The sequence below is a fragment of the Bacillus cereus group sp. MYBKT14-1 genome (genome assembly GCF_051915185.1).
Classification (GTDB): Bacteria; Bacillota; Bacilli; order Bacillales; family Bacillaceae_G; genus Bacillus_A; species Bacillus_A cereus.
Genome location: NZ_JBQAEF010000017.1, coordinates 1 through 95,618 on the forward strand (window position 1 = coordinate 1; position 95,618 = coordinate 95,618).

Genomic DNA, 95,618 nt, shown 5'->3' on the forward strand with positions numbered 1-95,618 from the left:
GTAAGATCCCTGAAAGATGATCAGGTTGATAGGTTCGAGGTGGAAGCATGGTGACATGTGGAGCTGACGAATACTAATAGATCGAGGACTTAACCATATAATATGTAGCAATGTTATCTAGTTTTGAAGGAATATGCCTTCATAGTTTGGTGATGATGGCAGAGAGGTCACACCCGTTCCCATACCGAACACGGAAGTTAAGCTCTCTAGCGCCGATGGTAGTTGGGACCTTGTCCCTGTGAGAGTAGGACGTCGCCAAGCAAGAACCTAAGTTATTTTGACTTAGGTTTTTTTGTGTTTATTTTTATTTACCGAATGCTATAATCCGTAAATTTAATAAAGCTACAGACGAAAAAAGAATGAAGTAGAGACTCTTTAAAATAATAGTAATGATTTTTTGTGTTCCTGATTTTCCTAATGTCGCTAAAGTAATACTTAAAATAGGACACATTATTTCTATCATAAGTATATATTTTAAATAATGAGATGCTATAAATAAATATTTAATAATTACAGAAATTACTGCAATAGAGAAAAATAAATAGGATAATAGCAAAGTTCTTTCTTTAACAGTTATCCTCCTTAGAAATTAAATCTTTATAATAATACAAGAGTGTATATATTTTGATTAAAAACATACTGAAGTGCTATTTAAACGATAAATACATAAAATAGATCTCTAGAAATATATATTCTAATTCCCTTTTCTTCTTGTATATAGTTGCAATTCTTCTTTTGAAGATAACTAAAACACGAACGTTATTGACTGCTAATAAAAAAACATTCGATTATTTATTGACATTGTTTATGAAATATTGTTAATATAGCCATAGAAACAATAATATAAGACCTCATATAATCGCGGGGATATGGCCTGCAAGTCTCTACCTAACGACCGTTATTCGTTAGACTATGAGGGAAAGTCACTCGGTATTTTTCTATTCACAAGGGATACGTATGCCTGAGTAGAGCGCTTTCTCTCATAGTAAAAGAGAAACTGTTCTATTTCAGGCTTTTTTTATTTGAATCGGGGGGATTCTAATATGAAATCACTAGTTGGAGTCATAATGGGAAGTACGTCAGACTGGGAAACAATGAAATATGCTTGTGACATTTTAGATGAATTAAATATACCGTATGAGAAAAAAGTTGTATCCGCTCATCGGACTCCGGATTATATGTTTGAATATGCAGAGACGGCTCGTGAACGTGGATTGAAAGTTATTATTGCTGGAGCTGGTGGAGCAGCACATTTACCAGGAATGGTTGCAGCGAAGACAAATCTTCCTGTAATTGGAGTGCCAGTTCAATCAAAAGCATTAAACGGCTTAGATTCATTATTATCCATCGCCCAAATGCCAGGAGGTGTTCCAGTTGCAACTGTTGCAATTGGTAAAGCCGGTTCAACGAATGCTGGATTACTTGCCGCACAAATACTTGGATCATTTCATGATGATATACATGATGCATTAGAATTGAGACGAGAAGCGATTGAAAAAGATGTGCGTGAAGGTAGTGAGCTAGTATGACGAGAATCATTTTACCTGGAAAAACAATCGGTATTATTGGAGGCGGCCAGCTAGGAAGAATGATGGCATTGGCAGCTAAGGAGATGGGATATAAAATTGCTGTTTTAGATCCTACAAAGCATTCGCCATGTGCACAAGTTGCTGATATTGAAATTGTTGCACCATATGATGATTTAAAAGCAATTCAGCATTTAGCAGAGATAAGTGATGTTGTCACATATGAATTTGAGAATATTGATTATAGATGTTTACAATGGCTTGAAAAACATGCGTACTTACCACAAGGTAGTCAGTTGTTAAATACAACGCAAAATCGTTTTACAGAAAAGAATGCGATTGAGAAGGCTGGGTTACCAGTAGCAACGTATAGATTAGTTCAAAATCAAAATCAGCTTACAGAAGCAATTGCTGGGTTATCATTCCCTTCCGTCTTAAAAACGACGACAGGTGGATATGATGGGAAAGGGCAAGTTGTTTTAAGAAGTGAAGCTGATGTTGAGGCAGCAAGAAATCTTGTGGATAAAGCAGAATGTATTTTAGAGAAATGGGTGCCTTTTGAAAAAGAAGTATCAGTTATTGTGATTCGTAGTGTAAGTGGTGAAACAAAAGTGTTTCCAGTAGCAGAAAATATTCATGTAAATAACATTTTACATGAATCTATCGTTCCAGCTCGCATTACAGAAGAGCTTTCTCAAAAAGCAATTGCGTATGCAAAGGTACTTGCGGATGAATTAGAACTTGTGGGAACACTAGCTGTAGAGATGTTTGCTACAGATAATGGTGAGATTTATATTAATGAATTAGCGCCAAGACCTCACAATTCAGGACACTATACACAGGATGCATGTGAAACGAGTCAATTTGGTCAACATATTCGAGCAATCTGTAATTTACCTCTAGGAGAAACAAATTTGTTAAAACCAGTTGTCATGGTAAACATTTTAGGCGAACATATAGAAGGGGTCCTAAGACAAGTGAATAGATTAACCGGGTGCTATTTACACTTGTATGGAAAAGAAGAAGCAAAAGCACAGCGAAAAATGGGGCATGTTAATATTTTAAATGATAATATTGAAGTCGCTCTAGAAAAAGCGAAGAGTTTGCATATTTGGGACCATCAAGAACAACTGTTGGAGGGAAAAAGATGATTAGTCGTTATACACGCCCTGAAATGGGTGCGATTTGGACGGAAGAGAACAAATTTAAAGCGTGGTTAGAAGTTGAGATTTTAGCTTGTGAAGCATGGGCTGAGCTTGGCGATATTCCAAAAGAAGATGTTAAAAAAATTCGTGAACATGCATCATTTGATATTGATCGTATTTATGAAATTGAAAAAGAAACACGTCATGACGTAGTTGCATTCACTCGTGCTGTATCAGAAACGCCAGCATTAGGCGAAGAACGTAAATGGGTTCATTACGGTTTAACATCTACAGATGTAGTAGATACAGCATTATCTTACATCTTAAAACAAGCGAATGAAATTATATTAAAAGACTTAGAGAACTTTGTAAGCATTTTAGCTAACAAAGCGAAAGAGCATAAATACACAATCATGATGGGAAGAACACACGGTGTTCATGCAGAACCAACGACATTTGGTTTAAAACTTGGTCTTTGGTATGAAGAGATGAAGCGTAACGTAGAGCGTTTCAAACAAGCTGCTGATACAGTTCGTGTTGGTAAACTATCTGGTGCGGTTGGTACATATGCAAATATCGATCCATTCGTAGAAAAATATGTTTGTGAAAATTTAGGATTAGAAGCAGCACCAATTTCAACACAAACATTGCAACGTGATCGTCACGCACACTACATGTCAACACTTGCACTAATTGCAACATCTATCGAAAAGATGGCAGTTGAGATTCGTGGTTTACAAAAGAGTGAAACACGTGAAGTTGAAGAAGCTTTCGCAAAAGGGCAAAAGGGTTCTTCTGCAATGCCACATAAACGTAATCCAATTGGTTCTGAAAATATGACTGGTTTAGCTCGTGTTATCCGCGGTTATATGATGACAGCTTACGAAAATGTTCCATTATGGCATGAGCGTGACATTTCTCACTCTTCGGCAGAACGCGTAATTTTACCAGATGCTACAATCGCATTAAATTACATGTTAAATCGCTTTGGTAATATTGTTAAAAACTTAACTGTATACCCAGAGAATATGAAACGTAATATGACAAGAACATACGGCTTAATTTATTCTCAGCGCGTAATGCTTACACTAATCGACAAAGGTATGGTACGTGAAGAAGCTTATGATATCGTACAGCCTAAAGCGATGGAAGCTTGGGAAACACAAGTACAATTTAAAGAGCTTGTAGAAGCTGATGAGCGTATTACAAGCAAGTTAACACAAGAAGAAATTAATGAATGCTTCAACTATGAGCATCATATGCAACACGTTGATACAATCTTTGAACGCCTTGGATTAAACGAAGCGTAAAATTTCATATGGCACAGAATAGAGTCATTCTGTGCCATTCTTTATAAAAATATTATTCACATTTTTCAAACTACAGGGGGCTTGCGAAATGCAAAAGCTAGAATTGCTGTATGAAGGTAAGGCAAAAAGAATTTATCGTACAGAATCAGCAGATATGGTTTGGGTAGAGTACAAAGATAGTGCGACTGCTTTCAATGGGGAGAAAAAAGAGACGATTACAGGAAAAGGTCGTTTGAACAATGAAATTACAACTTTATTGTTCAGAAAGTTACAAGAAGTGGGAATTAAAACACATTTTGTTGAGAAGTTATCTGAGACAGAACAACTTGTTAAAAAAGTGAGTATTATTCCTTTAGAAGTTGTCACAAGAAATGTAATTGCAGGAAGTCTTTCAAAACGATTAGGAATGGAAGAGGGAACTGTACTTGCAGAACCAATCGTAGAATTTTACTTCAAAGATGATGATTTAGGAGATCCGCTTGTAACGGAAGATCATATTCGTGTATTAAACGTTGCATCGCCAGAGCAAGTAAGTGTATTACGAGATATGGCTCTACAAATCAATCAAGTGTTGATTGATCATTTCGCAAGCTGTCGTGTAAGATTAGTAGATTTCAAATTAGAGTTTGGTGTAACGGAAGAAGGAGAAATCATTTTAGCGGATGAAATTTCACCAGATACTTGCCGTTTATGGGATGGAACGAGCAATGAAAAGTTTGATAAAGACGTATTCCGTCGTGATCTTGGAAATTTAACAGATGCTTATGAAGAGATTTTAAAACGTTTAGGGGGAATTTCACATGTATAAAGTTAAGGTATATGTAACATTAAGAGAAAGCGTATTAGATCCACAAGGAACAGCAGTAAAAGGAGCACTTCATAGTCTTTCATTTACAGAAGTACAAGACGTTCGAATCGGAAAGTACATGGAACTAACAATTGATAAATCTGTATCTGATTTAGATAGCAAGGTAAAAGAAATGTGTGAAAAACTATTAGCGAACGTTGTAATGGAAGACTTCCGTTATGAAGTTGAGGAGGTTGTCGCACAGTGAAATTTGCCGTAATAGTATTTCCGGGTTCGAACTGTGATGTCGATATGTTCCATGCAATTAAAGATGAGCTTGGCGAAGAAGTAGATTACGTTTGGCACGATACAGAGAATTTAGATGAATATGATGCAATTCTACTACCAGGTGGATTTTCTTATGGTGACTACTTACGCTGCGGTGCTATCTCTCGCTTTGCTAATGCAATGAAAGCAGTGCAAAAAGCTGCTGAGCAAGGAAAGCCGATTTTAGGTGTATGTAATGGATTCCAGATTCTTGTTGAATCAGGATTACTACCAGGAGCGTTAATGAGAAACGAAAACTTAAAATTTATGTGTCGCACTGTTCAGTTACGTGTTGAAAATAATGAAACGATGTTTACATCACAATATGAAAAAGATGAAATAATTAATATTCCAATTGCGCATGGTGAGGGGAATTACTATTGTGATGAAGCGACTCTTAAACAATTAGAAGAGAACAATCAAATCGCATTCCGTTACGTAGAAAACCCTAACGGTAGCGTTTCAGATATTGCTGGTATTGTAAATGAAAAAGGAAATGTACTTGGTATGATGCCGCACCCAGAGCGTGCTGTAGATGAATTACTTGGCGGTGCTGAAGGGTTAAAAGTCTTTCAATCTATCTTAAAACAGTGGAGGGAAACATATGTCGTTAATGCTTGAACCAAATCCAACACAAATTAAAGAAGAGCGTATATATGCGGAAATGGGGTTAACAGACGAAGAGTTTGCCATGGTTGAAAAGATTTTAGGTCGTCTGCCAAATTATACAGAAACAGGGTTATTCTCTGTAATGTGGTCTGAACATTGTAGTTATAAAAATTCAAAACCAGTGCTTCGAAAATTCCCAACAACAGGTGAGCGTGTTCTACAAGGGCCTGGGGAAGGTGCTGGAATTGTAGATATCGGTGATAATCAAGCAGTTGTATTTAAAATGGAAAGTCATAACCATCCTTCAGCTATTGAACCATATCAAGGAGCTGCAACAGGTGTTGGTGGTATTATTCGTGACGTATTCTCTATGGGAGCACGTCCGGTAGCTCTATTAAACTCACTTCGTTTCGGTGAATTACAGTCACCACGTGTGAAATATTTATTCGAAGAAGTAGTAGCAGGAATTGCAGGATACGGTAACTGCATCGGTATTCCGACTGTTGGCGGCGAAGTACAATTTGATCCATGTTATGAAGGAAATCCACTTGTAAATGCAATGTGCGTAGGTTTGATTAACCACGAAGACATTAAAAAAGGGCAAGCACATGGTGCTGGTAACACAGTAATGTACGTAGGAGCATCAACTGGTCGTGACGGTATTCACGGTGCAACATTCGCGTCGGAAGAACTATCTGAAAGCTCAGAAGCGAAACGTCCAGCGGTTCAAGTAGGGGATCCATTTATGGAAAAACTTCTTATTGAAGCGTGTTTAGAATTAATTCAATCTGATGCACTTGTTGGAATTCAAGATATGGGTGCGGCTGGTTTAACATCATCATCTGCAGAAATGGCAAGTAAAGCAGGAATGGGTATTGAAATGTACTTAGATGATGTACCACAGCGTGAAACAGGAATGACACCATATGAAATGATGCTATCTGAATCACAAGAGCGTATGTTAATTGTCGTGAAAAAAGGTAGAGAACAAGAAATAGTAGATTTATTTGAGAAGTATGGTCTTGCAGCGGTTACGATGGGGAAAGTAACAGAAGATAAAATGCTTCGTTTATTCCATAAAGGTGAAAAGGTAGCTGAAGTTCCAGCAGATGCTTTAGCAGAAGAAGCACCAATTTATCATAAGCCATCAAAAGAAGCAGCATACTTTGCTGAATTCCAAGCAATGAAAATGGAAACGCCAAAAGTAGAAAATTATAAAGAAACGTTATTCGCTTTATTACAGCAACCAACAATTGCAAGTAAAGAGTGGGTATACGATCAATACGATTACCAAGTTCGCACAAGCACAGTTGTTACGCCAGGTTCAGATGCTGCAGTTGTACGTGTACGCGGTACAGAAAAAGGATTAGCAATGACGACAGATTGTAACTCTCGCTACATTTATCTAGACCCAGAGATGGGCGGTAAAATTGCAGTAGCAGAGGCAGCGCGTAATATCGTATGTTCTGGCGGAGAGCCACTTGCAATTACAGATTGCTTAAACTTCGGTAACCCAGAAAAACCAGAAATCTTCTGGCAAATTGAGAAATCAGTAGACGGTATGAGTGAAGCTTGTCGCACATTACAAACACCAGTTATCGGCGGAAACGTATCGATGTATAACGAGCGTAGTGGTGAAGCTGTATATCCAACACCAACTGTTGGGATGGTCGGACTTGTGCATGACTTAAAACATGTAACAACACAAGAGTTTAAGCAAGCTGGTGATTTAGTGTATGTAATTGGTGAGACGAAAGCTGAGTTTGGCGGAAGTGAATTACAGAAAATGATTCACGGCAAAATTTTCGGTCAATCACCAAGTATCGATTTAGATGTAGAATTAAAACGCCAAAAACAAGTATTAGGAGCAATTCAAGCTGGTCTTGTTCAATCTGCACATGATGTTGCTGAAGGTGGTTTAGCAGTTGCGATTTCAGAAAGTGCAATTGGTGCTAAAGGCTTAGGTGCTACTGTGAAATTAGATGGAGAAGCAACAGCAGCATTATTCGCTGAATCACAGTCTCGCTTCGTGATAACTGTAAAACGTGAAAATAAAGAGGCGTTTGAGAAAGTGGTAGAAGCAATCCAAGTTGGAGAAGTAACAAGTACAAATGAAGTAACAATTCATAATGAAGAAAATGAAGTATTACTTACAGCAAATGTAGATGAAATGAGAAAGGCTTGGAAAGGGGCAATCCCATGCTTGCTGAAATAAAGGGGTTAAACGAAGAATGTGGCGTTTTCGGAATTTGGGGGCATGAAAATGCAGCACAAGTTTCATACTACGGATTGCACAGTTTACAGCACCGTGGGCAAGAAGGCGCAGGCATTGTCGTAAATAATGGGGAAAAAATCGTCGGTCACAAGGGGTTAGGTTTAATATCAGAAGTGTTTTCAAGAGGTGAGCTAGAAGGGTTAAATGGAAAATCAGCGATCGGACATGTACGATATGCAACAGCTGGTGGAAGTGAAGTTGCTAACGTTCAACCATTGTTGTTCCGTTTTTCCGATCATAGTATGGCGTTAGCTCATAACGGAAATTTAATTAACGCAAAAATGCTTCGTCGTGAATTAGAAGCAGAGGGCAGTATTTTTCAAACTAGTTCAGATACAGAAGTACTTTTACATCTTATTAAACGTAGTACGAAAGATTCTTTAATTGAAAGTGTAAAAGAAGCTTTAAACAAAGTGAAAGGTGCGTTTGCGTATCTTTTACTAACTGGAAATGAAATGATCGTTGCATTAGATCCGAATGGGTTCCGTCCGCTTTCAATTGGAAAGATGGGGGATGCTTACGTTGTAGCATCTGAAACATGTGCTTTTGATGTAGTAGGTGCAACATACATTCGTGATGTAGAACCGGGTGAATTACTTATCATTAATGATGAAGGAATTCACGTAGATCGTTTCACAAACGATGTAGAACATGCAATTTGTAGTATGGAATACATTTACTTTGCACGACCAGATTCTAATATTGCAGGCGTTAACGTTCATGCAGCACGTAAGAATATGGGGAAACGTTTAGCGGCAGAAGCTCCTATTGAAGCAGATGTTGTTACTGGTGTACCAGACTCTAGTATTTCAGCTGCGATTGGCTATGCGGAGGCAACAGGTATTCCATATGAGTTAGGATTAATTAAAAATCGTTACGTTGGACGTACGTTTATTCAACCTTCTCAGGAACTGCGAGAGCAAGGGGTTAAGATGAAGCTTTCCGCAGTAAGAGGTGTAGTTGAAGGGAAACGAGTTGTTATGATTGATGACTCTATCGTAAGAGGAACGACAAGTAAACGAATTGTTCGTATGCTTCGTGAAGCTGGAGCGACAGAAGTTCACGTAAGAATTGCTTCACCACCTCTGAAATATCCATGTTTCTATGGCATTGATATTCAAACGAGAAAAGAATTAATTGCAGCAAATCATACAGTAGAAGAAATCCGTGAAATGATCGGAGCAGATTCTTTAACATTTTTAAGCGAAGATGGATTAGTAGATGCAATTGGACGTCCATATGAAGGGAAATATGGTGGCCTATGCATGGCTTACTTTAATGGGGACTATCCAACAGCTCTTTATGATTATGAGCAAGAGCTTTTAGAAAGTATGAAATAAGAAAAGTGAAACAAGCTTCTACTTCTTTTGATGTAGAAGCTAGCTCCTTTCTTAAAATAGCCCGCCCTGGATGGGGAGAAATTAAAAGACGAGGTGTAAATAACGATGGCGAATGCATATAAGCAAGCAGGAGTAGATATTGAAGCTGGATATGAAGCGGTATCTCGCATGAAAAAACACGTACAAACAACTATGAGAAAAGAAGTACTAGGCGGTTTAGGCGGTTTTGGAGGTATGTTTGATCTATCAAAATTTGCATTAGAAGAACCTGTATTAGTATCTGGAACAGATGGCGTGGGAACGAAATTGATGCTCGCTTTTATGGCAGATAAACATGACACAATTGGTATTGATGCAGTAGCAATGTGTGTAAATGATATTGTTGTCCAAGGAGCAGAGCCGCTTTTCTTCCTTGATTATATTGCTTGTGGTAAAGCTGAACCTAGTAAAATTGAAAACATCGTCAAAGGTATATCAGAGGGCTGTCGCCAAGCTGGTTGTGCATTAATCGGTGGAGAAACAGCTGAAATGCCAGGAATGTATTCTACGGAAGAATATGATTTAGCTGGTTTTACAGTTGGGATTGTTGATAAAAAGAAAATTGTAACAGGTGAAAAGATTGAAGCTGGTCACGTGCTAATTGGCTTAGCATCTAGCGGTATTCATAGCAATGGTTACTCTTTAGTACGAAAAGTGTTACTAGAAGATGGGGAACTATCTTTAGAGCGTATTTATGGCCGCTTAGAACTACCTCTTGGTGAAGAATTATTAAAACCAACGAAAATTTATGTCAAACCTATTTTAGAACTATTGAAGAAACATGAAGTATACGGTATGGCGCATATTACAGGTGGTGGATTTATTGAAAATATTCCACGCATGTTGCCAGAAGGAATCGGTGCCGAGATTGAACTAGGATCTTGGGAAATTCAGCCGATCTTTAGTTTGCTTCAAGAAGTTGGAAAACTGGAAGAAAAAGAAATGTTCAATATTTTTAACATGGGTATTGGTATGGTAGTAGCAGTGAAGGAAGAAGATGCAAAAGATGTTGTTCGTCTTCTTGAAGAGCAAGGAGAAATGGCTCGTATTATTGGACGTACTATACAAGGAGCTGGCGTTACTTTTAATGGGGGCACAGCACTATGAGTAGATTAGCAGTTTTTGCTTCTGGAAGCGGATCTAACTTTCAATCTCTCGTTAATGCGGTAGAAGAAAAAAGATTGGATGCAGAAATTAGTTTATTAGTATGTGATAAACCAGAAGCACGCGCTGTTGGACGGGCAAATTATCATCATATTCCGTGTTTTGCTTTTTCAGCGAAAGCATATGAGTCAAAAGAAGCATTTGAAAAAGAGATATTAAAGAAGCTAGAAGAATATGAAATTGATTATGTTATTTTAGCTGGATATATGCGGTTAATCGGGCCGACGTTACTAGAAGCATACGGCGGGAAGATTATTAATATTCATCCATCATTACTACCGAGCTTTCCGGGTAAAGATGCTGTCGGTCAAGCGTTAGAAGCAGGTGTGAAAGTAACTGGAGTAACAATTCATTATGTAGATGCAGGTATGGATACAGGGCCAATTATTGCGCAAGAAGCAGTGGTTGTTTCTGAAGGGGATACGAGAGAAAGTTTACAAAAGAAAATTCAACAAGTTGAACATAAATTATACGTAAATACAGTGAATCAAATTGTTCAGTCTGTGAAAGAATCAACTGTTAACTAACATACAACCAGGGGTGAAGGATAAATGAAAAAGCGTGCATTAGTAAGTGTTTCAGATAAAACAGGAGTAGTAGAATTTGTTAAAGGGTTACTAGAACAAGGGATTGAAGTTATTTCAACAGGTGGTACGAAAAAGTTATTAGAAGAAAACGGTTTACAAGTAATTGGTATTTCTGAAGTAACTGGTTTCCCTGAAATTATGGATGGCCGTGTGAAAACGTTACATCCAAATATTCATGGTGGTCTATTAGCAGTTCGTGATAATGAAACACATGTAACACAAATGAATGAATTAGGTATGGAGCCAATTGACTTTGTTGTTGTTAACTTATATCCATTTAAAGAAACAATCGCTAAGCCTGATGTAACATTTGCTGATGCAATTGAAAATATTGATATCGGTGGCCCGACAATGATTCGCTCTGCTGCGAAAAATCATAAATTCGTATCTGTAATTGTAGATCCAGTAGATTATGATATTGTGTTAGCAGAACTGAAAGAGAACGGTGAAGTAGCAGAGGAAACAAAACGTAAACTAGCAGCGAAAGTATTCCGTCATACAGCAGCGTATGATGCGTTAATTTCTAACTACTTAACAGAGCAAATGGGTGAAGAAAGTCCAGAAACATTAACTGTGACATTTGAGAAAAAGCAAGACTTACGTTATGGCGAGAACCCACATCAAAAGGCAACTTTCTATAAAGCGCCATTCGCAGCAACTTCTTCTGTTGCATACGCAGAACAATTACACGGTAAAGAATTATCGTATAACAATATTAATGATGCAGACGCAGCACTTAGCATAGTAAAAGAATTTACAGAACCAGCAGTAGTAGCAGTAAAACATATGAATCCATGTGGTGTTGGAGTAGGAACTGATATTCACGAAGCATATACTCGCGCTTATGAAGCAGATCCAGTATCAATTTTCGGCGGTATTATTGCAGCAAATCGTGAAATTGATAAAGCTACAGCAGAAAAGTTACATGAAATTTTCTTAGAAATTGTTATCGCACCTTCGTTCTCGCAAGAAGCTTTAGAAGTGTTGCAAAGTAAGAAGAACTTACGTTTATTAACTATAAATATTGAAAAAGCGACAAGTGCAAGCAAAAAACTAACTTCTGTACAAGGTGGACTTCTCGTTCAAGAAGAAGATACGTTATCATTAGATGAAAGTACAATTTCAATTCCAACGAAACGTGAACCTTCAGAGCAAGAATGGAAAGATTTAAAACTAGCTTGGAAAGTTGTAAAACATGTGAAATCAAACGCAATTGTTTTAGCGAAAGATGACATGACAATTGGCGTCGGTGCGGGACAGATGAACCGTGTAGGTTCTGCAAAAATCGCAATTACACAAGCTGGTGAAAAAGCACAAGGTAGCGCACTTGCATCTGATGCTTTCTTCCCAATGCCAGATACATTAGAAGAAGCAGCAAAAGCAGGAATTACAGCAATCATTCAACCAGGCGGATCAATCCGTGATGAAGATTCTATTAAAGTGGCAGATACGTATGGGATTGCTATGGTGTTCACTGGCGTACGTCATTTCAAACACTAATAGAGGATGTTTAAAAAGTCCGGTCGAGATAACCTTTTATTGATATGAAAAAGCAAACTAGGAGCATAGCTTCTAGTTTGTACTTATTTAATTATTGGGGGATGAAATATGAATGTTTTAGTAATTGGCCGCGGTGGGCGTGAGCATGCTTTAGCTTGGAAGTTTGCACAATCTGAAAAAGTAGAAAAGGTATATGTAGCACCAGGTAATGAAGGTATGAGAGATGTTGCAACACCAGTTGATATTGATGAAAATGATTTTGATGCATTAGTTTTATTTGCAAAAGAGAATAATGTTGAGTTAACTTTCGTTGGACCAGAAATTCCGCTTATGAATGGAATTGTTGATTGTTTTAAAGAAGAGGGACTTCGCGTATTTGGTCCGAATAAAGCGGCTGCTGTTATTGAAGGTAGTAAAGCTTTTACAAAAGAGCTTATGAAAAAGTATGATATTCCAACTGCGGCGTACGAAACTTTTACAGATTATGAAGAAGCAGTACAGTACATTCAAAAAGTTGGTGCACCAATCGTTATTAAAGCTGACGGCCTAGCTGCGGGTAAAGGGGTAACGGTAGCAATGACGCTTGAAGAGGCATTACAAGCTGTGAAAGAAATGCTACAAGATGTGAAATTCGGCGCGGCAAGTAAGAAGGTCGTTATTGAAGAGTTTTTAGATGGACAAGAATTCTCATTAATGGCATTCGTGAATGGAACAACTGTACATCCAATGGTAATCGCCCAAGATCATAAAAGAGCTTTTGATGGTGATAAAGGTCCAAATACGGGCGGAATGGGTGCATATTCTCCAGTACCACAAATTCCAGAATCAGCAGTTCAAGAAGCGATTCAAACCGTATTACATCCAACTGCTAAGGCGATGATTGCAGAAAACCGTTCGTTTACAGGTATTTTATACGCAGGTCTTATTTTAACAAATGATGGTCCGAAGGTAATTGAATTTAATGCACGCTTCGGTGATCCTGAAACAGAAGTTGTATTACCTCGCTTAGAAAATGATTTAGTTGATATATGTAACGCTGTATTAGATGAAAGTGAACTAACGTTACAATGGTCAGAAGAAGCGGTAATCGGTGTTGTACTTGCTTCTAAAGGATATCCAGAAGTATATAAAAAAGGTGATATTATTAGCGGACTAGATGCACTGCAAGATGTGATTGTTTTCCATGCAGGTACAGCAATGAAACATGGGGACTTTGTAACGAACGGTGGCCGTGTATTATTTGTTGCTTGTAAGGCAAATAGTTTACAAGAAGCAAAAGATAAAGTATATAAAGAAATCGGTAAAATTGAGAGTGATGGTCTATTTTATCGAAGTGATATAGGATATCGTGCAATTGGGCATGAGATGACGAAAAGTTAATATGTAAAAATCCCGCTGAGGAATCAGCGGGATTTTTTATGCATCTTTATCTTTTTTTAATTTCCCTTTTTGCTTTGCCATTTCTCGAAGTAAATACTCGATGTGTGCATTGACGCTACGAAATTCATCATTTGCCCATTTTTCGATGACTGCGTGTAATTCAGGATCAATACGTAATGGAAAGCTTTTCTTTTTAGCCATAATTACTTATAGCCCTTAGTATAGGCTTCCTGTATTAATAACTGGTTGCGCACCTTTATCTGAAACGATGGCAACTAATAAGTTGTTTACCATATTTGCTTTACGCTCGTCATCGAGTTCTAGTACGCCTTCTTCATCTAACATATGGATGGAATCTTTCGCCATCTTCACAGCACCTTCAACAATTTCTTTTCTAGCAGCTAATACTGCTTTTGCTTGCTGGCGTTGTAACATTGCATGGGCAATTTCTGTTGCGTAAGCTAAGTGCGTTAAACGAGTTTCTAATACTTCTACACCAGCAATTTCAAGACGCGCCTCTAACTCACGTTTTAATTCTTCAGAGATTTCTTCAGTATTTCCGCGTAACGTAACGCAGGTTTCATCTTGGAAATTGTCATAAGGATATTTTGTTGCAACATGGCGGATTGCCGTTTCGCTTTGAATTTCTACAAATCGATCATAATGTTCAACACCAAACATTGCTTTTGCAGAATCAACAACTTTATATACGATAACAGCTGCAATTTCAATTGGATTTCCATCAACGTCATTTACTTTTAATTTTTTACTGTTAAAGTTTTCAACACGTAAAGATACAGTTTGACGGAATGCGAACGGAATCGTTAAAAATAAACCGTTTTGACGAATTGTTCCTAAATAATTACCGAAGAACGTAATAACCTTCGCTTGATTCGGTTGAACAATACCGATACCTGTAGCGAGAACTGCGGCTAATATAATAGTTAATGCCGCTCCTATGAAAATTTCTTGTGCAAGGAAAAATACACCGATAGCAGCTAAAATCAAAATTCCAATAATACCGAGAAAACCATTTACATAAAATACTTGTTTTTCTTTCATATGATCGCCTCCTGATATAAAAATGATATCACTTTTATATCATTTTAAGCAAGAGGTATGCACCTAATTTTCTGAATTTTATTGATTGATATCTTTTATATACATTTTAAGGTCGAAAAAGAGAATGTACGTTCTGTTTTATGGTAAAATAAAGAAGACTTAACCGCCCACTGCAGCAGCTAAGTCCCTTTGAGAGCATCTTGCATCGTGACAAATGATTCAAAGCGGTTTTGTCAGGATTATATTTTCAATCGCTGACTCAATCTCTTTGTCAGAAGCGTCATAACTTCCTTTTGACTTTGGCTTGTCATGAGTGGAAGTTTGATTCACTTCTTCTTTAGCATGTCCTTTTTCAGCAAAATTCATGCTAGGCATTTTAAATGCCCCCATATTCATGTATTTTCCGAATTTCCACATTTCAACAACAGGGCAGAAACGAACAATTCCTTCTGCAACTTTCATTGCACCAATCCATAGAAAAATGTTAGACCAAGTGCACCACGGCTTGCGTACAAGTTTAGTTGCACTACATCCGAAGAGGACAAGCCCAAGTGTAATTCGAATTAGAGCGTTTATTGTCCCGATATTTTGCTTCATTAGAAAAACACTCCTTTTTATGAAAGTTGAAATAGATAATACTATTTCTTTTATTAGTATCCCGTTTGATTTTTGGGATATGTAATCCAACATTTGACGTGGAAAAAGATGTTGGAATGTGCGTGTGTGTAAGTAACTTTTTTTGTTATAATGAAAGAATGCATAAAAGGAACTTCAAAATTAAATCCTCTAGTTTAAAAAATATGGAAGAGGTAATTCCAAACTTAATTCTCCGTTTTAAACAAATATTTAAGATGAAGTTAAAACAATAATGATGAAAATAAACTGTTATTTTGAACAGAAATATATATAACTAGAGAAAAGGAAGGGTGTTTTCATGTACGATATTTCCGGATGGAAACATGTATTTAAGCTTGATCCAAATAAGGAGTTAAGCGATGAACATTTAGAAATGATTTGTGAGTCTGGAACTGATGCGGTTATTGTAGGCGGAAGTGATGGAGTTACAATTGATAACGTATTACACATGCTAGTTAGCATTCGTAGATATGCAGTTCCTTGTGTATTAGAGGTTTCTGATGTAGAAGCAATTACACCAGGATTTGATTTTTATTACATCCCAAGTGTTTTAAATAGCCGAAAAGTAGAATGGGTAACAGGTGTTCATCATGAGGCATTGAAAGAATTTGGGGATATTATGGACTGGGACGAAATTTTTATGGAAGGGTATTGTGTTTTAAATCCAGAAGCGAAAGTAGCCCAGCTTACAGAAGCGAAATGTGATTTAACAGAAGATGACGTTATTGCATATGCTCGTTTAGCAGACAAGTTATTACATTTACCGATATTTTATTTAGAATATAGCGGTACGTATGGAGATGTTGAACTTGTTAAAAATGTAAAAGCAGAATTGAAACAAGCTAAGTTATACTATGGCGGTGGTATTTCTAATGCAGAACAGGCGAAAGACATGGCACAATATGCTGATACAGTAGTTGTTGGAAATATTATTTATGATGATATAAAATCGGCGTTAAAAACAGTTAAAGCAGTAAAAGGAGAGTAGGTGCAGGCGTATATGAGTATGACAGATAGATTATTAAACGGTTTAAATCCACAGCAACAAAAAGCAGTCCAAACAACGAATGGACCACTTCTATTAATGGCAGGTGCAGGTAGTGGTAAGACACGTGTGTTAACACATCGTATTGCGTATTTACTTGGTGAAAAAGGTGTAGCACCATGGAATGTACTAGCTATTACCTTCACAAATAAAGCAGCTCGTGAAATGCGTGAGCGTATTGATACACTTGTGGGACCAGAAGCAGAAGATATTTGGATTTCGACGTTCCACTCTATGTGTGTACGTATTTTACGACGGGATATCGATCGTATTGGTATTAATCGTAACTTTACAATCTTAGATTCAGGCGATCAGCTAACTGTAGTCAAAAAAATTATGAAAGAGCGCAATATTGATCCGAAGAAATTTGAGCCGCGCTCTATTTTAGCGGGTATTAGTAATGCGAAAAATGAACTGTTATCTGCAGATAAATATGCAAAAAAAATTACAATGGCTGATCCATATGAAAAATTAACGAGCGATGTATACACAGAGTATCAAAAACGTCTTTTGAAAAATAATTCATTAGACTTTGATGATTTAATTATGACCACGATTCAGTTATTTGAACGTGTTCCAGAAGTATTAGAGTTTTATCAGCGTAAGTTCCAATATATTCACGTTGATGAGTATCAAGATACGAACAAAGCGCAATATCTTCTTGTTAAACATTTGGCAGCGCGTTTTAAAAATCTTTGCGTTGTAGGTGACTCTGACCAGTCTATTTATCGCTGGCGTGGTGCAGATATTTCTAACATTTTGTCGTTCGAAAAAGACTATGAGAATGCGCAAGTTATCCTGTTAGAACAAAATTATCGTTCGTCACAAAATATTTTAAATGCAGCGAATGCTGTTATTGAAAAAAATACGAATCGTAAGCCGAAGAAATTATGGACAGACAATCAAGTTGGAAGTAAAATCTCGTATTATCGTGCTGCAACTGAAAAGGACGAAGCGTATTTTGTTGCGAAAAAAATTCGTGACGATATTCAAATGGGGAAACGAAAATATACTGATTTTGCAGTGTTATATCGTACGAATGCTCAGTCTCGTATGGTCGAGGAGATTTTCCTTAAATCTAACATTCCGTATAAAATTGTCGGAGGTACGAAGTTCTACGATCGTAAAGAGATTAAAGATATTTTGGCGTACTTACGTTTAATCGGTAATCCAGATGATGAAATTAGTTTTGCACGTATTATTAACATGCCAAAGCGTGGTATTGGTGCGACTTCTATCGATAAAATTATTAATTACGGTGTGCAAAACGGAATTTCATTAACTGCTGTATTTGATGAAATTGAGCATGTTGGAGTAAGTGCAAAAATTACAAAGGCAGTAAAAGAATTTGCGAATTTATTAAATAACTGGGTAAATATGCAAGAGTATTTATCTGTTACAGAATTAGTAGAAGAAGTTATTGAAAAAACAGGCTATCGCGATATGTTGAAAAATGAACGTTCTTTAGAAGCGGAAGGTCGTTTAGAAAACTTAGACGAGTTCTTATCTGTTACGCAAACATTTGAATCTCAAAGCGAAGATAAGAGCCTTGTTGCATTCTTAACAGATTTAGCACTTGTTGCTGATATTGATCGTGTAGATGAAGACCCAACTGCTGGTGAAGAAGTTATTTTAATGACGATGCACTCAGCGAAAGGATTAGAGTTCCCGGTTGTCTTTATTGTTGGCTTAGAGGAAGGGATATTCCCTCATACTCGTTCTCTTATGGAAGAGGATGAAATGCAAGAAGAACGTCGTCTTGCTTATGTAGGTATTACCCGTGCAGAAGAAGAGCTATATTTATCTAACGCGCAAATGCGTACTTTATTTGGTAGAACAAGTATGAACGCTGCGTCTCGATTCATTACAGAAATCCCGACAGAACTAGTGGAATCATTAAATGAAACAGCGCCAAAGCGTGAAACATCGTTTGGTGCAAAAGGCAGAACGGCAAGTAGCGGCAAAACGACAATCACAACGACAACACGCTCTCGTTCAGCTTTCGCGCGCCCTGCAGCTAAGACGACAGGCGGCGAACAAATTGGCTGGGCAGTAGGAGATAAAGCTTCCCACCAAAAATGGGGAGTCGGTACAGTTGTAAGTGTAAAAGGTGAAGGTGATGCAAAAGAATTAGATATTGCATTCCCAAGCCCAATTGGTGTTAAACGTTTGTTAGCAAAATTTGCACCTGTGACGAAACAATAGAAAGGAATGAGGATATGTCAAAAGAGATAGCAAAAAAACGTATAGAAGAACTGCGTGATTTATTAAATACATTTAACTATCAATATCACGTATTAGACAATCCTTCTGTTTCTGATGCGGAATATGACCGTAATATGCAGGAGCTTATAAAATTAGAAGCAGAGAACCCAGAGTTTATGAGTGAAGATTCTCCCTCCGTTCGCGTTGGGGGGACTGTTCTTGATATATTTGAAAAAGTAACACATAAGTCACCAATGTTAAGTTTAGGAAATGCATTTAACGAAGGAGATTTACGTGATTTCGACAGAAGAGTACGTCAAGGAATTGATGGTGCGAATGTAAGATATATATGTGAATTAAAAATTGACGGGCTTGCCGTTTCGCTTCATTATGAAAAAGGACGCTTCATTCAAGGGGCGACACGTGGTGATGGTGTAACGGGTGAAGATATTACTCAAAATTTAAAAACGATTAAAGCTATCCCACTTCGTTTAAATGAAGAAGTAACGTTAGAAGCACGAGGCGAAGCTTATATGCCGAAGCGTTCATTCGTTAAACTAAATGAAGAAAAAGAGCAAAATGGAGAAGATGTATTTGCGAATCCGCGTAATGCAGCAGCAGGTTCAATACGTCAACTTGATCCGAAAATTGCAGCGAAGCGTAACTTATCTATGTTTGTGTATGGTCTTGCGAATGTAGAAGAAAAAACAATTCCATCACATAGTGAATCGCTTGATTTCTTAGGTGAACTTGGATTTAAGACAAATCCAAATCGCCGTACATGTGAAACAATTGAAGAAGTTATAGCTTATGTAGAAGAATGGCAAGAAAAACGTCCGCATCTTGATTATGAGATTGATGGAATCGTTATAAAAGTAGATGATGTTGCCCTTCAAGAAAGTCTAGGAACTACAGCGAAGAGTCCAAGATGGGCGATTGCTTATAAATTCCCGGCTGAAGAAGTTGTAACGAGATTAACAGGCATTGAATTAAGTGTTGGCCGAACAGGAGTTGTAACACCGACTGCAGAACTAGAGCCAGTGAGAGTTGCTGGTACAATTGTTCGTCGTGCTTCTTTACATAACGAAGATTTAATTCGTGAAAAAGACATTCGAATTGGTGACTACGTTGTTGTGAAGAAGGCTGGAGATATTATTCCTGAAGTTGTGAACGTTATTTTTGATAAGCGTACTGGTGAGGAAGAAGAATACCGCATGCCAACTCATTGTCCAGCATGTGAGAGTGAACTTGTTCGTTTAGAAGAAGAAGTAGCACTTCGTTGTATAAATCCAACTTGTCCTGCTCAAATTCGAGAAGGGTTAATCCATTTCGTTTCAAGAAATGCAATGAATATTGATGGACTTGGGGAACGTGTCATTACACAACTCTTTGATGCTGATTACATTCGTACATTTGCTGATTTATATGCATTGACGAAAGAGCAATTATTACAGTTAGAACGTTTTGGTGAAAAATCAGCAACAAACTTAATACAAGCAATTGAAAATTCTAAAGAAAACTCGTTAGAGCGATTATTATTTGGTCTTGGAATTCGCCACGTTGGAGCGAAAGCAGCACGTACATTTGCAGAGCACTTTGAAACGATGGATGAGCTTGTAAAAGCAACGGAAGAAGAACTAAAAGCAATTAATGAAATTGGCGAAAAAATGGCTCAATCTGTTGTGACATATTTTGATAATGAAGATGTATTAGAGTTATTACAGCAGTTTAAAGAGTATGGCGTGAATATGACATACAAAGGTATAAAAATTGCAGATTTACAAAATGTTGAATCTTACTTCGCAGGAAAAACGGTTGTTTTAACAGGTAAGCTAGAAGTTATGGGGCGAAGTGAAGCGAAGAAGAAGATTGAGGCATTAGGTGGAAAAGTAACGGGAAGTGTTAGTAAGAGTACGGATTTAGTTGTCGCAGGTGAAGCGGCTGGTTCGAAATTAGCACAAGCGGAGAAACATAATGTTGAGGTTTGGAATGAAGAGAGGTTCTTACAAGAGCTAAATAAGTAAGAGGTGCAAACTTACCATGAAAAAAATAGCATTAGCGGTATTAAGCCTTGGCCTACTTGTAAGTGGGTGTAGTGCAGGTGCCGACAAAGATGAAAAAGTGGCTGAGAAATCGGGGAAAGCAAAAGAACAATCAGTTGTTCCAAAATACGCTATTTCGGATGAATATTATAAGACGACTATTCCATTTGATGGTGGAAAGGCACGTGGTTTAGTCGTGCAAGGGTTAAATAGTCGTCTTGATATAGATGAATTTGAAACAGGGTTAATGCGAATTGCAAAAGAATCATTTAGTACGAAAGATAATTTTTTAAAAGGCGGAAAAGCTCTAGATACTCAAACTATACAGATGCTTGTTAAAAGAAAACGTACAGATGCTGAACAAAAGGAACTAGAGGACAAATTAAAAAAAGATGCAGTTAAATTTCCTAATATAGGATTAAACCCTGCATTAGGAACAGGATCCGAATCACTAGAAGTGAAAAATAAAAAAAATCCAATATATATTTCGAATATTTTAGAGCATGATTATTATGTGAAAAAAGGCGATAACGACGAGGAACGCGTTGGTATGGTAGTTGGATTAGCGATGAATTCTGTTCAATATTTTAACGAAGAGCATGGTTATCCACGTGAAGCTGCAATCCCGGATGAAAAGATGTTAGCTGAAGGGAAAAAAATGGCGCAAGAAATTTTGAAAGTCATACATCAAAAAGAACCTGAAACCAAAAATATTCCAATAACATTTGCGATTTATCGCCAAGCTCCAAAGTCTTCGCTCGTGCCAGGTAATTTTGTTTCTTATGCGAATGTTGAAAAAGGTAGTGAAACGGTTGAAGATTGGAAACAAATTAATGAAAAATATTATTTGTTCCCATCAGAGCAAGCGAAAACAGATAATAAACGTGAAGACCTTGCAAGAGTATCCAACTTTAAGGCAAAACTAAGCGATTATTTCCAAGGCGACTATACAGCTGTTATTGGTACTGGTATGTATAGAGATGATGAATTAAGAGAAATGAAGCTTGATATTCCTGTCCAGTTTAATGGAAAAGCTGAAATAGTTGGTTTTACACAATATGTGGCAGGGCTTGTTATGGAATACTTCCCGAATTATATGAAAGTACAAGTAACGATTAAATCTGTAGAACGCCCAGAAGCTATTATTATACGTGAAGCAAAACAAGATGAACCACTTGTGAAGATTTTAGATTAAATATGAAGGCTGTTCCTCTATGGAACAGCTTTTTTTCTTATGTAATTTTGTTATAATTTAAAATGTTGTAAAAAATAGGGGTAAGGGGTAAATCTCATGGAAGAATTAAGTTTTCAAGTCATTATTTTATTAATTGCATTCGGTTTTTTAGCAGCTTTTATTGATTCCGTTGTTGGAGGAGGAGGGTTAATTTCGCTTCCTGCACTTATGTTTGTTGGCTTATCGCCAGCTTCGGCAATTGCAACGAATAAATTAGCGGCAACAATGGGGACGTTTACGAGTGCGATATATTTTATTCGATCAGGAAAAGTTGATTTTAAAATTGTAGGAAAGTTAATCCCGTTAACTATTGTTGGAGCTGTTGCAGGTGCTTTAGTAGTAAAATTTATTCCACCGGATATTTTACGCCCATTAGTACTTGTAATGTTGGTATTTATTGCTATTTATATTATTGCAAAAAAGAATTGGGGAAGTGTGTCTACCTATAAGAAGATGACGCAAAGAAAAACATTAATATTTTTCTTTGCTATTTTAATGATAGGATTTTATGATGGATTTTTTGGACCGGGGACAGGGTCGTTTTTAATTTTTGCATTTTTATTAATTGGCTTGGATTTTATTCAAGCGGCAGCATCTGGAAAACTTTTGAACTTTGTTAGTAATATTGTATCTTTAATTACTTTTTTATTTTTAGATATAATTCATTTTGAATATGGTATTATCATGGGATTATCAATGATCTTAGGTGCTTATTTTGGATCGAAGTTTGCGGTTCAAAAAGGTGTTGGATATGTAAGGACTTTATTTTTATTAGTTACTATATTATTGATCGGGAAAAATGTTTTGGAATATACTCATATTTTGTAGATTCATACGCATGTATGAATCTCTTTTTTTTATTATATTTTAAAAATTTATTAATTTTTAAAATATAAGTCTAGGAATATTTGAATAAATCTAAATTATCGTGTAGAATAATGTTGTAAAATGTAAACGTTTTTCTAAGGGGAGGCTAAAAAAATGGTAGTAGCATACAAACATGAGCCATTTACAGATTTTTCAGTGGAGGCTAACAAATTAGCGTTTGAAGAAGGTTTAAAGAAAGTAGAATCTTATCTTGGACAAGACTATCCATTAATTATTGGGGGAGAAAAAATCACTACAGAAGACAAAATTGTTTCTGTAAACCCTGCAAATAAAGAGGAACTTGTTGGTCGTGTTTCAAAAGCAAGCCGTGAGTTAGCTGAAAAAGCAATGCAAGTAGCGGATGAAACATTCCAAACTTGGAGAAAATCAAAGCCAGAAATGCGTGCAGACATTTTATTCCGTGCTGCAGCAATCGTTCGTCGCAGAAAACATGAATTCTCTGCTATTCTTGTAAAAGAAGCAGGTAAGCCATGGAATGAGGCAGATGCTGATACAGCAGAAGCAATCGACTTTATGGAATATTATGGTCGTCAAATGTTAAAATTAAAAGACGGTATTCCAGTAGAAAGCCGTCCAATTGAATATAATCGTTTCTCGTACATTCCATTAGGAGTAGGCGTTATCATTTCTCCTTGGAACTTCCCATTTGCAATTATGGCAGGTATGACAACAGCTGCTTTAGTTTCTGGTAACACAGTATTACTAAAACCAGCTAGTACAACTCCTGTAGTAGCAGCGAAATTTATGGAAGTATTAGAAGAAGCTGGCTTACCAGCTGGCGTAGTAAACTTCGTTCCAGGTAACGGTTCTGAAGTTGGTGACTACTTAGTAGATCATCCTCGTACACGTTTCGTAAGCTTCACGGGATCTCGTGATGTAGGTATCCGCATCTATGAGCGTGCAGCGAAAGTAAACCCAGGACAAATTTGGTTAAAACGCGTTATCGCTGAAATGGGCGGTAAAGATACAATCGTTGTTGATAAAGAAGCAGATCTTGAATTAGCAGCTAAGTCTATCGTTGCATCAGCATTCGGATTCTCAGGACAAAAATGTTCTGCATGTTCTCGTGCAGTAATCCATGAAGATGTATATGATCATGTATTAAATCGTGCTGTTGAATTAACAAAAGAATTAACAGTTGCTAACCCAGCAGTATTAGGTACAAACATGGGTCCTGTTAATGACCAAGCTGCATTCGATAAAGTAATGAGCTATGTTGCAATTGGTAAAGAAGAAGGTAGAATCTTAGCAGGTGGCGAAGGAGACGATTCTAAAGGCTGGTTCATCCAACCAACAATCGTTGCTGACGTTGCAGAAGATGCTCGCTTAATGAAAGAAGAAATCTTCGGACCAGTAGTAGCATTCTGTAAAGCGAAAGACTTCGATCATGCACTTGCAATTGCAAATAATACGGAATACGGTTTAACAGGTGCTGTTATTACTAACAACCGTGACCATATTGAAAAAGCACGCGAAGACTTCCACGTTGGTAACTTATACTTCAACCGTGGATGTACTGGTGCAATCGTAGGTTACCAACCATTCGGTGGCTTTAACATGTCTGGTACAGACTCTAAAGCTGGTGGACCTGATTACTTAGCACTTCACATGCAAGCAAAAACTACTTCTGAAACTTTATAAGAAATAGTAGAGGAGCTCTTCACAGAATGTGAAGAGCTCCTTTTAAAATTGAAATCCTATATATTACCATCGTTCGAAGGGAATGAGCTAAAACCTATTAGTAGCGGGATAAACATGTGAACAGAAATAAAATGATGAGAAAAGTTGACTTATTAGTCATATTTTTTAGTATTCATTTTGAGAATTTCCTGTATAATACAATTTGAAAGAAAATCTATGGTTCGACAAGGAACACTCCTTTCGGTTTTGCTCACTGAAAGGAGTGTTTTTTTATGTAGCTAAAAATTCTTGCGTGCTTATTACATTTGCATATACGCCATTTAAACTAGCTAAAATTGTATTGTGAATGTAAACAGCTGGTATAGTAGCGTTCTTAAAAGAAAGGTCTTTTGTAGCACAAGCATCATGTATAACGGTACATTGAAAGCCAAAATCGAATGCAGCCCTTACTGTAGCATCGATACACATATGAGTCATCATCCCACATACAACGACATGTTCAATATTTAAACGTTTTAATTGCTCTAGAAGATTAGTTTCTCGGAAGCTATTTGGATAATGTTTGACTATAACTGTTTCTTCTCTAAGTGGACGTACGCTTTCGTGAATATGTACACCTTCTGTATTAGGTAGGAAAAAAGTAGCGTCATCTTTTATAGCTACGTGTTGGATATGAAAAATAGGTTCGCTGTTTGTTCTAAAGTGTTGTAATAACTGATTAGCATATTCGCTTGCTTCTACTGGATTACGCAATTCCATCTTTCCATTTGGAAAATAATCGTTTTGAATATCGATGAGTAAAAGAGCTGTTTTCATATATTTATCTTCCTCCGAGTTTCATATTCAAATAAATTTATTCAATTCGTAGAGAAGATTCTCCTGTTTAAAAATATGAGGAAGAAGAATTTTAAATAACCTTGAAAGTTACTATTTTCTCATGAATTTTCATCTGAAAATTTTAATAAGGGGATAATTAATATTTTTCTAAAAAATGTATTGACTCTTATTATTCTGAGTTCTATAATGAGAATTAATTAAACGACAATTAAATCGATACATTCTTATCCAGAGAGGTGGAGGGACTGGCCCTACGATACCTCAGCAACGGGTTTTTTTAATACCGTGCTAACTCCAGCAAGCCATATAAAGGCTTGGAAGATGAGAAGATGTGAATGAGTACATATAAGTGCTCTCCTTCTTATCTTTATGGTTGATAAGAGGGAGAGCACTTTTTATTTTACCTCGAAAGCTCTACTTCAAGTTTTTACAGCATATAGGAGGGGAAAAAATGATTTCTTTTAACAATGTAAGTAAAGTGTATGAATCAGCTGGGCAATCTGTTCATGCGGTGGAGGATGTAACATTATCAGTTGAGAAAGGCGAAATTTTTGGCATTATTGGTTTTAGTGGCGCTGGAAAGAGTACGTTATTACGCTTAGTAAATATGTTAGAGAGACCGACGGCAGGAACGATTTCAATAGATGATAAAGATATTACATCATTATCGACGAAAGAATTACGTAAACTAAGACAAAGAATCGGAATGATCTTTCAAAGTTTTAATTTATTTAATTCAAGAACAGTATTTGGAAATATTGCTTATCCATTAAAGTTAGCGAAAGTACCAAAGAATGAGATAAAAGAAAGAGTAAATGAACTGCTGAAGTTTGTAGGGTTAGAAGATAAAGCAAACTATTACCCAGAGCAGCTATCAGGTGGACAAAAGCAGCGTGTGGGCATTGCTAGAGCACTTGCGACATCGCCAGATATTCTTATATGTGATGAGGCAACATCAGCCTTAGATCCAGAAACGACGACAGAAATTCTAAACTTATTAAAGAAAGTAAATCGAGAATACAATTTAACAATTCTTCTTATTACACATGAAATGCATGTTGTGAAAGAAATTTGTCACCGTGTAGCTGTAATGGAGAAGGGAAAAGTTATTGAAGAAGGAAAACTGTTCGATGTTTTCACACAACCAAAAACAAAGACGACTCAAAACTTTGTACGTTCTGTTATTAATGATCATTTACCAGAAAGTGTTCTAGCGAAAATTCAAAATGGTGGTCAAATTTATCGTCTAACATTTACTGGTGAGGAGACAGGACAGCCGGTACTATCATATATCGCAAAAAACTATAACGTCGATGTAAATGTACTGTACGGAAATATTATTGAACTTCAAAATGTGCTATTTGGAAATCTTCTTGTAGAGTTGCAAGGTGAGCAGAGGGAAATTCAAAAAGCATTACAACATCTAAGACTGCAAGTGCAGCTAAAGGAGGTAGAAGCTCATGCGAGTTGATTGGAGTATATTTTGGCCGCGCATACTAGATGCGACGGGGGATACCCTCTTAATGGTAATTGTAACCCTTATATTCGCTACAATTCTTGGTATACCTCTAGGTTTACTTTTATATGTAACGAGAAAAGGAAACTTTTTAGAAAATAAATGGGTCTTTTCTATTCTTAACATCATAATTAATACAATTCGTCCGGTACCATTCATTATCTTTTTAGTAGCGTTAAGTCCACTAACAAGAAGTGTTATCGGAACGACGATTGGAACAGCAGCGGCAATTTTCCCGATGACGTTAGTCGCATCAATTGGTATTGCTAGAATGGTTGAAACAAACCTTGTTTCCGTTCCGAAAGGAGTAATTGAGGCAGCACAAGCAATGGGCGCCTCGCCAATTAGAATTGTTTTTGAAATCCTTGTACCAGAAGCGTTAGCGCCATTAATCTTAGGTGTCACATTTATGACAGTTGGTTTAATTGAATTTTCTGCAGTTGCTGGGCTTGTCGGTGGTGGCGGTCTTGGTGATTTAGCAATGACATATGGTTATCAACGTTTTGATACATCAGTTATGTTCGTAACGGTCGTGTTACTTATTATTCTCGTACAGATAGCTCAAAATTTAGGAAATTACTTTGCGAAAGTCTTGTTACGCAGATCATAAAAAGGAAGAGAGGAAAAGAAAATGAAGAAAATTTTAGCATTTGCATTATCAGCGATTGTAGGAGTCTCAGCATTAAGCGGCTGCTCAAGTGGAGACACGGGTGCAGGGGCGAAAGAAAAAGTAGTTCGCGTCGGTGTAACTGGAACGGATGGAGACGCTTGGGAAATTTTGAAGAAAAAAGCTGAAAAAGAAGGGATTAAGATTAAACTGGTGGAGTTCTCCGATTACACAACGCCAAATAAAGCGTTAGCTGATGGAGATATTGAACTAAACTCATTCCAGCATATTGCGTTCTTAGAGCAATTTAAAAAGGAACATAAGTTAGATATTACAGCTGTTGGTACAACACAAATTGCACCAATGGGTTTATACTCTGAAAAATATAAGAAATCAAATGAAATCCCAGATGGTTCAGAAATTGCAATTCCAAACGATCCAACGAACCAAGCACGTGCATTAAAACTTCTTGATGCAGCTGGATTATTAAAGCTGAAAAAGGATTTTGGTCTATTTGGAGATCCAAGTGGTATTGCTGAAAATCCGAAGAAATTAAAAATTACACCGGTTATCGCACAGCAAACACCTCGTGTGTTAAAAGATGTAGCGGCATCAGTTATTAATAACGGTGTTGCTGGTCAAGCTGGATTAGATCCAGCGAAGGATCCTATTTTCTTAGAAGATCCAAAGAATGAAAATGCGAAGCCTTATATTAATATTTTCGCAGCTCGTACGAAAGATAAAGATGATCCAACACTGAAAAAAGTAATTAAATTATACCATTCAAAAGAAGTAACAGATGCAATTAAGAAAGAAACAAATGATGGTTCAATTTCAGTAGATCTTTCACTTGAGGAGCTTGAAAAAATCGTAAAATAATGATTGGGTTTAATGGACTAACAGAAGGAACCCCTCCGCTGTTAGTTCGTTCAACATATAAACTTAACAAACGAACCCTAATTCTGTACCTTCCAATTTTGTATAACGTAGAATCCAATGTTTGTTAAGTAGAGTAATGGACCAGGAGTTTTCCTGGTCTTTTTTTTATGAATGAAAATAGCTAGCGAACAGTAAGGTAATCTGAAAAACCAATTGTTTTAATTATTTTTTCAGATTAGACAGAAAACTTTCTTTAAAATAGTATTCTTTTATGATAGATTTATAAATATAAAACTAGAATTTACATAAAAATCCATCATGGTAAATATACTTATCTATAATGGGTATACAGCTAACGAGGGGGAGAACGATGAGAAGACGTAATACGCAAGCGTTCACATTTTTAGCATGGACTTCATTTGTTTGTGCGCTTTCAGGTATGCTAATTGGGATTTATACGTTAGATGAAACGCTTAGTGTAAAAGGATACTATTTAATTGGAACATTATTTTTAACGATGTCTTGTTTTGTATTACAAAAAACAATTCGTGATAATGAAGAAGATAACGAGAGATTTCCAAAAAATAAACCGTTAGATAAAGAGTAAATTGTAAAGAAAGGCATTTGCCTTTCTTTTTTTATGTAAAAATGGCGTAAGTACTCTGTGTTGACTTGCTTGAAGTACTGAAAATTTGGTATCATCAATAGTATTGTAGATTGAACGATATATTATGGAGGTGGCCTAGCCGTGTCAAGAATTTCCGTTGAGAATGTAAAGCACGTAGCACATTTAGCACGTCTTGCAATTACTGATCAAGAAGCAGAAAAATTTCAAAAACAACTAGATGCAATTGTTACATTTGCAGAACAGTTAAATGAATTAGATACAACAGATGTAAAACCAACAACTCATGTATTAACTATGAAAAATGTTATGCGTGAAGATGTACCAGAAAAAGGTTTACCAGTTGAAGAAGTATTAAAAAATGCACCGGATCACAAAGATAATCAAATCCGTGTTCCAGCAGTATTAGAATAGAGGAGGGGAATTTCGATGTCATTATTTGATCATTCAGTATCAGAGTTACATAAGAAGTTAAACAACAAAGAAATTTCCGTTACGGATTTAGTAGAAGAATCTTACAAACGTATTGCGGATGTTGAAGATAACGTAAAAGCCTTTCTTACATTAGATGAAGAAAATGCACGCGCAAAAGCGAAAGAATTAGATGCAAAAATCGGCGCTGAAGATAATGGTTTATTATTCGGTATGCCAATTGGTGTAAAAGATAACATTGTAACTAACGGTCTTCGTACAACTTGTGCAAGCAAAATATTAGCAAACTTCGATCCAATTTATGATGCGACAGTTGTGCAAAAGCTAAAAGCTGCTGACACAATTACAATCGGTAAATTAAACATGGACGAGTTCGCAATGGGTTCTTCAAATGAAAACTCAGGATTCTACGCTACGAAAAACCCATGGAACTTAGATTACGTTCCAGGCGGATCTAGTGGTGGTTCTGCAGCAGCTGTAGCAGCAGGAGAAGTACTATTCTCTCTAGGTTCTGATACGGGTGGTTCTATCCGTCAGCCAGCTGCATATTGCGGTGTTGTAGGTTTAAAACCAACTTACGGACGCGTATCTCGTTACGGATTAGTAGCATTCGCATCTTCACTTGACCAAATCGGACCGATTACACGTACAGTAGAAGACAATGCATACTTATTACAAGCTATTTCAGGTATTGACCGCATGGATGCAACTTCTGCAAACGTTGAAGTTGGAAACTATTTAGCTGGTTTAACAGGCGATGTTAAAGGTTTACGCATTGCTGTACCGAAAGAATACTTAGGCGAAGGTGTTGGCGAAGAAGCTCGTGAGTCAGTACTAGCTGCTTTAAAAGTATTAGAAGGTATGGGCGCAACTTGGGAGGAAGTATCTCTTCCACACTCTAAATACGCTCTAGCAACGTATTACTTACTATCTTCTTCTGAAGCATCTGCTAACCTTTCACGCTTTGATGGCGTGCGTTACGGTGTTCGTTCTGATAATGTAAATAACTTATTAGATCTTTACAAAAACACACGTAGTGAAGGTTTCGGTGATGAAGTTAAACGTCGTATTATGCTTGGTACATTTGCTCTTAGCTCTGGTTACTATGATGCATATTACAAAAAAGCACAACAAGTACGTACATTAATTAAGAACGACTTTGAAAATGTATTTGCTAACTATGATGTTATTATTGGACCAACAACACCAACTCCGGCATTTAAAGTGGGAGAAAAAGTTGACGATCCAATGACAATGTATGCAAATGACATTTTAACAATCCCAGTAAACTTAGCGGGTGTTCCAGCGATTTCAGTTCCATGTGGATTCGGTGCTAACAACATGCCACTTGGTCTACAAATCATTGGTAAACACTTCGATGAAGCGACAATTTACCGCGTTGCACATGCGTTTGAGCAAGCAACAGACTATCATACAAAAAAAGCAAGTCTGTAAGGAGGCGAGCATAGATGAATTTAGAAACAATTATTGGTTTAGAGGTTCACGTTGAGTTAAAAACAAATTCGAAAATTTTCTCTGCGAGTCCAACAGAATTCGGAGCGGAGCCAAATACACAAACAAGTGTAATTGACTTAGGATACCCAGGGGTACTTCCTACTTTAAATAAAGAAGCAGTTAACTTTGCGATGAAAGCTGCAATGGCATTAAACTGTGAAATCGCAACGGAAACGAAGTTTGACCGTAAAAACTATTTCTATCCAGATAACCCGAAAGCTTACCAAATCTCTCAATTTGATAAGCCAATTGGTGAAAATGGTTGGATTGAAATCGAAGTAGACGGTAAAAAGAAACGTATCGGTATTACACGTCTTCATTTAGAAGAAGATGCTGGTAAATCAACGCATACAGCTGATGGTTCATTAGTAGACTACAACCGTCAAGGTATGCCTTTAATCGAGATCGTATCTGAGCCAGATATGCGTACGCCAGAAGAAGCATATGCATACTTAGAGAAGTTAAAATCAATCATTCAATACACTGGTGTATCTGATTGTAAGATGGAAGAAGGTTCCTTACGTTGTGATGCGAACATTTCTCTTCGTCCAGTTGGACAAGAGAAGTTCGGTACAAAAGCGGAACTGAAAAACTTAAACTCATTCACTTACGTACAAAAAGGTCTTGAGCACGAGCAAGTGCGCCAAGAAAAAGAACTGTTATCTGGTGGTATCATCCAACAAGAAACACGTCGTTATGATGAAGCAACGAAGAAAACAATCTTAATGCGTGTGAAAGAAGGATCTGACGATTACCGTTACTTCCCGGAGCCAGACTTAGTTGAACTTTACATTGATGATGAGTGGAAAGAAGCAGTTCGAGCTTCTATTCCAGAACTTCCAGATGCACGTAAAGCTCGCTACGTTGCAGAACTAGGCTTACCAGCTTATGATGCACACGTGTTAACATTAACGAAAGAGATGTCTGATTTCTTTGAAGCAACTGTTGCAGACGGTGCTGATGCGAAATTAACATCGAACTGGTTAATGGGTGAAGTACTTGCATACTTAAACAAACAACAAAAAGAATTAAAAGACGTTGCATTAACGCCTGCTGGTTTATCTAAAATGGTTCAATTAATTGAAAAAGGTACAATTTCTTCTAAAATCGCGAAGAAAGTATTTAATGAATTAATTGAAAAAGGTGGAGACCCAGAAGAAATCGTTAAAGCGAAAGGTCTTGTTCAAATTTCTGACGAGGGTACACTTCGTAAAGTTGTAACAGAAATTCTTGATAATAATGAGCAATCTATCGAAGACTTTAAAAACGGTAAAGACCGTGCAATTGGCTTCTTAGTTGGTCAAATTATGAAAGCTACAAAAGGACAAGCAAATCCACCGCTTGTTAACAAAATCTTACTTGAAGAGATTAATAAGCGATAATAGTAGTGACTTTTAAAGATTAAGCAGAAAAACACCCGTACATGGGTGTTTTTCTAGGTTAATCAAACGTTTGTTTAAATGAGACAAAATCGTTTAAACAAACGTTTGATTAACTGTCAAAAGTGGAAAAATGTTTGTATAGCAACTATGGTATGATAGTTGCAAAAAGGTGGGAATAATGATAAATCTAAACATAGAGGTTTTTTTCATCTCATGAAATAATAGATAGTTATTATTCGTTATATGTAAATTTTTATGGAAGAATGGATAGAAATAAAGTGAAACTTTAATCAGTGGGAGGTTCATCCAACACTGATTATTAGCCCTCACCAATCGGGCATTTACTGCCCGCAAATAGCGGGATAAATTTTGGGGTCAAATAAAAAACCATTGAAATGAATATTTACTTTTGATGGACTACACGAATCGGGTTCTTACTGCCTGTTTGAGCGGGATAAAAGAAGGATAGCAAGATGAGAGGAGGTAGGCATGGGAATACTGAATAGAAGTTCAGTATGTTCTTTTTCGATACATAAAGAAATTTCCTGTGCTAATAAATGATGAAGCGAGCAAGAATTATTTATAATCCTACTTCTGGGCGTGAGCTATTTAAGAAGAGCTTACCAGAAGTATTACAAAAATTAGAACAAGCTGGCTATGAGACATCTTGTCATGCGACAACGGGTCCTGGAGACGCTACTGTGGCGGCGAGGCAAGCTGCGGATCGTAAGTTTGATGTTGTTATTGCGGCTGGTGGCGACGGTACGTTAAATGAAGTAGTAAACGGTTTAGTTGGGCATGAATTCCGTCCGAAATTTGGAATTATTCCAGTTGGAACGACAAATGACTTTGCACGTGCAATTGGTGTACCTCGTTCTATTGAAGAGGCAGCAGATATTATTTGCGAAGGAAAAACAGTGCCATTAGACCTTGGTAGAGCGAACGATACATATTTTATTAACATCGCTGGTGGCGGTCGTATTACAGAATTAACATACGAAGTACCGAGTAAGTTAAAGACAGTATTAGGGCAGCTTGCTTATTACCTAAAAGGTATCGAGATGTTACCATCATTGCATCCGACATATGTTGAAATTGAGTATGATGGAAAGTTACTACAAGAAGAAATTACGATGTTTTTAATTACGAATACTCGTTCAGTAGGTGGATTTGAAAAGGTAGCACCGTATGCATCTATTAACGATGGGTTATTTGACCTATTAGTACTGAAAAAAGGTTCTATCGCTGATTTAATTAAAGCAGCAACACAAGCACAACGTGGTGAACATATTAATAATCCAAAAGTGTTATATACACAAGCGAACCGAATTAAAGTACATTCACCAGATAAACTAATGATTAATTTAGATGGTGAGTATGGTGGAGATGCACCGATGGAATTCGAAAACATATATCATTGTTTAGAACTATTTGTTCCTGAACATCAAGAGGATGCCCTGTAAAGGCATCCTTTTTTACTTTGTTAAAATGAATTGTAAATTGGGAGTTAGTTTGATTTTTATGGTATTTTTACAATTCTTTTATTTTACATCCATACTTTATTGATACACTGGAAGAGATAAGAAATGAGAGGTAGGATGCTATGGAGAAGGTAAAAGCAATATTATTTGATAAAGATGGGACATTAATGGATTTTCATTCAATATGGATAAAAGTAGCTGAAGAACTTGTAGCTGAATGTATAAGTTTATATCATTTACCAAGTACAATGCGGCAGACCTTATTAGAAGAGATTGGTGTAGAGGGAGCATTTGTTAATCCAAGGAGTGCAATAGCTGCTGGAACAAGCCTTGATGTAGCGAAGGGGCTTTGTAATTATATTGAGTCTGCTAGAGAAGAAGAGATGCATCAGTGGGTAAGTGAGAAGTTATTTTCCCTTATGTATGAGCATCGTTCGCATATGAAAATGACAGCAGACTTACCGAAAGTGTTACAGGCATTAAAAGATAAAGGATTTATATTAGGGGTTGTCACGGCGGATGATTTCGCACCAACAGAATTATTTTTAAAACAATATAAGTTGGAGAACTTTTTTGATTATATTATAGCCTCGGATACATTCCCTGCGCAAAAACCAGATAAAAAGATTATAGAAGTGTTTTGTGAGAAATTTAATTTAGAATCATGTGAGGTTGCGGTTGTTGGAGATACGCCAACTGATTTACATTTAGCTAAAAATGGCGATTGCTATGCAATTGGGGTGCTATCTGGTACAGGAGACCGTCCAACATTAGAACCACTTGCTGATTTAGTGTTAGATTCTGTTGGAGAGTTTATTTCTCAATCGGGTGAGTTTTTCTGGGAGAAAGAAAAGTCTAATGTGTAAGGAAAATAAGTCTATAAAGACTCTTGATGAGTCTTTATAGACTTATTTTTTATGCCTGGATACAAAGAATATAGGATAAATGCTAGAAAAGAAAGTTGGCATATATTTTGCAATAAAAAGAGAAAACAATGTAAAGAAAAGGATGGGGTACGCAATGAACACAAAAAAATTTGCTAAAGTAAATGAACAAATTCCAGGACCGAAAGCGGCATCTTTATTAGAACGCCGTCAAAATATAGTACCAAAAGGAGTAAGTAACGGCATCCCAACGTTTGTACAATCTGCCAATGGTGCTCTTGTAACAGATGTTGATGGCAATCAGTACATTGATTTTGCAGGAGCAATCGGGACAATTAACGTAGGGCATTGTCATCCAACGGTTAAAGAAGCGCTCCATAAACAAGTCGATCAATACATTCATACTGGATTTAACGTCATGATGTATGAGCCATATATTGAATTAGCAGAAAAGCTTGCGGCATTGGCACCAGGAAGTTTCGATAAGCAAGTCCTATTTTTAAATAGTGGTGCAGAAGCAGTTGAGAACGCGGTGAAAATCGCTCGTAAATATACGAAGAGACCTGGTATTATCGCATTTTCTAAAGGTTTCCACGGGCGTACATTAATGACAATGACGATGACAAGTAAAGTGAAGCCATATAAATTTGGGTTTGGTCCCTTTGCTCCAGAAGTATATAAAGCGCCATTTCCATACGAATACCGTCGCCCAGAGGGATTAACGGAAGAGCAGTATGATGATTTTATTATTGAAGAGTTTAAGAACTTCTTCATATCGGAAGTAGCACCAGAAACAATTGCAGCTGTTGTAATGGAACCTGTTCAAGGGGAAGGTGGATTTATCGTCCCAAGTAAGAAATTTGTTCAAGAAGTACGCCGCATTTGTTCAGAGAACGGCATCTTATTTGTAGCGGATGAAATACAAACAGGCTTTAGTCGTACAGGAAAATATTTTGCAATTGATCACTATGATGTCGTTCCAGATTTAATTACAGTGTCTAAATCATTAGGTGCTGGTGTACCGATAAGTGGTGTCATTGGACGTAAAGAAATTATGAATGAGTCTGCACCAGGTGAACTTGGTGGAACGTATGCAGGGAGTCCACTAGGATGTGCGGCTGCATTAGCTGTTCTCGATGTAATAGAAAATGAGAAATTAAATGATAGAGCGATAGAATTAGGAAAAGTCGTAATGAACCGATTCGAAGAGATGAAAAATAAATATCATTGCATCGGTGATGTGCGTGGGTTAGGCGCAATGTGTGCATTTGAGGTCGTTCAAGATCGTAAGACGAAAGCACCTGACAAAACGTTAACGGCTAATCTATGTGCAGAAGCAAATAAGCGTGGGTTACTGTTATTATCAGCAGGGACATATGGAAATGTTATCCGTGTGTTAATGCCTTTAATTATTACAGATGAGCAACTTGAAGAAGGATTAACAATAATTGAAGAATCGTTGCAAGCTTGCTATGAGCAAACAAACATCGCTCGCGTGTAAAAACTGAAGTATAAATAGCAAACATTCTAGCTGACTCTATATTAAATGCAGAAAATTCACTTTATAATAAAGGTAGTGAAGTGGATCGATGGATTTGAAGTTAGGGGTGGCTAGGATGGTTGCAGAAAAGGAACGAGTGTTAATGGATTTAAAAGATGTATTTGAATATGCGTTTGACGAAATTTTTGTTACAGATGAGCAAGGAATCGTTGTGCGTGTAAATAGTACATGTGAAAGGCACTACCAACTAGCTGCAGAAGAGTTAGTTGGTAAGCATGTAAAAGAACTACAAAAGGATGGAATCTTTTATCCATCAGCGACATTAGAAGTGATTGAAAAAAAGAGGCCAATTGAACTCGTTCAAACGACAAAATCAGGAGAGTATTTACACGTTCGTACAAGGCCTGTTTTTGATGATGAGGGAAATTTAAGAAGAGTGATTAGTTATTCTCGCGACCTTACTGAACTCTATCAATTACGTCAAAAGGTAGAGGAAATGGATAATCAGCTAAAAACATATAAAAAAGAATTAAGAGAAACATATGAGCATGAAGGACTTATTTTTAAAAGTCTAGCTATGCAAAAAATAGTCGATACAGTCAAAAAAGTATCTGTAGTGGATAGTACTGTTCTCGTTTTAGGCGAGACTGGAGTAGGAAAAAGTCGATTAGTACGCCATTTACATGAAGTGAGTCACCGTAAGCATGAAAATTTCTATGAAATTAATTGTGCGGCATTGCCAACTAATTTAATTGAATCGGAGCTTTTTGGATATTCAGGTGGATCTTTTACAGGTGCGAATCGTGAAGGGAAAAAGGGACTATTAGAATCCGCGCATAAAGGAACTCTTTTTTTAGATGAAATCGGTGAAATGCCGCTTGAAATTCAAGCGAAGCTTTTGCAAGTATTGCAAGAAAAAACATTTCGTCCTATAGGCGGAAGAGAATTAAAAAAAGTGGATGTTCGAATTGTGGCGGCAACAAATAGAGATTTAAGCGAGATGGTGAAACAAGGAACATTTCGGAAAGATTTATACTATCGTTTGAATGTCATTCCAATTGCAATTCCCCCGCTTAGGGAAAGAACAGAAGATATTTTGCCGCTTATTTATCATTACTTGCAGCACTTTAATAAAAAGTACGGACGTGATGTGAAACTAGCGCCGAGTACGTTACAAATGTTTGTTGGATATCCGTGGGAAGGGAACAATAGAGAAATAGAGAATGTAATTGAGAGAATTGTTATTACTGTTGATGATGTTGTAACGGTAGAGGATTTGCCACTCTCTATGCAAGAGGCTGCAGTTGAACAATCGGGGCAAAGCCTTTATAAAATGCTGGAAGAGGTAGAGAGAAATATAATTCTTAAAGCGTATAAAACGTATGGATCAAGTTATAAAGTGGCTGAGTTTTTGCAAATTAGTCAATCTGCGGCTACTAGAAAAATTAAGAAGTTCATAGAGGAGGAAGAAAACATTGGATAAAAAGGCGACTTTCGTAAGTATAGATAAAAAGGCGATGTATATAAATGGTGAGTGGATTACACTACAAGAACAAATTGAAGTAAATAATCCTGCGACGAAGGAAATATTTGCAACTGTACCAAAAGGCGGAGTAACAGAGGCAAAGCAAGCTGTTGATGCTGCACATGAAGCTTTTAAAACGTGGTCTAAGTTAACGGCAGCAGATCGTGCAACGAAGTTAAAAAAGTGGTTCATGCTTATTGATAAAAATAAAGAAGAGATCGCAGCGATTATGACGAAGGAACAAGGGAAGCCGTTTGCAGAAGCGCTTGGTGAAGTAAATTATGCAAACAGTTTTGTTGAATGGTATGCAGAAGAGGGGAAACGCGTATATGGTGAAATGATTCCTGCTTCTCATCCGAATAAGCGCATTTTAGTTATGAAGCAACCAGTTGGCGTTATGGCAGCTATTACACCTTGGAACTTCCCAGCTGCTATGATTACGAGAAAGGTAGCCCCAGCGCTTGCAGCAGGCTGTACAGCCGTTGTGAAACCGGCGAGTCAAACGCCATTAACTGCATTGAAATTAGCTGAATTAGCCCATGAAGCAGATATTCCAAAGGGCGTAATCAATATCGTAACAGGTAGTGCAAAAGCAATTGCTGATACATGGATGGAAGATAGTCGCGTTCGAAAAGTGTCCTTTACAGGGTCAACGGAAATCGGGAAAGAGTTAATGGCTAGTGCGGCGCAAACGATGAAAAAAGTTTCGCTTGAGTTAGGGGGTCACGCTCCGTTTATCGTAATGAATGATGCAGATTTAGATAAAGCAGTAGAAGCGGTGATTGGTTCGAAATTCCGTAACGCAGGACAAACGTGTATATGTACAAACCGAGTATTCGTTCAAGAAGAAGTATACGAAGTATTTGTAGAGAAGTTCGAAAAGGCAGTAGGGCAGTTGAAAGTAGGAGACGGTTTCGGTGACGGAACGACTGTCGGGCCACTTATTGATGAGAATGCAGTTTCAAAAGTACAAGAACATATTGAAGATGCTATTCAAAAAGGTGGAACAGTTTTATATGGTGGTCAAAAGGTCGCGGAGTTAGAGGGACATTTCATTCAACCGACTGTAATTGGGTTGGCAAATGATACGATGCTTTGTATGAATGAAGAAACATTTGGGCCAGTGGCACCAGTTGCGAAATTTAAAACAGTTGATGAAGTAATCGAACGTGCAAACAATACACCATACGGTTTAGCTGCGTATATTTTCACGAAAGACATTAGCCAAGCATTCCAAATTAGTGAAGCGTTAGAGTACGGTATTATCGGTCTAAACGATGGTCTTCCATCAGTTGCACAAGCACCATTTGGTGGATTTAAAGAAAGTGGTATCGGTCGTGAAGGAGGCCATTTCGGCATCGAGGAATATTTAGAAATTAAATATATTTCATTGGGACTATAAGTAGTATACTAGAATCTCTATAAGGTAACAGAGAAGGAGATTCTAGTATGGTATATTGGCTATTATTACTTGTTACAATTATTTTTGAAGTAGCTGGAACAATTGCGATGAAACTATCAAATGGTTTAACAAAGCTCGTTCCAAGTGTACTGATTTTCGTGTTTTATGGGATTTGTTTCAGCGTGTTTGCCATCGTTGTGAAAAAGATTCATTTAAGTATTGCTTATGCTATTTGGTCTGGCGTTGGAACATTACTTATTACAATCATTAGTGTGTACTTTTTTAAAGAGCATATTAGTTTATTTCAAGCATTTTGTATTCTTTTTATTGTTTTGGGTGTCATTGGGCTTAAGGTTTCATCGGCATCATGAAAGCTATCTTTTGTAGAAGATAGCTTTTTTCTATTTGTGCAGTTAGCAATTAATACGACAAAATATGACAAGAAAGAGTAAAGCGTTTTGTTATGATACATATAAAATATTGTCTTATGTGGAGGAAAGAGTATGTTAAAAAAGGTAAGTCAAATTGTTTTAATTTTTGGCATAACTTTTAGTTTAAGTGCTTGCACTGAGACTAAAGATAGTAATGAAAGTAAACAAGAAGATGTTCAAGATAAAGTGTATAAAATAGGGGAGACAGTAGACGTAGATGGTTTGCAAGTAACTATCGATTCAGTTAAATTAGGATATCCGGATTATGATGAGAATAAAAAGAAAGAGGAGATTTTGGGGATTATTTTCAAAGTGGAAAATAATAGTAAAAAGGAAATACCTTTTGCATTTTATGAATTTGAGATTACCGATAAGAAAGGTACAAGATTTAAAGAATATAATAACCCTGATAGCTTTATTAGTAAAAAGTTAGCACCAGATGAAAAAATTCAAGATATCATGCTATTTGACGTAGCGAAAGAAAATACGTATATCGCTACGTATAGACCGGAGTTTACGCATGAAAATAGAACGATAAAATTTGAATTGAAACCAAATAAATAAAGAAACACATTGGATTATCCAATGTGTTTCTTTATGGTAATAAATTTAAAACGCCCAGTTACCTTTACGGAAGATAGGCTCATGTCTGCCATCAGCAGTAATACCGTCAATATCAAGCTCAGCTGATCCAATCATGAAGTCGTTGTGTGTAATACTAGCGTTTGCGCCGTTTTCAGCAAGTTCTTCTTTAGACATTGTTTTTCCGCCAACTAAGTTAAATGCATAAGCATTTCCGATTGCAAGGTGGCAAGATGCATTTTCGTCAAATAGTGTATTGTAGAATAAAACATTTGTGTTTGAAATTGGTGAGTCATGAGGTACTAAAGCTACTTCTCCTAAGAAGTGAGAACCTTCATCTGTTTCTACTAAATGTTTTAAAGCTTCTTCACCAGCTTCAGCTTTATAGTCTACGATACGCCCGTTTTCAAATGTTAACGTGAAATTCTCGATAATATTACCTGCAAATACTAACGGTTTTGTACTAGAAACTTGGCCGTTTACACCTGTTTTAAGTGGCATTGTAAATACTTCTTCAGTTGGAATATTAGCCATAAATGGTACGTTCTTTTCATTTAAGCTACCAGCACCAGCCCATACATGTTTTTCTGGAAGTTCGATTGTTAAATCTGTTCCAGGACCTGTATAGTGAAGAGCTTTATAATGCTTTTCGTTTAAGTAATCCACTTTTGTATGTAATGTTTCATCATGTTCTTTCCATGCTTCTACAGGATTTTCTAAATCAGCACGAGTAGCTTTGAAAATAGCATCCCATAACTTTGCTTCTTGTTCTTCTGGCGCTACGTCAGGGAATACTTTCGCAGCCCATTCTTTCGTAGGAACAGAAATGACACACCAACTTACTTTATCTGCTTGTACGTAATCACGGTATACTTTCATTGCTTCTCCAGCTACTTTATGAGCTGTTGCAATACGCGATGCTTCTACACCTTTTAATAAATCAGGGTTTTCTGCATAGATAGACATAAATGCAGCGCCTTCTTTTGCTAATTCTTCACGAGCATGTGCTTTCCAAGATGGAAATTCAGCGAAAGCTTCTTCAGGAGCTAGATCGAACTTTAAGCGTGTTAACGTCTCATCATTCCAATCTACATATACGTGTTTTGCACCAGATTTATATGCTTTTTCTGTAACGAGGCGTACAAATTGTACAGCTTCAAGAGGTGCACTAATTGATAAAGTTTGTCCAGGTTGAATATTAACACCAACATTAACTGCAAGAGCAGCATATTTCTCTAACGTTTGTTCAAATGACATATGTATAATCTCCTTTAATTTGAAAGATTTCTTACTATATATAATACAAGAAAATTCTAAAAATATATATAAATATAAAGTAAAAAGAGAGCTCAAAATGTATTGAGCCCTTATATTTACTTAATTGAAGAAGCAAACTGCTCTACAGTCGTTGTATGGTGTATACGAACGCGCTTCATCTTTAACAATTCATCAGGTTCACCCTTCGTAATGAATTGCCCAGGCTTTGTCGTCGTCGCAAATTGATAATACTTCTTCGTTTCTGTAACAACCTTATCATCTACATGACCGAATGGATAAGCAATCGCGATAACAGGCTTACCTGTTATTTTTTCTAGTTTTTCTTTTGAACCTTTTAACTCTTCCTCATAGTTTGTAATTTTCGGTAAGTCTGCATGTGTTGCAGTATGAGATTGCACCGAGAAAATGCCGGAATCAACCATTTCTTTTATTTCAGAAGTAGACAATGCTCCTTCTACATCAACGTTATCAACAATCATATATTCTGTTGCTGCCGGTTTAAAAGTATCATCTTTTAGCTTTTGTAAAACGCGAAATGCATTCATATTATTTTTCATACCGTCATCAAATGTAACGAAAATCGGCTTATTTACTTTATTTATATCGCCCCAGCGTTCAAACGTTAAAAGCGTATAACCATTGTCCTTTAAATGTTTCATTTGTGCTTCAAAGTTAGCTGGTGATACGAATAAGTCTTTAATACCTTGACCATGATAATCATCGATTGCGTGATACATAAGAACAGGAATCTTTTGTTCGAAAGTAATAGTAGATTTCGTAAGCGGGATTGTTTTCCCATCTTCTTTCATTCCTGTTGCTTCAATTTGGAACTCACCGCGTTTTCCTTCAAATTCTTTTATGTCAAAAGGAATTGTAAATTGTTTCTCCTTTTCTTTAGAAGAAAAAGATTTAGCACGTTCCTTTCCATCAGCTGTGCGCCAAATTTTATATTGTACTTCATTTAAAGAATCTTTTAAGTCTGTAATATGAATACTTGTGTTTGTAGATTCGTGTGTGATGGGAGTATAAGAAATTTTACCTTGTTCTTGTAGAGCCTCTTTTTGTATAGCTACTTCTTGAACCTTTTTCTCTTTTTTAGGTTCTTGGCTTACATTGCTAGTATTGCAGCCTGCTAGAATGGCAGACGTACATAAAGCAATTGCTGCGTATTTTCTCATAAAAATCACCTTCTATTGTGTAGTATGTTGCATATTGACATTAAAATCCCCACCGCTATAAGAGTGGTGGGGATATACCCTTGTTCATCATATCATTTGAAGAAAATGAGGGGAATATGATTTTTAGGAGGCTATTAAGGTAATAGATTAGTGACTTTGAATAGATGTGTTTTTTTGTTTCTTATTAGAATTAATAATAATATAACCGACTACAAAGATAAGAGGAATAATGAAGACATAGATAGGCATTCCCCATACATAATAGCTTTTCAGCGTTAAGACTAGTAAATGTAAGAAATCGAAAATTGCGTGGGCTTTCATAATATCCTCCAATGGTTTTTTGAAAATTATAACATTTTTAACTTGTTATTTGTATAATTTGGAAAGTGATTTAAGCTAATTTTAAAGTAAGAAGAATACATATTAATATGCAATTTTGCATAAGGGTATGCATTTTATTAAAATATAAAGATTTTATACTATAATGAAAACCGCTATAAAACTAAGTAAGAATAATGTATGGAGTGGAGAATAGAAATGAAATATAAAAAAATAATATATATCTTTTTCATATCGCTATTTATAGTTGGTTGTCAAAGTGAAGTGAGTAAAGCGAATAGCGTGGAAGAGTATATTCCATCGCATCTTATGAATGCGGAAGTGACGGCGGATATTATGACACTAGAATTTCCTTATGAGATAAAAGAGAAATTAGAGAAAATCGGAAATAAAATGAGCAATAGTATTACAAATAATTTAGATTGGTATTTGAAGTATGCCGAAGAAGAAATTATACCGAAAAAAACGTTTCCTTATCATCAAAACTTAGGTATTACAAAAGAAGAATATGATTTTATGATAGATAAAATGGATAATGCAGAATATATAAATACCAAAGACGGAAAACTCTTTTTTAAAAAGAAAGATCATGAAATTCAAATTCTCTCTGATGAAAATTTGAAGCTAATTAAAAATATTCGAATTGATACAGAGAAGAATACAATTAAAACTCCTTTGGGAGAATGCGAATATGAAGGTGAAATAAAGGCGTCGGATGAACAAAAAGCTACTGGTCCATGGAGTGGGAAGATGTGGACTTTAAAAAGCGATGGATTACTTTATCATTTTTCATTAGGAAAGTTAAAAAATATAAACAAATCTATCATTTACATTTCAATAAAAGGTATATATAAAGATAGGATTATCAATACAGAAGAAGCAGTTGAATTTCACTCGGTTTCATAAAGAATCAAAAAAAACACCTTACTTGTTAAAGTAAGGTGTTTTTTTATTAAATAAACAATCCAGCGATTGTCGCAGATAAAATAGAAGCAAGTGTTGATGCAAATAGCATTTTCCAACCAAATTTAGAAACAACGCTTCCTTGCTTTTCAGAAAGGGCACGGATTGTACCAACGATTGCACCAATTTGGCTAATACTTGCGAAGCTAATTAAGAATACTGTAACGATTCCAACTGTACGTGGAGCTAATGTTGTAGCTGTGTCTTTTAAATCAAGGATTGCTACAAACTCATTTAAAACAATCTTCGTACCCATAATACCACCAGCTGGGATAATATCTTGAGTTGGAATACCCATTAAGAATGCGAATGGAGAAAGTACGTAACCGAAGATTTGTTGTAAAGTAACAGCATGTCCCATTGCGCCTGAAGCTGCACTAATTACGTAGTTTACAACTTCCATCACACCGATAAAGGCGATCATTAATGCGGCAACGATACCAGCTACTTTTAAACCATCAAGCGCACCGTTAATCATTGCGCCGATAAAGCTGTCTCCGAATAGAGTTCTATCAAATTTCTGAATCACTTCATCTTCTTTCTTCGTATCAACTGGTGTTAATAACGAACAAACGATTAAGCTTGAGAATAAGTTTAGCGGAAGAGCTGCCAGTACGTATTTTGCATCTAACATCATTACGTATGATGCTGTAACAGAAGCAGAAACGGAGCTCATCGCAGAACAACAAATGATAAACATACGGTTTTTATTGAAATGCTGTAAATCGTTTTTAATAACGATTAACGCTTCACTTGAACCGAAGAATACAGAGTTTACTGCGTGGAATGACTCAACACGTGGTAAACCAGTAATTTTTGAAATAGCACCGCCGACAACGCGAACGATGAATGGTAAAACACCTAAATAACTAAAGATTGAAAGTAGTGCTGAGAAAAATACGATAATTAATAATACGTTTAAGAAAAAGACAAAATCTCTGTGAATTCCATTAAAGAGAAAATCGACACCTGTCGTACCAAGTTTAATTAGTTTGTTGAAAACTTTACTAATGAAAATAATGATTTGTTGACCAATCTTTGTAGCAAACATAAACCAACCGATTAAAATTTGGAAACCAATCATAATTGCAATTGCACGGAAGTTGATTTTACTTTTGTTGTTTGACAAAGCAAAACATAAACCTAACACGGCAATAATACCGATAATGCTCATTACATATTGCATGTAGTTGCCCCTTTCAGAAGTTCGTATAAAGTTTGTACATAAAACGCTCGTTATATTACTAAAAATAAAGGAATGAGGTTTTATGTCATACGTAAGATGTCTGACCTTTTAGAAAAATAAAAATAAAAAAAGACCCATATGGATTCACTTTCATCTATGAGAGAAAGCTAATCAATATGAGTCCTTTTTTGCGCATAGGCTAATATTCATTAGTTTTCCCCATAGTCCAGCAATTTAAGGTTGCCGGGTAGAAACTCTCGATCCATATTATCAAGTATATATGAGGTAACATCGTCCGTATTAAATTAGTAGTAGCGTAACATTAACAGAGAAGTATCGTCAATAGCTTTTTTTCTTCCAATAGAAAAAGACCATATAAGTATGATAAAATGTAACGCAGTGTTATGAAAAAGAGAGGTCGGAAAATGAGTACTAAAATGACGCCACCAGTTGAGAAAAACGAGTTTATAGATGTAGTATTTGAAGATTTAACACATGATGGTGCCGGTGTTGCGAAAGTAAAGGGCTATCCTATTTTCGTTAAAAACGGATTACCAGGTGAAGAAGCGCAAATTAAAATTATTAAAGTGAAGAAAAACTTCGCATTTGGTCGTTTAATGAAGCTTCATACAGAAAGCCCATATCGTAAAGATGCTGAATGCCCAGTATATAATCAGTGCGGCGGTTGTCAGCTTCAGCACTTAACTTATGAAGGACAATTACAAGCGAAAGAAAAACAAGTACGTGACGTTATGCAGCGTATCGGAGGACTAGCTGATGTTCCTGTTCATCCTGTACTTGGCATGAAGAATCCGTGGGTATACCGTAATAAAGCACAAGTACCAATCGGAGAACGTGAAGGCGGACTTGTAGCTGGTTTTTATCGCCAAGGAACGCATGACATCATTAATATGGAATCATGCTTAATTCAGGCAGAAGAAAACGATACATTAATCCAAGAAGTAAAACGTATTTGTGAAAAGCACGGTATCACTGCGTACAACGAAGAGCGTAACAAAGGAACACTTCGTCACGTAATGGCTCGTTACGGACAAGTAACAGGGGAAATTATGCTTGTCTTCATTACGCGTACAGCAGAATTGCCGAACAAAAAAGCAATTATTGAAGAAATTGCAGCGAAATTCCCAGAAGTAAAATCAATTGTTCAAAACGTAAATACAAAGCGTACGAATGTAATTTTCGGAGACAAAACGACAGTATTATACGGATCAGAATATATTTATGACTTTATCGGTGACATTAAATTTGCGATTTCAGCACGTTCATTCTATCAAGTAAATCCAGAACAAACGAAAGTGCTATACGATAAAACGTTAGAATACGCAAAATTAAATGGTAACGAAACAGTAATCGATGCCTATTGCGGAATCGGATCAATCTCGTTATTCCTAGCGCAAAAAGCGAAAAAAGTGTACGGCGTTGAAATCGTCCCAGAAGCAATCGAAGACGCAAACCGAAACGCAGCACTAAACAACATGACAAACGCTGAATTTGGCGTAGGAGAAGCAGAAGTAGTCATTCCAAAATGGTACAAAGAAGGCGTAATTGCTGACACAATGGTCGTAGACCCACCGCGTAAAGGCTGTGACGAAGCATTACTAAACACAATCATCGACATGAAGCCAAACCGCGTCGTATACGTATCGTGTAACCCAGCAACATTAGCACGTGATTTAAAAGTACTAGAAGAAGGCGGATATAAAACGCAGGAAGTACAACCTGTTGATATGTTCCCGCATACGACGCATGTGGAGTGTGTGGCTTGGCTTAAGTTAGTATAATAGGAAAGCAGTTGATATAGGGGAAATCTATACCATCTGCTTTTTGGTTTACAAAAATACCATTCATAAGCGATTTTAGTTAAAATAAATATTGCTGATTTTCACAAATTATAAATTGAGATTTTGAAATTGTATTCATAGTGAGAGGATTTGAATTTGAAATGATAGATAATTTTTGGCGTGAATTACCACGACCATTTTTCGTACTTGCACCAATGGAAGATGTGACAGACGTTGTTTTCCGTCACGTAGTAAGTGAAGCAGGTCGTCCGGACGTATTCTTCACAGAGTTTACAAACTCGGATAGCTATTGCCATCCAGAAGGTATGAAAAGTGTACGTGGCCGTTTAATTTTTACAGAAGATGAACAACCGATGGTAGCACATATTTGGGGAGATAATCCTGAATACTTCCGTCAAATGAGTATCGGTATGGCAGAACTAGGATTTAAAGGCATCGATATTAATATGGGTTGCCCAGTACCGAATGTAGCATCAAGAGGAAAAGGCAGTGGTCTTATTCTACGTCCAGACGTTGCAGCAGAACTTATCCAAGCAGCAAAAGCGGGCGGACTACCTGTCAGCGTAAAAACAAGACTTGGCTTTAAAGAGTTAAGCGAGTGGGAAGATTGGTTAACGCACATTTTCAAACAAGATATTGCAAACCTTTCTATTCATTTACGCACAAGAGAGGAAATGAGCCAAGTAGATGCGCATTGGGAACTAATTCCGGAAATTAAAAAATTACGTGACCGTATCGCACCAAATACGTTAATAACAATCAATGGAGACATCCTTGATCGTAAAATGGGGCTGGAACTTGCTGAAAAATACGGCATTGATGGCGTAATGATCGGACGAGGCATCTTCAAAAATCCATTTGCTTTTGAAAAAGAGCCAAGAGAGCATAGCAGTAAAGAGCACCTAGATCTTTTAAGACTACAACTTGATCTTCAAGATCAATATGCAGAAGTACTGCCACGCTCAATCACAGGGCTTCACCGCTTCTTCAAAATTTATGTAAAAGGCTTCCCTGGAGCTGCTGAATTGAGAAATCAATTGATGAGTACGAAATCGACTGATGAGGTGCGTGCTTTGTTGGATAAGTTTGAGGATAGTGTTGGTGTGGCTCAGGATAGTGAGACGGTTTAACTTTTAAGCAGTTAAATCATTTCATATGTAGTGCATGACATGAGTGAGTTGAAAATAAGTGCAGAGCTGGAAAAGAACAGTGTATTTGAGAAATCAAAACACTGTTTTTTTCTTTTAGTTAATGTTAAGAGAGAAATCTTTTTATAGGCATATAAAAAACATGTAAGAGCGCTGTAGATACAATGATAGAGAAAAGTTCGGGTAAGACTATAAAACATATCTTTAAAATGTTAAAGTATTAATTTAGCGGACAATAACTAAAAGGTTAGATTAAACATGATAATTTAAAGTAGGTTATAGCATAAACTTTAACCGCTGAATAAATAATCAACATTTCAGGAGGAAACCCAATGGCAATGAGCAACAACGATATATTAAAAAGAGTAAGATACGCTTTAGATATAAAAGACATAGATATGGTAGAAATCTTTAAACTTGGCGGGATGGAAGTAACGAAAGAAGACGTAGTTGATATGCTTACAAAAATAAAGAGAGAGCCTCAGCACGAGCCTGAAAACCCTGATGTAATCGAAGATGAGTACGTATTAACATGCGATATGATGATGTTAGAGGCATTTTTAAATGGATTTATTACTTTAAAAAGAGGAAAGCAAGATCCGAAACCAGGGCAGCCTGCACCTGTACAAAGCAAAGAGAGTGCCAATAACCTTCTTCTAAAGAAAATGAAAATCGCACTTTCATTAACGAGTGAAGATGTACTTGATATATTAGATAGCGTAGGCGTTACGGTAACAAAAGGAGAGTTAGGCGCTCTATTAAGAAAGAAAGGCCATAAAAATTACAAAGAGTGTGGCGATAGATACGCAAGGAATTTCATTAAGGGATTAGGTGTAAAGTATAGAGGATAATGAGTTCGTTAAAGCAGTAAATGATATAATAGGTAGAGTAGGACGTTCGTATCCTACTCTTTTTTATTTGTAAAAATACTATGCTAGGTGATGAAATGGTACATACATATTTAGGTGAGACAATTAATTTTCATATAACTTATAAGAAGAAAAAGTCCGTGCGTCTTTTTGTGGATTCGTATGGAAATGTGGAAGTGCAGGCTCCGAAAGGAACACCTGTTGAATACTTAGTCCAGTTGCTAGAGGAGAAGTGGGGTTGGATTCAGACAACACGTAAGGAAATGGCGGAGCGAGCGCATGGACCACAGGAAAAGGATTATGATCAAGGAGAGGGCTTTTTGTATTTAGGGAATACGTATCCGATACAGATTTCCCAAGATGCAAGCATTGAGCAAGACAACGCAGTATTTGAAGGGGATAAGTTACATATTTATGTGAAAGAGCTTAAGGATGAGAAAATACAACAAGCTTTAAAACGATTTTATTATAAGCAGTGTAAAGCTTTAGTAGAGAAAAGCATTAAAGCGCATCAAAGTAATTTCAAAACAAAACCACGTTCTATTCGTATTAAAGATAGTAGTCGTACTTGGGGTACTTGCGATTCGAATTTACAACTAACATTCAATTGGAAGCTAGCAATGGCACCACAGCGAGTAATTGACTATGTAGTTGTTCATGAAATGTGTCATATGGTTCATTTAAATCATGATCGATCTTTTTGGCGTCTTGTCGGGAAGATAATGCCTGATTATAAGGAAATGGAGAACTGGTTAGCTTTATCTAGTTGGAAGATGACGGTTTAGGAAGGGATATCGATTTTTGTCTGTAAATCGATATTTCTTGTCGAATCGTTGATATATTGTGAGTTTTGATAGATATATTTTAAAAATCGTTGATATATTGTAAGTTATGATAGATATATTCGAAAAATCGTTGATATAATTTCATTTACCACAGGATTGTTCAACAAATCGAAAAGAGAAGAGGTCACAGCAGACATCTCCTCTTTTCGAGTATATAGATTATCGCCCAAACTTCACAATGAAAGTATCTGCTGTTTTCTCCATCTCATACCCAAGATACCCCTCCGAAAGCAAAGCCTGCTGTCCACTAGCATCACTCATTAGAATACTTTGAACATCTGTCCAATCGTTTTCCTTATCTCTGCGCAATTCCTTCACAAAAACATACCGCAGATTACCACCATACTTCTCCTTCAGCGCAGCAATCGCCATCCCTTGCGCAAACTTATCCTTCAAACTCGGGATGTTAAAAGGAGCAACGGTGCAGCATACGTAATCATATTTGCTGTCTTCTTTTTGCAATTCGTCCATGATGACGTTTGCTAATATTTTTTGCATACCATTTCCTCGGCAGTTCGGATGAACGTTTGAGATTTCTTGATAGATGACGCGGTGCAGTTCACTTTCTGATAGACCAATATCAAGCCCTAAATGTTCATCGTCGATAGGAGGGACGAGTAGAGCGCGAAATGCGATGAGTTCGTTTTCGATAAAAGCACCGATCATCATGCCGTTTCCTTCTAGAATGTATTGAAATTCTTCTTGTGAGAGTGGTTGTAAACGACTTTTATCTTCTAGTGCTTCAACTACGATGTTTTGTAGTGATAAAATTTGTTCGATGTGCTCTAGTGATAGTAATGTAACGTGAAATGATTCGTTATTTTGTTTTAATGTTCCTTCGTATAGAACCGTCATATGATAGTCCTCCTTTAGCGTACAACGTCTTGAAAGACGGTTAGTTCTTGTAGTGTATCTTCGTTTATTTCAATGCCGAGTCCAGGCTTTTCGTTTAAGCGAATGAATGGTACATCGTAATGTAAGTTTCCAATGTCTTTCGTGAATTTTAATGGTCCTGTTAGCTCTACGCTCGTAATAATTTTTTTTGAGAAAGCGACATGGAATCCTGCGGAAGAGGCAACAGATGATTCGACCATTGATCCCACTTGGCATTCAATGCCTGCCATTTCTGCTTGATGAGCGAGCTTTACAGCTGGATATATGCCGCCGCATTTCATTAGTTTTATATTTACTTTATCAGCAGCTTCTAATTTAATAATTTGGCGCATTTCACGAGAACTTTTTAAGCCTTCATCAATCATAAGCGGGAGGTCTGTCTTAGAACGGATATGAGCCATGGCATCAATATCGTCCGCGATAACAGGTTGTTCAATCCAGTCAATGTTTAAATGTCCTAATGAACGTAGTGCTGTTAATGTGTTTGCGCTATTTTTCCAGCCTTGGTTTACATCAACGCGAATAGCGATGTCATTTCCTACACGTTCTCGTACAGCTTCAATACGTTTCACATCTTCTTTTACATTTGTACCAACTTTCATTTTGAAAGATTGGTAACCTTTTTGAATCATAGAAGCAGCTTCTTCAGCCATGTTTTCTGGATCGGCAATACTTAAAACATGAGTGACAGGGAATTCTTCATGGTAGCGCCCGCCAATTAATTGATATACAGGTTGATTTAGTTTTTTGCCCATTATATCAAAACAAGCAATATCAATTGCGGCTTTCGCTGTTGGAACACCGTAAATTGTATTGTCCATCATGTCGTGTATTTTTTCGATATTCATTGGATTTTGCCCGATTAGAGCAGGGGTTAGCGTATGTTTTAAAGTATAGAAAGTACTTTCCCATGATTCACCTGTGACGTGATCATCAGCAACGCCTTCACCGTAACCAATAATACCTTCATCTGTTTCCATTTTGACGATAATAGAGGGCATATCAGAATAAGAGCCATAACTAATAACAAACGGATTGCGAAGCGGTAAACGAATTGCGTAAAGATGAATAGCTGTAATTTTCATTGAATAGAGACCCCTTCCTGTTTACAATAGTTTTATACATTTGATATAGTTGACGTTAAATAGTCGTTAATTAATGATAAGGAGTTAGAGAAAATGATGATAAAAATTGCAGTTGTCGGTTCAAAGGAGTTTATGGAGAACCTTTTTCCTATTGCTCAAAAATTAGAAGGAATAGAAATTGATCCATATATTTACCTTCATCCGGCGGAATCTTCTGAACTATTAAAGTGTTTAAAGCCTTGTGATGTCATCTTTTTCTCAGGTGCTTTACCTTATTATATGGCAAAAGAAATAAGAGAACAATTACAAATTCCAAGTACATACTTACAGCAAGACGAGACAACTGTCGCATCTTCAATTCTTTCTATCATGTATCATCAAAGTATTCAACCACATAACATTTCCATCGATTTAGTAGACCGCTCGTTTATTACAAATGTGTTCCATGATATCGGTATAAAAGAAAGTCCGCAAGTGTTGGATTATGACAATATGCTGTGGAGTAAGGATGAGATAAATAGAGTTATCGATTTTCATGTAGCTAAATATCAATCTGGAGAGGCTCATTTAGCTTTAACTAGTATTCACGCTGTTTACGACGAGCTTCAAAAAATAGGTGTTCCTTCAGAGCGTATGATTGATCCAACACAATCCGTTATACATGGGCTAAAAGATGCAAAAATAAAAGCTGAGTTAGCAAAAAGCTATTCAGCTACTGTTGGTGCTTGTATTATTTCTTCCTTAGAATTACGAACGAGTTTGCTTGAAAAACTAGATGTCATTTCAAAAGAGCTACGTGGTTCATTTAAACAAGTGGATGAAATGACATGCATTTTGTATACAACTCGTGGTGATATCGAATCAATTATTAAAACAAATGCGATAGATAACTTGTTTGCGAGCGTAGAAGGAACGATAGCTATTGGATTTGGTTATGGGAAAACCGTGAAAGAAGCGGAGCAAAATGCAAAAATTGCTCAAAGTTTTGCAAAGAACAATCCAATAGATCGTTGTTTTTATATACTAACAAGTGATAAAGATTTGTTTGGTCCGTTCCCGAAAGAACAGAGAGTACAAAGTTTGAAAAATGATAATCCGGAACTAATGAAAATAGCGAAGGAAACGAAGCTTAGTCCGGCCAACTTGTCAAAAATCATTCAATTTAGTCAATCGCACCCGTCATTGAAGTTTACAGCAGCTGACCTTTCTGAGTATTTACAAGTGACTCGAAGATCGACAGAAAGGTTGTTAAAGAAATTAGTTGATTACGGGTATGCTCATATTTGCGGCGAGGAAATGCCCTATCAACAAGGGCGACCTCGCGCACTATATGAACTGAATTTACCGCTATTTTTAAGCTTCTAGTTGAGCTTTTTGTTTCTTTAGTAGTTCTGCTTTTTCAATGTCTGATAGTTTTACAATTGTGAAGCCTGTTATACCATAAATGATTGAGATAATAGGTACGATGAAATTCAAAATAGCATAAGGAGCATATTCAAATGCACCTACGCCAAGTGTTGCGAGAATAAATACACCGCACGTATTCCAAGGAACGAAGACAGAAGTTAATGTTCCACCATCTTCTAATGCTCTGGATAAGTTTTTTGAATGTAGTCCTTTTTCCGTGTATGCATTTGCGTACATTCTTGAAGGGACAACAATTGAAATATATTGTTCAGAGCAAGTAAGGTTTGTTGCAAAACAAGATGCGATAGTAGAAGCGATAAGCCCTTTTGCTGATTTCGCTAACTTTAAAATTTGATTTACAATTGAGCGAAGAATACCTGTATGTTCTAATACTCCTCCGAAAGTCATAGCGACAATTGTCATAGAGACTGTATTCATCATCGAATCTAAGCCACCGCGGTTAAATAGTTCGTCTACTAGCTTGTTTCCAGTGTCTATAACAAATCCAGCTTGGAGTGCACCGACAGATGCTGAGACAGAACCACCTTGAATAAAGACTTGTGATAAGAATCCTAAAATAATACCGACGAGAATCGCTGGTATAGCAGGGACTTTTTTAGCGACCAATACCATAACGACTACGGGTATAATGAGTAGAAAAGGCGAGATAACAAAGTTTTGTTGCAATACTTGTAACGTTTGATCGATACTCTTCGCATCAATATTGTTAGCGCCGAAGCTTCTTCCTAAGACCGCGTAGACGATAAGAGTAATAATTAAACCTGGAACTGTAGTAAATAACATATGACGAATGTGTGCGAATAAATCTGTATTTGTTAATCCTGCGGCTAAGTTAGTTGTATCTGAAAGCGGTGACATTTTATCGCCAAAATAAGAGCCTGAAATAATGGCACCAGCAACCATTGGGGCTGGAATTCCCATACTTAGGCCAATTCCCATTCCAGCAACACCAATTGTTCCCATTGTAGACCAAGAGCTACCAATTGCTAATGCAACGATAGAACAAATGACGGTAATGGAAACTAAAAATAGTGATGGAGTTAAAAGTTTTAAACCGTAATAAATCATCGTTGCGACGATTCCACCGCCAATCCAAGCACCAATTGTTAAGCCAACAAGAATAATAATGACGATAGCAGGTAATGCAAGACGAATCCCTTTATACATTGCTTCTTCAAGATCATTCCATTTGTAACCATAACGCCAAGCGACAATAGAAGCAACGGTTGTACCGATAATAAGTGGAACGTGAGGGCTTTGTTTTAATACAACAATTGTAACCATCATAACTGCAACGGTAATGATAATAGGGATAATCGCTATTCCAAAAGGTATTTCTTTTTTCATAAAGTTCCTCCTTGTTAAGTATGTTTGTTTGTATTTTTAGAATTGTCGTAAAATAGACGTTTATTAGGTTATGATAACTAAAAGTTTATGTAAGCGTCAACATAAAAAACAGAAAATAAGGAATGTTCTAGTTGTTTGTTTAGTTTGTAATATAAGTGCAGAGTAAGCTTTTTAAGTATTTAAAAATAAATAATTGACTTTTTTCTTAAAATTCAATATGTTCATAAAAACATCTGTTTTTCATAAGTATAATTAACCCGAATCGTTTGTAATGTGGGAAGGAGACTGGAACGTTGAAAACATTAGAACTACAAGAGCGCTTAACGGAGATTTTTCAGCATTTACACGAAAACCCTGAAGTAAGTTGGAAAGAATATGAAACGACAGCGTATATTACTGACTTTTTAAAAGAAGAAGGAATTTCATATAGAACATTTGATGATTGTCCAGGTGTAATTGCTGAGATTGGAGGCGGGAATCCAGTTATTGCGATTCGTGCTGATATGGATGCACTTTGGCAAGAAGTAAATGGAGAATTTAAAGCGAACCATTCATGTGGCCATGATGCTCATATGACCATTGTAATGGGACTTATTTTACAATTGAAAAATATGAGATGGAAAAGTGGTACGGTTAGATTTATTTTTCAGCCAGCAGAAGAGAAGGGGAATGGTGCTTTGAAGATGGTGGAGAAAGGTGCTGTAGATGATGCTGATTTCTTATTTGGCGTCCATCTAAGACCAATTGAAGAACTATCTTTGAAACAAGCAGCCCCATCTATTCGTCATGGAGCAGCAGGATTTTTAGAGGGTATGATTCATGGGGAGGATGCACACGGGGCAAGACCACATCAAGGTGTGAATGCAATTGATGTCATTTCCATGATTAATATCGGTTTGAAAAATATTTGGCTGCCACCGCAAAGTTCTTATTCAGTAAAAATGACGAGATGCCAAGCTGGTGGTGATAATTTAAATATTATTCCGGGAAATGGTCATTTCAGTTTAGATGTAAGAGCAGAGAGTAATATACTATTAGAAGAATTAAAGAAAAAGATTGAGCATGTAATAGAATCAGCTGCATCGATGGGATCAAAAACTTCATACGAATGGATGGATCTTGCACCAGGAGCAGAGGTTTCCGAAGAAGCAGAGCGCTTTATGCGTAAAGGTATTCTCGAAGTGTATGGGGAAGAGAGATGCACAGGGCCTCTCTATACGACAGGAAGCGATGATTTCCATTACTATACAGTGAAAAGACCACATTTAAAAGCTGTCATGCTTGGACTAGGAGCAGACCTACAACCTGGATTACACCATCCGTATATGAGGTTTGATCATAGTTGTATTATGGATGGGGTAGAAATATTGAAACAAACTGTATTGAAAGTGTTAGAAGACAGGGGCTAGAGAGCTCCTGTTTTTTTGTCGTGAATTGTCGGTAAATCGATATATTTGAAAAATCGTTGATATATTTGAAGTTATGATAGATATATTGAGAAAATCGTTGATATATTTGAAGTTACGATAGATATATTGAGAAAATCGTTAATATAATTTCACGTACCTATTAATTTGATGAAAAATGAGCCTCCAGTACATGGTGTATAATAATAAGTACCATTTTTTAATAGGAGAAAACGAATGAACGAACAATATTACGATGCAGTTTTACATATAAAAACAGTCGGTGAGCAAAAAGGGTTTAACAAGTCTATGCATTATCATCGCTATGAACCGACACCGTATAGCGGGTTAGATGAGTTATTGAATCAATATGAAATACGAAGTAGCGACCGAATTGTAGACTTTGGGTGCGGAAAAGGGCGATTAAACTTTTATATGCATCATAAATGTGGTGCTTCAGCAGTTGGAATTGAAATGAATGAAGAATTTTATAAAAAAGCGATGGATAATCGAGATCGTTATGCACGAAAGGCACGAAACAGTAAGGGGAAAATTCAATTCCAATGTTGTTTAGCGCAGGAATATGAGATTGATCCACATGATAATAGGTTTTATTTCTTTAATCCATTTTCTGTACAAGTGTTTATGAATGTAGTAAATAACATTTTGCTTTCAGTAGAAGAAACGGGGAGAGAAGTGGATATTATTTTATATTATCCTTCTGAGGACTATATTTTCTTCTTAGAAAATCAGACTGCGTTTGAGCTGAAGAAAGAAGTAAGGTTGCCTGGGGCTTATGAGAAGAATGGGAATGAGAGGTTTTTAGTGTATAGATTGGAGTGTTAATGTATGGGGGCTTGGGGAGTAGCAATATTATCAGACGATATTGCTGAAGATATTAAGTTACTGTATAAGGATTTGTTAGCAAATGAATATTCAAATGAGGACGCAAGTAGGATTGTAATTGAGGAATACAAGAATGAATTAGATAATGAAGAGACTATTGTTTTTTGGTTAGTATTTGCTTCCATACAATGGAGGTTAGGGAGACTTCAAGAGAATGTTAAGCAGGAGGCATTGCAAATAATAGAAAGTGGTGCAGATTTAGCCCGTTGGGAAGAAGAACCTAAATTACAGAAGAAACGTGAAGTAGTTTTAAATAAACTAAGAGAGCAGTTACATTCTCGGCAGCCAGAAGCTAAAAAAGTGCCGAAAAGATTTATAGCTAATACTTCTTTAAAAGCAGGTGATGCTGTTAGTTATGAATTAGTATCAGGGAGTTGTATTATTCTTAAAGTAATTGAGATTATTGAGGAATGGCACGGAGATAGGTATCCTCTATTTGAAATATGTGACTGGGAAGGCAAAGAAGTTCCTTCAAAGGAACAAATTAACCAATTTGGTTTAAAGAAAAGGATTTATGAAGATGGAAAGCAAGAAATGATGAAACTTGCTATTTATCCTTCAGGAAAAAGAGATAATCCAACTAAGAGAATGCAAATAGTAGCAGAAAATGTAAAAGTAGTATTGAATGTAGGTACACCTTATACAGTAATGAGTTGGAAGGAACTTGATAACTATTTACATGAAATATAATAAAAAAGACGCGCTACCAATAGGTAGCGCGTCTTTTTTATTAGTTACGGATTAAGTAATCAAATGCACCTAAAGCTGCGTTTGCACCTGAACCCATAGAGATGATGATTTGTTTGTACGGATTATTTGTACAGTCACCTGCAGCAAACACTCCTGGTACGTTTGTAGCGCCGTGCTTGTCTGTTACGATTTCACCGCGAACGCGTTCAACTGTTTCGCCTAACCAGTCTGTGTTTGGCACAAGACCGATTTGTACGAATACACCTTGTAACTCAACGTGATGAACTTCTTCAGTTTCACGATCGATGTAAGAAATACCGTTTACTTTATCAGTACCAGTGATTTCTTTCGTTTGAACGTTTTTCAGAACAGTTACGTTTGGTAAGCTGTTAAGACGCTCTTGTAATACAGCATCAGCTTTTAATTCTGGCATGAATTCAAGAACAGTTACGTGCTTAACGATACCTGCTAAGTCGATAGCTGCTTCAATACCAGAGTTACCTCCGCCGATAACTGCTACGTCTTTTCCAGTGAATAATGGACCGTCACAGTGTGGGCAATATGCTACACCTTTATTTTTGAACTCAGCTTCACCTGGTACGCCAACATTACGCCAACGAGCACCTGTAGAAACGATTACGCTCTTACTTTTCAGAATAGCGCCGTTTTCAAGTTCCACTTCAATAAGTTCTTTTTTCTCTAAACGTTTCGCACGTTGTAGATTCATTACATCGATGTCGTATTCTTTTACGTGCTCTTCAAGGCTTGCTACTAGCTTAGGACCTTCAGTCTTTTTCACGCTGATGAAGTTCTCAATGCCCATAGTATCCATTACTTGACCACCGAAGCGCTCAGCAACGATACCAGTGCGGATGCCTTTACGTGCTGCGTAAATTGCTGCACTTGCACCAGCAGGGCCGCCACCAACAACAAGAACATCGTATGGATCTTTATCAGAAAGCTCTGATGCATCTGGACCGTTACCCATTTTAGCTAAAATTTCTTCAAGTGTCATACGACCGCTTCCGAAAGATTCGCCGTTTAGGTAAACAGTTGGTACTGCCATAATGTCTTTGCTTTCTACTTCCTCTTTGAATGCAGCGCCATCAATCATAGTATGTGTAATACCAGGGTTAAGAACGCTCATTACGTTAAGAGCTTGTACAACATCAGGACAGTTATGACAACTTAGGCTGATATAAGATTCAAAATGATATTCGCCTTGAATGTTTTTAATTTGATCGATTAATTTTTGTTCAACTTTTGGAGCGCGTCCACTTACTTGTAGTAAAGCTAACACTAATGATGTAAATTCGTGTCCTAATGGAATACCAGCGAATACGACACCAGTGTTTTCACCAGGGCGGTTTACGCTAAAGCTTGGTGTTCTCTCTAATTCAACTTTTTCTACTGTAATCTTAGATGACATAGTAGCTAATTCGTCTACTAGAGCTAACATATCTTTAGATACGTTATCGTCTCCTGCGCTTACTTTAAGTAAAATATCGTTCTCCATTAATTGAAGGTATTGGGATAGTTGTGTTTTTATATCTGCATCTAGTATCATTTTGATCGAACTCCTTAGATTTTGCCTACAAGGTCAAGGCTTGGTTTAAGTGTTGCAGAACCCTCTTGCCATTTAGCTGGGCAAACTTCACCTGGGTTGTTACGTACGTATTGAGCAGCTTTAATTTTGTTAACAAGAATGCTTGCGTCACGGCCGATACCGTCAGCATTGATTTCCATAGATTGGATAACGCCGTCTGGATCGATGATGAATGTACCACGAGCAGCAAGACCTTCTTCTTCCATTAAAACGTTGAAGTTTGTAGTGATTGTGCGAGTTGGGTCACCAATCATGATGTACTCGATTTTGCCGATAGTTTCTGAGCTATCATGCCATGCTTTGTGAGTGAAGTGAGTGTCTGTAGATACAGAGTATACTTCAACGCCTAAGTCTTTTAGAGTTGCGTATTGGTTTTGTAAGTCTTCAAGTTCAGTTGGGCAAACGAATGTGAAGTCAGCTGGGTAGAAACAAACTACACTCCATTTTCCTTTTAAACTTTCGTCAGTAACTTGGATAAATTCTCCATTATGGTAAGCATTAGCTTTAAACGGTTTTACTTCTGTGCCGATTAATAACATGTTAAAATTCCTCCTAAATGTTGGTTTTGAGCATCAAAAAATAGTGTGCTCATAAAATATATTTTTTAATTAACTATAATAATTCTAATTCGATATTAATTATCATATAGAAGTGGTTATTTTGTCAAGAGAATAAACCAACTTTATACCAATTTAATTAATATTTATTCTCAATTAAGACTAACAGGGAATGGAAAGGTAATTTTAAGTCTATAAATTTTAGATGAGTAGTTGAAAGTTTAGTGTGTATGTTAGAGATAGTGTGTAAGTTTAATTTCTTAGGAAGGAGATATTTCTTAGAAGTTGTGGTTTTGAAAAGGAACTGCTTACTTCTATTTTACAAAGAATTTTGTGATAAATAAAATAAAATGAATCGGAAATTTTTTGAACAATTTTTGTCATCTCAAATATATAATTAGGAAGTATATTACGATAATAGTTAGAAACATTGACTCAAAGTGCTAACAAGATATAATAAAACCTAGATATACATTTCAAAAAGAAGATCATATATTTTAGGATGAAAGATTTAATCCCATTATTTTTTATAGCTTTTAGAAAACGCTTACAATTAGTGTGGAGGGGAAACCATGTCTAAGTTCACGAAGTATTTTTTAATGGAAGCTAACGATGTGATTGCATATGTGAAAGAGAAATTATCTAAGTTTGAACATGCAAAGGGGCTAAAGTGTAAAGAAATAGGTGATGGCAATTTAAATTATGTGTTCCGCGTTTGGGATGAAAAAGAGAACATGTCTGTCATCGTAAAGCAAGCTGGGGATACAGCCCGCATTTCAGATGAGTTTAAGTTATCGACGAATCGTATTCGTATAGAATCAGATGTTTTGCAGTTAGAGGATGAGTTAGCACCTGGACTTGTTCCTAAGGTGTATTTATTTGATAGTGTGATGAACTGTTGCGTAATGGAAGATTTATCGGATCACACAATATTACGTACAGCACTTATAAATCATCAAATATTTCCGCGGCTTGCTGACGACTTAACTACTTTTATGGTAAATACACTTTTATTAACATCGGATGTTGTAATGAATCATAAAGAGAAGAAGGAACTTGTGAAGAATTATATAAATCCTGAATTATGTGAGATTACAGAGGACCTCGTATATTCAGAACCATTTACAAATCATAATAAGCGTAATGAGTTATTTCCTTTAAATGAGGGATGGATTAGGGAGCATATTTATAGTGATAAAGAGCTTCGTATGGAAGTAGCGAAACGTAAATTTTCTTTTATGACGAATGCACAGGCGCTTATTCATGGTGATTTACATACTGGTTCTGTTTTTGTAAGAGATGATTCTACAAAGGTTATTGATCCTGAGTTTGCTTTTTATGGACCTATGGGATATGACGTCGGGAATGTAATGGCGAATTTAATGTTTGCTTGGGTGAATGCAGATGCAACGATGCTACCTGGAGCTGAGAAAGATACGTATATGGATTGGTTACAAACTACGATGGTAGAGGTAATTGATTTATTTAAGAAGAAGTTTTTAGATGCTTGGGATATTCATGTGACCGAGATTATGGCGAAGGAAGAAGGCTTTAACGAAGCCTATTTACAATCTGTATTAGAGGATACAGCTGCAGTGACAGGTCTTGAATTAATCCGCCGTATTGTTGGATTAGCGAAAGTAAAAGATATTACTTGTATTGAGAATGAGGAAGCACGTGCTAGAGCGGAGCGAATTTGTCTTAAAGTAGCGAAGAGTTTTATTTTACGAGCGAATCAATATAGAACGGGTACAAGTTTTGTAGAAACGTTAAAAGAACAGTCAATGCACTACGTGGAGTAAGGGGAGAATATGATGGAAGAGCAATTAATACCAATTCAGTGGAAAGATGATGCTTTAGTTTTGTTAGATCAAACGTTATTACCGAATGAAATTGTTTATGAATCTTTTAAAACAGCTGAAAGTGTGTGGGATGCCATTCAAGTAATGAAAGTACGAGGTGCACCAGCGATTGGTGTTTCAGCAGCTTATGGAGTGTATTTAGGGATAAAGGAATTTGCTGAAGGTACGGAAGAAGGATTTATGGATGAAGTAAGAAAGGTATGTACATACTTGGCGACATCAAGACCGACTGCAGTAAATTTATTTTGGGCACTTGAAAGAATGGAGAATGTAGCGACGGCGAATACTGACTTATCAATCTCACAGCTGAAAAATAGATTACTAGAAGAGGCAAAAGAGATTCATAGAGAAGATGAAGAAATTAACCGTCAAATTGGAGAACATGCATTAACATTATTCCATGATGGAATGGGAGTATTAACACATTGTAATGCTGGTGCGTTAGCGACAACTAAGTATGGTACTGCGACAGCTCCAATGTATTTAGCGAAAGAAAAAGGATGGGACTTAAAAATCTATTCTGATGAAACACGCCCTAGATTACAAGGTTCAACGTTAACAGCATTAGAACTGCAGCGAGCGGGCATTGACGTTACTGTTATTACAGATAATATGGCAGCTATGGTCATGTCACAAGGGAAGATTGATGCGGTAATTGTTGGATGTGACCGTGTAGCAGCGAACGGTGATATAGCAAATAAAATTGGAACATTAGGCGTATCTATTTTAGCGAAATACTACAACATTCCGTTTTATGTAGCGGCACCAACGCCGACAATTGACTTGAAAACACCGACAGGAAAAGAAATTCCAATCGAGGAAAGGGATGCTTCTGAAGTAATTAATCGCTTTGGACAATATTCGGCTCCGAAAGAAAGTAAAGTATATAATCCAGCATTTGATGTCACGCCATATGAAAATGTAACTGCGATTATTACGGAAAAAGGGATTATAAAAGCACCGTTTACGGAGAACTTAAAAAATCTATTTTAGTAAGTAGATAGATTTAAAAAGTCAGTCATCATAAGCTTCATACTTAGGGGGATGTATATGTTATTACAAAAAGAGAGAGAAGAAATTGTAGCGTGTGGAAAGAAAATGATTTCTAGCGGTTTAACAAAGGGGACAGGCGGTAATATTAGTATTTTCAATCGCGAGCAAGGTCTTGTTGCCATTAGCCCAAGTGGTTTAGATTATTATGAAACAAAGCCTGAAGATGTAGTTATATTAAACTTAGATGGTGAAGTAGTAGAGGGAGAGAGAAGACCATCAAGCGAACTCGATATGCACCTTATTTATTATAGAAATCGTGAAGATATAAATGCGCTTGTGCATACACATTCTCCCTATGCGAAGACGATTGCATCATTAGGATGGGAGCTTCCTGCTGTATCGTATTTAATTGCTTTCGCAGGACCGAATGTGCGCTGTGCACCGTATGAAACATTTGGTACGAAGCAATTAGCGGAGGCTGCTTTTGAAGGCATGATTGATCGCCGTGCTGTTTTACTTGCAAATCACGGTTTAATTGCTGGTGCAAATAATATAAAAATGGCGTTTACTGTTGCAGAAGAGATTGAGTTTTGTGCTCAAATTTATTATCAAACGAAAAGCATTGGGGAACCAAAGCTATTGCCAGAAGATGAGATGGAGAATTTGGCGAAGAAGTTTGAAGGGTATGGGCAGCAGTAGAATGAAACAAAGACACCCTCAAGAAAAGATCTTGAGGGTATTTTTTACGCTTTTTTAAGCAACAAATACATAAAGTAAGGAGCCCCAATTAAAGCAACGACAATACCTGCTGGAATGCCATTAGGATCAACGATATTTCGTCCGATTGTATCAGCTAATAATAATAGCCATCCGCCGATTAAAAGGGCGATAGGCATGAAGATTTGATGTCTTGGACCTACTAAAGATTTCGCGATATGAGGAGCCATTAATCCGATAAAGCTAATTCCTCCTGTTACGGAAACAGCTGCGGCTGCAAGTGCAACGGCTGCAACTAATAAGTACCTGCGTTCTTTTTCAATTTCAATTCCAACGCCAATTGCGACTGGTTCGTTTAATGCTAAAATGTTTAATCGATTTGCTTTATAGAAAACAAACGGAATTAATACGATTAACCATGGGAGCATTGCTAAAACGAAAATCCAGTCATCTCCCCAAATATTTCCGGCAATCCATTTTGAAATAAAGTCCACTTTCATACGATCAGCGGATGAAATAAGGACAATCATCGCTCCAGATAGTGCAAATGCAAAACCGATACCAGTTAATGTTAATCGTATTGGTTGAAGTCCAGTTGATTTACTATATGAAAACACGTAAATTAGAACAGCTGTCAGAAATGCCCCAATAAATCCAACGACAGGTAGTAAGTAAAGAAATGAACCTACGTCTATTGGAAAGTATAAAAAGAAAATAGCAACAGCAACACCAGCCCCAGAGTTAATACCAAGAATACCAGGTTCAGCTAAATCATTTCGGGTAATTCCTTGCAGAATAGCCCCTGATAAAGCGAGAGCCATACCAGCTAATAATGTAATGACAATTCTAGGTAGTCTTAAAGAGTATAAAACAAACTCCTCTTTAAAAGTCCCTTGCCCCATTAATGTTGGGAGTAGTCGATCATAAGATAAAGATGCTGAACCAAGTCCCATTCCAACTACAATGGTTGTGATGATTACTATAAGTAAAGCGAGTATAATGAGACGCTGTTTTCTTAAAATAGATTGCATCATGAGAATGTTTTTCCTCCTTTACGTACAATGAATAGGAAGAATGGTAACCCTACAATCGCGACAATTGCCGCAACTGGTGTTTCGTATGGAGCGTTAATAGTACGTCCGATTGTATCTGCAAGTAGCATAAAGGAAGCTCCAGCAATTGCTGACAGCGGTATAACAAATCGGTAATCTGGACCGACAATTGGGCGTACCATGTGAGGTACCATTAAGCCGATAAATGCCATATTTCCAACAAGCGCTACAGATGCACCTGCAAGTAAGATAATAATGATAAATAAAATAGTTTTAATAACAATAATTTTTTGACCTAGTCCAATAGCCACTTCCTCACTGAAACTAAGAACTGTCAATTTTTTTGCTAGTAAGATAGCGATAAAGATACTAATTGAAATGACTGGAATAATAATTTTTAATTGGCTCCAAGTTGTTCCAATTACGCCCCCAGCAGTCCAAAGTGATACATCTTGTGAAATTTTAAAGTAAATGCCGATTCCTTCTGAAATTGCGAGTAGAAATGCTGAAACTGCAGCGCCCGCTAATACAATTCGAAGAGGAGAAAGGCCGCCTTTTTTCACCATACCAATTCCAAATACCATAATTGCGCCAATTGCCGCACCGATAAAGCAAGCTAATGTTAAGTAAAGATAGCTGATGGAAGGGTTGAAAGCAAGTGTCAGTGCAAGCGCAGCATTTGCTCCACCAGATAGCCCTAATAATCCAGGATCCGCAAGTGGATTTCGTGTTAATCCTTGCATAATTGCCCCAGAAACGGCTAATCCAGCTCCTACAAAAATAGCAGCAACTTCACGTGGTAAACGTATTTCTCGAATAATAGATATTTTGTCTCCTTTAGCGGAGGAAGTGAGTGCTAACCATACATCCTTTATCGAAGTATCTGCAGCACCTAATACCATTGCAACCGTAAAAATAAGAAAGAATGCAATTAAGCTTAAAATTAGTTTGTATGTAAAAGCTATAGAACGTGGATTGTCATGATCTTTTGTCATTCGTTTCACATCTTTTCTGTTCATAGAATAAAGGAAGAGGAATTCTTAAATTAAGAATTCCTCATGTTTGTATTATTTACCAAGAAAGCTCTTCTTGAAGAAGTCTAGTTGGAAATCTAATGTAAGTGGATCATTGAAATAGAATTCCATCATGTTTGCTTCATATACGCGATTATTTTTTACTGCTGGGATGTTTTTATATGATTCTGTCTCTTGGAATGAGTTATCAGTATCTTTGTTTTTACTTACGATTAAGTAATCACCAGCAAATTCAGGTAATACCTCAGTAGATAATGCGTAGTAACCTTCTTTTAATGCTTTTTCTTTTACTTTTTCAGGCATTTTTAATTTCATTTCTTGGTACAGGATTTCTGTTCCACGGCCCCAGTTCTCGCCGTATACATAAAGCTGTTTGTTGAAGTTTTCAACAACAGAAACTGTTGCATCTTCACCGATTTTTGCTTTAATTTCTTTACCAGCTTCTTGTGCGCGTTTCTTGAAGTCATCAACCCAAGTTTTTGCTTCTTTTTCTTTGTTTAATAACTTACCAATTTCTAAATGCTGTGTTAAGTAATCAACTTTTCCGTAAGTGTAAGTTACAGTAGGAGCGATTTTCTTTAACTTATCAACATTTTTAACATTTGATAAACCAATGATTAAATCTGGATTTAGTTCAGCGATTTTTTCAACATTTTCATCTGATACTTCAGCAACATCTTTAAGTTTACTATCAAAACGTGGATTTTGTTTAGACCATGAATCTACCCCAACAAGATTTACACCTAATGACATTACGTTACCAGCGAATGATGATAATACAACAACGCGTTTTGGATTTGCAGGAACTTCTATTTTTTTACCATCTTCAGTTTGGTATGTAATTGTTTCTGATTTGCTACCTTTTGCATCATTCTTTTTGTCTGTAGAGCCATTGCTACAAGCACTCATGACAAGAACGAAAAGGACTGTTAGTGAAATAAATAACTTTTTCATCGTCTTTCTCCTTTAACATAGATGATATGTGTATACAATAATTTGTTTAACTGCAATCTTTTTGAAATAGTAGTGGTAATGCAAAATAATTTATTAAAAATCTTGAATATGAGATTTTATAATATGGTAATAACTATATTAATGAAAGAAGATGTAATCTCAAATTTGCTAATTATTAACAAAATGATAATGATTATCACTATTGATTCTTTAAATAATATAATTTTATATAGGTGTATTGTCAATAGTAATTTTGATTGTAAATTTTGCGGAAACAGGTTATATTTTATTGAGAATGATAATCAATGATTAATAGCTGAGGAGTGAGCACGAATGAATCGAGAAGAATTGTTTGATGTAACCGTGATAGGCGGAGGACCTGCAGGGCTTTATTCAGCTTTTTATAGTGGACTCAGAGAAATGAGAACGAAAATAATAGAATTTCAACCACATTTAGGTGGAAAAATACATGTGTATCCGGAAAAAATGATTTGGGATGTAGGAGGACTATTGCCAGTTACAGGTGATAAGTTAATTGAACAACTTGTACAGCAAGGGTTAACATTTAAGCCGGAAGTTGTATTAGATACAAAAGTAGAATCGATTATTCGTAATCAAGATGGTACTTTTACATTAAAAACAAGTACTGGCGAAGAACACTTTTCAAAAACAGTTATCGTCGCAACAGGAAGTGGTATATTGAAACCGCAAAAGTTATCTATTGAAGGTGCTGAGCGATTTGAAGTATCGAATTTAAATTATACAGTTAAATCTTTAAAGCGTTTCAAAGGTAAAACAGTTATTATTTCCGGTGGAGGCAATTCTGCTGTTGATTGGGCAAATGAATTAGAACCAATTGCGAAAAAAGTGTATGTAACCTATAGAAAAGAAGAATTATCTGGTCATGAAGCACAAGTAAAACAACTTATGAACAGCTCAGCGGAGTGTTTCTTTAATACATCGATTACAAAATTAATTGCTGGTGATAACCATGAAGCGATCGAATATGTAGAATTAACAAATCATGAAACAGGTGAGGTTTCTCATTTACCTATTGATGAAGTTATTATTAATCATGGATATGAACGCGACATTACATTATTAGAAAATAGTGAGTTAGACGTTGCAATTATAGATAATTATTATATTGCAGGTAATGCAAATAGTGAGTCTTCAGTAGATGGATTATATGCTGCTGGAGATATTTTAAAGCACGAAGGGAAACTACACTTAATTGCAGGTGCATTCCAAGATGCTGGAAATGCTGTGAATAAAGCAAAACAATTTATCCAACCAGATGCAAGTGAGTATGGAATGGTTTCTTCTCATAATGAAGTATTTAAGAAGAGAAATCGCGAACTGATTAAGCAGATGATGAAATAATAAGGAACAAGTATACCCCCACGTATTTCTCTATTCAAGTGAATGAGAGATGTACGTGGGGGTTTTCCTGTTTACTATATTTTCTATCATTATAATGACACCGGTTTCATCAGTTCATATGATATGAACATTTTATTGGTAAAGCATCCTAGAAAACAATTTAGCTATGTTTTGCTTACACAGAACATGGCTAAATTACGCTGTCCCTTTAGCGCGTTCATTAGGAAATGGCATATTTAGTATAGAAGCAATATACTGTTTTCCGTGTTTTCGAGCCAATGATTCTAATATTTGACGGACGCGTTTTGTAAGATGACCTTGTTTTTGGATGGCTTCACAATATGCGTCATAGAAGGCATATTTAGCCCAAAGGAAATCATCTTGTTGGAATAAGAAATGATTTTTGTACCATTCACCAATTGTATGATAACAATTGTTTTCATGTATTGCTGTGCTTTGAGAAAGAAAACGATCAGATAAAGATACATTCAAATGAGAAATTGTGTTTTCTGTTTCAACTTGTAGTGTTTTTTCTAACATTGTAATGATGTGACGAGTAGCCATATGTTAACTCTCCTTTGTGTAAATGGGTAATACCATTCTATATTTAAAAAATTCTTACTATATAATACTATACAATATATGGAATGCATCTACCTGCTTTTTGAACTGCATTTACAAAATCTTTTTTATTTGTTTACAAAAATAAAGTAAAGTAAGATACAGTATAGATGAAAAAATAATAAAGGAATGAATGCATTGTATATAACAATAGAAGAGACTGCGGAGTATTTGAATTTACCAAAATCGTATATTGAAGAGTTAATTCAGCAAAAGAAAATTCGTGCGCTATTCGATGGAGAGCAATATTTAGTAAATAAAGAACAATTCAATACGCATTTAGAACAAATGGAGAAATATAAGCAATTAGTGGAAGAAATATTGAACGAACCAATTCCAGAAGATATGGATGTTAAAGACGAAGATTAAACTATGGGAAATCCCTTATGAAGATATGCAGAAATGTATCTTCATAAGGGATTTTTTGTTTGAAGATATCAAAAACATAAGGAGTTCTTAGCCTTTCTTCAAATTTTGATAGGTAGTAGTCTACCATGTTAAAAGCATATTTTTTTCTAGCTAGGACAAACATAGAGAACGTAACCTGTACAGATACATATACTATCAGTGCAAAAGCTTATAAATTAATGGAAGGGGTTTTCTCGTGAGTTTATTTCATTGTGATTTTTTGAAAGACTTAATTGGATCTTTTGTGAGAGTAAACAGGGGTGGTCCAGAATCTCAAAAAGGAACAATAATATCAGTATGTCAGGACTACTTCGTATTGAAGAATGAAAAAGGTGAGCTTTATTACTATCAACTTAAACATCTAAAAAGTATTACAAAAAATGCGAAAGAATGTGGATCAAGTGATTGTGAGTGGGAAGATTGCGCCTGTGCAGAAGATTTTGAAGCACTACTTGAAAGTTTCAAATATTGCTGGGTGAAAATTAATCGCGGCGGTCCAGAGAAAGTGGAAGGCATTTTGCAAGATGTTTCTTGTGACTTCGTAACATTAATCGTAAAAGAAGAAATTATATTAATTGCAATAAAGCATATTAAAAGTGTTAACTATAATGCTTTAGCATGCGAAGAGAGCGATGAGAGCGACGATAGTAAGGAAAGTAGCGATAATTCAGGTCGTGCTCGTGCACAAAGACAATCAAGTAGAGGAAGATAATTAGAAAGGGGGATACGAAATTGGAGAATGTATTATGCTGTGACCAAATTAAATGTTTAGTTGGTGAGACTGTAAAAGTAAACCTTCGTGGACCAGAAAGTCGAGTTGGTGAGCTCGTATCGTTAGGAAAAGACTATCTTACATTACAACTACCTCATGGTGAATTAGTATATTATCAGTTGAAACATGTGAAGAGTCTAGTGAAGAAAGTGAAAGAAAGTAAATGTGGCGATTGCTATAGTTCATGTTTCTGCTCTGATGAGGATACTTTTCTAGATATATTAAAAGACTTGAAGTATAAGTGGGTAAAAATTAATCGTGGCGGTCCAGAGTGTGTGGAAGGATTATTAAGTGAAGTGCATGAAGAATGTATTACACTAGTAAACGGCGACGAAGTCATTTATATCATTAATTATCATATTAAGAGTGTGAGTCAAGTAGTGAAATGTAAAAAGAATGAAGATGAATAATGTTTAATAAATAAGAGGGGCATTATGAGGGAAAGAGAAGAAAAATTTCTTATTTCGATAGTATGAAAAGGAATTACTTACTATTAAAACAGAACTTTGCCCTGATTATTTTTTTAGAAGTGGAAGACAGGTAAGAAGAAATTCATAGGAAGGAGGATATAGATGAATGAGTTAAACAAAAGTATTGGAGAAAATATATATGTTAAATTAATCGGTGAAAAAAGATTTAAAGGTGTATTAATAGATGTAGGAAATGATATCGTTGTTCTTTACAATGGACAAGACTATGTATATATATCTTTATATCATGTACAATACTATAAGTTTTTAAGACCATATGACGAAGAAATATTAAAACCAGATGTTGATTCTGTAATTAAGAGGGAATCCCCTTCAATTTCTTTGAGAAAAGTATTAAGTACTTCTAAAGGAATTTTTACAGAAGTTTATGTAGCAGGAAGTGCTCCAATACATGGTTATGTTACAAGTGTGATGAATGATTATATTGTTTTTTATAGTCCGGTTTATAAAACGGTATATATATCTTTAAAACATTTAAAATGGTTAATTCCGTATAAAGAAAACCAAGTGCCGTATGCCCTCAATAAAAATGAACTCCCCGTAAATCCGTTAAATATTACGTTAGCTCGAACGTTTGAAGAACAACTTATTAAAATGGCTGGGAAAATCATGGTGTTCGATTTAGGTGAGGAATCTAATAAGATTGGAAAGATGGCGAAAATTGATGAAGGGCATATTGAAATATTAAAAGCACGTGATGCGAAAATGTATGTAAATATTCAACATGTAAAATCTGTCCATTGTCCGTAAGCTAGTTGAAAAAGGGCTGGCTTTTTCTTTTATATGCAGAAGAAAAGGTCGAGCCTATTTGTTTAGCTCGATTTGAATATGAGGGGAAAAATGAATTGAACATAAATATATTATGGTATGATTTTTTTTGAAAAATTTTGCACAAATTTATAAAGAAATGTGTACGAGCTATCTTTTTATGTATTCAATTTATTTTTTGAGGAGGAGCTGCTCAACTAATTTATTAAAGGGGTTTTGTTGGTGGAGCAGTTTCTAAATCCGTTATCGATTACATTACTTGGTAGTGCTGGTGGAGCAGCAAAAGCAGTTTTAGCAATTTTAAATCAAGCGATAGCAAATGAAAAAGATCCAATTTATGAAGTATTAAAGAATGCTAAATTTCATTTGGTGGATATAAAACAAAAAGATAGGAATTATTATGATGAATTGTTTTCGAATTTGAAAGATCAATTATATATATATGAAATAAACCTTCAAAATGTAGTGGAATTTAAAAAACATTTAAAAGAAAAAAGAACGAGTGTTGTGATTGATGTTTCAGGGGCAGATACAATTAGAGTATTAAGCTGCTGTAATGAACTAGGAATTTGTTATATTAATTCAGCCTTGGAAAATGAGGCAGTAGATCAGGACGATAGTTTAATTGGCTTTCAGCTTACGGAAAGATATACGAGATTTGAGAAGGAAAAAGAGAAATTTACAAATACAAAAGCAATTATAGGCTCAGGTATGAATCCAGGGGTTGTTCAATGGATGGTTGTTGAACTTATGAAGGAACGCCCGAATGAAAAGCCAAGAGCATGTTATATAGTAGAACATGATACGTCATTTTTGAATGATACAGAACTTATAAAGCCTCATACACTGTACGCTTCATGGGCAGTAGAGCGATTTCTAGATGAAGCGATCTGGAGTTATCCGATGTATATGAGTCATCATCGTCCCCTTTACTTTTATGAGGATGTATATGCTTCAGAGTATAAAGTAAAGTTGGGAGAGAAAGAGTTTTATGGTTGTTTAATGCCACATGAGGAAGTATTAATTTTAGGGAAAAACTTTAACATGGAAGTTGGGTTTCTTTACCGAATTAACGAGTATACAACAAATATAATTAGACAGAACTTAGATCAAGTAGAAGATTTATGGAACTGGAATCGTAAAGTGTTTAATCCAGCGGAAGAAGAGGTTGCTGGAGAGGACTTGGTCGGTGTGTTACTCGTTTATGAAAATAGTGAGACATATATGTATAATGTGATGAATAGTAGCCAAGTTTTTCGCAAATATAAAACGAATGCAACGTATTTTCAGGTAGGGTGCGGGATTTATGCGGGCTTGTCAAGTTTACTTTTAGATCAATTTGAACAAGGTGCTTATTACGTCGAGGAGTTGTTATTAAATACAGAAAGTAAGTACGGTGAGTATTTAAATTTATATATGAAGGATTTTGTAATGGGGCATAATACTTTTACTGATGGATTGTTACATGATAGGGTAAGATGGATATAAGTTGCTACCAAAAGGAAGGAGAGATCTCCTTCCTTTCAGTATTATAAGGTTAAATATTGCCCTGAAAGCAAATTCATACTTATACTTTAAGGAGATAACAATGAAAGTTTTTTGTATCGATCAAGGGGAGTTTTTATATGAACAAATACAAGAGCTTGATTTATGAAGAAAGAAGAGCCTTAAAGGTATTTATATTATTATTCTATATTATATTCTTTTTATATGACGCTATATATTATTTTGTATATCCTGCTATGAATATTAGTGGAACAGCGGTAGGGTGGCCAGAAGGTAGTCTTGGGATAGGTGTGCCTATATTTGTAATAGCATTATTTCCTATTTCGATATATCTTCAAAAAAGAGGGTATGTATATTCTATAAAATATTTATTTTTATTTGGATACATGTTTATCAATCTTGTTAATAATTTAATGATTTATTTGCGAACGGATAGACCTTTTGAACATGGTAGTATGGTAGAAATGTTATTAATTTTATTTGCCCCAGTTTTCGTGAATAGAAAATACTTTTATTTAGTGTCCTTTAGTGTAATTGGAAAGTACGTATTTTTCACATTGCTATTACAAGATTTAAAAGTGATAATTCCACTTGTTTTATGTGTATTTTATTTTATTATTTCACATTCTTTATTAAAACGATTTCAATCTTATGTAAGAACAGTGGTTGAAATGATGAACAATATGAAAGAGACGGAAAATTTAGCTGTGATTGGAACTATGTCTACAACAATTGCCCATGAAATTCGAAATCCGTTAACAGCGTTAAAAGGGTTTACGCAAATGCAAAAAGAAAGAAATCCAACTGATACGATGAGCTACGACATTATGCTACAAGAAATTGAAAGAGTCAATGGATTTGTTAGTGAATTGATGTTGTTAGGAAAACCAAAGCCAACAAATTATGAAAGGTGTAATATACGAGACATCCTTCTATATGTTGTGCATCTAATGGAAAGTTATGCAACGCAATATAGAGTTAAATGTTATTTACAAGTAGATGGGAATTTACCAGCTATAAACGGTGATGATAAGCAATTAAAACAAGTGTTATTAAATATCATTAAAAATGGAATAGAATCAATGCCAGAGGGTGGAGAAATTCATATTCGTGCATATCAAAAAACGCAAGGACATTTGTGTATTTCTGTTGAAGACCAAGGATATGGTATAGAGAATGAGAAGTTAGAAAAAATCGGTAAGGCGTTTTACACAACAAAGGAGACTGGTACAGGACTTGGGTTAATGATTACATATAAAATTATTAAGGAACATCAAGGGAGTATCACGATTCAAAGTAGTGTAGGAGTAGGAACGAAAGTAGAAATTTTTTTGCCGACCGTTTAATGTATTGGGAGAAAAGATTTTTCAGAAAAGTGTTCTTGTTGTGTAAATATAAACATTTTATAAAATGTTTCAAGAAGGGTTTTTTTTATAAAATACTTCGTTTATAATGGAGGAAAATATCGACATGAGATTGATTGCTCATGTAGCGGTTCAGTAGTGTTATGAAAAGATAAGAAGGGGTGCACACGCATCCTTTTTTCTATGCAGATATTATGAAAGAGGTGGTATGATGGAATTAACATTAAATTCGACTGTATGTTTACACACGATTCAATTTCGAAAAGAGCAAAAGAATTATATTGTAAAAGATACAATTACAGGAGAAAAATATGAAATGCCGCCACTTTGGATTGATGCATTGGCAATGATGCGTGACGGTTTTTTATTGGGGGAAATTGAGGAGAAATTAAAAGAAGAGTATCCATCCGAAGAAGTGAATATGTTAGCATTCACGAGGCAACTGTTAGAACTAGAACTTGTTGAAATGGTTGATGGAGAAGAGATAGCTTGCACAAAGAAGAAAGAGATAGATTGTTTAGCTTGGGTGCGTCCCCGTGTGGAACAATTCTTTCTTAATTTAAATAGAAAATATAGAAGCAAAGACCAATAGTGGCCTTTGCTTTTTTTATAGGCTATGTTTAAAAAATAACAGCAAATGCTCTTGCGAAAGCACCGTCACTATTTTTAATTTTTAAAGGTGCTGCTGAGAAAAAGAAACGTTTTGCTTCGATAGCATCTAGATTTGTTAAATTTTCAATTAAGTAAATATTATTCCCTAGTAATATGTGATGAATCGGTGATGTTTCTGTTGTGACTTCATCAGGAGAAATGAAATCTAAACCGATAGATTTTACTTTTAATCGCACTAGTTCTTTAGCTAATTCTTCAGACAGATAAAATGCTTCCTTCTCATAAGCTTCTGTATTCCATTTTGTGGATAGATTAGAATGAAAAATAACAATATCACCTTCTTTTATGTCAGTATTATGCAATACTGTCTTAGGTAATTTTCGCTCTTGAATATGTGTTACATCTATAAGAACAGCTTCACCTACAAATTGATCCAGCGGTAATTGATCGATGGTCGTTGCGCCTGAAATAAAATGCGCAGGAGCATCACAATGCGTGCCAACATGAACGACAGAATGAAAATCTGTAACTTGATATCCTGATTCTTCAACACTTGTAACAGCTTCTAGTTGTATTTTAGGTGTTCCAGGAAATTGAGACATATTATTTTCAAATGTTTGTGATAAATCAATTACTTTCATTTTACATACCTCCAATATATGTTTTTCAAATAATAAAAAGCTCATCCTTCAGTATCAAGAAAGATGAGCTTTACATGCTAGTTGAGTTTTATCTTCCAAAATGCATTGCATTTTGCAGGAATTAGCACCTATTCAGTTTGTATAAACTGAGGTTGCTGGGCTTCAAAGGGCCGGTCCCTCTGCCTCTCTTGATAAAGAAGTATTCAGTTTTTAAAATCGGAATTTTCCGATAGTTAAATTGTAATTCATTTCCTTTTTGCGTGCAATACAAAATAGGTATTCACCCAAATAAAGCTGCTCGCATATTGTAGCTTATGTAAATAGAATGCTGCGAAGGAGTGAGTGCAGTGACAGGAAATGTATTAAATTATTATGCTGGTGGTAATACAGCTAGGGGATTTCAAAATTTATACGAAGAGAATTTAAAAGGATTAGACAGATTATTTATCTTAAAGGGTGGCCCAGGAACGGGAAAATCTTCTTTAATAAAGGCAATAGGTCGTGAATGGATTGAAAAAGGATATGATATTGAATTTTTACATTGTTCTTCTGATAATAAATCGGTTGATGGTGTAATTATCCCAAAATTAAAAGTAGGAATTGTTGATGGGACATCGCCGCATGTTATTGAGCCAAAAATGCCAGGGGTTGTTGAAGAGTATATAAATTTAGGAATTGCTTGGGACTCAGATAAACTAAGAAAGCAGAAGTTAGAAATTGAAAGATTTGTTTCAGAAGCAAGCAAAGCTTTTCAGTCTGCTTACGCACGTTTTAAAGAGGCATTGGTTATACATGATGAGTGGGAGAAGATATATATTGATAATATAGATTTTAATAAAGCAAATGAACTAACCAATCAGCTAATCCAGAAATTATTTGCAGATAAAAGCGGGAGACAATCGCTTGTAAAACATCGTTTTTTAGGAGCTGCTACACCGAAAGGAGCAGTTGATTTTGTTCCTAATTTAACAGAAGGGTTACCACATCGTTATTTTATAAAAGGGCGCCCAGGCTCTGGAAAATCAACGATGCTCAAAAAGTTAGCTAAGGCAGCTGAAGAAAAAGGGTTTGAAGTTGAAGTATATCATTGCGGATTTGACCCGAATAGTCTTGATATGGTTATCGTAAGAGAATTAGGATTTGCAATTTTTGATAGCACCGCACCACATGAATATTTTCCAAGTCGCGAGGGTGATGAAATTATTGATATGTATGCCCTTATTGTTACGCCAGGGACGGATGAGAAATATGCGAAGGAAATTCGTGATGTCTCCATTCAATATAAAGCAAAAATGAATGAGGCGATGTCTTTCTTAGCGAAAGCAAAATCGGTTCGTGATAAATTAGAACGAATTTATATTGCTGCTATGGATTTTTCAATAGTAGATGCATATAAAGAGGAGATTCAAAAAGAGTTTGAACGAATTGCTGCTACTGTAATTGAAAAGCAACAATAGACGTTTCATTAGGCTGTCAGTAATTTCTGACAGTTTTTTTAGTATGTAGTAAAATTAATAGTGTATTGTCGAATTTCCAAGGAAATAATCAAAAAATGGAGATGTTATGAAATGAGAGAGAAAATCGAGTTGGAGTTAGAAAGAATTGAAAAAGAGAATGATGTGAAAATTTTATTTGCGGTGGAATCAGGGAGTCGTGCTTGGGGGTTTCCATCGAAAGATAGCGATTATGATGTTAGGTTTGTTTATATACATCCGGTAGAATGGTATTTATCAATTCATGACAAACGAGATGTAATTGAATATCCAATTAGTGATGATTTAGATATAAGTGGTTGGGATATTAAAAAGGCGTTGCAACTATTCGCGAAGTCGAATCCTGCTTTACTTGAGTGGATTCGATCACCAATTTTTTATTCGAAAAACTCTAATTTTCCAGAACTACTTCAACAGATGAGTGAGAAGAATTTTGATCCAAAAGCAACGATATATCATTATTTACATATGGCTTCGAAAAATTATCGTGAATTTTTGCAAGGTGAGAATGTAAAGCTGAAAAAGTACTTTTATGTATTACGTCCCATTTTAGCTTGTAAGTGGCTAGAAGAGAAAACGACTTTACCTCCTGTAGAATTTGATCGATTAATTACAGAATTATCATTAGAACGTAGCGTATTAGATGAAATTGAAAAGTTGTTAATAAAGAAAAAAGCAGGTACTGAATTAGATGTTGGATTGAAAATTAAGGTGCTAAATCAATTTTTAGAAGAACAAATTCATTACTATCAGCAATATGTAAAAGGAATTGAAAAGGGATCAGGAATCGATATTGAGAGTTTAAATACATTGTTTCGAGATATGTTGTTTGAAGCATATGAAAAAGAGCACAAGTAAGTTTGTGCTCTTTTTATTTTGTAGGAATGAAGAAAACAGATATAGCTGCGATAAGACCTGCAAAGGAGAATAAGTAAAAATTCCATGCTAAGTCATATTGCATTGTCATAATAATACCGACGAGAATTGGGCCAGCAATTGCACCAACTCGGCCAAGCCCCAGTCCCCAGCCTAAGGAGGTAGCTCGGATATGTGATGGGAAGTATTGTGTTACATATGCATTTAATATTTGAGTAATACCGACTGATCCAATACCAGCAAGGCCGATTAAAAGATAAATGATTGTAACAGATGGTTTGATTGTTAATAGTCCGATACATATGGCTGCCATAAGATAAGAGATGCTAATAACAATTTTTGCTCCTATACGATCAGCAATTGCTCCAGCGAATAGTGCGCCGATAGCTGCGGTAATATTTAGCATAAGTAGAAATGACAGACTAGACCCAAGAGGATATCCTGCCTGGCGCATCATCTGTGGTAACCAAGTGTTTAAACCATATATTAAAAACATTCCCATTATATAAGTGATCCAAAAAAGTAGCGTTGCTTTTATGTATTCTTTTGAGAATAAAGTAAAAAATCCATTTTTCTTTCGTATAGTAGATGGGTCTTGATGAGTTTTATCTTTTACATGAAATTCAATTTGAAAACGATTAAGAATTTGGTTCACTTCTTCTTGGCGATTACGTGATAATAAAAATTGAATGGACTCGGGTAAATAGCGAATAATGAAAGGAATGAGGAGTAGTGGAATCATTCCGATACCAAACATAATTCTCCATCCGAAATCTTCTAACATAAGCATGGACAAAATAGCACCTAACACGATACCTAAAGGATAGCCAGTAAACATAAGAGCATAAATAAAAGATTGCCTTTTTTTTGGTGAATATTCAACAGTAAGTGCTGAAGCTGTTGGGATAACACCGCCTAATCCGATTCCTCCTATAAATCGAGATAATCCAAATAACTCAGGAGAAGGAGCGATAGCCGCTAAACCCATTGTGATAGAAAAAAGTGCTAAACAGCATATAAGCGTCCATTTACGCCCAATTAGATCTGTAATCGTTCCAACTAGAATAGCCCCAATAAACATCCCAAATAAAGCATAGCTTGCAATTGTACCAGCATGCGCTGGTGATAGCGCCCAGCTTTTGTCTTCTAGGAGCTTTGGTAGAACGGCACCGTAAATACCTAAATCATATCCATCAGCTAAAATGGCTAGCCAACAAATAAAAACAACAAGTTTTGTAATAGAGCTTGGAAAGATAGTTTCTGTAGATTCTAGATGAGGTGGAGCTGAAGGTTGCATAATATTCACCCCTTTTAATTTGTAGATGAATATATTATTTTATTTAATGTTAATATTTTCCTCCTTGTGTCGAATTTTATCTGAAAAGGGTTTATAACAAATAAAGAAGTCCAACAGTAATTTTGTTGAACTTCTTTATTTGTTTACTCATTATCAACTCGTTTTAACGGTTGATCTGCTGGGCCTTCAAGAACGTCTCCCTCAATTGAAAAACGAGAACCATGGCAAGGGCAATCCCAAGTACAATCACCATTATTCCATTCAACTTCACAGCCGAGATGTGTACAAGTTGTATCGACGATATGTAATTTTCCTTCTTTGTCCTTATAAGCACCTGCTCGTTTACCGTTAACATGTACGACAGATCCTTCACCAACTTCGAGATCTTCTGGCTTACGTAATGCGGTTTCAATCTTTCCTGCAATTAAATGTTTCGCAACATCAATGTTTTGGGAGAGGAACGTTTTTATATCTGGATTTGCATGGAAGCGTGATGGTGCATACAGTTCTTTATAGGGACTGTGAACTTTTAGGATGGAGTCCTTCAGTAGGTGAGCGGCAGCAGTTCCAGTTGTCATTCCCCATTTGCGATATCCAGTTGCAACAAATATATTTGGATTTCTTTCGTTAATATGTCCGATATAAGGAAGCTTATCTAGAGTAATTAAATCTTGTGCTGACCATCTATAAGGAACTTCATCTATTCCAAAAGTGGCTTCAGCAAAAGAATAGAGTGCTTCATAATGAAGCATCGTATTTATTCCCTGACCTGTTTTATGACTCTCTCCGCCAATCAAAATTAATTTTTCTCCATTGTTTGTTATATAGCGTAAGGAGCGCTTTGGATCATCAATACTTAAATACATGCCACCTGGATACTCCGTTTTTGCTTTTATTGCAAGAGCGTAGGAGCGTTCTGCGTACATTCGCGTAAAGAAAAAGCTATTCGCATCATAAAAAGGAAAATGTGAACAAGAGACGACATATTCACAAGTGATATGATGGCCCTCTTTTGTAATTATTTGTGAATAATCGCCCTTTTCCACATCCATAGCTGTTGTTTGTTCGTAGACCTTTCCGCCCATCTCCACAAACTTTTCTAAAAGTGTTTTTAAATAAAGAAGGGGATGGAATTGTGCTTGATTTTTCATTACAAGCGCAGATTGTACTGGAATAGGAATCGATAGAGATTGAACATAGTCACAAGGTATATTTAATTTTTGATAAGCTTCATATTCTTTCGATAAATTTCTTAATCCGTTATCAGTAGTTGTATATAAATATGAATCTTCATTTGAGAAATTACAGTCGATTTTATATGTTTGAACAGTTTTATTTATGAATTGTAGAGCCTGATTATTTGATTCATAGTAAAGCCGGGCCTTTTCTACACCGAAATGATTTATTAATTCATCATAAATAAGATCATGTTGTGCTGTTACTTTCGCTGTTGTATGCCCAGTCGTTCCATTTAAAATACGACCAGAATCAATTAAAACAACATCGATGCCTTCTTTTGCAAGTAAATAGGCAGTAGTAATACCTGTAATACCAGCACCGATAATAGCAACTTTCGTCTTTATATTTTCGGATAAACGAGGGAAAGTAGGAAACTGAGTAGATTCAATCCAATAAGATAGCGGCAGTTGTGGAAATGTATCACTTGTCATTGCGGAAACCTCCTGATTTTAGAACAATTTTCCTTTTAATATTTCCATATTATATGAAATTCATGTGTGTTGTTTTAGAAGTAGTCTATTTTTATTAAAAGAGGTTATAAATTATTTTAATATAATTAATTAGGTGGGGCATTATGATGTAGTAGGATTTATATAAAACTAAATTCAAGTGATTCTGTTTGTTGATTACATAGGGAGTTATTGAATGAGATAGAGTCTATGGCGTTTAAGAAAATGTCTATATATAGTGGGTAAATCCTTATGGAATCTATACATTTTCTTTAGTGAAATAAAGTATGATTATAAAAATATAACCACCTTTTATTACTAGGTCATAAAATGTGTTGACAATATAGAAATTCTATTGTTATGATTCATCATGTGGAAAGGTTGATAGAGAGTAAAAAGAGAAATGTTTTTCATTGATAATAAAAGCGAAAAATAAGTGACGATAGAGTGAGTATATTTTCCTTATAATAGATGCTTTTTGGATCATCTAGTAAAATCAATCTGGAAGCAAGAATTGATATATGTAAGTTGCGCAAGGCGCGGCATAAGAAAGGAGCAAAAGGATGAAGGAGCTTCATACGTTTGGGTGGTATGCAGCACGTGTATCACCACATTTGCCGAAAAAAGCATTTAAACCAGTGCCTACTCGTTTATTTGGTGGACTGGCTTATTTGCTTGTGGCATTGGCGGGGTTAATATCGATTGGTGTATTTGAATTGAATGTGTGGGCGAATCTAGGAATTGCGATTGTTCTTGGATTATGTTTTGCTTCACTAGGATTTTTAGGGCATGAAATTTTACATGGAACTGTTGTAAGAAAGGCATGGCTTCGTGACTTCTTAGGCGCGATTGCATTTATGCCATTATCAACAGGGCCAAAGCTTTGGAGAAAGTGGCATAATGCAACGCATCATGTTCATACACAGCATGAAGAGAATGATCCAGATGCATGGCCGACACTTGAGAAACTTAAGAAGAGTAAGTTTTTGAGTTGGGTATATCGTATGCCTTTACATGTACGTTCATTCTTTAGTTTTCTGTCACTAACAATTCAATTTACATTGCATTCGACTCGAATGTTCTTTCATTTTATAAAAGAGTTCAAGTCATCCAATCAAAAATCTGTATGGCTTCAACTTCTTTTGCCTTGGACAGTTTGGATTAGTTTATTGTTTATTATGGGACCTGGAAAATGGTTATTTGCATATGTCATTCCGTTGTTAATTGCTAACTTTATTGTAATGGCATATATCGCAACAAATCACCGCTTAAATCCAATTGTTCCAGTAAATGATCCGTTAGCAAACTGTTTGTCAGTAACAGTGCCGCGCTGGGTAGACGTTTTACATTTCAATTTCTCATATCATACAGAACATCATCTGTTTCCTGCTATGAGTTCTAAATACTATCCGTTAGTAAAAGAGAAGATTAAAGAAATGTGGCCGGAACGCTATCATGAGATGCCGATGACAAAAGCTTTGGCAGCGCTATGGAATACACCACGTGTGTATTATCAAGGAAGTGAATTAGTGGATCCGCATAGAGAGCATTTCTATGGTTCTTTAGGAAATGGACTAGATCCTCATAATATTTCATATCGTGAGGAACATATAGAAGAAGAAAAGAGTATTAAAAAAGTAAATCAGTAAAAATTAATATATTTTTGCAATGAAAAAGCAAGCCATCTCAGGCTTGCTTTTTCTTATAAAGAAACTTCCTTTTTGTTCCTTTTATGGACTTGGACGGAGTTAGTTTCTTTTCGTTGTAGTCGTTTTTCTAAAAGATTAACAAAATAAGTAAATAGAAGAACAAGTATGAGATAGTATGCACCAACGATTATGTAAGTATCTAATTGTTGGAAATTACCTGCTGCAATTGATAAACCTGAACCCCATAATTCGGACATTCCTACATAAGCAACAAGTGAAGAATCTTTTAATCCGATAATAAATTGGTTTCCTAGAGGAGGAAGAGACAGACGAAATGCTTGTGGTAATATAATTCGTCGCATAGCTAAAGGATAAGGCATGCCTAAAGAGCGAGCTGCTTCTAATTGTCCCCGGTCAACGGATTGAATAGATCCACGGAAAATTTCCGTAATATATGCTCCGTTATGAATTGCTAAAGCGATTGCACCTGCCCAAAAAGGGGTGAAAACAACAACGGATGTAATTCCAAAATAGAGAATGGCAATTTGAACAATTAAAGGTGTACCACGAATAATAGCAATGTAGACATGAGCGATACTATTTAAAACTTTATTGTTAGAGATTCGAAAGAAAGCGAATAATAATCCAATTAATGAACCGAGTACTAGGGAAGTTAATGTTAATTGTAATGTGACAATAGTAGCCTTTAAGAGTGTGGGATAGGAAGAGATAAAAATTTCAAACATGCGTTTCACCTCATATTGTATAGATTTTAGTAGAGAATGAAATGCCCCACATAAAATGAACATTTAATCAGTGGGGCATTGTTTATGAATCTTTTGAATGGCTAACTTACTTCGTTTTTTCCTCTTCACCGAGAATATTACGCCCGAACCATTTTTTACTGATCTTTTCATACGTACCATCTTTAATGATTTCATCTAACGCTTTATTTACTTTCTCAACCATTTCTTTATCATCTTTGCGAATAGCAATTCCCATTTCATCAAGATTTAATGGTTTTCCGGCTTCTTTTATCTTCGATTTTCCTTCTTTTATCATACGTAGACCAACCATTTGATCCGTAATTACTGCGTCAACACGCCCAGGCTCTAAGTCCATAAGAGCAGTAATATCGCTGTCATATTCTGTGATTTGATCTGTATATTTTGCAACAAGATTTTTAAAGGTACTAGCTTTTACAACACCAATTTTCTTACCTTTTAAATCTTCTGGAGAAGAGATAGCGTTATTCTTTTTAGCTACAAAAATTTGGGCGCCAGAGCGATAGTACGGATTTGAGAAACTAACAGCTTTTAAGCGCTCCTCTGTAATTGCCATACTACCCAGTATTACATCATATTTCTTCGCTTGAAGACCTTGAATCAGCGTTTCCCATGGGTTTGTAACTGGCGTAGCCTTCATGTTCATCTTTTTAGCAAGAGCTTCACCGATTTCTACATCAAAACCGACAAGTTTGCCGTCATTTTCTTTATAGTTAAAAGGTTTGTATAATCCACTCATCGCATAGCGAAATTCTTTTTCACCATTTGATGAAGTAGTAGAGCTTTCTTTGCTACAAGCTCCTAGTATGAAAGATGTGCATAGTGTAATGCTAGCAACAATGGTTAATAGTTTTCTTTTCATAAAACCCCTCCTATATATTGATCATACGGATGGTTTTTTAGTATGTTATTGAAATATTTTATTTGGATGATTAGTTGTGCACCGTATGAATGCATTCCTTTTCGTTTGAAACAAAAGTTACATTATAAAACGTTGCGTAAAAATTGTTTTGCCCGTTCATGTGATGGAGCTGAAAAGAATTGTACTGGCGGAGCATCTTCTACAATCTTTCCATCGTCCATAAAGATGACGCGATCAGCTACATCTTTTGCGAAATTCATTTCATGAGTAACAATAACCATTGTCATCCCTTCTTCAGCAAGTTCTTTCATAACTTGCAATACTTCTCCAACAAGTTCAGGGTCTAAAGCTGAGGTAGGCTCATCAAATAGCATAATCTTAGGGCTCATTGCAAGAGCTCGTGCAATGGCAATGCGCTGTTTTTGACCACCTGAAAGAAGATGAGGAGTTACATCCGCTTTATCTTGAAGGCCGACTTTTTGGAGAAGTTGATTTCCAATATCCTGTGCATTTGCTTTCTCTAATTTTTTTACGTGAATAGGTGCTTCTATGATGTTTTCTAGTGAGGTCATATGAGGAAAGAGGTTAAAGTGCTGAAAAACCATACCGACATTTTCACGGACTTTATTTAAATTTGAATGCTTTGGATCAATTCGCTCACCTTGTAAGTGAATTTCGCCTTCATCGTACATTTCTAAAAAGTTAAGACAGCGAAGTAATGTACTTTTACCAGAACCACTGGCACCAATTAAAACAACAACTTCTTTTTCTTTTACTTCTAAATCAATTCCTTTTAACACATCAAGTGAACCGAATGATTTTACTAGATTTCGAACTTGAATCATACAAAACCCCCAGTTAAAAATATATTTTACAAATGTTGCCCTGTATTTCTGTTATTAGTCATAAATTGTCAGAATCCTTTATTTTTTTCGTGCAATTTGATATTCAAAGAAATAATGGTTTTTAAAATCTCTATATCCTTCTATAATGAAAATATGGATAATAATATATAGGTAGTATTTATATTGCTTATAAAAAGGGGGAAAGGGAAGATGGAAAAAGAAAGAAAAACATTTTCTTTTGGATTACGTACACAACTTATGCTATTCACTACAGTTTTAGCTTTCATTACATATTCAACAAGTATCTTTTTTATTTACGTGATATACGATTATTTTCAAAGTTATGTAAGTCAAACTGTATATAATATTATCGTTATGTTATTAGGGGTAGTATGGTCTGGAATTTTAGCATATGGAGCAGCCGTATTTTTAATTAAACCGCTTCGCAAGTTAGAGGAGGCGGCAAGAAAAGCAGCTGAGGGTGATATTCGTGAAGATGTTCCATTACCGAAGACAGATGATGAAATTAAATCTTTAAGTGTTGCATTTAATATGATGTTAGGAAACTTAAGGGGCATGGTAAAAAATATTGATACAACATTTTCGTATACAAATAATCAAGTACAGCAGATTAGAAAACAAACAGGCGAAGCAACGAGACAAGCGCAAGGTGTATCTGAGACACTTGCAGAGATTTCTTCAGGCGCTGAGCAATCAGCGGCATCAATTCAAGCAATTGTTTCTGCTGTTGATACAACGACTTCTATTGCAAGTGAAGTAGAAGAAAAAGCGAAGCAGTCTGATACATTGTCTTCAGAAATGGTTGAAGCTTTAGGGCATAGTACTCGTGTCTTTACGTCTTTAATTCAAGGTATTCAAACATTGGCAAAAGAAAATGAAGATTCAATGCAAAATGTACAGAAGTTAGAAGAACGAATGAAACAAGTAGAACATATTGTGTCTGTTGTGAGTGCGATTGCTAGCCAAACGAATTTATTAGCACTAAATGCTTCTATTGAGGCAGCTCGCGCAGGAGAGCATGGAAGAGGCTTTGCGGTTGTTGCGGAAGAAGTACGTAAACTTGCTGATGAAAGTGATCATTCTGCAAGAAACATATCGCAGTTATTACGGAATATGCAAGATGAAGTACAACAAGTTGCAATGAAAATGACAGAACAAGTGAAAATAGCTAAAGAAGAGGCGAAACGTGGGGAAGCTACGGAATTAATTTTAAAAGAAATGTCATCAAGTGTTATGGAAGTAGCCGATGCAACTCAGCAAATTAGTAGTTATATGAATGAACAAGTGAGCCACATTCATCAAACAGGAGCACAAACAAAAGCTGTAGCAGCAATTGCTGAAGAAACGTCAGCTGGTTCGCAAGAAGTAGCACGTGTGACGCTACAACAATCTAAAAATATGATAGTAATCAATCAATTATTAAAGGATTTAGAGAAGCAAGCAACTGATTTGAAACAAACAATTGAACGATTTTCAATGTAAAAGGAAGAACAGAATATTGTTCTTCTCTTTTTTATTTAGCTTGATTTAATATTTACAGTTAAACTATGAACGTTTCCGCAACATTCTTTTCTGTCCCTTTCCGATGAAAATTATAGCGAGCTATAATATTAAAAGGGGTGTCTTTTATGAAAAAAGAAAAAAGACAACGGTTAATTAAACAATTTGTAAAGGAGTATGAAATAGATAAGCAAGAAAGATTAGTAGAATTGTTAGCAAAAAAAGATGTATTAGTAACACAAGCTACGGTTTCTCGCGATATTCGTGAGTTAAACTTAACGAAGGTACCTTCTCAAGAAGGATTAATGATATATAAAGTTTTCTCAGAAGAGCATTTACAAACTGATATAAAGTTAAAGAAAAAATTACGAGAAGTTGTTGTAAAAATTGATTGTGTAGATCAATTAATGGTTATTAAAACATTACCTGGTAATGCACATGTTATTGGTGTTTTATTTGATGAGTTAGATTGGAAAGAAAAAATAGGATGTATATGTGGAAATGATACATGCCTTATAATTTCACAGTCGAAATCAGATAGGGAGATTATAGAAGAAAGATTAAATTTAATTATTTAGATGCAAAAATCCTGTTTTTAATAAAATTAAAAACAGGATTTTTGTTTAAATACGGAAGTTAAATATTCAACATATATGCGTAATATATGTATTTTTTATTGAGAAAGCAAGATAGTTTGTTATAAAAATACATATTCGTATGATTTTAAAAAAATAACTTGTTTAATATTTCACAATGATAATGTGGATGCTTTCACAAAGATGAAAGTACAGAGCATTTATTATGTACTTGTAAGACATCAAACATATTTAAAAGGAGGTACAACAAATGAAACATCCGATACATGTTACTTCAGAAATTGGGGAATTACAAACGGTTTTATTAAAACGACCGGGTAAAGAAGTGGAAAACTTGACGCCAGATTATTTGCAGCAATTATTATTTGACGATATTCCATACTTACCAATTATTCAAAAAGAGCATGATTATTTTGCACAAACGTTACGCAATCGGGGTGTTGAAGTTCTTTATTTAGAAAAACTAGCCGCTGAGGCGTTAGTAGATAAAAAACTTCGAGAAGAATTTGTTGATCGTATTTTAAAAGAAGGACAGGCCGACGTAAATGTTGCACATCAAACTTTAAAAGAATATTTACTTTCCTTTTCAAATGAAGAATTAATTCAAAAAATTATGGGCGGTGTACGGAAAAACGAAATTGAAACAAGTAAGAAGACACATTTATATGAATTAATGGAAGATCACTATCCGTTTTACTTAGATCCAATGCCTAATTTATATTTTACTCGTGACCCAGCAGCTAGCGTGGGCGATGGCTTAACGATAAATAAGATGAGAGAACCAGCGCGTAGACGTGAATCATTATTCATGGAGTACATCATTAAATATCATCCAAGATTTGCAAAACATAATGTACCAATCTGGTTAGATCGTGATTATAAATTTCCAATTGAAGGTGGCGACGAGCTAATTTTAAATGAAGAAACAATTGCGATTGGAGTATCTGCTCGTACTTCAGCTAAAGCAATTGAACGTTTAGCTAAAAATCTTTTTAGCCGACAAAATAAAATTAAGAAAGTGTTAGCAATAGAAATTCCAAAATGTCGAGCATTTATGCATTTAGATACAGTATTTACAATGGTTGATTATGACAAGTTTACAATTCACCCAGCCATTCAAGGGCCAAAAGGGAATATGAATATTTATATTTTAGAAAAAGGATCAGATGAGGAAACTCTTAAAATTACACATCGTACTTCTTTAATGGAAGCATTAAAAGAGGTATTAGGCTTAAGTGAATTAGTTCTTATTCCATGTGGAGGGGGAGATGTAATTGCTTCTGCTCGTGAACAATGGAATGATGGCTCGAACACATTAGCAATTGCGCCAGGTGTAGTTGTTACATATGATCGCAACTATGTATCTAATACGTTATTACGTGAACACGGTATAGAAGTGATTGAGGTGCTAAGTTCGGAATTATCTCGTGGTCGTGGGGGTCCACGTTGCATGAGTATGCCAATTGTTCGTAAAGATATTTAGTATAAATAACGGAGAAAGTAGGGATGAATTATGTTAATGACTAGACCAAATTTAAAAGGAAGAAGCTTTCTAGCAGAAAAAGATTTTACACAAGAAGAATTGTTATATTTTCTAGATTTGGCAGCAGAATTAAAAGAGAAAAAGAAAAATGGTATCCCGCATCATTATTTAGAAGGTAAAAATGTAGCGCTCTTATTTGAAAAAACTTCTACTCGTACGCGTTGTGCATTTACAGTAGCATGTACAGATTTAGGGGCAAATCCTGAATATTTAGGGAAAGGTGATATTCAGCTTGGGAAAAAAGAATCTGTAGAGGATACAGCAAAAGTGTTAGGGCGTATGTTTGACGGAATTGAGTTTCGTGGATTTAATCATGAAACTGTAGAATCTTTAGCACAAAATTCTGGTGTGCCGGTTTGGAATGGATTAACAGACATGTGGCATCCAACACAAACATTAGCAGATTTATTAACAATTAGAGAACATGTAGGGAAGTTGAAAAATGTAAAGCTCGTTTACGTTGGAGATGGACGAAATAATGTTGCTAATAGCTTACTAGTTGGTGGAGCAATCGTTGGAATGGATGTACGTATTTGTACACCGGAATCTTTATGGCCTGCACAAGAAGTAATTGATTTAGCAAAAAAATATAATGAACAGGTAATGATAACAAGTAATGTGGAAGAAGCTGTTGCGAATGCAGATGTAATTTATACAGATGTATGGGTGTCTATGGGGGAAGAAGAAAAATTTGCTGAACGTGTCGAGTTATTGAAACCTTATCAAGTAAATATGAAAATGATTAAAGCAACAGGGAATGAAAACGTGATTTTCTTACATTGTTTACCTGCATTTCATGATGTTGAAACGATGTATGGCGAAGAAGTTTATGAGAAATATGGATTGAAAGAAATGGAGGTAACTGACGAAGTATTCCGCAGTAAACATTCAAAAGTATTTGATCAAGCTGAAAATAGAATGCATACAATTAAAGCGGTTATGGCAGCTACTTTAGGAGACATGGAGTAAAGAAGAAAGGGAGTCTTCCTTTCTTCTTTCTCCTCCTTTAGACACTATCATTCACTATTGCTTTTGTATTGTTATTGCAATTAAAGAGAGGTGAGTGGAATGGGTGAAGATAAGAAATTAGGGTTGTTTACACTAACGGCTCTTGTAGTTGGGTCTATGATTGGCGGTGGAGCCTTTAATTTAGCGAGTGATATGGCAAAAGGTGCTGGTGCTGGAGCCATTATTATTGGCTGGGTTATAACAGGAATTGGGATGATTGCACTTGGATTATCTTTTCAAAATCTAACTGTAAAACGGCCAGATTTAGATGGTGGTATTTTTAGTTATGCAAAAGCAGGGTTTGGTAATTTTATGGGGTTTAATAGTGCGTGGGGATACTGGCTATCTGCTTGGCTTGGGAATGTAGCTTACGGTACATTATTGTTTTCTTCATTAGGATATTTCTTCCCGATCTTTGAAGGCGGTCAAAATGTAGAATCCATTATTGGTGCAAGCATATTATTATGGTGTGTTCACATGTTAATTTTACGTGGAGTTCAATCAGCAGCCCTTGTGAATTTAGTAACTACAATCGCAAAATTAGTACCTGTATTTGTATTTATTGTCATAGGAATCTTCGCGTTTCATATTGATACGTTCTTAGATGGATTTTGGGGGCAAACTGGTTCTTTTTCATGGGGAGCAGTTGGCAGCCAAGTTAAAAGTACAATGCTTGTAACTTTATGGGTATTTATTGGGGTAGAAGGGGCTGTTGTTTTATCCAGTCGAGCAAAAAATAGAAGTGATGTAGGGAAAGCAACCGTTATTGGCTTAATTGGTACACTCATCATTTACATTTTAATCACATTATTGTCTCTTGGACTTATGCAGCAAGCAGATATTGCAGGTTTGAGAAATCCGGCTATGGCTTATTTATTTGAAAGTGTTGTTGGAAAATGGGGTGCTATCTTTATTAATTTAGGTTTGGTCATCTCTGTATTAGGTGCTTGGTTAGGTTGGACTTTGCTCGCTTCTGAAATTCCATATTTAGCGGCTAAAGATGGAGTATTTCCAAAATGGTTCGCAAAAGAAAATAAAAATAAGGCTCCAGTAAATTCGTTATGGATAACAAATGGTTTAATACAAATGTTCTTGTTAACATTCGTCGTTTCTGATCAGGCGTATAACTTTGCATTCTCTTTAGCATCTTCAGCTATTTTAATCCCATATGCTTTTTCAGCATTTTATCAACTGAAGCATAGCTTAAAGTCTGAAGAAGCAGATCGAAATAAAAATATAATAATTGGCTTGATAGCAAGTATTTATGGCGTGTGGTTAGTTTATGCAGCCGGTTTAGAGTATTTATTATTAACAATGACTTTATATGCGCCAGGTATTTTTATTTTTTATAATGTTCAAAAGCAAAAGAGTTCGAAGCAAATATTTACTCGAGTGGAATTAGCATCATCCGTAGCAATTGGTGCTTTAGCATTCTTTGCGATTTATGGATTAATTACAGGCAGTATTACTTTATAAAGCGCTGTGAAAGCGAAATCAACTGGAGGGCTGGAATATGGTACGAAGAAAAATTGTAGTTGCACTAGGGGGAAATGCGATACAGTCTGGAGAAGCTACTGCGGGAGCGCAGCAAGAAGCGTTGGAAAAAACGGCGGAACAACTTGTGAAAATAATGGAAAATGATGTGGATATAGTAATTGCGCATGGAAATGGCCCACAAGTGGGGAATATTTTATTACAGCAAAAAGCTGCAGAAACGGAAAAGACACCTGCAATGCCATTAGATACTTGTGGGGCAATGAGTCAAGGGATGATTGGGTATTGGATGGAAAATGCAATTGAAAAGGCATTGAAAAAACGGAATATAAACAAAGATGTAGCAACGGTTATAACACGTGTTGTTGTGGATAAAAAAGATGAGGCATTTAAAAATCCAACTAAACCAATTGGTCCTTTTTATACAGAAGAAGAGGCCAGAAAATTAATGGATGAAACAAAAGCAGTGTTTAAAGAAGATGCTGGTAGAGGATGGAGACGTGTTGTTCCATCACCGAAGCCTGTAAGTATTCATGAACATAAAGTGATTAATTCTTTGGTCGAAGATGGAAACATAGTGATAGCTGTGGGCGGAGGTGGAATTCCAGTAATTGATTCTGAAGAAGGGTTAAAAGGAACTGAAGCGGTTATCGATAAAGATTTCGCTGCGCAGAAATTAGCAGAATTAGTAGATGCCGATACGCTCGTTATTTTAACTGCAGTTGATTATGTGTATGTAAATTATAATCAACCGAATCAAAAAAAATTAGAGCATGTCACAGTGAATCAATTAGAAGAATATATTGAAGAACAACAATTTGCTGCGGGAAGCATGCTTCCAAAAATCGAAGCTGCTATTAATTTTGTTAATACAAATCCAAAACGAAAAACGATTATTACGTCTTTAGAAAAAGTATATGAAGCACTAGAAGAAAAAGCCGGTACTATTATTTCAAAACAGAATGTATGCATGTATGTTTAAATTATCATGTACGCTACTTAGTAGTAAAAAAAGAATGAGGTTAATAACTTCATTCTTTTTATTTATTAATATTTTTTGTACTCATTGTTCATAAAGTTTTCATGATGAAATCTGAATATACAAGTTAATTATGATAAAATTCAAATTGAATACGCTTTCTTGATTTTTCGCTCCAACATACAGCAAGAGAGAGGGAATTTTATGAATAGACGGAACGTAGTGAAAGACTTAAAGCAGTTCGAATTATTTGCTCATTTAACAGAAAAAAAATTGAAAGGCTTAACAGAGTTTGTTTATTGGCGAACTTATAAAAAAGGTCAATTTTTATTTTTAGAAGGGGATTCAAGGGAAAGAATTTACTTCATGTTAGATGGTTTTGTAAAGTTAGAGCGGGTTAATCAAAATGGGAACTTATTATACGATGACTATGTAAAGCGGTATTCTATTTTTCCTTATGGTGGTATGTTTACAGACAGAGGATATAACTATACAGCAGAAGCAATGACGGATGTGGAGGTATATTATATTCCAACGGTAATCTTTGAAGATATGGTAAAGTCCAGCAGAACGCAATTGATGTACGTTGTTCAGCAATTATCATCTATATTAAAATTGAACGAAAATCGAGTGCAAAATATTACAATTCCTAATGCACAAGATCGTGTTATCCAAACGTTAAATTATTTAATGCAGGATTTAGGAGAACAGAGTGGAGAAAAGATTGTAATTTCATGTCCACTTACAACAATTGAAATATCCAAAATATCTGGAACATCTCGAGAGACAGTTAGCAGCGTATTAAAACAATTAAAAAATGATAGCATTGTTACAATTTTAGATAAAAAAATTACAATACATGATCCAACATATTTTGAAGAAATCTCTATGTGAAAATTGTATATTGATTTTTTAATTCATAGTGTATATTAATAAGGTTCTTTATATATTTATAAGGAACTTTTTTACGTTATCCTCTATAAAAAGATTGTATAGTATGGTAATAATAGCTAAAATCGATAATAAAATACAAAGTGAAGGGGAGAAAGAATGATTCGTATTGAGTATGATCGATTAGTAGCTATTTGTTACAGTATAGGGGTTTTGTTATTATTAAAAATTCCAAATGATAATGAATTAATTGGGGAAAAACTATTCAATGTCTATAAGATTCCGATACATACGTATGTTTATATGGATTATAAAGTCTCAAATATATTGATTGTTTCTTTCATACTACATGTAATTGCATTTATATTATTTTTAAAATGGCTAGGAAAAAAGGAGTCTAGTACATTTAGAAAAATGAATAAAATAAAAGTAGTAGGTACTAGTATTTTGATTGTAATGATGCCGTTTATTTTAAATACAATCCTCCAGACATTGAATAAAACATGGTATTATGCAGGAAAAACAGGGGTAGAAGCAATAGAATATAAAAAAGAAGATAGCCAGTGTAGAATGGAGAAAAATGGAGAGAATATCCAACCGAAGTGCATTGTTACTTTAAAAAATTATCGTAATCATTCACAAGCATTAAAAGTTGTTTTATATGATAATGCAAACGAGAATTCAAAAAGCTATCCAGTACCGAAACCAGTCTATTTACAAAAACATGAGACAAAGCAATTTGAATTTCAAGTTCCTGTTTCTTATAATAGAGGTATTGAAAAAGATAAAGTACCAAATATTAAATTACATTCATTGCATGAAAATGATACGAAATACAATTAATCTGTAAGTAAAAGTTTATGAGTAGGAGCAAGAATTTGAAACGATATAGAAAATCAACTTGAATCATCCAACATGCTGTAAGGTAACGGCATATTGGATGATTTTTTATTGTATCCCCCTTTTACATATGAAAAGGAGGGATATAAAAGAGAAAAATTATCGTAACTATGATGTCCGCTTCTTAATCGAAATGGTATACGACGTTCGCGTGCATGGACAAGAGCTGATGAGGAATGAGATTTGCTCTTGTGAGAAATAAATAAAGCATAAGAATAAAGAATCTACATAGAGTTCAATGAAAACAGTTGCAAACTGTTCATATTTTGTTATGATAGTGTTACGAAAACGTTTGCATAAAATTCCGATGGGATGCAAAAGGAGAGAAGGACTATGAATAAGACATGGTGGAAAGAAGCAGTTGCTTATCAAATTTATCCACGAAGCTTTATGGATTCAAATGGTGATGGTATTGGAGATTTACAAGGTATTATTGCAAAACTGGATTATTTAAAAGATTTAGGTATAGATGTAATTTGGATTTGTCCAATGTATAAGTCACCTAATGATGATAATGGTTATGATATTAGTGATTATCAAGATATTATGGATGAGTTTGGTACAATGGCAGACTTTGATGCTTTACTAGATGAAGTTCATAAGCGTGATATGAAGCTTATTATTGATTTAGTTATTAATCATACGAGTGATGAACATCCATGGTTTATTGAATCACGTTCATCTAAAGATAATCCGAAGCGTGATTGGTATATTTGGCATGATGGTAAAGATGGTGCGGAGCCAAACAACTGGGAAAGTATTTTTAATGGTTCGGCATGGGAATATGATGAAGAAACAGAACAATATTATTTACATCTATTCTCACGTAAACAACCAGATTTGAACTGGGAGAATAAAGAAGTTCGCGAAGTACTATATGATACGGTTAATTGGTGGCTTGATAAAGGTATTGATGGTTTCCGCGTTGATGCGATCAGTCATATTAAAAAAGAAGAAGGCCTCAAGGATATGCCAAATCCAAAAGGGTTAAAATATGTGCCATCTTTTGATAAACATATGAATGTGAAAGGTATTCAACCTTTATTAGAAGAGCTAAAAGAAAATACATTCTCTAAGTACGATATTATGACTGTTGGTGAAGCAAATGGTGTTAAGATTGAAGATGCTGAGCTTTGGGTTGGAGAAGAGCAAGGTAAGTTCAATATGGTATTCCAGTTTGAACATTTAAGTTTATGGGATGCAGAGAAGAAGAAAGACCTTGATGTTGTAGGATTGAAAAAAGTATTAACGAAATGGCAAAAAGGATTAGAGAATAAAGGATGGAACGCTTTATATATTGAAAATCACGATAAACCACGTATCGTTTCAACATGGGGAGATGATAAACAATATTGGCGTGAAAGTGCAACAGCCCTAGGAGCGATGTATTTCTTTATGCACGGTACACCGTTTATTTATCAAGGCCAAGAAATTGGTATGACAAATGTTCAGTTACCAAATATTGAAGATTACGATGATGTAGCAATTAAAAATTTATATCGCGAGAAAATTGCAGAGGGCGTACCACATCAAGATATGATGGAGATTATATGGGCTTCTTGCCGCGATAATTCACGTACACCTATGCAGTGGAATGATGAGATGAATGCTGGTTTCACAACAAGTACACCTTGGTTTAGCATGAATCCAAATTACAAAGAAATTAATGTTGAAAAGCAAAAAAATGAAGAAAAGTCTATTTTCAATTTCTATAAGAAAATGATTGCCCTGAAAAAAGAGCACGATGTACTGAACTATGGTACGTATGATTTACTTTTAGAAGACGATCCACAAATTTATGCATATACACGTACGTTACAGGATGAAAAAGTCATTGTAATTAGTAATATCTCAAAAGAGGAAGCTGTGTATAATGAGGGTTCATTTGCACTAGAACGCAAACGTTTGCTTTTAAATAACTATGAAGTTGCGGAACATGAAGAAGTAACAACAATTGCTTTAAAGCCTTATGAAACAAGGGTTTATCGCATTTCATAATAAAAAAGGATGCTCTTTGGTATTATCCCCTATAGGTAGACAGTAAAAAAAGAGTCCATCTGATATGATGGACTCAATACTGTTTTATCTGGAGGGGATTTTTTTATGGCAAGAAAAGGACAATCA

General features: G+C 35.8%; 86 protein-coding genes, 2 rRNA genes, 3 pseudogenes and 4 riboswitches. Of the genes and pseudogenes, 67 read left to right on the plus strand and 24 right to left on the minus strand.

The features are described 5' to 3' along the window. Positions 1-97 (plus strand): 23S ribosomal RNA (locus ACTFO4_RS25540); the annotation flags it as partial. 48 nt (positions 98-145) lie between these two features. Beyond that, positions 146-261 (plus strand): 5S ribosomal RNA (gene rrf, locus ACTFO4_RS25545). A 43-nt stretch (positions 262-304) separates the two neighbouring features. Here rrf and ACTFO4_RS25550 read toward each other — a convergent pair. Further along, on the minus strand, positions 305-556 hold the full coding sequence (locus ACTFO4_RS25550) for a hypothetical protein (protein WP_000927500.1): 252 nt from the start codon (positions 554-556) through the stop codon (positions 305-307). Positions 557-831: 275 nt separating this feature from the next. Further along, positions 832-933, plus strand: a riboswitch (purine riboswitch). Positions 934-1,043: 110 nt separating this feature from the next. Between ACTFO4_RS25550 and purE the strand changes: the two genes are divergently transcribed. From purE to purD, 12 genes are all read left to right on the plus strand, one after another. Then, a complete protein-coding gene (purE, locus tag ACTFO4_RS25555) occupies positions 1,044-1,529 on the plus strand; it encodes a 5-(carboxyamino)imidazole ribonucleotide mutase (protein WP_000839365.1) in 486 nt (161 codons plus the stop codon). Further along, positions 1,526-2,677, plus strand: a complete 1,152-nt coding sequence (gene purK / locus ACTFO4_RS25560; RefSeq protein WP_017674264.1) for a 5-(carboxyamino)imidazole ribonucleotide synthase — start codon at positions 1,526-1,528, stop codon at positions 2,675-2,677. Before purE ends, purK begins: the two co-directional genes overlap by 4 nt. Next, a complete protein-coding gene (gene purB, locus ACTFO4_RS25565; protein WP_000625682.1) occupies positions 2,674-3,981 on the plus strand; it encodes an adenylosuccinate lyase in 1,308 nt (435 codons plus the stop codon). The genes purK and purB overlap by 4 nt, the downstream gene beginning before the upstream one ends. Before the next feature lie 88 nt (positions 3,982-4,069). Further along, the gene (gene purC / locus ACTFO4_RS25570) at positions 4,070-4,789 is read left to right on the plus strand and encodes a phosphoribosylaminoimidazolesuccinocarboxamide synthase (protein ID WP_440014508.1); all 720 of its coding nucleotides are present in this window, start codon (positions 4,070-4,072) and stop codon (positions 4,787-4,789) included. Continuing rightward, positions 4,782-5,036 carry a phosphoribosylformylglycinamidine synthase subunit PurS gene (gene purS, locus ACTFO4_RS25575; protein ID WP_000278823.1) on the plus strand — a complete coding sequence of 85 codons (255 nt, stop codon included), beginning with the start codon at positions 4,782-4,784 and terminating at the stop codon, positions 5,034-5,036. The genes purC and purS overlap by 8 nt, the downstream gene beginning before the upstream one ends. Next, complete coding sequence (gene purQ / locus ACTFO4_RS25580) at positions 5,033-5,716, plus strand: phosphoribosylformylglycinamidine synthase subunit PurQ (RefSeq protein ID WP_017674263.1); 684 nt, start codon at positions 5,033-5,035, stop codon at positions 5,714-5,716. Before purS ends, purQ begins: the two co-directional genes overlap by 4 nt. Next, positions 5,700-7,919 (plus strand): phosphoribosylformylglycinamidine synthase II, encoded by a 2,220-nt coding sequence (gene purL, locus ACTFO4_RS25585; protein WP_017674262.1) that lies wholly within the window; start codon positions 5,700-5,702, stop codon positions 7,917-7,919. The genes purQ and purL overlap by 17 nt, the downstream gene beginning before the upstream one ends. Continuing rightward, positions 7,904-9,319: an amidophosphoribosyltransferase gene (gene purF / locus ACTFO4_RS25590; RefSeq protein WP_000879025.1), complete on the plus strand. Its 1,416-nt coding sequence runs from the start codon at positions 7,904-7,906 to the stop codon at positions 9,317-9,319. The genes purL and purF overlap by 16 nt, the downstream gene beginning before the upstream one ends. Positions 9,320-9,424: 105 nt before the next feature. Then, positions 9,425-10,465: a phosphoribosylformylglycinamidine cyclo-ligase gene (gene purM / locus ACTFO4_RS25595; protein ID WP_001262439.1), complete on the plus strand. Its 1,041-nt coding sequence runs from the start codon at positions 9,425-9,427 to the stop codon at positions 10,463-10,465. Continuing rightward, positions 10,462-11,049 (plus strand): phosphoribosylglycinamide formyltransferase, encoded by a 588-nt coding sequence (purN, locus tag ACTFO4_RS25600; RefSeq protein WP_000088589.1) that lies wholly within the window; start codon positions 10,462-10,464, stop codon positions 11,047-11,049. The genes purM and purN overlap by 4 nt, the downstream gene beginning before the upstream one ends. Positions 11,050-11,073: 24 nt before the next feature. Then, positions 11,074-12,609 (plus strand): bifunctional phosphoribosylaminoimidazolecarboxamide formyltransferase/IMP cyclohydrolase, encoded by a 1,536-nt coding sequence (gene purH / locus ACTFO4_RS25605; protein WP_000745439.1) that lies wholly within the window; start codon positions 11,074-11,076, stop codon positions 12,607-12,609. Positions 12,610-12,717: 108 nt separating this feature from the next. Beyond that, the gene (gene purD / locus ACTFO4_RS25610; protein WP_440014509.1) at positions 12,718-13,989 is read left to right on the plus strand and encodes a phosphoribosylamine--glycine ligase; all 1,272 of its coding nucleotides are present in this window, start codon (positions 12,718-12,720) and stop codon (positions 13,987-13,989) included. 36 nt (positions 13,990-14,025) lie between these two features. On the opposite strand, the gene ACTFO4_RS25615 is transcribed toward purD, so the two are convergent. The 3 genes from ACTFO4_RS25615 to ACTFO4_RS25625 all read right to left on the minus strand — a co-directional run bounded on the left by ACTFO4_RS25615 (position 14,026) and on the right by ACTFO4_RS25625 (position 15,648). Further along, positions 14,026-14,190, minus strand: a complete 165-nt coding sequence (locus ACTFO4_RS25615) for a toxin-antitoxin system HicB family antitoxin (RefSeq protein WP_001085171.1) — start codon at positions 14,188-14,190, stop codon at positions 14,026-14,028. 15 nt (positions 14,191-14,205) lie between these two features. Further along, positions 14,206-15,051: an SPFH domain-containing protein gene (locus ACTFO4_RS25620; protein WP_000660669.1), complete on the minus strand. Its 846-nt coding sequence runs from the start codon at positions 15,049-15,051 to the stop codon at positions 14,206-14,208. A gap of 219 nt (positions 15,052-15,270) precedes the next feature. Continuing rightward, the gene (locus tag ACTFO4_RS25625) at positions 15,271-15,648 is read right to left on the minus strand and encodes a YgaP family membrane protein (RefSeq protein WP_440014510.1); all 378 of its coding nucleotides are present in this window, start codon (positions 15,646-15,648) and stop codon (positions 15,271-15,273) included. Positions 15,649-15,985: 337 nt separating this feature from the next. On the opposite strand from ACTFO4_RS25625, the gene ACTFO4_RS25630 reads away from it, so the two are divergent. The 6 genes from ACTFO4_RS25630 to pruA all read left to right on the plus strand — a co-directional run bounded on the left by ACTFO4_RS25630 (position 15,986) and on the right by pruA (position 24,742). Then, positions 15,986-16,675, plus strand: coding sequence for a heptaprenylglyceryl phosphate synthase (locus ACTFO4_RS25630; protein WP_000272097.1), 690 nt, complete (start codon positions 15,986-15,988; stop codon positions 16,673-16,675). A 12-nt stretch (positions 16,676-16,687) separates the two neighbouring features. Next, a complete protein-coding gene (gene pcrA / locus ACTFO4_RS25635; protein ID WP_002164784.1) occupies positions 16,688-18,937 on the plus strand; it encodes a DNA helicase PcrA in 2,250 nt (749 codons plus the stop codon). A gap of 14 nt (positions 18,938-18,951) precedes the next feature. Then, complete coding sequence (gene ligA / locus ACTFO4_RS25640; protein WP_000031450.1) at positions 18,952-20,961, plus strand: NAD-dependent DNA ligase LigA; 2,010 nt, start codon at positions 18,952-18,954, stop codon at positions 20,959-20,961. A 16-nt stretch (positions 20,962-20,977) separates the two neighbouring features. Then, positions 20,978-22,174, plus strand: coding sequence for a CamS family sex pheromone protein (locus ACTFO4_RS25645; RefSeq protein WP_000717027.1), 1,197 nt, complete (start codon positions 20,978-20,980; stop codon positions 22,172-22,174). A 96-nt stretch (positions 22,175-22,270) separates the two neighbouring features. Further along, the gene (locus ACTFO4_RS25650; protein ID WP_438882751.1) at positions 22,271-23,041 is read left to right on the plus strand and encodes a TSUP family transporter; all 771 of its coding nucleotides are present in this window, start codon (positions 22,271-22,273) and stop codon (positions 23,039-23,041) included. A 153-nt stretch (positions 23,042-23,194) separates the two neighbouring features. After that, positions 23,195-24,742, plus strand: coding sequence for an L-glutamate gamma-semialdehyde dehydrogenase (gene pruA / locus ACTFO4_RS25655; protein ID WP_000259555.1), 1,548 nt, complete (start codon positions 23,195-23,197; stop codon positions 24,740-24,742). Between the two features lie 250 nt (positions 24,743-24,992). Here the strand turns inward: pruA and ACTFO4_RS25660 are convergent. Continuing rightward, a pseudogene (locus ACTFO4_RS25660) lies at positions 24,993-25,558 on the minus strand (cysteine hydrolase family protein). A 242-nt stretch (positions 25,559-25,800) separates the two neighbouring features. Beyond that, a riboswitch (SAM riboswitch) is annotated at positions 25,801-25,907 on the plus strand. 123 nt (positions 25,908-26,030) lie between these two features. On the opposite strand from ACTFO4_RS25660, the gene ACTFO4_RS25665 reads away from it, so the two are divergent. The 14 genes from ACTFO4_RS25665 to ACTFO4_RS25730 all read left to right on the plus strand — a co-directional run bounded on the left by ACTFO4_RS25665 (position 26,031) and on the right by ACTFO4_RS25730 (position 40,323). After that, positions 26,031-27,050: a methionine ABC transporter ATP-binding protein gene (locus tag ACTFO4_RS25665; RefSeq protein WP_000622969.1), complete on the plus strand. Its 1,020-nt coding sequence runs from the start codon at positions 26,031-26,033 to the stop codon at positions 27,048-27,050. Then, positions 27,040-27,705: a methionine ABC transporter permease gene (locus ACTFO4_RS25670; protein ID WP_001261865.1), complete on the plus strand. Its 666-nt coding sequence runs from the start codon at positions 27,040-27,042 to the stop codon at positions 27,703-27,705. The genes ACTFO4_RS25665 and ACTFO4_RS25670 overlap by 11 nt, the downstream gene beginning before the upstream one ends. Positions 27,706-27,726: 21 nt before the next feature. Then, complete coding sequence (locus tag ACTFO4_RS25675) at positions 27,727-28,581, plus strand: MetQ/NlpA family ABC transporter substrate-binding protein (protein WP_440014511.1); 855 nt, start codon at positions 27,727-27,729, stop codon at positions 28,579-28,581. 370 nt (positions 28,582-28,951) lie between these two features. Continuing rightward, positions 28,952-29,188 (plus strand): YiaA/YiaB family inner membrane protein, encoded by a 237-nt coding sequence (locus ACTFO4_RS25680; RefSeq protein WP_001254393.1) that lies wholly within the window; start codon positions 28,952-28,954, stop codon positions 29,186-29,188. A 141-nt stretch (positions 29,189-29,329) separates the two neighbouring features. Next, on the plus strand, positions 29,330-29,620 hold the full coding sequence (gene gatC / locus ACTFO4_RS25685; RefSeq protein WP_000086999.1) for an Asp-tRNA(Asn)/Glu-tRNA(Gln) amidotransferase subunit GatC: 291 nt from the start codon (positions 29,330-29,332) through the stop codon (positions 29,618-29,620). A gap of 15 nt (positions 29,621-29,635) precedes the next feature. Continuing rightward, the gene (gene gatA / locus ACTFO4_RS25690) at positions 29,636-31,093 is read left to right on the plus strand and encodes an Asp-tRNA(Asn)/Glu-tRNA(Gln) amidotransferase subunit GatA (protein WP_000051433.1); all 1,458 of its coding nucleotides are present in this window, start codon (positions 29,636-29,638) and stop codon (positions 31,091-31,093) included. Positions 31,094-31,107: 14 nt separating this feature from the next. After that, a complete protein-coding gene (gene gatB / locus ACTFO4_RS25695; protein WP_001047685.1) occupies positions 31,108-32,535 on the plus strand; it encodes an Asp-tRNA(Asn)/Glu-tRNA(Gln) amidotransferase subunit GatB in 1,428 nt (475 codons plus the stop codon). A gap of 557 nt (positions 32,536-33,092) precedes the next feature. Then, the gene (locus tag ACTFO4_RS25700) at positions 33,093-33,998 is read left to right on the plus strand and encodes a diacylglycerol kinase (protein ID WP_000977679.1); all 906 of its coding nucleotides are present in this window, start codon (positions 33,093-33,095) and stop codon (positions 33,996-33,998) included. Positions 33,999-34,138: 140 nt separating this feature from the next. Next, a complete protein-coding gene (locus ACTFO4_RS25705; protein WP_000416672.1) occupies positions 34,139-34,882 on the plus strand; it encodes an HAD family hydrolase in 744 nt (247 codons plus the stop codon). Positions 34,883-35,036: 154 nt separating this feature from the next. Beyond that, positions 35,037-36,401, plus strand: coding sequence for a 4-aminobutyrate--2-oxoglutarate transaminase (gene gabT, locus ACTFO4_RS25710; protein WP_016078571.1), 1,365 nt, complete (start codon positions 35,037-35,039; stop codon positions 36,399-36,401). A gap of 115 nt (positions 36,402-36,516) precedes the next feature. Continuing rightward, complete coding sequence (locus tag ACTFO4_RS25715) at positions 36,517-37,884, plus strand: sigma-54 interaction domain-containing protein (RefSeq protein ID WP_440014512.1); 1,368 nt, start codon at positions 36,517-36,519, stop codon at positions 37,882-37,884. Further along, positions 37,877-39,328 (plus strand): NADP-dependent succinate-semialdehyde dehydrogenase, encoded by a 1,452-nt coding sequence (gabD, locus tag ACTFO4_RS25720; RefSeq protein WP_000358126.1) that lies wholly within the window; start codon positions 37,877-37,879, stop codon positions 39,326-39,328. The genes ACTFO4_RS25715 and gabD overlap by 8 nt, the downstream gene beginning before the upstream one ends. Positions 39,329-39,375: 47 nt before the next feature. Further along, on the plus strand, positions 39,376-39,699 hold the full coding sequence (locus ACTFO4_RS25725; RefSeq protein WP_000263262.1) for a DMT family transporter: 324 nt from the start codon (positions 39,376-39,378) through the stop codon (positions 39,697-39,699). A 132-nt stretch (positions 39,700-39,831) separates the two neighbouring features. Then, positions 39,832-40,323, plus strand: coding sequence for a DUF4352 domain-containing protein (locus ACTFO4_RS25730; RefSeq protein ID WP_063535532.1), 492 nt, complete (start codon positions 39,832-39,834; stop codon positions 40,321-40,323). Between the two features lie 45 nt (positions 40,324-40,368). Here the strand turns inward: ACTFO4_RS25730 and ACTFO4_RS25735 are convergent, their stop codons facing one another. From ACTFO4_RS25735 to ACTFO4_RS25745, 3 genes are all read right to left on the minus strand, one after another. Then, the gene (locus ACTFO4_RS25735) at positions 40,369-41,598 is read right to left on the minus strand and encodes an aminopeptidase (protein ID WP_017674254.1); all 1,230 of its coding nucleotides are present in this window, start codon (positions 41,596-41,598) and stop codon (positions 40,369-40,371) included. Positions 41,599-41,714: 116 nt separating this feature from the next. After that, positions 41,715-42,797: a polysaccharide deacetylase family protein gene (locus ACTFO4_RS25740; protein ID WP_242259674.1), complete on the minus strand. Its 1,083-nt coding sequence runs from the start codon at positions 42,795-42,797 to the stop codon at positions 41,715-41,717. A gap of 147 nt (positions 42,798-42,944) precedes the next feature. After that, a complete protein-coding gene (locus ACTFO4_RS25745) occupies positions 42,945-43,118 on the minus strand; it encodes a hypothetical protein (protein ID WP_000643592.1) in 174 nt (57 codons plus the stop codon). Positions 43,119-43,334: 216 nt separating this feature from the next. On the opposite strand from ACTFO4_RS25745, the gene ACTFO4_RS25750 reads away from it, so the two are divergent. Beyond that, positions 43,335-44,042, plus strand: a complete 708-nt coding sequence (locus tag ACTFO4_RS25750; RefSeq protein ID WP_078404135.1) for a hypothetical protein — start codon at positions 43,335-43,337, stop codon at positions 44,040-44,042. 46 nt (positions 44,043-44,088) lie between these two features. Here the strand turns inward: ACTFO4_RS25750 and ACTFO4_RS25755 are convergent, their stop codons facing one another. After that, positions 44,089-45,285: a NupC/NupG family nucleoside CNT transporter gene (locus tag ACTFO4_RS25755; protein ID WP_001200484.1), complete on the minus strand. Its 1,197-nt coding sequence runs from the start codon at positions 45,283-45,285 to the stop codon at positions 44,089-44,091. 202 nt (positions 45,286-45,487) lie between these two features. Further along, positions 45,488-45,589, minus strand: a riboswitch (purine riboswitch). 121 nt (positions 45,590-45,710) lie between these two features. Between ACTFO4_RS25755 and rlmD the strand changes: the two genes are divergently transcribed. From rlmD to ACTFO4_RS25775, 4 genes are all read left to right on the plus strand, one after another. Beyond that, positions 45,711-47,087 (plus strand): 23S rRNA (uracil(1939)-C(5))-methyltransferase RlmD, encoded by a 1,377-nt coding sequence (rlmD, locus tag ACTFO4_RS25760; RefSeq protein WP_000105019.1) that lies wholly within the window; start codon positions 45,711-45,713, stop codon positions 47,085-47,087. 161 nt (positions 47,088-47,248) lie between these two features. Beyond that, positions 47,249-48,238, plus strand: a complete 990-nt coding sequence (locus ACTFO4_RS25765; protein ID WP_000566708.1) for a tRNA dihydrouridine synthase — start codon at positions 47,249-47,251, stop codon at positions 48,236-48,238. A 350-nt stretch (positions 48,239-48,588) separates the two neighbouring features. After that, a complete protein-coding gene (locus ACTFO4_RS25770; RefSeq protein WP_001251713.1) occupies positions 48,589-49,107 on the plus strand; it encodes a DUF1456 family protein in 519 nt (172 codons plus the stop codon). A gap of 95 nt (positions 49,108-49,202) precedes the next feature. Continuing rightward, positions 49,203-49,910 carry a M48 family metallopeptidase gene (locus ACTFO4_RS25775; protein WP_440014513.1) on the plus strand — a complete coding sequence of 236 codons (708 nt, stop codon included), beginning with the start codon at positions 49,203-49,205 and terminating at the stop codon, positions 49,908-49,910. Positions 49,911-50,129: 219 nt separating this feature from the next. On the opposite strand, the gene ACTFO4_RS25780 is transcribed toward ACTFO4_RS25775, so the two are convergent. After that, positions 50,130-50,825 (minus strand): hypothetical protein, encoded by a 696-nt coding sequence (locus ACTFO4_RS25780; protein WP_000217553.1) that lies wholly within the window; start codon positions 50,823-50,825, stop codon positions 50,130-50,132. 14 nt (positions 50,826-50,839) lie between these two features. Beyond that, positions 50,840-51,949 (minus strand): mandelate racemase/muconate lactonizing enzyme family protein, encoded by a 1,110-nt coding sequence (locus ACTFO4_RS25785; RefSeq protein ID WP_000704497.1) that lies wholly within the window; start codon positions 51,947-51,949, stop codon positions 50,840-50,842. Positions 51,950-52,042: 93 nt separating this feature from the next. Here ACTFO4_RS25785 and ACTFO4_RS25790 point away from each other — a divergent pair, with 93 nt between their 5' ends. Continuing rightward, on the plus strand, positions 52,043-53,314 hold the full coding sequence (locus tag ACTFO4_RS25790; RefSeq protein ID WP_410988185.1) for a transcriptional regulator: 1,272 nt from the start codon (positions 52,043-52,045) through the stop codon (positions 53,312-53,314). On the opposite strand, the gene nhaC is transcribed toward ACTFO4_RS25790, so the two are convergent. After that, positions 53,303-54,724, minus strand: coding sequence for a Na+/H+ antiporter NhaC (gene nhaC, locus ACTFO4_RS25795; protein WP_000711515.1), 1,422 nt, complete (start codon positions 54,722-54,724; stop codon positions 53,303-53,305). The genes ACTFO4_RS25790 and nhaC overlap by 12 nt on opposite strands. Before the next feature lie 293 nt (positions 54,725-55,017). On the opposite strand from nhaC, the gene ACTFO4_RS25800 reads away from it, so the two are divergent. The 3 genes from ACTFO4_RS25800 to ACTFO4_RS25810 all read left to right on the plus strand — a co-directional run bounded on the left by ACTFO4_RS25800 (position 55,018) and on the right by ACTFO4_RS25810 (position 57,726). Next, on the plus strand, positions 55,018-56,133 hold the full coding sequence (locus tag ACTFO4_RS25800; protein WP_000853516.1) for a M20 peptidase aminoacylase family protein: 1,116 nt from the start codon (positions 55,018-55,020) through the stop codon (positions 56,131-56,133). 234 nt (positions 56,134-56,367) lie between these two features. Continuing rightward, positions 56,368-56,976: an SAM-dependent methyltransferase gene (locus ACTFO4_RS25805; RefSeq protein WP_440014514.1), complete on the plus strand. Its 609-nt coding sequence runs from the start codon at positions 56,368-56,370 to the stop codon at positions 56,974-56,976. A 3-nt stretch (positions 56,977-56,979) separates the two neighbouring features. Next, a complete protein-coding gene (locus tag ACTFO4_RS25810) occupies positions 56,980-57,726 on the plus strand; it encodes a hypothetical protein (RefSeq protein WP_000501503.1) in 747 nt (248 codons plus the stop codon). Positions 57,727-57,766: 40 nt separating this feature from the next. On the opposite strand, the gene ahpF is transcribed toward ACTFO4_RS25810, so the two are convergent. Together ahpF and ahpC are read right to left on the minus strand one after the other, a co-directional pair. Continuing rightward, positions 57,767-59,293: an alkyl hydroperoxide reductase subunit F gene (gene ahpF, locus ACTFO4_RS25815; RefSeq protein ID WP_000599508.1), complete on the minus strand. Its 1,527-nt coding sequence runs from the start codon at positions 59,291-59,293 to the stop codon at positions 57,767-57,769. Between the two features lie 14 nt (positions 59,294-59,307). Next, the gene (gene ahpC, locus ACTFO4_RS25820) at positions 59,308-59,871 is read right to left on the minus strand and encodes an alkyl hydroperoxide reductase subunit C (RefSeq protein WP_000924420.1); all 564 of its coding nucleotides are present in this window, start codon (positions 59,869-59,871) and stop codon (positions 59,308-59,310) included. Positions 59,872-60,461: 590 nt separating this feature from the next. Here ahpC and mtnK point away from each other — a divergent pair. The 3 genes from mtnK to ACTFO4_RS25835 are packed head-to-tail and all read left to right on the plus strand — an operon-like array spanning position 60,462 to position 63,443. Next, positions 60,462-61,691 carry an S-methyl-5-thioribose kinase gene (mtnK, locus tag ACTFO4_RS25825; protein WP_078421465.1) on the plus strand — a complete coding sequence of 410 codons (1,230 nt, stop codon included), beginning with the start codon at positions 60,462-60,464 and terminating at the stop codon, positions 61,689-61,691. A 9-nt stretch (positions 61,692-61,700) separates the two neighbouring features. After that, entirely contained in the window at positions 61,701-62,744 is a 1,044-nt protein-coding gene (mtnA, locus tag ACTFO4_RS25830) for an S-methyl-5-thioribose-1-phosphate isomerase (RefSeq protein ID WP_440014515.1), read from the plus strand. Between the two features lie 57 nt (positions 62,745-62,801). Next, positions 62,802-63,443: an L-fuculose-phosphate aldolase gene (locus ACTFO4_RS25835; protein ID WP_440014516.1), complete on the plus strand. Its 642-nt coding sequence runs from the start codon at positions 62,802-62,804 to the stop codon at positions 63,441-63,443. A 44-nt stretch (positions 63,444-63,487) separates the two neighbouring features. Here ACTFO4_RS25835 and ACTFO4_RS25840 read toward each other — a convergent pair whose 3' ends face one another. From ACTFO4_RS25840 to ACTFO4_RS25850, 3 genes are read right to left on the minus strand one after another with little or no spacing between them, the layout of a single operon-like run. Next, positions 63,488-64,495 carry a FecCD family ABC transporter permease gene (locus tag ACTFO4_RS25840; RefSeq protein WP_000983752.1) on the minus strand — a complete coding sequence of 336 codons (1,008 nt, stop codon included), beginning with the start codon at positions 64,493-64,495 and terminating at the stop codon, positions 63,488-63,490. Further along, positions 64,492-65,532 (minus strand): FecCD family ABC transporter permease, encoded by a 1,041-nt coding sequence (locus ACTFO4_RS25845; RefSeq protein WP_031312273.1) that lies wholly within the window; start codon positions 65,530-65,532, stop codon positions 64,492-64,494. The genes ACTFO4_RS25840 and ACTFO4_RS25845 overlap by 4 nt, the downstream gene beginning before the upstream one ends. Positions 65,533-65,580: 48 nt before the next feature. After that, positions 65,581-66,501 carry an iron-hydroxamate ABC transporter substrate-binding protein gene (locus ACTFO4_RS25850; RefSeq protein ID WP_000732585.1) on the minus strand — a complete coding sequence of 307 codons (921 nt, stop codon included), beginning with the start codon at positions 66,499-66,501 and terminating at the stop codon, positions 65,581-65,583. Between the two features lie 333 nt (positions 66,502-66,834). On the opposite strand from ACTFO4_RS25850, the gene ACTFO4_RS25855 reads away from it, so the two are divergent. Then, the gene (locus tag ACTFO4_RS25855; protein WP_001078299.1) at positions 66,835-67,884 is read left to right on the plus strand and encodes an NAD(P)/FAD-dependent oxidoreductase; all 1,050 of its coding nucleotides are present in this window, start codon (positions 66,835-66,837) and stop codon (positions 67,882-67,884) included. A gap of 195 nt (positions 67,885-68,079) precedes the next feature. Here ACTFO4_RS25855 and ACTFO4_RS25860 read toward each other — a convergent pair whose 3' ends face one another. Next, positions 68,080-68,448 (minus strand): hypothetical protein, encoded by a 369-nt coding sequence (locus tag ACTFO4_RS25860; protein WP_016121517.1) that lies wholly within the window; start codon positions 68,446-68,448, stop codon positions 68,080-68,082. A 186-nt stretch (positions 68,449-68,634) separates the two neighbouring features. Here ACTFO4_RS25860 and ACTFO4_RS25865 point away from each other — a divergent pair, with 186 nt between their 5' ends. The 7 genes from ACTFO4_RS25865 (at position 68,635) to ACTFO4_RS25895 (ending at position 74,406) form a co-directional block, all read left to right on the plus strand. Continuing rightward, a complete protein-coding gene (locus ACTFO4_RS25865; protein WP_002025240.1) occupies positions 68,635-68,874 on the plus strand; it encodes a helix-turn-helix domain-containing protein in 240 nt (79 codons plus the stop codon). Between the two features lie 235 nt (positions 68,875-69,109). Then, on the plus strand, positions 69,110-69,625 hold the full coding sequence (locus ACTFO4_RS25870) for a hypothetical protein (RefSeq protein ID WP_017673756.1): 516 nt from the start codon (positions 69,110-69,112) through the stop codon (positions 69,623-69,625). A 20-nt stretch (positions 69,626-69,645) separates the two neighbouring features. Beyond that, positions 69,646-70,095 (plus strand): hypothetical protein, encoded by a 450-nt coding sequence (locus ACTFO4_RS25875; protein ID WP_017673757.1) that lies wholly within the window; start codon positions 69,646-69,648, stop codon positions 70,093-70,095. Positions 70,096-70,257: 162 nt separating this feature from the next. Further along, a complete protein-coding gene (locus ACTFO4_RS25880; RefSeq protein WP_001004274.1) occupies positions 70,258-70,926 on the plus strand; it encodes a hypothetical protein in 669 nt (222 codons plus the stop codon). A 240-nt stretch (positions 70,927-71,166) separates the two neighbouring features. Then, positions 71,167-72,432 carry a hypothetical protein gene (locus ACTFO4_RS25885; protein WP_000434666.1) on the plus strand — a complete coding sequence of 422 codons (1,266 nt, stop codon included), beginning with the start codon at positions 71,167-71,169 and terminating at the stop codon, positions 72,430-72,432. Between the two features lie 137 nt (positions 72,433-72,569). Next, the gene (locus ACTFO4_RS25890) at positions 72,570-73,796 is read left to right on the plus strand and encodes an ATP-binding protein (RefSeq protein ID WP_061456719.1); all 1,227 of its coding nucleotides are present in this window, start codon (positions 72,570-72,572) and stop codon (positions 73,794-73,796) included. Positions 73,797-74,025: 229 nt separating this feature from the next. Beyond that, positions 74,026-74,406, plus strand: a complete 381-nt coding sequence (locus ACTFO4_RS25895) for a hypothetical protein (RefSeq protein WP_000424116.1) — start codon at positions 74,026-74,028, stop codon at positions 74,404-74,406. A gap of 28 nt (positions 74,407-74,434) precedes the next feature. Here the strand turns inward: ACTFO4_RS25895 and ACTFO4_RS25900 are convergent, their stop codons facing one another. Next, positions 74,435-75,067, minus strand: a complete 633-nt coding sequence (locus ACTFO4_RS25900; RefSeq protein WP_440014517.1) for a cyclase family protein — start codon at positions 75,065-75,067, stop codon at positions 74,435-74,437. Between the two features lie 85 nt (positions 75,068-75,152). Next, a riboswitch (SAM riboswitch) is annotated at positions 75,153-75,265 on the minus strand. 149 nt (positions 75,266-75,414) lie between these two features. Between ACTFO4_RS25900 and ACTFO4_RS25905 the strand changes: the two genes are divergently transcribed. Together ACTFO4_RS25905 and ACTFO4_RS25910 are read left to right on the plus strand one after the other, a co-directional pair. After that, complete coding sequence (locus tag ACTFO4_RS25905) at positions 75,415-76,524, plus strand: PRK06851 family protein (protein ID WP_440014518.1); 1,110 nt, start codon at positions 75,415-75,417, stop codon at positions 76,522-76,524. 111 nt (positions 76,525-76,635) lie between these two features. Beyond that, positions 76,636-77,418 (plus strand): nucleotidyltransferase domain-containing protein, encoded by a 783-nt coding sequence (locus ACTFO4_RS25910; RefSeq protein ID WP_001208237.1) that lies wholly within the window; start codon positions 76,636-76,638, stop codon positions 77,416-77,418. A gap of 13 nt (positions 77,419-77,431) precedes the next feature. Here ACTFO4_RS25910 and ACTFO4_RS25915 read toward each other — a convergent pair whose 3' ends face one another. Both ACTFO4_RS25915 and ACTFO4_RS25920 read right to left on the minus strand, forming a co-directional pair. Further along, positions 77,432-78,733 (minus strand): MFS transporter, encoded by a 1,302-nt coding sequence (locus tag ACTFO4_RS25915; RefSeq protein WP_001183082.1) that lies wholly within the window; start codon positions 78,731-78,733, stop codon positions 77,432-77,434. A 143-nt stretch (positions 78,734-78,876) separates the two neighbouring features. Beyond that, positions 78,877-80,403, minus strand: a complete 1,527-nt coding sequence (locus ACTFO4_RS25920) for an FAD-dependent oxidoreductase (RefSeq protein WP_000199986.1) — start codon at positions 80,401-80,403, stop codon at positions 78,877-78,879. A 581-nt stretch (positions 80,404-80,984) separates the two neighbouring features. On the opposite strand from ACTFO4_RS25920, the gene ACTFO4_RS25925 reads away from it, so the two are divergent. Then, positions 80,985-82,070, plus strand: a complete 1,086-nt coding sequence (locus ACTFO4_RS25925) for a fatty acid desaturase family protein (protein ID WP_000661226.1) — start codon at positions 80,985-80,987, stop codon at positions 82,068-82,070. A gap of 53 nt (positions 82,071-82,123) precedes the next feature. Here the strand turns inward: ACTFO4_RS25925 and ACTFO4_RS25930 are convergent, their stop codons facing one another. The 3 genes from ACTFO4_RS25930 to ACTFO4_RS25940 all read right to left on the minus strand — a co-directional run bounded on the left by ACTFO4_RS25930 (position 82,124) and on the right by ACTFO4_RS25940 (position 84,562). Beyond that, the gene (locus ACTFO4_RS25930; RefSeq protein WP_002025246.1) at positions 82,124-82,879 is read right to left on the minus strand and encodes an amino acid ABC transporter permease; all 756 of its coding nucleotides are present in this window, start codon (positions 82,877-82,879) and stop codon (positions 82,124-82,126) included. Between the two features lie 43 nt (positions 82,880-82,922). Further along, entirely contained in the window at positions 82,923-83,717 is a 795-nt protein-coding gene (locus ACTFO4_RS25935) for an ABC transporter substrate-binding protein (protein ID WP_266007037.1), read from the minus strand. Positions 83,718-83,839: 122 nt separating this feature from the next. Continuing rightward, positions 83,840-84,562 carry an amino acid ABC transporter ATP-binding protein gene (locus tag ACTFO4_RS25940; RefSeq protein ID WP_000616927.1) on the minus strand — a complete coding sequence of 241 codons (723 nt, stop codon included), beginning with the start codon at positions 84,560-84,562 and terminating at the stop codon, positions 83,840-83,842. A gap of 375 nt (positions 84,563-84,937) precedes the next feature. On the opposite strand from ACTFO4_RS25940, the pseudogene ACTFO4_RS25945 reads away from it, so the two are divergent. The 10 genes and pseudogenes from ACTFO4_RS25945 to ACTFO4_RS25990 all read left to right on the plus strand — a co-directional run. Next, positions 84,938-85,123: pseudogene (locus tag ACTFO4_RS25945) on the plus strand (HAMP domain-containing protein); the annotation flags it as partial. A 369-nt stretch (positions 85,124-85,492) separates the two neighbouring features. Next, positions 85,493-86,065, plus strand: a pseudogene (locus ACTFO4_RS25950) (methyl-accepting chemotaxis protein); the annotation flags it as partial. Between the two features lie 146 nt (positions 86,066-86,211). Beyond that, positions 86,212-86,661 carry an arginine repressor gene (gene argR, locus ACTFO4_RS25955; protein ID WP_000711826.1) on the plus strand — a complete coding sequence of 150 codons (450 nt, stop codon included), beginning with the start codon at positions 86,212-86,214 and terminating at the stop codon, positions 86,659-86,661. Between the two features lie 268 nt (positions 86,662-86,929). Beyond that, positions 86,930-88,162 (plus strand): arginine deiminase, encoded by a 1,233-nt coding sequence (arcA, locus tag ACTFO4_RS25960; RefSeq protein ID WP_000682331.1) that lies wholly within the window; start codon positions 86,930-86,932, stop codon positions 88,160-88,162. 30 nt (positions 88,163-88,192) lie between these two features. Beyond that, positions 88,193-89,191 carry an ornithine carbamoyltransferase gene (gene argF / locus ACTFO4_RS25965; protein WP_063535558.1) on the plus strand — a complete coding sequence of 333 codons (999 nt, stop codon included), beginning with the start codon at positions 88,193-88,195 and terminating at the stop codon, positions 89,189-89,191. A 99-nt stretch (positions 89,192-89,290) separates the two neighbouring features. Next, positions 89,291-90,706, plus strand: coding sequence for an arginine-ornithine antiporter (gene arcD / locus ACTFO4_RS25970; protein ID WP_000503409.1), 1,416 nt, complete (start codon positions 89,291-89,293; stop codon positions 90,704-90,706). Between the two features lie 37 nt (positions 90,707-90,743). Then, complete coding sequence (gene arcC / locus ACTFO4_RS25975) at positions 90,744-91,706, plus strand: carbamate kinase (RefSeq protein WP_078439128.1); 963 nt, start codon at positions 90,744-90,746, stop codon at positions 91,704-91,706. A 201-nt stretch (positions 91,707-91,907) separates the two neighbouring features. After that, entirely contained in the window at positions 91,908-92,597 is a 690-nt protein-coding gene (locus ACTFO4_RS25980; protein WP_001081905.1) for a Crp/Fnr family transcriptional regulator, read from the plus strand. Between the two features lie 156 nt (positions 92,598-92,753). Beyond that, on the plus strand, positions 92,754-93,437 hold the full coding sequence (locus ACTFO4_RS25985; RefSeq protein WP_000619186.1) for a hypothetical protein: 684 nt from the start codon (positions 92,754-92,756) through the stop codon (positions 93,435-93,437). Between the two features lie 390 nt (positions 93,438-93,827). After that, positions 93,828-95,492, plus strand: a complete 1,665-nt coding sequence (locus ACTFO4_RS25990; protein WP_001044710.1) for a glycoside hydrolase family 13 protein — start codon at positions 93,828-93,830, stop codon at positions 95,490-95,492. Positions 95,493-95,618 lie beyond the last annotated feature (126 nt).

Bases quoted from the DNA above. Each gene is read 5' to 3' on its own strand.
- purE (WP_000839365.1), top strand. From the start codon at position 1,044: ATGAAATCACTAGTTGGAGTCATAATGGGAAGTACGTCAGACTGGGAA.
- purK (WP_017674264.1), top strand. From the start codon at position 1,526: ATGACGAGAATCATTTTACCTGGAAAAACAATCGGTATTATTGGAGGC.
- purB (WP_000625682.1), top strand. From the start codon at position 2,674: ATGATTAGTCGTTATACACGCCCTGAAATGGGTGCGATTTGGACGGAA.
- purC (WP_440014508.1), top strand. From the start codon at position 4,070: ATGCAAAAGCTAGAATTGCTGTATGAAGGTAAGGCAAAAAGAATTTAT.
- purS (WP_000278823.1), top strand. From the start codon at position 4,782: ATGTATAAAGTTAAGGTATATGTAACATTAAGAGAAAGCGTATTAGAT.
- purL (WP_017674262.1), top strand. From the start codon at position 5,700: ATGTCGTTAATGCTTGAACCAAATCCAACACAAATTAAAGAAGAGCGT.
- purF (WP_000879025.1), top strand. From the start codon at position 7,904: ATGCTTGCTGAAATAAAGGGGTTAAACGAAGAATGTGGCGTTTTCGGA.
- purM (WP_001262439.1), top strand. From the start codon at position 9,425: ATGGCGAATGCATATAAGCAAGCAGGAGTAGATATTGAAGCTGGATAT.
- purN (WP_000088589.1), top strand. From the start codon at position 10,462: ATGAGTAGATTAGCAGTTTTTGCTTCTGGAAGCGGATCTAACTTTCAA.
- purH (WP_000745439.1), top strand. From the start codon at position 11,074: ATGAAAAAGCGTGCATTAGTAAGTGTTTCAGATAAAACAGGAGTAGTA.
- purD (WP_440014509.1), top strand. From the start codon at position 12,718: ATGAATGTTTTAGTAATTGGCCGCGGTGGGCGTGAGCATGCTTTAGCT.
- ACTFO4_RS25615 (WP_001085171.1), bottom strand. From the start codon at position 14,190: ATGGCTAAAAAGAAAAGCTTTCCATTACGTATTGATCCTGAATTACAC.
- ACTFO4_RS25620 (WP_000660669.1), bottom strand. From the start codon at position 15,051: ATGAAAGAAAAACAAGTATTTTATGTAAATGGTTTTCTCGGTATTATT.
- ACTFO4_RS25625 (WP_440014510.1), bottom strand. From the start codon at position 15,648: ATGAAGCAAAATATCGGGACAATAAACGCTCTAATTCGAATTACACTT.
- ACTFO4_RS25630 (WP_000272097.1), top strand. From the start codon at position 15,986: ATGTACGATATTTCCGGATGGAAACATGTATTTAAGCTTGATCCAAAT.
- pcrA (WP_002164784.1), top strand. From the start codon at position 16,688: ATGAGTATGACAGATAGATTATTAAACGGTTTAAATCCACAGCAACAA.
- ligA (WP_000031450.1), top strand. From the start codon at position 18,952: ATGTCAAAAGAGATAGCAAAAAAACGTATAGAAGAACTGCGTGATTTA.
- ACTFO4_RS25645 (WP_000717027.1), top strand. From the start codon at position 20,978: ATGAAAAAAATAGCATTAGCGGTATTAAGCCTTGGCCTACTTGTAAGT.
- ACTFO4_RS25650 (WP_438882751.1), top strand. From the start codon at position 22,271: ATGGAAGAATTAAGTTTTCAAGTCATTATTTTATTAATTGCATTCGGT.
- pruA (WP_000259555.1), top strand. From the start codon at position 23,195: ATGGTAGTAGCATACAAACATGAGCCATTTACAGATTTTTCAGTGGAG.
- ACTFO4_RS25665 (WP_000622969.1), top strand. From the start codon at position 26,031: ATGATTTCTTTTAACAATGTAAGTAAAGTGTATGAATCAGCTGGGCAA.
- ACTFO4_RS25670 (WP_001261865.1), top strand. From the start codon at position 27,040: ATGCGAGTTGATTGGAGTATATTTTGGCCGCGCATACTAGATGCGACG.
- ACTFO4_RS25675 (WP_440014511.1), top strand. From the start codon at position 27,727: ATGAAGAAAATTTTAGCATTTGCATTATCAGCGATTGTAGGAGTCTCA.
- ACTFO4_RS25680 (WP_001254393.1), top strand. From the start codon at position 28,952: ATGAGAAGACGTAATACGCAAGCGTTCACATTTTTAGCATGGACTTCA.
- gatA (WP_000051433.1), top strand. From the start codon at position 29,636: ATGTCATTATTTGATCATTCAGTATCAGAGTTACATAAGAAGTTAAAC.
- gatB (WP_001047685.1), top strand. From the start codon at position 31,108: ATGAATTTAGAAACAATTATTGGTTTAGAGGTTCACGTTGAGTTAAAA.
- ACTFO4_RS25700 (WP_000977679.1), top strand. From the start codon at position 33,093: ATGATGAAGCGAGCAAGAATTATTTATAATCCTACTTCTGGGCGTGAG.
- ACTFO4_RS25705 (WP_000416672.1), top strand. From the start codon at position 34,139: ATGGAGAAGGTAAAAGCAATATTATTTGATAAAGATGGGACATTAATG.
- gabT (WP_016078571.1), top strand. From the start codon at position 35,037: ATGAACACAAAAAAATTTGCTAAAGTAAATGAACAAATTCCAGGACCG.
- ACTFO4_RS25715 (WP_440014512.1), top strand. From the start codon at position 36,517: ATGGTTGCAGAAAAGGAACGAGTGTTAATGGATTTAAAAGATGTATTT.
- ACTFO4_RS25725 (WP_000263262.1), top strand. From the start codon at position 39,376: ATGGTATATTGGCTATTATTACTTGTTACAATTATTTTTGAAGTAGCT.
- ACTFO4_RS25730 (WP_063535532.1), top strand. From the start codon at position 39,832: ATGTTAAAAAAGGTAAGTCAAATTGTTTTAATTTTTGGCATAACTTTT.
- ACTFO4_RS25735 (WP_017674254.1), bottom strand. From the start codon at position 41,598: ATGTCATTTGAACAAACGTTAGAGAAATATGCTGCTCTTGCAGTTAAT.
- ACTFO4_RS25740 (WP_242259674.1), bottom strand. From the start codon at position 42,797: ATGAGAAAATACGCAGCAATTGCTTTATGTACGTCTGCCATTCTAGCA.
- ACTFO4_RS25745 (WP_000643592.1), bottom strand. From the start codon at position 43,118: ATGAAAGCCCACGCAATTTTCGATTTCTTACATTTACTAGTCTTAACG.
- ACTFO4_RS25750 (WP_078404135.1), top strand. From the start codon at position 43,335: ATGAAATATAAAAAAATAATATATATCTTTTTCATATCGCTATTTATA.
- ACTFO4_RS25755 (WP_001200484.1), bottom strand. From the start codon at position 45,285: ATGCAATATGTAATGAGCATTATCGGTATTATTGCCGTGTTAGGTTTA.
- rlmD (WP_000105019.1), top strand. From the start codon at position 45,711: ATGAGTACTAAAATGACGCCACCAGTTGAGAAAAACGAGTTTATAGAT.
- ACTFO4_RS25765 (WP_000566708.1), top strand. From the start codon at position 47,249: ATGATAGATAATTTTTGGCGTGAATTACCACGACCATTTTTCGTACTT.
- ACTFO4_RS25770 (WP_001251713.1), top strand. From the start codon at position 48,589: ATGGCAATGAGCAACAACGATATATTAAAAAGAGTAAGATACGCTTTA.
- ACTFO4_RS25775 (WP_440014513.1), top strand. From the start codon at position 49,203: ATGGTACATACATATTTAGGTGAGACAATTAATTTTCATATAACTTAT.
- ACTFO4_RS25780 (WP_000217553.1), bottom strand. From the start codon at position 50,825: ATGACGGTTCTATACGAAGGAACATTAAAACAAAATAACGAATCATTT.
- ACTFO4_RS25785 (WP_000704497.1), bottom strand. From the start codon at position 51,949: ATGAAAATTACAGCTATTCATCTTTACGCAATTCGTTTACCGCTTCGC.
- ACTFO4_RS25790 (WP_410988185.1), top strand. From the start codon at position 52,043: ATGATGATAAAAATTGCAGTTGTCGGTTCAAAGGAGTTTATGGAGAAC.
- nhaC (WP_000711515.1), bottom strand. From the start codon at position 54,724: ATGAAAAAAGAAATACCTTTTGGAATAGCGATTATCCCTATTATCATT.
- ACTFO4_RS25805 (WP_440014514.1), top strand. From the start codon at position 56,368: ATGAACGAACAATATTACGATGCAGTTTTACATATAAAAACAGTCGGT.
- ACTFO4_RS25810 (WP_000501503.1), top strand. From the start codon at position 56,980: ATGGGGGCTTGGGGAGTAGCAATATTATCAGACGATATTGCTGAAGAT.
- ahpF (WP_000599508.1), bottom strand. From the start codon at position 59,293: ATGATACTAGATGCAGATATAAAAACACAACTATCCCAATACCTTCAA.
- ahpC (WP_000924420.1), bottom strand. From the start codon at position 59,871: ATGTTATTAATCGGCACAGAAGTAAAACCGTTTAAAGCTAATGCTTAC.
- mtnK (WP_078421465.1), top strand. From the start codon at position 60,462: ATGTCTAAGTTCACGAAGTATTTTTTAATGGAAGCTAACGATGTGATT.
- mtnA (WP_440014515.1), top strand. From the start codon at position 61,701: ATGATGGAAGAGCAATTAATACCAATTCAGTGGAAAGATGATGCTTTA.
- ACTFO4_RS25835 (WP_440014516.1), top strand. From the start codon at position 62,802: ATGTTATTACAAAAAGAGAGAGAAGAAATTGTAGCGTGTGGAAAGAAA.
- ACTFO4_RS25840 (WP_000983752.1), bottom strand. From the start codon at position 64,495: ATGATGCAATCTATTTTAAGAAAACAGCGTCTCATTATACTCGCTTTA.
- ACTFO4_RS25845 (WP_031312273.1), bottom strand. From the start codon at position 65,532: ATGAACAGAAAAGATGTGAAACGAATGACAAAAGATCATGACAATCCA.
- ACTFO4_RS25850 (WP_000732585.1), bottom strand. From the start codon at position 66,501: ATGAAAAAGTTATTTATTTCACTAACAGTCCTTTTCGTTCTTGTCATG.
- ACTFO4_RS25855 (WP_001078299.1), top strand. From the start codon at position 66,835: ATGAATCGAGAAGAATTGTTTGATGTAACCGTGATAGGCGGAGGACCT.
- ACTFO4_RS25860 (WP_016121517.1), bottom strand. From the start codon at position 68,448: ATGGCTACTCGTCACATCATTACAATGTTAGAAAAAACACTACAAGTT.
- ACTFO4_RS25865 (WP_002025240.1), top strand. From the start codon at position 68,635: ATGAATGCATTGTATATAACAATAGAAGAGACTGCGGAGTATTTGAAT.
- ACTFO4_RS25880 (WP_001004274.1), top strand. From the start codon at position 70,258: ATGAATGAGTTAAACAAAAGTATTGGAGAAAATATATATGTTAAATTA.
- ACTFO4_RS25890 (WP_061456719.1), top strand. From the start codon at position 72,570: ATGAACAAATACAAGAGCTTGATTTATGAAGAAAGAAGAGCCTTAAAG.
- ACTFO4_RS25895 (WP_000424116.1), top strand. From the start codon at position 74,026: ATGGAATTAACATTAAATTCGACTGTATGTTTACACACGATTCAATTT.
- ACTFO4_RS25900 (WP_440014517.1), bottom strand. From the start codon at position 75,067: ATGAAAGTAATTGATTTATCACAAACATTTGAAAATAATATGTCTCAA.
- ACTFO4_RS25910 (WP_001208237.1), top strand. From the start codon at position 76,636: ATGAGAGAGAAAATCGAGTTGGAGTTAGAAAGAATTGAAAAAGAGAAT.
- ACTFO4_RS25915 (WP_001183082.1), bottom strand. From the start codon at position 78,733: ATGCAACCTTCAGCTCCACCTCATCTAGAATCTACAGAAACTATCTTT.
- ACTFO4_RS25920 (WP_000199986.1), bottom strand. From the start codon at position 80,403: ATGACAAGTGATACATTTCCACAACTGCCGCTATCTTATTGGATTGAA.
- ACTFO4_RS25925 (WP_000661226.1), top strand. From the start codon at position 80,985: ATGAAGGAGCTTCATACGTTTGGGTGGTATGCAGCACGTGTATCACCA.
- ACTFO4_RS25930 (WP_002025246.1), bottom strand. From the start codon at position 82,879: ATGTTCATTTTATGTGGGGCATTTCATTCTCTACTAAAATCTATACAA.
- ACTFO4_RS25935 (WP_266007037.1), bottom strand. From the start codon at position 83,717: ATGAAAAGAAAACTATTAACCATTGTTGCTAGCATTACACTATGCACA.
- ACTFO4_RS25940 (WP_000616927.1), bottom strand. From the start codon at position 84,562: ATGATTCAAGTTCGAAATCTAGTAAAATCATTCGGTTCACTTGATGTG.
- argR (WP_000711826.1), top strand. From the start codon at position 86,212: ATGAAAAAAGAAAAAAGACAACGGTTAATTAAACAATTTGTAAAGGAG.
- arcA (WP_000682331.1), top strand. From the start codon at position 86,930: ATGAAACATCCGATACATGTTACTTCAGAAATTGGGGAATTACAAACG.
- argF (WP_063535558.1), top strand. From the start codon at position 88,193: ATGTTAATGACTAGACCAAATTTAAAAGGAAGAAGCTTTCTAGCAGAA.
- arcD (WP_000503409.1), top strand. From the start codon at position 89,291: ATGGGTGAAGATAAGAAATTAGGGTTGTTTACACTAACGGCTCTTGTA.
- arcC (WP_078439128.1), top strand. From the start codon at position 90,744: ATGGTACGAAGAAAAATTGTAGTTGCACTAGGGGGAAATGCGATACAG.
- ACTFO4_RS25980 (WP_001081905.1), top strand. From the start codon at position 91,908: ATGAATAGACGGAACGTAGTGAAAGACTTAAAGCAGTTCGAATTATTT.
- ACTFO4_RS25985 (WP_000619186.1), top strand. From the start codon at position 92,754: ATGATTCGTATTGAGTATGATCGATTAGTAGCTATTTGTTACAGTATA.
- ACTFO4_RS25990 (WP_001044710.1), top strand. From the start codon at position 93,828: ATGAATAAGACATGGTGGAAAGAAGCAGTTGCTTATCAAATTTATCCA.